The sequence below is a fragment of the Flavobacterium pectinovorum genome (assembly GCF_006438875.1).
Classification (GTDB): domain Bacteria; phylum Bacteroidota; class Bacteroidia; order Flavobacteriales; family Flavobacteriaceae; genus Flavobacterium; species Flavobacterium pectinovorum_A.
Genome location: NZ_RCZH01000005.1, coordinates 115,344 through 230,686 on the forward strand (window position 1 = coordinate 115,344; position 115,343 = coordinate 230,686).

General features: G+C 32.9%; 106 protein-coding genes (2 of these 106 cut by a window edge). 39 read left to right on the top strand and 67 right to left on the bottom strand.

The window, feature by feature from the left end; all coding sequences use genetic code 11:
• A protein-coding gene (locus EAH81_RS08670) for an alpha/beta hydrolase (protein WP_140505956.1) crosses the window boundary here: on the bottom strand, positions 1–281 show its 5' end (the start). The gene continues 523 nt to the left of window position 1, outside the view; the window shows 281 of its 804 coding nt (coding positions 1–281); it begins with the start codon at positions 279–281; its stop codon lies off the left edge, out of view.
• A gap of 56 nt (positions 282–337) precedes the next feature.
• On the opposite strand from EAH81_RS08670, the gene EAH81_RS08675 reads away from it, so the two are divergent.
• A complete protein-coding gene (locus EAH81_RS08675; RefSeq protein WP_140505958.1) occupies positions 338–739 on the top strand; it encodes an excinuclease ABC subunit B in 402 nt (133 codons plus the stop codon).
• Here the strand turns inward: EAH81_RS08675 and uvrB are convergent.
• From uvrB to EAH81_RS08745, 13 genes are all read right to left on the bottom strand, one after another.
• On the bottom strand, positions 736–2,727 hold the full coding sequence (gene uvrB / locus EAH81_RS08680; RefSeq protein ID WP_140505960.1) for an excinuclease ABC subunit UvrB: 1,992 nt from the start codon (positions 2,725–2,727) through the stop codon (positions 736–738). The two genes, EAH81_RS08675 and uvrB, sit on opposite strands and share 4 nt — an antisense overlap.
• Before the next feature lie 276 nt (positions 2,728–3,003).
• Positions 3,004–3,948: an alpha/beta fold hydrolase gene (locus tag EAH81_RS08685; RefSeq protein ID WP_140505962.1), complete on the bottom strand. Its 945-nt coding sequence runs from the start codon at positions 3,946–3,948 to the stop codon at positions 3,004–3,006.
• A gap of 123 nt (positions 3,949–4,071) precedes the next feature.
• On the bottom strand, positions 4,072–4,368 hold the full coding sequence (locus tag EAH81_RS08690) for a hypothetical protein (RefSeq protein WP_140505964.1): 297 nt from the start codon (positions 4,366–4,368) through the stop codon (positions 4,072–4,074).
• Complete coding sequence (locus EAH81_RS08695; protein ID WP_140505966.1) at positions 4,365–4,733, bottom strand: DUF3800 domain-containing protein; 369 nt, start codon at positions 4,731–4,733, stop codon at positions 4,365–4,367. Before EAH81_RS08695 ends, EAH81_RS08690 begins: the two co-directional genes overlap by 4 nt.
• 252 nt (positions 4,734–4,985) lie before the next feature.
• Complete coding sequence (locus EAH81_RS08705) at positions 4,986–5,216, bottom strand: hypothetical protein (RefSeq protein ID WP_140505968.1); 231 nt, start codon at positions 5,214–5,216, stop codon at positions 4,986–4,988.
• Between the two features lie 57 nt (positions 5,217–5,273).
• Entirely contained in the window at positions 5,274–6,224 is a 951-nt protein-coding gene (rlmF, locus tag EAH81_RS08710; RefSeq protein WP_140505970.1) for a 23S rRNA (adenine(1618)-N(6))-methyltransferase RlmF, read from the bottom strand.
• A 253-nt stretch (positions 6,225–6,477) separates the two neighbouring features.
• Positions 6,478–7,140 (bottom strand): thiamine diphosphokinase, encoded by a 663-nt coding sequence (locus EAH81_RS08715; RefSeq protein WP_140505972.1) that lies wholly within the window; start codon positions 7,138–7,140, stop codon positions 6,478–6,480.
• Positions 7,141–7,380: 240 nt separating this feature from the next.
• Positions 7,381–7,836 carry a RidA family protein gene (locus EAH81_RS08720; protein ID WP_140505974.1) on the bottom strand — a complete coding sequence of 152 codons (456 nt, stop codon included), beginning with the start codon at positions 7,834–7,836 and terminating at the stop codon, positions 7,381–7,383.
• A 183-nt stretch (positions 7,837–8,019) separates the two neighbouring features.
• On the bottom strand, positions 8,020–8,463 hold the full coding sequence (locus EAH81_RS08725; protein ID WP_140505976.1) for a DinB family protein: 444 nt from the start codon (positions 8,461–8,463) through the stop codon (positions 8,020–8,022).
• 34 nt (positions 8,464–8,497) lie between these two features.
• Positions 8,498–8,980, bottom strand: a complete 483-nt coding sequence (locus EAH81_RS08730; protein WP_140505978.1) for a GyrI-like domain-containing protein — start codon at positions 8,978–8,980, stop codon at positions 8,498–8,500.
• An 11-nt stretch (positions 8,981–8,991) separates the two neighbouring features.
• Positions 8,992–9,813, bottom strand: a complete 822-nt coding sequence (locus EAH81_RS08735) for a DUF4249 domain-containing protein (protein ID WP_140505980.1) — start codon at positions 9,811–9,813, stop codon at positions 8,992–8,994.
• A 35-nt stretch (positions 9,814–9,848) separates the two neighbouring features.
• Complete coding sequence (locus EAH81_RS08740; RefSeq protein ID WP_140505982.1) at positions 9,849–12,233, bottom strand: TonB-dependent receptor; 2,385 nt, start codon at positions 12,231–12,233, stop codon at positions 9,849–9,851.
• A gap of 225 nt (positions 12,234–12,458) precedes the next feature.
• Positions 12,459–14,681 carry an NADP-dependent isocitrate dehydrogenase gene (locus tag EAH81_RS08745; RefSeq protein ID WP_140505984.1) on the bottom strand — a complete coding sequence of 741 codons (2,223 nt, stop codon included), beginning with the start codon at positions 14,679–14,681 and terminating at the stop codon, positions 12,459–12,461.
• Between the two features lie 401 nt (positions 14,682–15,082).
• Between EAH81_RS08745 and EAH81_RS08750 the strand changes: the two genes are divergently transcribed.
• Complete coding sequence (locus EAH81_RS08750) at positions 15,083–15,493, top strand: helix-turn-helix domain-containing protein (RefSeq protein WP_140505986.1); 411 nt, start codon at positions 15,083–15,085, stop codon at positions 15,491–15,493.
• Between the two features lie 844 nt (positions 15,494–16,337).
• Here EAH81_RS08750 and rplS read toward each other — a convergent pair.
• Both rplS and trmD read right to left on the bottom strand, forming a co-directional pair.
• Positions 16,338–16,688, bottom strand: coding sequence for a 50S ribosomal protein L19 (gene rplS, locus EAH81_RS08755; protein WP_007804248.1), 351 nt, complete (start codon positions 16,686–16,688; stop codon positions 16,338–16,340).
• A gap of 223 nt (positions 16,689–16,911) precedes the next feature.
• Entirely contained in the window at positions 16,912–17,586 is a 675-nt protein-coding gene (gene trmD, locus EAH81_RS08760; protein WP_059116141.1) for a tRNA (guanosine(37)-N1)-methyltransferase TrmD, read from the bottom strand.
• Between the two features lie 222 nt (positions 17,587–17,808).
• Here trmD and EAH81_RS08765 point away from each other — a divergent pair, with 222 nt between their 5' ends.
• From EAH81_RS08765 to EAH81_RS08800, 8 genes are all read left to right on the top strand, one after another.
• Positions 17,809–18,273, top strand: coding sequence for a nuclear transport factor 2 family protein (locus tag EAH81_RS08765; RefSeq protein WP_140505988.1), 465 nt, complete (start codon positions 17,809–17,811; stop codon positions 18,271–18,273).
• 430 nt (positions 18,274–18,703) lie between these two features.
• Positions 18,704–19,651: a Zn-dependent protease gene (locus tag EAH81_RS08770; RefSeq protein ID WP_241676540.1), complete on the top strand. Its 948-nt coding sequence runs from the start codon at positions 18,704–18,706 to the stop codon at positions 19,649–19,651.
• Positions 19,652–19,657: 6 nt separating this feature from the next.
• The gene (locus tag EAH81_RS08775) at positions 19,658–20,185 is read left to right on the top strand and encodes an NADPH-dependent FMN reductase (protein ID WP_241676541.1); all 528 of its coding nucleotides are present in this window, start codon (positions 19,658–19,660) and stop codon (positions 20,183–20,185) included.
• A gap of 60 nt (positions 20,186–20,245) precedes the next feature.
• A complete protein-coding gene (locus EAH81_RS08780) occupies positions 20,246–21,118 on the top strand; it encodes a sugar phosphate isomerase/epimerase family protein (protein ID WP_140505992.1) in 873 nt (290 codons plus the stop codon).
• A gap of 44 nt (positions 21,119–21,162) precedes the next feature.
• Positions 21,163–21,513: a cupin domain-containing protein gene (locus tag EAH81_RS08785; protein WP_140505994.1), complete on the top strand. Its 351-nt coding sequence runs from the start codon at positions 21,163–21,165 to the stop codon at positions 21,511–21,513.
• A gap of 142 nt (positions 21,514–21,655) precedes the next feature.
• Positions 21,656–22,792, top strand: coding sequence for an MFS transporter (locus tag EAH81_RS08790; RefSeq protein WP_241676542.1), 1,137 nt, complete (start codon positions 21,656–21,658; stop codon positions 22,790–22,792).
• Positions 22,793–22,852: 60 nt separating this feature from the next.
• Entirely contained in the window at positions 22,853–23,785 is a 933-nt protein-coding gene (locus EAH81_RS08795) for a peptidylprolyl isomerase (protein WP_140505998.1), read from the top strand.
• 96 nt (positions 23,786–23,881) lie between these two features.
• Positions 23,882–24,193: a cytochrome c gene (locus tag EAH81_RS08800; protein ID WP_140506000.1), complete on the top strand. Its 312-nt coding sequence runs from the start codon at positions 23,882–23,884 to the stop codon at positions 24,191–24,193.
• A 113-nt stretch (positions 24,194–24,306) separates the two neighbouring features.
• Here EAH81_RS08800 and EAH81_RS08805 read toward each other — a convergent pair whose 3' ends face one another.
• The 3 genes from EAH81_RS08805 to EAH81_RS08815 form a co-directional block, all read right to left on the bottom strand.
• Positions 24,307–24,702, bottom strand: coding sequence for a GreA/GreB family elongation factor (locus EAH81_RS08805; protein ID WP_140506002.1), 396 nt, complete (start codon positions 24,700–24,702; stop codon positions 24,307–24,309).
• Positions 24,703–25,120: 418 nt separating this feature from the next.
• Positions 25,121–25,678, bottom strand: a complete 558-nt coding sequence (locus EAH81_RS08810) for a thioredoxin family protein (protein WP_140506004.1) — start codon at positions 25,676–25,678, stop codon at positions 25,121–25,123.
• Between the two features lie 479 nt (positions 25,679–26,157).
• Positions 26,158–27,051, bottom strand: coding sequence for an alpha/beta fold hydrolase (locus tag EAH81_RS08815; RefSeq protein WP_140506006.1), 894 nt, complete (start codon positions 27,049–27,051; stop codon positions 26,158–26,160).
• Between the two features lie 133 nt (positions 27,052–27,184).
• Between EAH81_RS08815 and EAH81_RS08820 the strand changes: the two genes are divergently transcribed.
• Positions 27,185–27,520, top strand: coding sequence for a tRNA-binding protein (locus EAH81_RS08820; RefSeq protein ID WP_140506008.1), 336 nt, complete (start codon positions 27,185–27,187; stop codon positions 27,518–27,520).
• Between the two features lie 321 nt (positions 27,521–27,841).
• Here EAH81_RS08820 and EAH81_RS08825 read toward each other — a convergent pair whose 3' ends face one another.
• From EAH81_RS08825 to EAH81_RS08840, 4 genes are all read right to left on the bottom strand, one after another.
• Positions 27,842–28,387 carry an RBBP9/YdeN family alpha/beta hydrolase gene (locus EAH81_RS08825; RefSeq protein ID WP_140506010.1) on the bottom strand — a complete coding sequence of 182 codons (546 nt, stop codon included), beginning with the start codon at positions 28,385–28,387 and terminating at the stop codon, positions 27,842–27,844.
• 21 nt (positions 28,388–28,408) lie between these two features.
• Positions 28,409–29,233, bottom strand: coding sequence for an alpha/beta hydrolase (locus tag EAH81_RS08830; RefSeq protein ID WP_140506012.1), 825 nt, complete (start codon positions 29,231–29,233; stop codon positions 28,409–28,411).
• 150 nt (positions 29,234–29,383) lie between these two features.
• Entirely contained in the window at positions 29,384–29,752 is a 369-nt protein-coding gene (locus EAH81_RS08835; RefSeq protein ID WP_140506478.1) for a PUR family DNA/RNA-binding protein, read from the bottom strand.
• A 69-nt stretch (positions 29,753–29,821) separates the two neighbouring features.
• Positions 29,822–31,600: an ABC transporter ATP-binding protein gene (locus EAH81_RS08840; RefSeq protein WP_140506014.1), complete on the bottom strand. Its 1,779-nt coding sequence runs from the start codon at positions 31,598–31,600 to the stop codon at positions 29,822–29,824.
• A gap of 204 nt (positions 31,601–31,804) precedes the next feature.
• Between EAH81_RS08840 and EAH81_RS08845 the strand changes: the two genes are divergently transcribed.
• From EAH81_RS08845 to yajC, 3 genes are all read left to right on the top strand, one after another.
• The gene (locus EAH81_RS08845) at positions 31,805–32,914 is read left to right on the top strand and encodes a Glu/Leu/Phe/Val family dehydrogenase (protein WP_140506016.1); all 1,110 of its coding nucleotides are present in this window, start codon (positions 31,805–31,807) and stop codon (positions 32,912–32,914) included.
• 503 nt (positions 32,915–33,417) lie between these two features.
• The gene (nusB, locus tag EAH81_RS08850) at positions 33,418–34,329 is read left to right on the top strand and encodes a transcription antitermination factor NusB (protein WP_140506018.1); all 912 of its coding nucleotides are present in this window, start codon (positions 33,418–33,420) and stop codon (positions 34,327–34,329) included.
• 158 nt (positions 34,330–34,487) lie between these two features.
• A complete protein-coding gene (gene yajC / locus EAH81_RS08855) occupies positions 34,488–34,763 on the top strand; it encodes a preprotein translocase subunit YajC (RefSeq protein WP_140506020.1) in 276 nt (91 codons plus the stop codon).
• Positions 34,764–35,318: 555 nt separating this feature from the next.
• Here yajC and EAH81_RS08860 read toward each other — a convergent pair.
• From EAH81_RS08860 to EAH81_RS08880, 5 genes are all read right to left on the bottom strand, one after another.
• Positions 35,319–35,906: a YdeI/OmpD-associated family protein gene (locus EAH81_RS08860; RefSeq protein ID WP_140506022.1), complete on the bottom strand. Its 588-nt coding sequence runs from the start codon at positions 35,904–35,906 to the stop codon at positions 35,319–35,321.
• 2 nt (positions 35,907–35,908) lie between these two features.
• Complete coding sequence (pepT, locus tag EAH81_RS08865) at positions 35,909–37,186, bottom strand: peptidase T (RefSeq protein WP_140506024.1); 1,278 nt, start codon at positions 37,184–37,186, stop codon at positions 35,909–35,911.
• A gap of 301 nt (positions 37,187–37,487) precedes the next feature.
• Positions 37,488–38,621: a formylglycine-generating enzyme family protein gene (locus EAH81_RS08870; RefSeq protein ID WP_140506026.1), complete on the bottom strand. Its 1,134-nt coding sequence runs from the start codon at positions 38,619–38,621 to the stop codon at positions 37,488–37,490.
• A 101-nt stretch (positions 38,622–38,722) separates the two neighbouring features.
• Complete coding sequence (locus EAH81_RS08875; protein ID WP_140506028.1) at positions 38,723–39,721, bottom strand: DUF6515 family protein; 999 nt, start codon at positions 39,719–39,721, stop codon at positions 38,723–38,725.
• A 163-nt stretch (positions 39,722–39,884) separates the two neighbouring features.
• A complete protein-coding gene (locus EAH81_RS08880; RefSeq protein WP_140506030.1) occupies positions 39,885–41,108 on the bottom strand; it encodes an OprO/OprP family phosphate-selective porin in 1,224 nt (407 codons plus the stop codon).
• A 561-nt stretch (positions 41,109–41,669) separates the two neighbouring features.
• Between EAH81_RS08880 and EAH81_RS08885 the strand changes: the two genes are divergently transcribed.
• Positions 41,670–42,710: a quinone-dependent dihydroorotate dehydrogenase gene (locus EAH81_RS08885; RefSeq protein ID WP_140506032.1), complete on the top strand. Its 1,041-nt coding sequence runs from the start codon at positions 41,670–41,672 to the stop codon at positions 42,708–42,710.
• Here the strand turns inward: EAH81_RS08885 and EAH81_RS08890 are convergent.
• Both EAH81_RS08890 and EAH81_RS08895 read right to left on the bottom strand, forming a co-directional pair.
• Positions 42,690–43,406 (bottom strand): DUF3307 domain-containing protein, encoded by a 717-nt coding sequence (locus EAH81_RS08890; RefSeq protein WP_140506035.1) that lies wholly within the window; start codon positions 43,404–43,406, stop codon positions 42,690–42,692. The genes EAH81_RS08885 and EAH81_RS08890 overlap by 21 nt on opposite strands.
• Positions 43,403–44,017: a SatD family protein gene (locus tag EAH81_RS08895; protein WP_140506037.1), complete on the bottom strand. Its 615-nt coding sequence runs from the start codon at positions 44,015–44,017 to the stop codon at positions 43,403–43,405. Before EAH81_RS08895 ends, EAH81_RS08890 begins: the two co-directional genes overlap by 4 nt.
• A 215-nt stretch (positions 44,018–44,232) precedes the next feature.
• Here EAH81_RS08895 and EAH81_RS08900 point away from each other — a divergent pair, with 215 nt between their 5' ends.
• The 5 genes from EAH81_RS08900 (at position 44,233) to guaB (ending at position 49,646) form a co-directional block, all read left to right on the top strand.
• Complete coding sequence (locus EAH81_RS08900) at positions 44,233–45,099, top strand: hydroxymethylglutaryl-CoA lyase (RefSeq protein WP_140506039.1); 867 nt, start codon at positions 44,233–44,235, stop codon at positions 45,097–45,099.
• A 25-nt stretch (positions 45,100–45,124) separates the two neighbouring features.
• Positions 45,125–45,451 carry a hypothetical protein gene (locus EAH81_RS08905; RefSeq protein WP_140506042.1) on the top strand — a complete coding sequence of 109 codons (327 nt, stop codon included), beginning with the start codon at positions 45,125–45,127 and terminating at the stop codon, positions 45,449–45,451.
• Between the two features lie 114 nt (positions 45,452–45,565).
• Positions 45,566–46,117: a hypothetical protein gene (locus EAH81_RS08910; protein WP_140506044.1), complete on the top strand. Its 552-nt coding sequence runs from the start codon at positions 45,566–45,568 to the stop codon at positions 46,115–46,117.
• A complete protein-coding gene (locus EAH81_RS08915) occupies positions 46,114–47,514 on the top strand; it encodes a DUF5723 family protein (protein ID WP_140506046.1) in 1,401 nt (466 codons plus the stop codon). The genes EAH81_RS08910 and EAH81_RS08915 overlap by 4 nt, the downstream gene beginning before the upstream one ends.
• Before the next feature lie 659 nt (positions 47,515–48,173).
• Positions 48,174–49,646, top strand: coding sequence for an IMP dehydrogenase (gene guaB, locus EAH81_RS08920; protein ID WP_140506049.1), 1,473 nt, complete (start codon positions 48,174–48,176; stop codon positions 49,644–49,646).
• 62 nt (positions 49,647–49,708) lie between these two features.
• Here guaB and EAH81_RS08925 read toward each other — a convergent pair whose 3' ends face one another.
• The 24 genes from EAH81_RS08925 to EAH81_RS09040 form a co-directional block, all read right to left on the bottom strand.
• The gene (locus EAH81_RS08925) at positions 49,709–50,545 is read right to left on the bottom strand and encodes a hypothetical protein (protein WP_140506051.1); all 837 of its coding nucleotides are present in this window, start codon (positions 50,543–50,545) and stop codon (positions 49,709–49,711) included.
• Positions 50,546–51,104: 559 nt separating this feature from the next.
• Entirely contained in the window at positions 51,105–52,250 is a 1,146-nt protein-coding gene (locus EAH81_RS08930; RefSeq protein WP_140506053.1) for an FAD-dependent oxidoreductase, read from the bottom strand.
• Between the two features lie 117 nt (positions 52,251–52,367).
• A complete protein-coding gene (locus EAH81_RS08935) occupies positions 52,368–52,958 on the bottom strand; it encodes a TetR/AcrR family transcriptional regulator (protein ID WP_140506056.1) in 591 nt (196 codons plus the stop codon).
• A gap of 457 nt (positions 52,959–53,415) precedes the next feature.
• Positions 53,416–54,300, bottom strand: coding sequence for a L,D-transpeptidase (locus EAH81_RS08940; RefSeq protein ID WP_140506058.1), 885 nt, complete (start codon positions 54,298–54,300; stop codon positions 53,416–53,418).
• Between the two features lie 84 nt (positions 54,301–54,384).
• Complete coding sequence (locus tag EAH81_RS08945) at positions 54,385–54,960, bottom strand: DUF3137 domain-containing protein (RefSeq protein ID WP_140506061.1); 576 nt, start codon at positions 54,958–54,960, stop codon at positions 54,385–54,387.
• A gap of 24 nt (positions 54,961–54,984) precedes the next feature.
• Complete coding sequence (locus EAH81_RS08950) at positions 54,985–55,377, bottom strand: hypothetical protein (protein WP_140506063.1); 393 nt, start codon at positions 55,375–55,377, stop codon at positions 54,985–54,987.
• A gap of 12 nt (positions 55,378–55,389) precedes the next feature.
• A complete protein-coding gene (locus EAH81_RS08955; protein WP_140506065.1) occupies positions 55,390–56,343 on the bottom strand; it encodes an alpha/beta hydrolase in 954 nt (317 codons plus the stop codon).
• Positions 56,344–56,384: 41 nt separating this feature from the next.
• On the bottom strand, positions 56,385–56,966 hold the full coding sequence (locus tag EAH81_RS08960) for an NUDIX domain-containing protein (RefSeq protein WP_140506067.1): 582 nt from the start codon (positions 56,964–56,966) through the stop codon (positions 56,385–56,387).
• A gap of 57 nt (positions 56,967–57,023) precedes the next feature.
• Positions 57,024–58,295, bottom strand: coding sequence for an adenylosuccinate synthase (locus EAH81_RS08965; protein WP_140506069.1), 1,272 nt, complete (start codon positions 58,293–58,295; stop codon positions 57,024–57,026).
• A 95-nt stretch (positions 58,296–58,390) separates the two neighbouring features.
• Positions 58,391–58,849, bottom strand: a complete 459-nt coding sequence (locus tag EAH81_RS08970) for a Fur family transcriptional regulator (protein ID WP_026981862.1) — start codon at positions 58,847–58,849, stop codon at positions 58,391–58,393.
• A gap of 184 nt (positions 58,850–59,033) precedes the next feature.
• Positions 59,034–59,582, bottom strand: a complete 549-nt coding sequence (locus tag EAH81_RS08975; RefSeq protein ID WP_140506071.1) for a hypothetical protein — start codon at positions 59,580–59,582, stop codon at positions 59,034–59,036.
• 18 nt (positions 59,583–59,600) lie between these two features.
• The gene (locus tag EAH81_RS08980; protein ID WP_140506073.1) at positions 59,601–61,823 is read right to left on the bottom strand and encodes a RelA/SpoT family protein; all 2,223 of its coding nucleotides are present in this window, start codon (positions 61,821–61,823) and stop codon (positions 59,601–59,603) included.
• A gap of 434 nt (positions 61,824–62,257) precedes the next feature.
• Entirely contained in the window at positions 62,258–63,805 is a 1,548-nt protein-coding gene (locus EAH81_RS08985) for a serine hydrolase (protein ID WP_140506076.1), read from the bottom strand.
• 60 nt (positions 63,806–63,865) lie between these two features.
• Positions 63,866–65,209: a S41 family peptidase gene (locus tag EAH81_RS08990; protein WP_140506078.1), complete on the bottom strand. Its 1,344-nt coding sequence runs from the start codon at positions 65,207–65,209 to the stop codon at positions 63,866–63,868.
• 30 nt (positions 65,210–65,239) lie between these two features.
• Positions 65,240–65,668 (bottom strand): MarR family winged helix-turn-helix transcriptional regulator, encoded by a 429-nt coding sequence (locus EAH81_RS08995; protein WP_140506081.1) that lies wholly within the window; start codon positions 65,666–65,668, stop codon positions 65,240–65,242.
• A 259-nt stretch (positions 65,669–65,927) separates the two neighbouring features.
• Positions 65,928–66,719, bottom strand: a complete 792-nt coding sequence (locus EAH81_RS09000; RefSeq protein ID WP_140506083.1) for a TrmH family RNA methyltransferase — start codon at positions 66,717–66,719, stop codon at positions 65,928–65,930.
• Between the two features lie 132 nt (positions 66,720–66,851).
• Positions 66,852–67,880 carry a serine hydrolase domain-containing protein gene (locus EAH81_RS09005; protein ID WP_140506085.1) on the bottom strand — a complete coding sequence of 343 codons (1,029 nt, stop codon included), beginning with the start codon at positions 67,878–67,880 and terminating at the stop codon, positions 66,852–66,854.
• A gap of 185 nt (positions 67,881–68,065) precedes the next feature.
• Positions 68,066–69,151: an LTA synthase family protein gene (locus EAH81_RS09010; protein ID WP_140506087.1), complete on the bottom strand. Its 1,086-nt coding sequence runs from the start codon at positions 69,149–69,151 to the stop codon at positions 68,066–68,068.
• Between the two features lie 64 nt (positions 69,152–69,215).
• Entirely contained in the window at positions 69,216–70,157 is a 942-nt protein-coding gene (locus EAH81_RS09015) for a hypothetical protein (RefSeq protein WP_140506090.1), read from the bottom strand.
• 118 nt (positions 70,158–70,275) lie between these two features.
• Positions 70,276–71,607, bottom strand: coding sequence for a DUF58 domain-containing protein (locus EAH81_RS09020; protein WP_140506092.1), 1,332 nt, complete (start codon positions 71,605–71,607; stop codon positions 70,276–70,278).
• Positions 71,608–71,707: 100 nt separating this feature from the next.
• The gene (locus tag EAH81_RS09025; protein ID WP_140506094.1) at positions 71,708–72,721 is read right to left on the bottom strand and encodes an AAA family ATPase; all 1,014 of its coding nucleotides are present in this window, start codon (positions 72,719–72,721) and stop codon (positions 71,708–71,710) included.
• 170 nt (positions 72,722–72,891) lie between these two features.
• Positions 72,892–74,100 carry a DUF4350 domain-containing protein gene (locus EAH81_RS09030; protein ID WP_140506096.1) on the bottom strand — a complete coding sequence of 403 codons (1,209 nt, stop codon included), beginning with the start codon at positions 74,098–74,100 and terminating at the stop codon, positions 72,892–72,894.
• A complete protein-coding gene (locus EAH81_RS09035) occupies positions 74,093–74,866 on the bottom strand; it encodes a DUF4129 domain-containing protein (protein WP_140506098.1) in 774 nt (257 codons plus the stop codon). The genes EAH81_RS09030 and EAH81_RS09035 overlap by 8 nt, the downstream gene beginning before the upstream one ends.
• 12 nt (positions 74,867–74,878) lie before the next feature.
• Positions 74,879–75,859, bottom strand: coding sequence for a stage II sporulation protein M (locus EAH81_RS09040; RefSeq protein ID WP_140506100.1), 981 nt, complete (start codon positions 75,857–75,859; stop codon positions 74,879–74,881).
• A gap of 21 nt (positions 75,860–75,880) precedes the next feature.
• Here EAH81_RS09040 and EAH81_RS09045 point away from each other — a divergent pair, with 21 nt between their 5' ends.
• The 6 genes from EAH81_RS09045 (at position 75,881) to EAH81_RS09070 (ending at position 81,793) form a co-directional block, all read left to right on the top strand.
• Positions 75,881–76,624: an RDD family protein gene (locus tag EAH81_RS09045; RefSeq protein WP_140506102.1), complete on the top strand. Its 744-nt coding sequence runs from the start codon at positions 75,881–75,883 to the stop codon at positions 76,622–76,624.
• Positions 76,625–76,761: 137 nt separating this feature from the next.
• Complete coding sequence (locus EAH81_RS09050) at positions 76,762–77,616, top strand: hypothetical protein (RefSeq protein WP_140506105.1); 855 nt, start codon at positions 76,762–76,764, stop codon at positions 77,614–77,616.
• A 51-nt stretch (positions 77,617–77,667) separates the two neighbouring features.
• Entirely contained in the window at positions 77,668–78,270 is a 603-nt protein-coding gene (locus EAH81_RS09055) for a trimeric intracellular cation channel family protein (protein ID WP_140506107.1), read from the top strand.
• Positions 78,271–78,413: 143 nt separating this feature from the next.
• The gene (locus EAH81_RS09060; protein WP_140506109.1) at positions 78,414–79,391 is read left to right on the top strand and encodes a GNAT family N-acetyltransferase; all 978 of its coding nucleotides are present in this window, start codon (positions 78,414–78,416) and stop codon (positions 79,389–79,391) included.
• Between the two features lie 13 nt (positions 79,392–79,404).
• Positions 79,405–80,505, top strand: a complete 1,101-nt coding sequence (locus tag EAH81_RS09065; protein WP_140506111.1) for a DegT/DnrJ/EryC1/StrS family aminotransferase — start codon at positions 79,405–79,407, stop codon at positions 80,503–80,505.
• Between the two features lies 1 nt (position 80,506).
• The gene (locus EAH81_RS09070; RefSeq protein ID WP_241676543.1) at positions 80,507–81,793 is read left to right on the top strand and encodes an O-antigen translocase; all 1,287 of its coding nucleotides are present in this window, start codon (positions 80,507–80,509) and stop codon (positions 81,791–81,793) included.
• Positions 81,794–81,839: 46 nt separating this feature from the next.
• Here EAH81_RS09070 and EAH81_RS09075 read toward each other — a convergent pair whose 3' ends face one another.
• Genes EAH81_RS09075 through EAH81_RS09090 form a run of 4 tightly spaced genes read right to left on the bottom strand, consistent with a single transcriptional unit; the run spans position 81,840 to position 85,803 of the window.
• Positions 81,840–82,415 carry an HAD family hydrolase gene (locus EAH81_RS09075; protein ID WP_140506113.1) on the bottom strand — a complete coding sequence of 192 codons (576 nt, stop codon included), beginning with the start codon at positions 82,413–82,415 and terminating at the stop codon, positions 81,840–81,842.
• Positions 82,412–83,281 carry a decaprenyl-phosphate phosphoribosyltransferase gene (locus EAH81_RS09080; protein ID WP_140506115.1) on the bottom strand — a complete coding sequence of 290 codons (870 nt, stop codon included), beginning with the start codon at positions 83,279–83,281 and terminating at the stop codon, positions 82,412–82,414. The genes EAH81_RS09075 and EAH81_RS09080 overlap by 4 nt, the downstream gene beginning before the upstream one ends.
• Positions 83,278–84,900, bottom strand: coding sequence for a hypothetical protein (locus tag EAH81_RS09085; protein ID WP_140506117.1), 1,623 nt, complete (start codon positions 84,898–84,900; stop codon positions 83,278–83,280). Before EAH81_RS09085 ends, EAH81_RS09080 begins: the two co-directional genes overlap by 4 nt.
• A 15-nt stretch (positions 84,901–84,915) precedes the next feature.
• Positions 84,916–85,803 carry a glycosyltransferase family 2 protein gene (locus EAH81_RS09090; protein WP_140506119.1) on the bottom strand — a complete coding sequence of 296 codons (888 nt, stop codon included), beginning with the start codon at positions 85,801–85,803 and terminating at the stop codon, positions 84,916–84,918.
• A gap of 127 nt (positions 85,804–85,930) precedes the next feature.
• On the opposite strand from EAH81_RS09090, the gene EAH81_RS09095 reads away from it, so the two are divergent.
• Together EAH81_RS09095 and EAH81_RS09100 are read left to right on the top strand one after the other, a co-directional pair.
• Positions 85,931–86,779, top strand: coding sequence for a glycosyltransferase family 2 protein (locus tag EAH81_RS09095; RefSeq protein ID WP_140506121.1), 849 nt, complete (start codon positions 85,931–85,933; stop codon positions 86,777–86,779).
• Complete coding sequence (locus EAH81_RS09100) at positions 86,763–87,176, top strand: sugar 3,4-ketoisomerase (RefSeq protein ID WP_140506123.1); 414 nt, start codon at positions 86,763–86,765, stop codon at positions 87,174–87,176. The genes EAH81_RS09095 and EAH81_RS09100 overlap by 17 nt, the downstream gene beginning before the upstream one ends.
• Here the strand turns inward: EAH81_RS09100 and EAH81_RS09105 are convergent.
• The 3 genes from EAH81_RS09105 to EAH81_RS09115 are packed head-to-tail and all read right to left on the bottom strand — an operon-like array spanning position 87,163 to position 89,675.
• On the bottom strand, positions 87,163–88,098 hold the full coding sequence (locus EAH81_RS09105) for a glycosyltransferase family 2 protein (protein ID WP_140506125.1): 936 nt from the start codon (positions 88,096–88,098) through the stop codon (positions 87,163–87,165). The genes EAH81_RS09100 and EAH81_RS09105 overlap by 14 nt on opposite strands.
• A gap of 6 nt (positions 88,099–88,104) precedes the next feature.
• Positions 88,105–88,992 (bottom strand): glycosyltransferase family 2 protein, encoded by an 888-nt coding sequence (locus EAH81_RS09110; protein ID WP_140506126.1) that lies wholly within the window; start codon positions 88,990–88,992, stop codon positions 88,105–88,107.
• Complete coding sequence (locus EAH81_RS09115; RefSeq protein WP_140506128.1) at positions 88,992–89,675, bottom strand: cell division ATP-binding protein FtsE; 684 nt, start codon at positions 89,673–89,675, stop codon at positions 88,992–88,994. Before EAH81_RS09115 ends, EAH81_RS09110 begins: the two co-directional genes overlap by 1 nt.
• A gap of 311 nt (positions 89,676–89,986) precedes the next feature.
• Between EAH81_RS09115 and EAH81_RS09120 the strand changes: the two genes are divergently transcribed.
• The 11 genes from EAH81_RS09120 (at position 89,987) to EAH81_RS09170 (ending at position 110,445) form a co-directional block, all read left to right on the top strand.
• Positions 89,987–93,001, top strand: a complete 3,015-nt coding sequence (locus EAH81_RS09120) for a tetratricopeptide repeat protein (protein WP_140506130.1) — start codon at positions 89,987–89,989, stop codon at positions 92,999–93,001.
• An 83-nt stretch (positions 93,002–93,084) separates the two neighbouring features.
• Positions 93,085–93,948 (top strand): PhzF family phenazine biosynthesis protein, encoded by an 864-nt coding sequence (locus EAH81_RS09125; protein ID WP_140506132.1) that lies wholly within the window; start codon positions 93,085–93,087, stop codon positions 93,946–93,948.
• Positions 93,949–94,087: 139 nt separating this feature from the next.
• On the top strand, positions 94,088–95,839 hold the full coding sequence (locus EAH81_RS09130) for a TonB-dependent receptor (RefSeq protein ID WP_140506134.1): 1,752 nt from the start codon (positions 94,088–94,090) through the stop codon (positions 95,837–95,839).
• 151 nt (positions 95,840–95,990) lie between these two features.
• Positions 95,991–96,440 carry a GreA/GreB family elongation factor gene (locus EAH81_RS09135; RefSeq protein ID WP_140506136.1) on the top strand — a complete coding sequence of 150 codons (450 nt, stop codon included), beginning with the start codon at positions 95,991–95,993 and terminating at the stop codon, positions 96,438–96,440.
• A gap of 452 nt (positions 96,441–96,892) precedes the next feature.
• On the top strand, positions 96,893–98,569 hold the full coding sequence (gene asnB, locus EAH81_RS09140; RefSeq protein WP_140506138.1) for an asparagine synthase B: 1,677 nt from the start codon (positions 96,893–96,895) through the stop codon (positions 98,567–98,569).
• Positions 98,570–98,877: 308 nt separating this feature from the next.
• Positions 98,878–100,494, top strand: a complete 1,617-nt coding sequence (gene asnB, locus EAH81_RS09145) for an asparagine synthase B (RefSeq protein ID WP_140506140.1) — start codon at positions 98,878–98,880, stop codon at positions 100,492–100,494.
• A gap of 234 nt (positions 100,495–100,728) precedes the next feature.
• Positions 100,729–103,464, top strand: a complete 2,736-nt coding sequence (locus EAH81_RS09150; RefSeq protein ID WP_140506143.1) for a M16 family metallopeptidase — start codon at positions 100,729–100,731, stop codon at positions 103,462–103,464.
• A 345-nt stretch (positions 103,465–103,809) separates the two neighbouring features.
• The gene (gene gyrB, locus EAH81_RS09155; RefSeq protein ID WP_140506145.1) at positions 103,810–105,750 is read left to right on the top strand and encodes a DNA topoisomerase (ATP-hydrolyzing) subunit B; all 1,941 of its coding nucleotides are present in this window, start codon (positions 103,810–103,812) and stop codon (positions 105,748–105,750) included.
• A 108-nt stretch (positions 105,751–105,858) separates the two neighbouring features.
• Entirely contained in the window at positions 105,859–106,794 is a 936-nt protein-coding gene (gene mdh, locus EAH81_RS09160; protein ID WP_099711363.1) for a malate dehydrogenase, read from the top strand.
• 228 nt (positions 106,795–107,022) lie between these two features.
• Positions 107,023–109,998, top strand: coding sequence for a protein translocase subunit SecDF (gene secDF / locus EAH81_RS09165; protein ID WP_140506148.1), 2,976 nt, complete (start codon positions 107,023–107,025; stop codon positions 109,996–109,998).
• A gap of 99 nt (positions 109,999–110,097) precedes the next feature.
• Complete coding sequence (locus EAH81_RS09170; protein ID WP_140506150.1) at positions 110,098–110,445, top strand: hypothetical protein; 348 nt, start codon at positions 110,098–110,100, stop codon at positions 110,443–110,445.
• Between the two features lie 288 nt (positions 110,446–110,733).
• Here the strand turns inward: EAH81_RS09170 and lgt are convergent, their stop codons facing one another.
• The 6 genes from lgt to EAH81_RS09200 all read right to left on the bottom strand — a co-directional run.
• Positions 110,734–111,666 carry a prolipoprotein diacylglyceryl transferase gene (gene lgt / locus EAH81_RS09175; protein ID WP_140506153.1) on the bottom strand — a complete coding sequence of 311 codons (933 nt, stop codon included), beginning with the start codon at positions 111,664–111,666 and terminating at the stop codon, positions 110,734–110,736.
• A 67-nt stretch (positions 111,667–111,733) separates the two neighbouring features.
• Complete coding sequence (yidD, locus tag EAH81_RS09180) at positions 111,734–111,973, bottom strand: membrane protein insertion efficiency factor YidD (RefSeq protein WP_140506156.1); 240 nt, start codon at positions 111,971–111,973, stop codon at positions 111,734–111,736.
• Between the two features lie 22 nt (positions 111,974–111,995).
• On the bottom strand, positions 111,996–113,474 hold the full coding sequence (gene cysS, locus EAH81_RS09185) for a cysteine--tRNA ligase (protein WP_140506159.1): 1,479 nt from the start codon (positions 113,472–113,474) through the stop codon (positions 111,996–111,998).
• Positions 113,475–113,552: 78 nt separating this feature from the next.
• The gene (locus tag EAH81_RS09190) at positions 113,553–113,918 is read right to left on the bottom strand and encodes a four helix bundle protein (protein ID WP_140506161.1); all 366 of its coding nucleotides are present in this window, start codon (positions 113,916–113,918) and stop codon (positions 113,553–113,555) included.
• Positions 113,919–113,999: 81 nt separating this feature from the next.
• Complete coding sequence (gene folE / locus EAH81_RS09195) at positions 114,000–114,671, bottom strand: GTP cyclohydrolase I FolE (protein WP_140506163.1); 672 nt, start codon at positions 114,669–114,671, stop codon at positions 114,000–114,002.
• A gap of 202 nt (positions 114,672–114,873) precedes the next feature.
• A protein-coding gene (locus tag EAH81_RS09200) for a pyridoxal phosphate-dependent aminotransferase (protein ID WP_140506166.1) crosses the window boundary here: on the bottom strand, positions 114,874–115,343 show its 3' end. 727 nt of this gene lie beyond the right edge of the window; only the last 470 of its 1,197 coding nucleotides appear in the window; the start codon falls outside the window, past its right edge; its stop codon occupies positions 114,874–114,876.

The window sequence follows — 115,343 nt, forward strand, 5'->3', positions numbered from 1 at the left end:
TGGGCTTTAAGGCTGTCCAGTTTTTCGTCGACATTCCATTCTCCAACATAAGAAGTTTTGGCATCAAATAAATTTTGAGCATCCTGCATATAAATAACGCTGTAATTTTTTTTGGCTGAAACCGAATAATTTTCAGGGAGATAAATCCAGATCTTTTTGGTCGTGGTCAATTGAGGTGCTTCAATAGAAAAAGTAGACACATTTTTTGAAGCTGTACTTTGCTGTGCATTTCCAACAAAAGTCATCCAAAGAAAAATAGAAAGTAAGAATACTCGAATCATGAGTTCTTTTGCGTTTTAGATTTAAAAACAATAATTTAGCTAAAAATAATAAATTGATGAATACCGAAACAGAAAAGAGAAGTTTACTTTTAGAAATGATTGCTTTTTCTACCGTTGACGGCAAACTGCATAAAAGAGAATACGATTTTATATGGCTTGTGGCTCAGGAACTAAATATAGAATTAGCTGTTTTTAAAGATTTATTTCATCAGGAAGATCAAATTATCATTATAAAATCAGAATTTCAGCGTATTCAGCAATTCTACAGATTAGCTTTGATTATGTATTGCGATGGTGTTTTGCACGAAAAAGAAGCAACGGCAATCCAACAAATTGCAATCGAAATGGGATTAAATCCAAGCGCTGTAAAACGTGTTTTAGATTTAATGAAAAAAGCACCAAATGCCATGATTGATCCTAAAGTTTTACTGAGAGTTTTTCAGGAACAACACAATTAAGGCAATTGTTCCTGAAGTTTTTTAATATCATCACGTAATTTTGCTGCTTGTAAAAAGTCCAGTTCTTTAGCTGCTTTTTCCATTGATTTACGTTTCTCGCGAATCATTTTTTCCAATTCACCTTTCGATAAATAAGCCGTTTCTGGTTCTGCAGCCATAGACAAGGTATGTCCTAATTCGTATTCTACCAATTTGTTTTTAGTAAAAGCACTATCGATTTTTTTGTTTAAAGCCTGAGGCGTAATTCCGTGTTCCGTATTATAGTTGATCTGTTTTGTTCTTCGATAAGTTGTTTCGTCGATTGTTTTTTGCATACTTGCCGTAATTTTATCGGCATACATAATTGCTTTTCCATTTAGATTTCTTGCCGCACGACCAATGGTTTGCGTTAGAGATCTGTGACTTCTCAAAAATCCTTCTTTATCGGCATCTAGAATTGCAACAAGTGAAACTTCCGGTAAATCCAGACCCTCACGAAGTAAATTTACCCCAATTAAAACATCAAAAATACCTTTTCGTAAATCCTGCATGATTTCGATACGTTCCAGCGTATCAACATCGGAGTGAATGTAGCGACAACGAATATTTACTTTAGTCAGATATTTGGCTAATTCTTCCGCCATTCTTTTGGTTAAAGTAGTTACCAAAACTCTTTCGTCCAATTCGCAACGTACATGAATCTCTTCGATTAAATCATCAATCTGATTCAAGCTTGGTCTGATTTCTATAATTGGGTCTAATAATCCTGTTGGACGAATTACTTGCTCGACATAAATACCGTCTGTTTTTTGCAATTCATAATCGGCGGGAGTTGCAGATACATAAATGACTTGGTTTTGCATGGCTTCGAATTCCTCAAACTTCAAAGGTCTGTTGTCCATTGCAGCTGGTAAACGGAAACCATATTCTACCAAATTTTCTTTTCGGCTTCGATCGCCTCCATACATGGCATGCACTTGCGATACCGTAACGTGACTTTCGTCGACAACCATCAAATAATCGCTAGGGAAATAATCTAATAAACAGAAAGGTCTTGTGCCGGCTTCTCTTCCGTCAAGATATCTTGAATAGTTTTCAATTCCGGAGCAATATCCTAATTCCCGAATCATTTCTAGATCGAAATTGGTTCTTTCCTCTAAACGTTTTGCTTCGAGGTGTTTTCCTATTTCTTTAAAATAATCAACTTGTTTGACTAAATCCTGCTGAATTTCCCAAATTGCACCTTGTAGTACATCCGGAGAAGTCACAAACATATTGGCGGGATAAATTGTCAATCGCTTGAATTTTTCTATTACTTGTGATGTTTTGGCATCAAAAGATTCTATTTCTTCGATTTCATCGCCAAAAAAGTGAATTCTAAAAGCATCATCGGCATAACTTGGATAAACTTCGACTGTATCGCCTTTGATTCTGAATGTTCCGGGTGTAAAGTCGGCTTCGGTTCTGGCGTATAAACTTTGTACTAAGCTGTGTAATAATTTTGTTCTGGAAATGACCTGATCTCTTGCTATTTCAATAACGTTTTTCTGAAACTCAACTGGATTTCCAATACCATATAAACAAGAAACAGATGCGACAACCAAGATATCTCTTCGCCCGGAAAGTAGGGAGGATGTGGTACTTAAACGCATCTTTTCGAGTTCTTCATTGATAGATAAATCTTTTTCAATAAAAACTCCTGTTACAGGCATAAAAGCTTCCGGTTGATAATAATCATAGTATGAAACGAAATATTCAACGGCGTTATTCGGGAAAAACTGTTTGAATTCCGAATATAATTGCGCCGCCAAAGTTTTGTTGTGAGCCAAAACTAAAGTTGGTTTTTGAACTTCCTGAATAACGTTTGCAACAGTAAATGTTTTTCCGGATCCGGTAACTCCTAATAATGTCTGGTATTTTTCGCCGTCTACAATTCCTTGCGAAAGTTTTTCAATAGCTTGTGGCTGATCACCTTTTGGACTATATTCTGAGGATACTTGGAAATTCATTTTTGAGTGATGAAAAGATTAGTTTTGTAAAGATACAAAGTTTGAATTCTATAAAAAAGATAAAAAAGGTTTGCCACGAATTTCGCGGATTTTAAATTAATCTCGTAAAGTCCCTATGCTTAAACACATTCTTGTCATTTCTCGACGGAGGAGAAATCACACACGGAATTCGACAAAGATTGGTGACTTTAGGAACGGAACTTCTCGTGTGATTTCTCCTCCGTCGAAATGACAAAATCTCTGCGATTTTGCGAGATATTTGTTCGCCATTGTCAATTATTCTAAAAAATCAATCATAGCATCGTTAACAATTTTAGATTGATCAATGGATAAAAAATGCCCTGCATCCTTCACTATTTTTGTTTTGCAATTTGGTAAATATTTTTGAGCACGTTCCAGACTTTCTTCAGAATTGATGACATCATGATCACCTATTAAAACCAAAACGGGATTGGTAATTGATTTTAATTCATCATCTGAAAAGGGTGTCATTTTAAGCATGCTTGAATTTGACTTTGCATATTTATTGGCGAGGTAAAACTGCCTTTTATAAATTGGACTAATTTTTTCGGGATGAGTTGAGAAGGTTACTAATGTTTTTCCGAATTTCTTTTCACTTGGAAATAGTTTTAGCATTAAAGCAGAAGTTGTTTTTCCTACTTTGTCTATAAATTTAAAAGTTTGGGCTGGGCTTAATAAAACTAATTTATCAATGGAGTTTGTTTTTTGAGTTGCTAATAAAGCTGCAATCCAGCCACCACGTGAAGCTGCGACAATATCAAATTTCTTTAATTTGTACTGTGCAAAGATTTCGTTGTAGTAAATCACTATTTCGTCTGATGAAAGTGGTTTTGCTGTTAACGTTGATTTGTTAGGTTCCATTATAAAATCGATGGCATAAATACGATGATTTTTGGCTAAAACTTTAATGTTTGGATACCACATTGTTGAGCTGGCGTCCATTCCGTGGAGGAGAACCAAATCTTTTCCGTTTTTTGGTCCTGCCATTATAATATGCGCCGTTCCAAAACTGGTTTTTATATTTTCTTCTGAATAAGGAATATCCCAAAGTTTTAAAGCTTTGTTGTAGGAATTGATATAAGTTTGCTTTTCGGCTTTTGTTTTAAAAACGTAATCTTCAAATTTTGCTTTTTTAGAAGAAGCACAACTTGCAAGTAAAAGGAATAGTAGAATTCTAAGTAATATTTTTGGCTTTATCATGAAATTCAATTTACTTTAAAGATAATGAGAATAGGACAGATAAAGTATCAGAATTTTGGTTTAAAGTATCAGAATTATAATGCCGGAAACAATATGTTTAAAAGAGTATCTTTTAAATTTCTTCTAGAAGAAAAGTTTTTTTTCTAAAAATCTATTTTTTGGCAATTCGATTAAAATATTATAGGAACTAGATTCGTTGTCTTCATGATTCCTCCAAATAAAATTGGCATACCAGTCTGCAAACCAAATCATTTTATTATTAGTGCTCTCTAAAAATTCGCAAGAAATATCCATATCAATTCCTTGACCCCAAATTTCTATTTTTTTATAGTCAGGGAAACTTTCGCCATGGCTAACTTTTATCGTTCTTTTGTCTAATACTATTTCAGCATTATCAAGTTGAGTGATTTCAGGTTTCAATAACAGACCAAGAACATAATTATAAAATATGTTTTGTCTTTTCTTAATGACTCAAAGACTTTTGATTTATTTACGGTAATGGAAATAATCTTAAATGAATCGCTTTTATTGATTATTTTGTTTGTTAGTTGAGAAGTTATAAACGATGAATGTTCAGATATGAAATTGGCGCCTTTTTTTTCAATATTTGGAGTTAGATTATATTTTTTATAGATATCAGAAATAAAACGAGAGATATACTTTTCTTCATCTTTAGAAATAATAATTCCAGTAATTGTGATAAATCTACTTGAGCCGCCATGTCTGTTTGGTTTATCAAGTTTCCATCCTAAATCACCGCTTTCGTCAATATATATTTTCATCATCTAAAATAAAGGCACAAAAAAAAGGGCTTAAGAAAGCCCTTTGGTATTTTTTAAAAATAGACCCTGAAAACGATGTATTAACAATACATTTATGGTAGATGTTTCACCGCCACGTTGAATCAGGAATTACCTATTTATATAATGCAATATACAATAAAAAATGGGATGTGATAAATTTGTAAGAAATATTTGTTTCTTTAAATAAATGGAAATAAATTTTTTCAAGCTGATTCTGTGCAGTGTTTGACCAGATTATTTCTTTTTCCATTCCTCAATTTTATCCTTAACTTCACTATGAGAATAAAAATTACCGCTTTGAATATCTTCTTCGGCAACTTTTAATTCATCGTTATATTGTTGCGAATAACTTTTTGAAGAAGTACTGCGGCTATCTAAAATGGTCTTTAATGCTGACAAAAATGTATCATCATCGATTTGTGAAATTTCAGAAATCAAAATGTTTCTTAGCTCAATAGTGTTCATAAGACTATAATTTACCCGAAGTTACGAAAGAAAACTAAAAAAATAGAATTATGATTCTTAAAGTTTCCAAGATTTTTGCTGACTCTCACTCAAAAAAGTCCATGCTACAATGCGGCTTGTTTTTTGGCCTTGAGCCATATCGATTGTTTTGATTGAGGCTGCATTTACTTTATTTAATGTTTTATAGATGCTCGATAAGTTTTCTCTTTTTGAGACTAAAGTCGTGAACCATAAACATTGCATGGCAAATTTTGCGCTTTCATAAATCATTTGGGTTACAAAACCAATTTCACCTCCTTCGCACCATAATTCGGCATTGTGACCGCCAAAATTTAAAACCGGATCCAGTTTTTTCTTTTCTTTAGGATTTAAGTTAGAAACTTTACGCACGGTACTTTGATTGGCATCTTCGGCAGAAGAATGAAACGGTGGATTACACATCGTAAAAGTAAAACGATCTTCGGGCGTGATGATATTCTTGAAAATAAAGCGCGATTCTGTTTGTTGCTGCAAACTTATGGCGTCAATTAATTTCGGATTGGCTTCGATAATTTTACTGCAATTTTCGATTGCTTTTTCGTCAATATCTGTACCTACAAAATTCCAGTCGTAAACCGCATTTCCTAAAATTGGATAAATAAGGTTTGCGCCTGTTCCTACATCCAGACCTAAAACAGCCGATCCCTGAGGAATAAAACCGTTGTTGGTTTCGGATAATAAATCGGCTAGATAATGAATGTAATCTGCTCTTCCGGGAATTGGCGGGCAAAGATAATTTTTAGGAATATCCCAGTTTTTAATGTCGTAGTAGGTTCGTAATAATGCTTTGTTAAGCAATTTTACTGAAACAGGATTGCTGAAATCAATAGTTTCAATTCCGTGAACATTTATAGCAACCTGCGATTTTAATTCTGGACAATTTGCAATAAGAAGTTCGAAATCATAACGGGAACGGTGTAGATTTCGAGGATGCAAATTTGTTTTTTCGGAATTGTCTATTTCTTTCATTTTGTAAATTTCCGTGCAAAGATAGTCATTCCTTTCTTAGTGTCTGTCTGTTTAAAATTCCAATGTTAAAATTGCAAATTCCAAATGCGAATTTAAATACAGAGAAACAGAGTTTTTTATAGATTTATAAACGATGTTTCTATGCGCTAATTTTTTCTCGCAGATTTTAAAAAGATTTAAGATGATACGCGCAGATGATTATCCAAGTTAAATCTGCTATAATCTGTAAAATCTGCGTGAACCAAAAATCTTTTTAATCCATGCATTCCATTAACAATAAATCACCGTCCGTATGCGTGATGCTAACCAAACCATCCTGAAGGACAGAATTGCTGCTTCCGGTTCGATAGCCAATCGTTAAAGTATCCTCTTTTAAAGGGTAGAGTAAATTAGTGGAATTAATTCCGTTTACGACTCCAATCGGAATCAGGGAAATTGGCGTTTTTGCCGTATACCATTTTTCGAATTTATTGGGTAATAAAAATATCTTTGAGTGATCGTCGAGAATTACGATTTTAAGCAAATTACGATAACGTACAATATTGGTCAGGTTTGTAATGGTATGATCTGCACGTTTTCCTGTTGCCCAAACGACGTTTACGGCTGGGATTTTTCGTTCGATTAAATAATCGAAGGCTTTTTCCAGATCGGTTTTATCTTGGTTCGGCGTATGGACAATTTCTATAGGATATTGTGATGTTTTGTAAATTTCGGGATCAAAGCCGCGATCAAAATCTCCTAAAAGGACATCGATTTTTATGTCTAATTCTATCACTCTTTCGATGGCTGAATCGAGTACAATTACTAGTGGTGACCATTCTAATAATTGTCCTAATAATTCGGGATTACAGGCTGCTCCGTTGGCAATAATTAAAGCTGGTTCCTGATCGTCGCGTACAATATGGTGTGAAGACATTTAGATTTTTGATTTGAAATGTGCTGCAAAGGTACGAAAGGAAAGAATTGTAGTCCCGAAGTTTCGGGATAGATTTTATATTTTTTTTACCATTAAGAGATTAAGAAAAATTAAGTTTTATGCTTTTTTTTTGCCAGAGATTATTAAGATTAAAAGGATTTATTCTTAATGTCTTTGTTTTGCCATTAAGATATTGAGTCTTATTCTTAATGAAACTTAATATCTTAATGGTGAAATATTTTATTCTGCTTTAAAAGCGACAGCGTCTACTTCGATTAACATTCCGTCGATGGCTAATTTGGGAACCGGAATTAAGGTGCTTGCGGGGAAAGGTTTATTTTTCCAGACTTTAGTAATTTCTTCGTTCCATATTTTTAGCTTTTCAGCGGAATGATCTACGATAAGAATCGTAAGTTTCATGACATTTTCCGGTTTTAGATTATAACTGCCAAGAACTGTTACAATGTTTTGCAAAGCTACTTGTGTTTGTTCTCTAAAGCTGTTGCTTAATATATGATCTTTTCCTAATCCGCCGCTTTGTCCGGAAATGTAAACAAGTTCTCCGGGTGTCGAAACAGACGAGGAATGGCTAAAACCATAAGGTGTTGGATCGAATAAAGATTGCGGATTTTTAAAAGTTTGAGCTTTTGCAGTAAATGCACAAAGTGAAAATAGGGTAAAAAGTAAGTGTTTCATGTCTTAGAATTTTGAATTAATTAGTGGCAAAGGTTGCCTAATTCTAATTCTTAAACATTTACATATGTTGAGGTTTTTTCAGTTTACAGTTTACAGTTTTCAGTCGCAGTTTTCAGTCTCAGTTTGCGGTAAAGTGAGACTGAAAACTGCGACTGAAAACTGTAAACTGCGACTGAAAACTATTTAATCCAACAATCTTCTGTGGTAATTGATTTGTCCCAAATGATAGGCTAAATGTGTTGAAAGATGTACCAGAAAAAAGCCTGTTGTCATTTCTTTTTCAAAAACGATTAACGGATAAATTTTTTCTAAATCTTCATGTGTTACTGTATCAAGTGTTTTATCAACGACCAAAATGGTGTCTTCTATTTTAGCGATTAATTCGGCTTTTGGGATATTTTTCAGGGAAAATTCTAATGGACGATCACGAACATAATCAGTTTTGCCAATTTGATTTCCAATGAAATGATTAATGTTTCCAATAAGATGTAAACAAAGATTTCCGGCTGAATTGGAAACTTGTTTGTCAATTGCCCAAATCTGACTTTCGTTTTGATATGATTCTATTTCGACTTTCAGTTTATTAAGATCCCGGTCAAAAAGTGATTTTAAGGTTTCGATTAGCATGATGTTTTGAGTTTATTTTAGATGGAATAAAATTTTAGTTTTTACTTTTTATCGGAATCCAGATTTCTTCTTCAGAATCCGGATCTTCTTTTTTATATTTTTCATCCATTACTGCAAAATGTGGTCTTTCGTCGATTGTGTAATCAGAGTTTGGAAGCCACTCTACAAAAATGGAATGATAGGTTTTATGTCCTTCACTTTGTGGACCTTTATGAACAAACACGGCATATAATCCAGTGGGAATTATTAAAGCTTCCATTTCTTTTGGGATATGATCAAGATCTGAAACTTCTACTGCTGCCCATTTTTGGAATGTATTATTTGGGTCAAAATTATCAAAATGCCCAACCGGAAAAACTTCAAGCGAATACAAATTTAAATCAACAGCGTTTTTGATTTCTTTTCTTTTAGGCATAAAACCATTCCATAACTGAAAAGTTTTATTTTCTATAAACGACATGTCAATGTGTTTACCGACAAGTTTTTTTTCGGTAAAAATTTTGATTTGGGCTTCCATTTTTTTCTTAATTATTCGATTTTGTATTTTTTTGTTACGGTTTCACAAAGCGAAAAATACCCTAACGGATAATTTGCTTTGTCTGTTGTATTAATGATGTTTCCTTTTACGGTTGCAGGCGGCGACTGAAACGGTCCGCCAACGTTGCTTCCGGCAATACTGACCAAAATAGTCATGTAATTATAGTATTGTTTTGAAATCCCATAATGTGTTATTTCAATAGTGTTTCCAATTTCTAAATCATCGTCATTTGATTTACTAAAAAATTCATTTCCCTGATAGAACTTATCTTCGTCAGCATAATAAGTTGAGGTTACCTTATTGGAATATAAATATTTGTAAAGATAATAATTGTCTGCGTCACCCGGATCATTATAATACGCTCTAATTTCTATATCTGTTCCTGCAATTCCGCCTTCGTTATTTTGTTCTATTCTGGTTATTGGAGCGACTGATTTTAAGGTTTCGCTTGCAGTATATGTATTTCCTTTATTTATTACGGTCAATGTATATTGTTCGTCAATTTTGGGTTTGAAGTTTGTACATATATATCTGCCGGTTTTAGGAACTTCGTTAAAAATAAACAATTGGTTTGTGCTGTTTCGGATAAAAACGGTTGCTCCTGAAACGATTGGGATTTTGCTTTCAAAATAACCTGTTGTAGTCGTTAGTTTGATGGTTTGCTGAGCTCCGGTTGTTCCTTTTTCCCAATTAATAGCGGCTTCGATTACTAATTTTGGTGGTGCAGTATCTAAATTTACATCGACAACTTCCTCACAACTTGTGAAGAATAATGCTGTAAAAAACAGAATTATTAAGGTTGCTTTTTTCATGTGGTATCTTTTATTTCTTTGAAAGAAAATGGTTTTTAAAATTTAAAATTATAACTCACTGCAGGTACAATCCCAAAAATTGATGTTTGTACTGCTTCATTTGCGCCAGTATCAACATTCTGACGGAAATTTATAGAGGCTGCATTATGGCGATTGTATAAGTTGTAAATGCTAAAAACCCATTCGCCTTTCCAGTTTCGGTCTTTATTTGTTCGGGGTGTTAAGGTTGCCGAAACATCTAAATGGTGATAAGCCGGCAATCGATTTTCGTTTCGTAATCCATAACTCGGAACTGTAATTCCCAAATATTCATATTGTGCGTTTGGATAGGTAACCGGTTGACCGGATTGTAAAGCAAAGTTAGCACCAAAAGACCATTTTTCGTTCAAATTATAGGCAGATGTGACCGCTAAATTATGTGTTTTGTCATAAGGAGAACTGTACCATTGACCATTGTTTATACCTGTTTCTTCAGGAGTTCTTCCCGGAGTTTGCTGCTGTGATTTTGACAAAGTATAGGAAATCCATCCGTTGAATTTGCCTTCATTTTTCTTTAGCATAATTTCCAGTCCATAAGCTCGCATTCTTCCGTTTAGAATTACTTGCTCAATGGCGTCATTTGCAATTAAATCGGCACCATCAATGTAGTCCAGTCTGTTTTGAATCTTTTTATAATAAGTTTCTACCTCCAGTGAATAAGCTCCATTATTAATGTTTCTAAAGTATCCCAATGCAACCTGATCTGCAATTTGTGGTTTGATATAATTATCACTAGGCATCCAGACATCAAGCGGAGTAGGAGATGAGGTATTTGATATTAACTGAAGATATTGCGCCATCCGATTATAACTTGCTTTAATCGACTGATCGTCATTGAGCTGATACGAAATTGCAAATCTTGGTTCTAAATTATTATAGCTTTGAATAACTTTATTCTGGCTGTAATATTTAGTCGAAGTTGGAATTCCTTTTTGATAAATCTGCGTGTCTGTATTGAAAACCACAGGTTCGTTATTTTCGTAATAATTAATGGTTGATGCTCCCAAACGATAAAATAAACTATAGCGCAATCCATAAGAAACCGTGATCTTTTTCGAAAGTTGATTTTCGGCTTCGATGTAAGCGGCAGGTTCAAAAGCATATTTTTTGTCTAATTGATCAGGATTGATTCCCGATTTAGAGTCAGTTGGTTTAATGGTTCCCGGATTAAATTCATAATAAATTCCGTTAAGACCATAATTCAATTTGAATTTATCTGAAATATAGTTTTTGAAATCGTATTTAATGTTATAATTTTTAATTCCGGAATCCCAATTGAAGCCTACAAAGTTTAAGTCAAGTCCGTAATAATAATCACTGTAAATCAAAGATAAATTGGCAAATAGTTTATCAGAATATAAATGATTCCAACGCAGGTTTAAAGTTGAATTTCCGTAAGTATTCGTAAAACTTTTATTCAGGCTAAAAACATCACGACCAAAATAACCGGATAAATACAAGCTGTTATTATCGTTTAATTTATAGCTTAATTTGGTATTTAAATCATAGAAATAAGCGGCATTATCTTTATTCTTTTCGGATAGTTTTAGGAATAAATGAGCATAAGAAGCTCTTCCTCCAATTAAAAAGGAACCTTTATCTTTTACCAAAGGTCCTTCGGCGAGAATTCGGCTTGAAACCAGTCCGATTCCTCCATTTACATGAAATTCTTTACTGTTTCCATCTTTCTGATAAATATCTAAAACCGAAGAAGCTCTTCCGCCATATCGCGCTGGAATTCCGCCTTTATATAATTTTAAATCCTTAATAGCATCAGGATTAAAAACAGAGAAAAAACCAAAAACATGCGAGGAATTAAAGATGGTTGCTTCGTCTAATAAAATTAGGTTTTGATCGGCTCCTCCGCCTCGAACATTGAATCCCGAAGCGCCTTCGCCGGCATTCGTAACTCCGGGAAGCAGTAAAATCGATTTCAAAACATCGACTTCTCCCATAACGACCGGCATTTTTTTGATAGTAGCAATAGAAAGTTTATTGGTACTCATTTCCGGCGATTTGATATTGATTTTTTTTCTGTTATCCGTAATTACGACTTCTTGAAGTTCTTCGCCACCTTCGTTAATGGCAAAATTATTTTTTGTATTTTGATTTAAAGGAATGATCTTCTGAATGGTTTTATAGCCAACATAACTAATTTCGATTTCATATTCTCCTTTGGGAACTGTAAGGGAATAAAAACCGTATTCATTGGTGGTTGTTCCAATTTTTAAAACCGGAATATAAACATTTACTCCAATTAAGGTTTCATTATTTTTATAATCTGTTATTGTACCACTTAAAGTAAATTTTTCCTGCGAAAATGAAGTTAGGGTTATTAAGAAGAAGAAGATAAAAAGAAGGCCATTTTTTTTTATAATCATTGTCTTGGTTTTGAAACACATAGTTAACAATTCTTGCCAAATATAACTACGGAACGTTTGTTAAACATTAGTTAAGAATAATTTCTTTTTTAAAGGTTCAAAGGTTCAAAGATACAGAGGTTCAGAGTTTTTGGTTTAAAACAAAAAAAAGACAACCGTAAAGTTGTCTTTTTTATATTTCTGTAGAGACGCACAGCAGTGCGTCTTTATCAAATTGTCTTTGTATTATTTTATTTCAGCAAGAATCGAGTTGAAAGTTGCACTTGGACGCATTGCTTTGCTTACTAACTCAGGAGTTGGTTGGTAATAACCACCAAGAGTTTGAGGTTTTCCTTGTGCACCAATTAATTCGGCATCGATTTTAGCTTCATTTGCAGCAAATTCAGCAGCAATTGGAGTAAAGATAGCTTTCAATTCAGCATCTTTATTTTGAGCTGCCAAAGCTTGTGCCCAATAGAAAGCAAGGTAAAAGTGAGAACCACGGTTGTCAATTTGACCTATTTTACGAGCTGGAGATTTATCGTTTGCCAGGAATTTATCGTTAGCTTCGTCAAGAGTTTCAGATAAAACAATTGCTTTAGAGTTGTCTAAAGTTTGTCCTAAATGCTCTAAAGAAGCACCAAGAGCCAAAAATTCTCCTAATGAATCCCAACGTAAATAACCTTCTTCAGTAAATTGCTCAACGTGTTTTGGAGCAGAACCTCCAGCACCAGTTTCGAACAATCCACCACCATTCATTAACGGAACGATTGATAACATTTTAGCCGAAGTTCCTAATTCTAAAATTGGGAATAAGTCAGTTAAATAATCACGTAAAACGTTTCCTGTTACAGAGATCGTGTCTAAACCTTTGATGATTCTGTCTAATGTAAATTCAGTAGCAGCAATTGGGTTTAGGATACGGATATCTAAGTTTACAGTATTGTAATCTTTCAAGTATTTTTGAACTTTTGCAATCAATTCTCTGTCATGCGCTCTATTTTCGTCTAACCAGAAAACAGCAGGAGTATCAGATAAACGAGCTCTGTTTACAGCCAGTTTAACCCAATCCTGAATAGGAGCGTCTTTTGCCTGACACATTCTAAAAATGTCATGAGCTTCAACGTTTTGCTCCATTAAAACAGCTCCTTTATTATCAACTACACGAACAACTCCGTCTCCTTGAATTTGGAAAGTTTTGTCGTGAGATCCATATTCTTCAGCTTTTTGAGCCATCAAACCTACGTTAGGAACACTTCCCATTGTTTTAGGATCAAAAGCACCGTGTTTTTTACAGAAATCGATCGTTGCAGTATAAATTCCAGAATAAGCACGATCCGGAATAACAGCGATTGTATCTTGTTGTTTTCCTTCTTTATTGTACATCTGTCCAGAAGTACGAATCATTGCCGGCATAGAAGCATCAACAATAACATCAGATGGAACGTGTAAGTTTGTAATTCCTTTATCAGAATTAACCATTGCCAAGGCTGGTCCGTTTTCGATCGCTTTAGTAATGTCAGCTTCAACTTCTGCTTGCTCAGGTCTTCCTGCAATTTTTGCATAGATATCACCTAAACCGTTTCTTGTATCAATATTTAATTCAGCAAATAAAGTTTCATATTTTTTGAAAAGATCAGCAAAATAAACTTCAACGATAGCGCCAAAGATAATTGGATCTGAAACCTTCATCATTGTAGCTTTTAAATGCACAGAAAGTAAAAGTCCTTCTTTTTTAGCATCTGCAATTGCATCAGCAGCAAAAGATTTTAATTTTTTTACACTCAACACAGAACTGTCAATTATCTCACCAGCTTTAAGCGGAGTACTTGCTTTAAGAACAGTTGTTGTGCCATCTTTTGCAACAAATTCGATTTTTACATCATTTGCTTCTGCAACAGTAAGCGATTTTTCACTTCCGTAGAAATCACCGTTTGGCATTGAAGCAACTTTAGTTTTTGAATCAGCAGACCAAGCACCCATTGAATGCGGATTTGCTTTTGCAAAATTCTTAACAGCTCTTGGCGCTCTACGATCAGAGTTACCTTCACGTAAAACAGGATTTACAGCAGAACCTAAAACTTTAGCATATTTTGCTTTAATTTCTTTTTCGGCATCATTCTGTGGATCTTCAGGGAAGTTAGGGATTTTGTAACCATGAGATTGCAACTCAGCAATAGCAGCTTTTAATTGCGGTACAGATGCTGAAATGTTTGGTAATTTGATGATGTTAGCTTCAGGTTGTGTCGCTAATTGACCTAATTCAGCCAAAGCATCTCCAGTTTTTTGAGCATCGGTTAAAAGCTCAGGAAAATTCGATAAAATTCTACCTGCTAAAGAGATGTCTCTCGTTTCAATAGCAATACCAGCAGTAGCAGTAAATGCTTGAACAATAGGTAAAAAAGAATAAGTCGCTAACAATGGCGCCTCATCAGTTAAGGTGTAATAAATTTTTGAATTCTGTGTCATTTTTTTTTTTTTTTATAATCGTATCGCCGAGATTAAGCGATGTAAAGGTATAGTCGGCTCAGAATGAGCGGAGCAAATATAATAAAAACACTCCGAAAACGGTGTAGTTTTCGTGAGAAATGCCGAAATTATCAGATTGTTATTTCGGACTCATTAAATTGCTAAATCGATGATTTTGATATTAAAAAATTACGGTTTTGATGAATCAAAGTTAAAAGTCAAAGGTTCCTAAAAAGGAAAACATCAGAAGTCGTAGAAATCCGTTTAACCTTTGATAGTTTTTGTCTGAAAAGTTGTATTTTTGGCTAAAATGCAATAGACATATAACAAATGTGAGATACATTGTTTAATATGTTTTTTACCTGTTGTTTATTATTACCCTTAATCGTTATCTTTGAATTATGAGCACACTAACAAAACCAAATCATATAGGGCGAAAAATTAGCCGTATTCGTGAACTTCGTGATATGAAACAGGAAGCTTTGGCACAAGCTTTAGGAACAAATCAACAAGCTATATCTGCTTTAGAAAATAGTGAAACTATAGATGAACAAAAACTTGCAGAAGTTGCAAAAGCACTTTGTGTAACACCAGAAGCAATTAAAAATTTTTCAGAAGAAAATATGATTAGTTATTTTAATAGTTTCCATGATAACAGTGTCAATAATGGTAATTTTGCAAATAATCATTGTACTTTTAATCCATTGGATAAATTAATTGAAACTTTCCATGAAAAAGAAAAGCTTTACGAACGTTTATTACAATCCGAAAAAGACAAAATCGAATATTTGGAAAAACTATTAAATAAATAGAATACCAATTTTCATTAAAATACAAACCGATGCTTTATGAGTGTTGGTTTTTTTATTTTGGGCGTGTCCCTCCGGGCCGGGCTATCCGTTTCAAGTCCTCGCACTTCCTTCGTCAGGCTGTGGGCTTTCCACTTCTATCCCTCACGCAAAACCGTAGAAGAAGAAATTTTTGTTTATTAGAAAATAAATCAATTTCATTATTTAAGACATCTGTTTTTACGGTTTTTTGTTCCATCGGAACATCTCATCGGTAGCCAAATAAATACGGCGTTTTTTACGTTCCGTAGGAACGTTTGATTTTATAAATAATGACATCAAAAACACATACAGATTAGACACACAATTTGTCAAACGTCCTTACAGGACGATATTTTTCACGATCTATTTTTTTTCTACCGATGAGATGTTCCGATGGAACAAATTGTTGTTGACTACTCAATCTTGTCATTTATGACAAGATTGCGAATATTAGATAACGTAAACCTTTGTCAAAGTTTTAAACTTTGACAAAGGTATCCACAGTTCTATTTGACAGAGCAAGAAAGCCAAAACTAAACGAAAATATTGTTATGAAAATGATTGCCCTAGCCCCGATAGTCCCGAAGCTTCGGGAGGAAATCCTTTTGTGTAATGAAATGGAGCAAAAGATTGAAACGAATAGCGGGATTAGCTCCTGAAAAAGATTTGGTATTATTATAGAAATCGAAATGACAAAACCTTTAAGAAACCTGTTGGGTTTGGCATAAACTAAATTCAAGATATTTTTTTTTAAAAAAAAACAGACACAAAAAAAACTCGTTTCAAATAAATGAAACGAGCTTTTTTATAACAAAGAGATAAATGATTATCTTCTTTTATCTTTAATCTTAGCTTTTTTACCAGTAAGTTCTCTGAAGTAGAAAATTCTAGCTCTACGTACAGCTCCTTTTTTGTTGATTTCAATTTTCTGTAAAGCTGGTAAGTTTACTGGGAAGATACGCTCAACTCCAATTGCACCTGACATTTTACGGATAGTAAAAGTTTCTGTGTTACCAGAACCTCTTCTTTGAATAACAACTCCTTTGAAAAACTGAGTTCTTGTTTTTTCACCCTCTTTAATTTCGTAGAAAACTGTGATAGTATCTCCAGCTCCGAAAACAGGGAAATCTTTTTTAGCAACTAATTCGGTTTGAACGAATTTCATTAAATCTGCCATGATATCTTGTAATTATGGTTTTTGTATAGAGCAACATTCACGGATCTCGCCAGAGGTTGGTCTAATTTGGGTGCAAATGTAGAAAATAATTATGAATTATAAATTATGAATTGTAAATTATTTTAAGTATCTGATAAAAAGAGTGTTAGTCGCAGTTTCAGTCGCAGTCTCAGTATTAACCGCAATCAAATTCACTGAAAACTGGGACTGAGACTGAAAACTTTTACTCGAGAAGATCCGGACGTCTGTTCTTTGTATGTTCATACGCCATATCCTCACGCCATTTGTCAATTTTGGCGAAATGTCCGCTGGTTAAAACCTCCGGAACTTTCCATCCTTTATAATCTGCAGGTCTTGTATATATAGGTCCTGAAAGTAAATTATCCTGAAAACTATCTGTCAATGCTGAAGTTTCGTCGCTTAAAACACCTGGAATTAAACGAATCAAAGCATCAGATAAAACTAAAGCGCCTAATTCTCCGCCTGATAAAACGTAATCACCAATCGAAATTTCTTTGGTAATAAAATGATCACGAACACGCTGATCTACACCTTTATAATGTCCGCATAAAATGATAATGTTTTCATACATCGACATTGTATTGGCCATTTTTTGATTCAGCGTTTCTCCGTCAGGTGACATATAGATGATTTCGTCATATTCGCGTTCGCTTTTCAAATGCGTAATGCAAGCATCAATTGGCTGAACTGTCATAACCATTCCGGCGCCTCCTCCAAACGGATAATCGTCGACACTTTTTTGTTTATTCGTAGTATAATCGCGTAAATTATGAAAATGAACTTCTACAAGACCTTTGTCTATAGCACGTTTCATAATCGAAGCCTCAAATGGACTCTTTAATAATTCCGGTAAAATCGTTATAATGTCAATTCGCATTTTTTTTCTTCAATAGTTCTAAGCGGCAAAGATACAAAGTTAATATTTGAGAATTTTAAGATTTTAAAATTGAAATAATTGCTTTTCTAAGAATGTTTGAAACGGAATTTTTTGTTTTTTAATTTGTTTAAAATCAGTTTGATATAGTATTTTGTATTGGGATTCGTACACTAATTTTTATTATATTTAAATCATTTTAGAATAATTTAAAATCAAAATAAGATGAGAAAACTAATAACAATCGCAGTTGCAGTTTTTATGTTTATTTCCTGTAACAACCAAAATCAACCAAAAATTGAGGATACTGCTCAAAATGAAAAATTGGTAAAGCAATACTTCGATCATTTTAATAATCATGATTGGAAAAAGATGTCGGAAATGTATATCGAAACGGCTGACTTTAAAGATCCTTCTTTCGGAAAAGGAATCGTAAAACAAACCCGCAAACAAACGGAAGATAAATATGCGGAGTTAAATAAGATTTTCCCGGATTTGCATGATAAAATTATCCAGATTTATCCATCGGGAGAAAAGAATATAATTGTAGAATTTGTTTCAACAGGAACTGCGCCGGATAATTCAAAATTAGAATTACCTATCTGTACTGTTTTCACGATCGAGAACGGATTAATCACCAAAGATTTTACGTATTTTGATAATTTTGAAGCAGATACGAGTAAGAAATAGAAATCATACCAGTTGTAGTTCCATAGAACAATGTCATTAGTTAGGGAAAAATCCGATGGAACAATTTGTTTTGTTCCATCGGAACATTTCATTGGTAGCCCAATAAATATGGCGTTTTTTCAAGTTCCGTAGGAACGATTGATTTTATAAATAATAATTGGTAAAAACATATACAGATTACAGATACAATTTCTCAAACGTCCCAATGGGACAATGTCATTAAGTTAAGCTTTTAAAAAATAAAATTATTGCAGATCAAATCCGTTTTTATCCGCGTTTTTACAAAGTAAATCTGTTTTTATCCGCGTCAAAATTAGACGCTGATTTTACTGATTCGCTAAAGCGAAAACGCTGATAAAAACGGATTTTTCTAATTACTTTCTTTCAATTAAAAGGTCAAAAAATATTTGATAAGAAAACCAAATAGAAAATGAAAACAGCTATTTTTTTGAATATATTTAACGAAAAGTATATGAGAAAAATAGCTATTCTTATTTTTATAATATTTTGTTCCTGTAACAAAGAAAAAATGAAAGTAATTACAAAAGAGCAACCAAAAGAAATTCCTGAAGAAGTGCCATATTTTAAGCAAATCAAAAGTAATGACATTAAATTGGCTGAACCTGTTTATGGAGATTGGTTGTTTTCTCGTAAGGAAAAAGGACAAACTTTTGAGCAGTATTTTAGGTCTAAGCATACTGTTCCAACAAAGGATGCTAATATTATTTATATCCGTCCTATTGGAAATTTTAATGTTTTGCAAAAGAGACAAATTCAGCTTGCCAATGAATATTTAGAAATTTACTTTCAATTAAAAACAAAAACTTTGGAACCAATCTCTAATGATGTAGTTCCAAATTCTGCCAGAAGAATGATGTATAGTCATGAGCAGTTATTGGCTGGTTATCTTTTAAATGATGTTTTAAAAGAAGAAGAGCATTTAAATAGAATTGCTTTAATGGGGCTTTCAGAATTGGATTTATATCCTAAGCCAGAATGGAATTATGTTTTTGGTTTGGCTTCTTATCGTGATAAAGTTGGCGTGAGTTCAATTTACAGATTACAGGATGGGGAATTAACATCTGAAAATTTTAATCTATGTTTATCAAGATTGCTTAAAATAAGCTCCCATGAAATCGGGCATATGTTTGGTCTTCATCATTGTACGAATGCAAATTGTGTTATGAATGGTACTAATAGTATGGAAGAAACCGACAGGCATTCGATAAGATTATGTTCTGTTTGTCAGAGAAAATTGAATTCCTGTATAGCATATGACAATAAAAAAAGATTAATTGATTTAGAAAAATATTTTAAAAAGAATGACTTAAATGACGAATTTGATTTGATGAAAAAGGATATTAAAGTTATTCAGTAAATGGAAATGAAAAAAATAAAAATACTTGCCATAACAGGCAGCACAAGAAAGAATTCCAGCAATTATAAAATCTTAAAATATATTTCAGAACATATAAAAGGAGATTTTGAAGTCGAAATTTTTGAAGATTTGGCTGAAATTCCTCATTTTAGTCCGGATTTAGATACAGAGAATCCGCCAAAGCACGTTGAAGTTTTTAGAAATAAAATTATTGAAGCTGATGGTGTTATCATTTGTACACCTGAATATGTTTTCAGTTTACCCGGAAGTTTAAAAAATGCTTTAGAATGGTGTGTTTCGACGACTATTTTTTCGAATAAAAAGACGGGATTAATCACTGCTTCGGCTTCGGGCGAAATGGCACATGAGCAATTGAATTTGATAATGAAAACATTAGAAGCAAAATTGGATACTGATACTCAGCTTTTGATACAAGGTATTCGCGGAAAAATTAATGATGAAGGGAAAATAATTCATGAAGAAACGGAAATTGCACTTCAGCTTTTTATAAATAATTTTGAAAGACAATTTTAGTACTTTAGTATAAGTTTTTAATTAAAAGATTAGATTTACTTTTCAAATTTTCAAAGCAAAATGGTTACAAGAAGAAACTTCATAATAAACACCAGTCTGGCTGCAACGGCAGTTTTGGCTTTGCCATCATTAGCATTTACCATGAATAAAAAAGAAATAGGTTTGCAATTGTACACTTTGCGGGATGAACTTCCTAAGGATGTAAAAACAACTTTAGAAAAAGTAGCCGCTGCCGGATTTACGACTGTTGAGACGTATGGTTTTTCCATAAAAGATCAGTTTTGGGGATTATCTCCGATCGAATTAAAGAAAATATTAGACCAAAACGGTCTAAAAGCTGTTAGCGGACATTATAATCTTGGAAGCTTTTTAGCAGACGGAAATACAACTGAACTGCTTGCGGCTATTGAAGCTGCAAAGATTTTGAACAGCGAGTATTTAACCGTTCCGTGGATTGATGAACCGCTTAGAAAAAATATTGCCGATTATAAAATAATTGCCAATCGGTTAAATCAGGCTGGTAAAGCCTGTGTAAATGCAGGTTTGAAATTAGCGTATCACAATCATGATTTTGAATTTCAAAAGCATGACGGAATCACAGGTTATGAAATTCTATTAAAAGAAACTGATAAAGATTTAGTTCATTTTGAGTTGGATTTATACTGGGTGGTTCGCTCAGGAAATGATCCTCTTAAATTGTTTGCAGAAAATCCGGGACGTTTTAAAATGTGGCACGTTAAAGATATGGATAAGAAAAATGCAGCTTTAAATACTGAAATTGGTTCAGGTTCTGTTGATTTCAAAACTATTTTTAAGGAAGCGAAACTATCCGGAATGAAACATTTTTTTGTAGAGCAGGAGAATAATTACAATCCTAATCCTTTGGAATCAATTAAAGTAAGTTGCGATTTTATTTCTAAAAATTTGATTTAGAAACAAACTCATCTTAAAATAGTATAATACAATTAAAAACAGATATGAAAAGTTTCGGAACAAGCAAGGAATTTATAAAAGGAGATGAACTGGAATGGGAAGTTGTTGGCGAAGGAATCAAACGCAAAATTATGGCGTACGACGATCGCGTGATGTTGGTTAATGTTCATTTTGAAAAAGGCGGAATTGGTGTTTTGCATGAGCATTATCATTCACAGGTAACTTACATTTCCAGTGGTAAATTTGATGTTACGATCAGTGGTATTACACAAACATTAAAAGAAGGCGATAGTTTTTATATTCCGCCACACGCGATTCATGGCGTTGTTTGTTTAGAAAGCGGACTTTTAACAGATGTTTTTAGTCCAATTCGAGAAGATTTTATGCAATCGTAAGATTTTAAAAATCAGTATAATCTCTAATAAAAATGTCTGATTGGTTCCTGAATTTGAAAAATTTATAGATTTTTTAAAGTTTTGGTAAAGATTAGATTGGTATTTTTGCAAAATGAATTTATCCAAAACGAATGTCTTATTTATGGCAGCTTGCACTGGACTTATAGTTGCAAATCTGTATTACTGCCAACCCTTAATTGTTTTAATTGCCAACGAATTTAAGATTCCTGAAGCCGATGCGGGTACAATAACGTATCTAACGCAAGCCGGTTACGCAATTGGATTGTTTTTTATGGTTCCGTTAGGCGACAAAATCGAACGTAAAAAGCAAATTTTAATGACCACTTTTGCCTCTGTAATTGCCTTAATTATTGCAGCTACGGCAAAAAGTTTTTTTCTTTTGCAAATTGCCTCTTTATTGATCGGAATTACTTCAATTGTTCCGCAACTTATTTTGCCATTGGCAGCTTCGTTAAGTACACCTGAACAACGAGGAAAAGTTATTGGAACCATCATGAGCGGTTTATTAGTCGGAATTTTACTTTCCAGAACTTTAAGCGGATTTATTGGTCAGATTCTTGGATGGAGATCGATGTTTTATATCGCAGCCGGAATTTGTTTATTGATCTTTTTTGTGATCCAAAATAAATTCCCCGTTAATAAACCTCAGTTTCAAGGAACTTATGGTCAATTAATTAAATCCCTTTTTACACTTATAAAAACACAACCCATTTTACGTGAAGCTACGATGATTAACGTATTTAGTTTTGCACAATTCGGTGCCTTTTGGGTTACTATGGTTTTATTGCTTTCAGGAGAACCTTTTCATTATAGCAGCGCGACAATTGGTTTGTTTGGTATTGTAGGTGCTTCGGGAGCTTTAGCGGCGCCTTTGGTTGGGAAGTTGGGAGATAAAGGAGGTTCAAGAGTAACAGTTGGTTATGGCTGTTTATTGATATTAATTAGTTTTATAATATTTTATTTCTCAATAGAAAGTGTCATCGGAATCGCGATCGGAATTGTATTTATTGACGTAGGAATTCAGGGAGTTCACATTTCAAACCAAACCCGAGTTTATTCGTTGCTTCCAGAAGCGAGAAACAGATTAAATACCGTATTTATGTCGTTTAGCTTTTTAGGAACAGCAGCAGGATCTGCTTATGGGTTATTATTATGGAAACTTGGCGGGTGGCACGCTGTAACAATCGGATGTGTTGGTTTGTCATTACTCTCATTTGTAGTTTACGGTCTTACTTATAAATCAAAGTCTAAAAAATAGAAAGCACAAATTGATATAAAATTAATTTGTAAATTTGCAATCAAATTAAAAATAACAACAATGGAAAACGGAATATACGCTAAATTCAACACTAGTAAAGGTTCGATTTTAGTAAAACTAACACACGATTTAACACCGGGAACCGTAGGGAATTTTGTAGCTCTTGCAGAAGGAAATATGGAAAATAAAGTAAAACCTCAGGGACAAAAATTCTATGACGGATTAACATTCCATAGAGTTATTCCTGATTTTATGATACAAGGTGGATGTCCAAAAGGAACAGGAACTGGTGATCCAGGATATAAATTTGATGATGAATTTCACCCAAGTTTAAAACACGATCGTCCAGGAGTTCTGGCAATGGCAAATTCAGGACCTGCAACTAATGGTTCTCAATTTTACATCACTCACGTTCCAACTTCTTGGTTAGACGGAAAACATACTGTTTTTGGTCACGTAATCGAAGGTCAGGATATCGTTGATGCAGTTGCTCAAGGTGATTCTCTTGATAATGTAGAAATCATCAGAGTAGGTGAAGAAGCAGAAAAATTTAATGCTATCGAAGCTTTTATTGGTTTAAAAGGTGCCCGTCTAAAAAGAGATGCAGCTTTAAAAGCAGAATCTGAAGCTAAAATGGAACAATTGGCTGCTGGTTTTGATAAAACGGATAGCGGTTTACGTTACAAAATGATTCAAAAAGGAGACGGTAAAAGAGCAGAAGCTGGTAAAACAGTAGCAGTTCATTACGAAGGATCTTTAGAAAACGGAAAAGTTTTTGATTCTTCTTACCCACGTAAAAAACCAATCGAATTTAGATTAGGTCAAGGTCAGGTTATCGAAGGTTGGGATGAAGGTATTGCTTTATTGCAAGTTGGAGATAAAGCTCGTTTTGTAATTCCATCTGATTTAGGGTATGGAGCTGCAGGTGCAGGAGGAGTTATTCCACCAAATGCAACTTTGATTTTTGACGTTGAATTAATGGAGGTTAAATAAGATTTTTAATTACAATTTAGTATTGTTTTAAATAATAATCCCATATGCTGCGGTGTATGGGATTTTTTTATATTTACTTAAAAAATAAGTAAAACAATGAAAACAAAAATCTTAATCCTGACTGCTGTAGTGTTGCTTTTAGTTTCATGCGGTACTAAAAAATCAGTACCGGCTACTCCGGCAACTCCAGTTGTAACTGAGGCTGCAAAAACTACAACATTAACGCCTGAATTGGCAGAAGGTAAAAACTTGTACGAAAACAGTTGTGCAAGATGTCATAAATTATTTGACCCAAAGAAGTTTAGTCAGGAAGATTGGAAACCAATTTTAGTAAAAATGCAGAAAAAAGCGAAGTTAGATGATACTCAAATGGCTTCAATATCAAATTATATAACTTCTCAATTGTAATAAGAAGTTGTTATTACAGATTCAATTAAACTATTCAGTAAAATTTATTGGATAGTTTTTTTATTTAAAATAGAACATAAAAAAACACCTTCACAAGTGAGGTGTTTAAAAAATTACAGATTGTTGATGGCGGCATTATTTACCGCAATTATCTTTAATGTCTTTATTCCGGAAGGCATTTCCCAATCAACTTCATCATTTTCCTTAAAGCCAATAATGGCTACGCTTAAAGGTGCCAGAATCGATATTTTTCCCTCTTTTACGTCCGCAAATGAAGGCAGCACAATCTGAATTTTCATTTGTTTCTTAACTTTTACATCTTCGATAGTAACATAAGAATTGATTCTTACGATGGAATTAGTTAATTCACTTTCTTTACTTATAACGGCGCGATCTAATTCTTGAGAAAGCTGATTGGCTTCTTTAGTATTTGTTGAATTTTTACTTTTTAATATCAATTCTCTTAAAAACTGATAATCTGTTTTACAGAAGGTAGGTGTTGGTTTCATAATGATATTTATTATTATTAATTATTTAATTTATTGATAACTAGTGTTTTTGAGCGATTTTTTTACAGGCTGACAAAAGCATAATCATTTCCTAAGTTGCACATTTGCAATTGGAAATAAAACTATGTTTTGGAAATTTTAATTTGAAAAACCAGAAAATTATTTGAGAGAGGATTTACTCTTTCAAATAAAATAGGTGATTAAATCGTGGTATAAATCCTCCGCCTGAAAGAAGAAATTGGAATAGACGGAGGCCTAATTAATAAAGGCCTTACTATGTGAAATAAATACAGCAGTAAGCGGTTTTCTTTTTAAGGAAAACAACAAGAGTATCGCTGTAAATAAGTTTATAGTGCTCACAATGAGAATATTTATTGATCTGCAAAGATAGGAAAAGTTTTCGGAAAACCTAAAATCTTTATTTCCATTTGATACTACAGCCAATACTTGGCTTTTGAATTTCGTTCAAACTTCTGTTGTAAATCAGCGCATCTATCGCACTTCGAAGATCACTTCCGCTTAACGGAATTCCGTTTCCAGGTCTTGAATCATCCAACTGACCATGGTAAAACAGTCGATCCTGACTATCAAATAAATAAAAATCCGGAGTACAGGCAGCTTCATAAGCTTTGGCGACTTCCTGACTTTCGTCGAATAAATAAGGGAAATCTATTTTATTCTGAAAAGCAAATTCCGTCATCATCTCTGGAGAATCTTGCGGATATTTTACAATATCATTGCTCGAAATTGCAACAACACCAATTCCCTGAACGCGATAATCATTGGCAATCATTACAATTTCCTTAATAACATGAAGCACAAATGGGCAATGATTACACATGAAAATTACAAGTGTACCTTTCGATCCTTTTAAATCTTCAAACGAATATTCTTCATTATTCGAATTAGTATCTTTTAATTTAAATCCCGGAGCAATTGTCCCCAGCGGAATCATATTTGAAGGTGTACGTGCCATTTTTACAAAAATAAGTTCTTCAAAAATAGCCTTAAAATTCTGTAAAAGAAAGCGTACAGGGGTAATTATTATTGGCTATCTGTTTTCTGGGAGAATTTCGCTTTTTTGTTACTCCCGATAGCTCAATGTCATTAAGTTAAGGAAAATTTATCCCCGAAGCTTCGGGACTATGGTGAGTAAATCCCTAGCAAAGACAGAAAATCGAAAAGGTTTTGTCAATTTCGACGAAGGAGAAATCTCCGCGAGTAGCTCGACAAAGATTGGATTCTCGTTACGGAGTTACTTGCGGAGATTTCTCCTTCGTCGAAATTGACAATATTGTATTTAAGCTTTTTGACTTTGCGAGAAAAATTATAATTCAAAAAAGCTTAACTTAATGACATTGCCCAATAGTTATCGGAATTCATAGATTATAATTTGTTCATTTGTAAAGCAAAAAAATCTTTATAATTAATGTAATCTGTGCATTTTTTAGATTGTTAGGCATTCAAAAACTCTAATAAGTCTTTGTTTAATTTGTCTTTATGAGTGTAAAATAAACCGTGTGGTGCACCTTCATAAACTATATATGTATTTTCTCGGATTGCTTTTGATGCTTTTTTGGAAGTCAGTTCAATAGGAACAATTTTGTCATCGTCGCCATGGATTATTAATGTCGGCACTTTTATAAAATCCAATTCTTCTCTAAAATCAGTAAACGAAAAAGATTCGGCACATTTTAAAGTAGCACGAGGCGAAGCAAAGGAACACAACGTTCTGTAATATTCTAATAATGGAGTGCTTATTGGTCTGTTGATAATATTTATGCCGAAAAAGGTTTTACCAAAATTATCTACAAATCCTATTCGGTCTTCTGTGATCGCGCTGGCTGTATTTTCGCTTTTTTCTTTTGGATGTCCGTCAGGATTATCATTGGTTTGTAATAAAAAAGGAACGACAGATGAAATTAGCGCCGCTTTTGTAACGCCCTTTCCGCCATAACGGCTAAAATAACGTACAACTTCGCCACCGCCCATCGAGAACCCAACAAGAGTTGCATTTTCTAATTGAAGCTGTTCGATAATTTCTTTTAAATCGTCAGTCAAAGTATCATAATCATATCCGTCATAAGGCTGCGATGATTTACCAAATCCGCGGCGGTCATAAGCAATAACACGATAATTGTTCTGAACTAGAAAATCAATTTGATATTCCCACATTTCGTTAGAAAGTGGCCATCCATGAATTAAAATTACTGGTTTTCCTTTTCCGTAATCCTTTACATACAGTCTTACGTTTTTGTCGGTTAGTATATATTTATCTGTATTTTGTTCATGAATATCAAAATCAAAATCTCTAAGAGAGTGGTCGGTATTAAGAAGACTATTTTCCATATCTATATTTTTTAGTATTAGCTTAATTATCTGATAAGTAAAATTAAAAGCTGGACTAAAAAAAAGGTTATAGAATTAGTGGTAATAATTACAAAATTTATAGGTTTGTGAATGAATAAATATTGAAATAAAAATGGATTTAACCTGGAATGAATTTGAAAGAACCGATATGCGTGTCGGAACCATTATAGAAGTAAATGATTTTCCCGAAGCAAGAAAACCTGCCTATCAGCTTACGATTGATTTTGGTGCCGAAATTGGAATCCGAAAATCATCGGCACAAATCACTGTACATTACAAAAAAGAAGATTTATTAAATCGTCAAATTATATCAGTAGTAAATTTTCCTAAAAAACAAATTGGAAAATTTATGAGCGAATGTCTTGTTCTTGGCGCAATAGGCAAGGAGGGAGATGTTATTTTATTAGCTCCTGATTTTAAAATAGAAAACGGGCTTAGAATTGGATAGTTTTTAGTCGCAGTTTACAGTCTCAGTCTCAGTCTCAGTCTCAGTCTCAGTCTCAGTCTCAGTCTCAGTCTCAGTTTACAGTTTTTGCCACAGATTTTGTTGTTAATAAGATTTTCAAAACTTTGAAGTTGAATTTTCTCGCAGATTTGGCAGATTGAGCAGATCAATTTTAAAACATATAGAAAAAAATCTGCTCAATCTGCCAAATCTGCGAGCTAAAAAACTACTCGACAAAGCTTTACTTTGCGTAAAACCTTTGCGGACTTTACGGTTAATTAAAGTCCAGACTGAAAACTGAGACTGAAGACCGCGACTGAAAAACTAAGAAATTTTCTCAATTAACTGCTGTAATATCACTTGTCCTTCTTCCCAATATTTTAAATCTGAGTCAGAGTTGATGTGACCTTGTTGACCGACATTTACAAAATCACTTCCCCATTTTTCTGCAAAATATTGTTTTCTTTCGAAAGAAGCGTAAGGATCATTTTCGCTTGCGACAACAATTGACGGAAAAGGTAATTTTGAAATTGGCATAGGAGAAAAATTCCGAACAGATTCCGGAGTATGTTCTGGTGAATCTACATCGGCAGGAGCCACCAATAATGCGCCTACAATATTTTTGTTTGTATTTGATACTGCCCAATGTTGTACTAATGAAACTGCTAAGCTGTGTGCGACCAAAATAGTTGGGCGATCAAGTTTAGAAATTTCCTCGTTTAAGCGTTCAATCCATTCTTCGCGAACAGGTTCGTCCCAATTGTGCTGAACCAAGCGTATGGAGTTTTTGAATTTTTTATGCCAAAAGGTTTGCCAGTGTTTAACGCCGGAATTTCCAAGTCCGGGTAATATTAATAAGTTTGTTTCCATTGCCGTGGATTGTATTTGAGATTATTTTTTATGTTCTTTTATAATTCGGTTTACTTCGTTTACGAGCAACGGAAAACCTGGTTCAGTCATTCCGTGTCCATAACCATCTAACTCATAAAGTTTGGTTTGTTTATGACCAACCAGCTTCATCATGCGTGCCATATAAGCGTTTTCTTCGTAACGTCCCAACATTTCCAATTCACGATCTCCTGTAATTAATAAAAGTGGCGGAGCATCCGCGCGAACGTAAAATAAAGGAGCAAAAGCATCAATTGTTGGTGTAGTATCCGGAATACCATTTTCTTTTCTAATTTCAAAATGCGTAATACATTGCCCGCTAAACGGAATTAATCCTGCAATTTTATTAGCATCGATTCCTTCTTTTTGCAGCCATTTTTTATCAAGACCAATCATCGAAGTTAAATATCCGCCCGCAGAATGTCCTGAGATGAAAATTAAGGATGTATCGCCTCCATAAGAAGCAATGTTATTAAAAGCCCATGCAACCGCAGCAGCAGCGTCTTCAATGGCTTTTTCGGCTTTTACTTTTGGCGATAATCTGTAGTTAACGCCAATGATGGCAAAACCTTTATTTTTTAAAGCCTCGGGAATTTCTTTGCTTCCACCAGTTAATCCACCGCCGTGAAACCAAACTATTGTAGCGAAGTTTTTAGTGTTTTTTGGGTAATAAATATCCAGAACACAATTTTCGTTAATGTAACTGTCAGATTTATTGGTTGCTGCGTTATAATATTGAGTATTGGTTTTCGTTTCATATTCTGTTTTTTGGGCAAAAGATGAAATTCCGATAAATAGAAAACAAAGTAAAAGAGTTATTTTTTTCATTTTAAAATCTTGAATTATTATCATTTGGTTTTAGAGCGTTTAAAAAATCTAAAATCTAAACTCTGCAATCTAAAATAATAAATTTATATATAAAAAAAGTCCAAAATGCAGGACATATTGGACTTGTACTTTTAAAAAAGTTATTTTCGACTAAATATCGTCAAAATCAATATCGGTAAAACTAGTTCTTGGTGCGTCGGGCTTATCAGAACCGTATTCTTTTTTGAAATCTTTTTGGTGTCTTTCAGAAATTACTTCTTCGCCTTTGTGGTTCAAGACGTATGAAGTCATTTCTTCTAGTATTTCGGCAAAAGCACTAAAATCTTCTTTGTACAAGTAAATTTTGTGTTTTTTAAAATGAAAAGAACCATCTTCTTCAGTAAATTTTTTACTTTCGGTAATCGTGATATAATAATCGTCAGCTTTAGTAGCTCTCACATCAAAGAAATAAGTTCTTCTTCCTGCTCGTAATACTTTAGAAAAAATCTCTTCTTTTTCTAACATGTCATTTTCTCTCATAATACGTTCTATCATTTTTTGGAATTAATAGTACTCAAAAATCATAAAAAATTATCTATTACGCAACATTTAAAGTGATTCTTTTTCCGAAAGTTGTTTTAAATATAACGATGAATAATAGCCTTCCTGATTTATTAATTGATTATGAGAGCCTTGTTGAATGATTCTGCCGTCTTCTAAAATGATTATTTTATCGGCATTCTTAGCCGATGAAACACGATGACTTACTATTATTGTAGTTTTATCTTTACAAATTTCAAATAAATTATTCAAAATCGTCTCTTCAGTTTCAGTATCTACAGCAGACAGGCAATCGTCAAAAAGTAAAATAGCCGGGTTTTTAATAATCGCACGCGCAATAGATACACGCTGCTTTTGTCCGCCGGAAAGTGTAATACCTCTTTCTCCTAAAATGGTGTCATATTGTTTATTGAAAGCAATGATATTGTCATGAACCACAGCGCTTTTTGCAGCTTCTTCTACTTCTTCGTCAGTTGCATTTTGATTTCCAAATTTGATGTTGTTTTTAATGGTATCCGAGAATAAAAAAGCATCTTGCGGCACAATTCCAATGTTGTTTCTTAAGTCATTTAAGTTTAAAGTACTTATTTCATTTTGGTCAATTGTGATTCTTCCTTCGGTAACATCATATAAACGGGAAATCAAAGATAATATTGTTGATTTTCCGGAACCTGTTTTCCCCAGAATTGCCAATGTTTCTCCTTTTTTCACAATGAAAGTCACATTTTTCAAAGCTTCAATATTGGTATCTTCATAGATATAACTTACATTTTCAAAAGCAATTGAGCCTTGAATGTCTGATGAATTTTCGTTGTTGTTTTTAATTTCGGGTTCAATTTTTAAAAATTCATTCAAACGTTTCTGAGAGGCTTCTGCTTCCTGAACCATTGATGAAACCCATCCTAATGAAGCTACAGGCCACGTAAGCATGTTTACATATAAAATGAATTCTGCAATTGTACCAATATTGGCAATCGTTCCGTTGATGTACATAACGCCTCCAAAATAAATAACCACCAGGTTACTGATTCCGATTAAGGCAATCATCAATGGACCAAATAGCGATTGTACTTTGGCTAAATCTAAACTCTTCTTTTTACTTTCATCGGCAAGAGCCACCATATTATTCTGATGTTGGTCCTCTAAAGAATAGGCTTTTATAACACGGATTCCTGAAAATATTTCCTGCGAAAAACTGGATACTTTTGATAAATATTGCTGAAAAGTGGTGCTTCGTTTATTGATTTCTGAACTCAGTTTAAAAATACAATAAGACAAAATTGGCAATGGCAAGATCGTATATAAAGTCAATAATGGCGAAACATTATACATATATATGATGACAATAGCAAAACGGATAAAGGTATTGATAGTGTACATAACTGCCGGACCAACATACATACGAACCTTAGAAACGTCTTCGCTGATTCGGTTCATTAAATCTCCCGTACGATTTTGTTTGTAGAAATTCTGTGAAAGGTTTTCATATTGTTTAAAAACTTCATTTTTTAAATCAAACTCAATGTGACGTGACATTACGATTAAAGTCTGGCGCATTAAAAAAGTCAGAAAACCTGCTACGATTGTAGTAGCTATGATTAGCAGTACGTTATGAATTAAACCTTGACGATAGGTATCGATAATTAGTTGCGATGCCTGATCTGCTTTTGGCAGTTTATCAAACCTTTCGATAGCGTTTAAAGACTTGCTAATAAGCTTTGGAGTAAATAAAGAGAATATTTGTGCGATTATGGTGATTAAAATTCCTAAGGAGAAACTATATTTATATTTGATGAAATATTTGTTTAAATAGCTTAATTCTTTCATTTTTTTAAGAGATTCAATGATGAAATGTTTTGATTTTACAAATTTATATGAATTAAAATTAACGGAAAGTGTAATTTAATCAAAACAAAACGATTGTTATATTGTTATTTTAAAGATAAAAAATTAGCACATGTGTATTTTTTAATTATGTTTGAGATGTCTTTTTGACAAATTCATAATTTATAACTAATAAATACTATTACTATGGATGCAACTTTCGCAACTGGAAAGGAACTTCAAAAAATGGATCCTGTTTTTGGTCAATTGTCTTTTGACGATCACGAACAAATTGTTTTTTGCAACGACAAAGATACAGGTTTAAAAGCAATTATTGGTATTCATAATTCGGTTATGGGACCAGCTTTAGGAGGAACCAGAATGTGGAATTATAATACGGAATGGGAAGCATTAAACGATGTTTTGCGTCTTTCAAGAGGTATGACATATAAATCTGCCATTACCGGATTAAATATCGGTGGAGGTAAAGCAGTAATTATTGGTGATGCTAAAACGCAAAAAACACCTGAATTAATGCGTAAGTTTGGTGAGTTTGTTCACTCTTTAGGAGGTAGATATATCACTGCAGAAGATGTTGGAATGGAAACAAAAGACATGGACACAGTTAGAGACGTAACTCCTTATGTTACGGGTATTTCTGAAGAAAGAGGTGGTTCAGGAAATCCTTCTCCTATAACAGCTTACGGTGTTTATTTAGGGATGAAAGCGGCTGCAAAAAGTCAGTTTGGTACTGATGTTTTAGACGGTAAAAAAGTTTTGGTTCAGGGAATTGGTCACGTTGGTGAAGCTTTGGTTGAGTATTTGACTAAAGAAGGAGCGATCGTTACAATTGCTGATATCAACGAAGAAAAATTATACGAAGTAGCTCAAAAATACAACGCAACAATATTTACAGGAGAAGATTTATACGCTGCCGATGTTGATATTTATGCGCCATGTGCAATGGGAGCGACAATTAATAATGATACCGTAAATAAAATTAAAGCTAAAGTTATTGCCGGTGCTGCCAACAATCAATTAGCAGATGAAAATGTTCACGGCCAAAGATTACAGGAAAGAGGTATTTTATACGCTCCGGATTTCCTGATCAACGCTGGTGGAATCATCAATGTTTATGCTGAATTAGAGCATTATGGTAAAGCTGAAATCATGAGTAAAACAGAAAATATCTATAATACTACTTTAGAAATTATCGATTATGCTGTTAAAAACGGAATGACTACGCACAAAGCAGCTCTTACAATTGCTCAAAATCGTATTGATTTAAGAAGAATTGAAAACGCTGCTAAGAAATAATTATTAGTTTACACTTTACAGTCCCAGTATTCAGTCTCAGTTTGCAATGTAAACTGAGACTGAATACTGGGACTTTTTTATAGGTAACGTGATATTGTAACTGATTTTTTACCGCAAAGTTTGCTAAGATTTTTATTCATTATTGCGGTTAGAAACCAGAAAGTTCGCAAAGCTGGTTCAACACTCAGCTTTGTGAACTTTGTGTTTTTACAAAACTGCTTAATTAAAAAAACTTTGTGAACTTTGCGGTAAAAAAAAACTTCAGATTGAAAATTTTCTGCACTGAAAAACAAAATGTTTTTTGTTAAAGATTTCAAAGTCTTGCCAAGTGAAAACTGGGACTGAAAACTGAGACTTTCTATGAATATCATAAATTAATTGCTTTTTGAGAGGTTTTTTATTCATTTAAATTTTATTATCACCTGTTAAATTCTTATTTTTGCAGACTAATTTTTAAATGTTCTTACAAGGTGGTAAACAGAAGACACATACGCGTTAAAGTAATGCAATCCATTTATGCAATGCATCAGAGCGGTTCTGATAATATGGAAAAAGAAGAGAAGTTTCTTTTTTACAGCATAGATAATATTCAGGACTTATATCTTATAATGCTTTCTTCATTGATTGAAATTTGCAAAAAAGAATCTGTTTTTTTACATCTTTCAAGCAAAAAACATCTTGCAACTGCTGCAGAACGTAAACCGAACGAAAAGTTCATCAACAACAAAATTTTTCAACTTCTTGCCGAAAGTAATTCACTTAGCATTGCTTTGGAGAATCGTAAAATCAACAACTGGTCTTTGAATGATGATTATATCATTTTGCTTTTAAATGATATTAAAGCAAGCGAATTGTATTCTAAATACATGAGCACTACAGTTAATACTTTTGAAGAAGACAGACAATTCGTAATTGATTTGTTTGCTGATGTAATTGTTCCTAACGAAAAATTATATGAGTATTTAGAGGATGATAAATTAACTTGGGTTGATGATATTCCGGTTGTGAATACACATATTGTAAAACAATTGAAAGCGATCAAAACACAAGATCCTGACGACTTTAGAGTGCCAAAATTGTATAAAGATGTTGAGGATAAAGATTTTGCAAAAGATTTGTTCAGAAGAACAGTTTTGAACGAAGCTATTCTGGCAAAAGAATATGATGATAAAACACCAAATTGGGATAGCGAAAGAATCGCTGAGATTGATACAATTATCTTGAAAATGGCAATCTGTGAATTCTTGAAATTCCCTTCAATTCCAGTAAAAGTAACTCTTAACGAATATTTAGAAATTGCAAAAGAGTATTCTACACCAAAAAGTAGTATTTTTATCAACGGAATTTTAGATAATCTTGTTAAAGAGCTTACTGCTAATAAAAAGATGATTAAAGTGGGACGTGGTTTGATGTAAAATTGGTTAAATTTCAATTTTTAAATTCCAAATTCCAACGTTATCACATTTAGTGAAGTCGAAGAACTAAATTAAAAATAACAATATCAATCTGAGCGTCTCGAAATTTCGTGAGTACAGAAAAAAATATATTAATAAAAAACAACTAAATTAAAATTATGGGAAATTATACTTTATATATTCAATTAGGCTTAATGGCTGTGATATTTTACCTTTTTATCATTAGACCAAATCAGAAAAAAGCAAAAAATGAAAAAGAATTTGAAACTGGCTTAAAAGTTGGAGATAAAATTATAACTAAAAGTGGTTTTCACGGTAAAATTGTTGAACTTGCTGAAACAACAGTTGTAATCGAAACAATGTCTGGAAAATTAAAATTAGAGCGTTCTGCGATTTCTTTAGAGCTAAGTGCTTCTTTGAATAAAAAAGCTTAATTTTTTTTAAATTTCAATATTTAAAATCCCAAATTCCAAAAGGAGTTTGGGATTTTTTTTGTTTTTATAATTAGCGCAACGTATGTCCTTGCGAGGAACGAAGCAATCTCATTTGCAATTGACACAAAGTAAATCGTCAAAGAAAGAACGCGGATAACGCGGATTCGCCTTGCGAAGACACGGATTTATACGGATTTTTTTTCTTGCAATTAGTAACCACAATCTTGTCATCTTGAGGAACGAAGGATCTTCGTTAGTAGCTCGCCAAAGATTGGAGTTTAACTGTACGGAGTTTCATGTGGAGATCCTTAGTTCCTCAGGATGACATGCTTTGAGGCTACTATGTGTCAATTGCTAGTGAGATTGCTTCGTTCCTCGCAAGGACAAAAAATGCGTAAAAAAAACCTTTGTCAAAGTTTTTAAAACTTTGACAAAGGTTAAGTATGTTGTAATTGGTTCTTCGACTTCGCTCAGAGTGACATGCTCTTCGGCTTCGCTCAGAGTGACAAACTAATTGGAATTTGGCAATTTAAAAAAATTGGAATTTCCTAAATCTTACCTGTATTTATCATTCAACCCAATATTCCCTAATATCATCGGAATCACTTTCTCAATTCTGGAAAGCTTTGTTTTCTCTTGTTTTGCGGTTTCAACATATTCCAGAAACTCATATTGTTTGTAAGGACTGAATTTTTGAAAAGCTTCTGCTAAAGCTGGACTCTGATCCATTTCTTTTTGAAGAAGTTCAGAAACAATTGTTTCTTTTTTAGAAGGTTTTATGACTTTACCTTGTTTTTCGTTTTCTATAGCTTCTGCGATGTATTCTAAAACCTCTTTCTCATTTACTTCGCTTTTTGAAATAAATCTCCATTGACGTAAAGATTTTGTTTTGTCTTCCTGAGCGTTGATTAACCTCTTTTTTTCATCTTTTAAGAATACTCCGTTCAGAAACCAAATTGCAAAATAATTTTTAAAACCGCCAATTCCGATAACATTTCTTTTGTTGTAAACATAAATTGGACCGCCCCATTTTATGGTTTCAACCAGTTCAGTTTTGTCAATAATTGATTTGAGGAAAAGGAGTTCTTCTTCCCAATTATTGATTTTGTCCCAAACGTGTTTTTTATCAGAATCAGGTTCCATTTTTATCTCTTTCCTTTAGGTTTTTCAGGTGCGTCAAAAATGCCTTGAATTGCAGTCAATTCGGCAATTTTCACAATAACATCAGTTGCTTTTTGGATGCTTTCTGCAGGAACATATTCGTATTTTCCGTGAAAGTTATGACCGCCGGCAAAGATATTCGGGCAAGGCAATCCCATAAAGGATAATTGAGAACCATCGGTTCCGCCACGAATAGGTTTTATGATCGGTTTTATGTCTAATTCTCTCATTGCTTTTTCGGCAATGTCGACAATATGTTTTACGGGAAGTACTTTTTCTTTCATATTGTAATACTGATCTTTTACCACAGCAGTTACAATATCTTCCCCAAATTGCTTGGCGAATTTTTTGTTGATTTTCTTGGCAATTTTCCCAATTAAATCTTTTCTTTTTTCAAATTTGATTTTATTATGATCACGGATAATTAATTCCAAAACTGTTTCTTCAATACTTCCGGTTAAGTGATGAACGTGGAAAAAACCTTCGTAACCTTTAGTTTCCTGTGGAGTTTCTCCTTTAGGTAATTCGTTGATGAAGTCATTTGCAATCAACATTGAGTTGATCATTTTTCCTTTGGCATAACCAGGATGAACGCTTTTTCCTTTGAAAGTAATTTTGGCTCCGGCTGCATTAAAGTTTTCATATTCTAATTCACCAATCTGACTTCCGTCCATTGTGTAAGCCCATTGCGCGCCAAATTTTTCTACATCAAAATGATGTGCACCACGACCAATTTCTTCGTCAGGTGTAAAACCAATTCTAATTTTTCCGTGTTTGATTTCAGGATGCTGAATTAAATATTCCATTGCTGAAACAATTTCGGTAATTCCGGCTTTATCATCAGCTCCCAATAGGGTGGTTCCGTCAGTTGTGATGATTGTCTGACCTTTATATTGCAGTAAATCTTTGAAATAGTTTGGAGATAAAACAATATTTTTCTCTGCATTTAAAACAATGTCTTTTCCGTCATAATTGGTAATGATTTGAGGTTTTACATTTGCTCCGCTAAAATCAGGAGAAGTATCAAAATGCGATACAAAACCTATTACAGGTACTTCGTGGTCTACATTGCTTGGCAAAGTTGCCATGATATAGGCTTTGTCGTCTATAGTAACATCTTCTAAGCCAATTGTTTTTAGTTCTTCGACTAATTTATTGGCAAGATTCCATTGTTTTTCTGTACTTGGTGTAGTTTGTGAATTTGGGTCTGATTCAGTATCAATTGTTATATAACTGATAAAGCGATCTATAATATGTTGCATTTGTTTTATTTTTAGGCAAATATAAACAAATATTTAGGCGTTTTAAAGCTTTAGATAGTATAAGCTGGAAAAAAGGTTGTCACGAATTTCACGAATTTTCACTAATGAAATATGTTTTTGTATGTCTGGAAATTTGAATTTATTTAGTAGGGGAAAGTAGCCAAGAATTCACGAATTTTCACTAATGGAATATGTTTATATAGCTCAAAAAAAAATCCAATTTCACGAATCATAATTCGTGAAATTGGATTTTATATTTAAGTTGATTTGTGCTAATTCGTGCAATTTGTGGCAAAAAAAACTATTGAACGCATCTAAAACCAATATGATTGGCTGGTGATTTATAATCTCCTTTTCCTCTGGTTCCTACCATATAGCGTGTGCAGTATTGATCAGTACATAAAAATGATCCTCCGCGCTGTACTTTTTTAGGTAAATTTGGTTCTCCGGGATCATAAGAAGTATCTGGTCCTTGCGGGTTTTTAACAACTTGACCACTTTCGCTTATTACGGAATAATAATCGGCAGTATACCAATCATTTGTCCATTCCCAAACATTTCCTCCAATATCATAAAGACCATAAGGATTTGGTTCAAATTGAGCCGTTGGAGCAATACCAATATAGCCATCTTCGCCAGTATCTCCTTTTTCTATAGGAAAGTGTCCCTGATAGATATTAGCCTGAAATTTTCCTTTAGGTTTTAATGTATTTCCCCAAGCATATAACTGACCTGATTTTCCGCCACGTGCTGCAAATTCCCATTCTGCTTCTGTAGGTAATCTTTTTCCTGCCCATTTTGCATAAGCAGCGGCGTCATCATAAGAAACTTGTACGACGGGATACTTTTCTCTCCCTTTTATAGAGCTTCCGGCTCCTTCCGGATGTCTCCAGTCTGCTCCTTGAACATAACTCCACCATTGCATGTAATTATTTAAATTTACCGTGCTTGGAGTCGGGGTAAATACTGCCGATCCTGCAATTAGGTTTTCTAAGGGAGCATCAGGATATTCCTCATGAGTTGGTTTTTTTTCGGCTAAGGTTACATAACCTGTGGCTTTTACGAAAGCTTCAAATTGTTCGTTTGTCACTTCGGTTTGATCCATATAATAACCATCTACATAAACTCTATGTATTGGTGCTGCATCTTTTGTAACGCCTTTTATACTGCATAAACTTTCGTCTTCTACATTGCTTCCCATTGAGAATTCTCCACCGGGAATCCAAACCATTCCTTTTGGTGTTTTATTTGCAGCGGGTTTATTTTTGTTTTCTATGGTTGGTTTAAACAAAGAACTTTCAGAAGCATTTGGGGTTTCGGCACAATCCATTGCTGCCAACTTTTGTTTTGGAAAAATAAGTTTTGTGTAGCCGTAAGCAATTGAAATAATGGAGATTGTAAGTATTGCAAAAATCCAGTACGTTTTATTTTTCATTATGGTTATTTTTAATCGGATGGTAGTTATTAATAATAAGGATAAAGTTAAAAAAAATAACCTTATCAAACTCTATTTATTTGATAAGGTTACTGTAGTTTTTATTTATCTTTCTCAACATCAACGACTTCATATTTGTTTTTGCCGTCTACTTGAACTGGTTGATAATAAGTTTCTCCAAATTTTACATATTTAGCGTCTCCTATTGTAACTTCTTCACCACCTTCGGGTAAGTTGTCTACGAGTGTTCCTGCGGTTGGAGCAACTACCTTATATGTGCTGCCGTCTTTTTCATAATAGGTTCCTCCGTAATAATAGTTGTTGACGGTTCCGGTATTTACAGTTTCTGCGCCACTCGGAATATTATTTACAGTTCCGCCTACAGGTGCCGGTACAGCCGTATAACCTCCGCTTGACGGGGTGTACCAAACTCCCTGATCATAATGATATTGAGAACTTTCTACACTTACTACAATTGCAGTTACTGCCAGAGTAGCTACAACGAATCCCCATGGATGCCAAACCGGTCCCCAATAATAGGGATGATAAGGACGTGGATAATAAGGATGATAACTATTGTATCTGTAACCTCCATATACATAAGGCGGACGAACATAAGGTCTTGCGCCTGGTCTTACAACGGTGTTATGGTTGTTTTGAACATGTATACTATTGTTTACATTGATGTTTACGTTATTTTTATTTCTGTTGACAGTATTGCCACTAATATTGGTGTTTTTATTGCCAGTGTTATTTCTGTTTACTGTGTTTGAATTTCTATTATTTGTTGTTCTATTTCCAACTTTTGCGTTTGATCCGGTCGATGTTCTGTTAACTTTATTAGTCCCAGAGCCATTTGTTCCGGGTCTGTTGGCAGTTGTTGGTTTTTTAATTCCGGAACCTGAAGAAGGTCTGTTTGCAGGTCTTGCTTGATTTGCAGGTCTGCTTGCAGCAGGTCTTGCCTGACCTCCTCCGCCACCTCTGTGCCCACCGCCACCGCCGCCATGACGTTGCGCAATACTATCAAGTGAAATTAAAAAAAATGATCCCATCAGGCACATAAGTGCTGTTTTTCTAAGAGTCTTTTTTATACTTTTCATTTTCAGGATTTTATGTTCATTAAAATTATTAAAAAAAAATAAGAATATTACTAAAAGTTAAAAACATTTAACTTCAAAAATATCAGAATACTGCAGTTTTAATTTTCATACAAATACAATACCTCAATTTGTAATTTGCTGTTTTTTTAAGGTTTTTTATTATTTATAGCGAGATATCCCATTGTATTCTAAAACGCCATCCGGCTTCCAGAGGTAAGCTTTTGTCCTGAAAACTAAAATAACTAAATTCAGAGGTGAGTTTGTTTTTGTGTCCTTTAAAAAACCAGTTAAAAGCAACCGTCGTTTCGTTTTGCAAATTTTGCCTAATCGAATTATCAGGTCTGTATGCTGCATGTCTTCCTGCCATTTCCAAATGTTGGGGCCACCATTCAAAAGCATTATGAAAAAAATATCCAGCCTGAACGTAATATCCTTTTAAGGTTGTTGTCTTATCATCATTTAATTTGTCTGTAATTTCTTTAGTATGCCATTCGCTTTGCCATGAAAAGCCGCGGTACATAAAGGCGCTTTCCAAATTCCATTGATTTACGCGATATTGTCCCGGAGCCCCATTTTCATATCCTTCTAATGATCCACCGCCAGATTGAGAAAATCGGGTATATGGACTGCGGTTTGTAAGTGCCGAAAAGGCAATAATAGGCGTTGGTTTTTCGTGAAAATTTATATCACTGCCTTCAAAATCCAGAAATCGTCCTAAGAAATTCCATTGTGCCCGACCAAAATACATTAGATTATTATCATCATTTGTAGTATTTCCTCGTCCTGTTCCGGTTAGTGCGGCAGCCCAATAATTAAAATCGGCAATTCCTTTGCCTTTAAGATGCCCATATACTTCAACTCCCATTTGTCGATCTGCGGTAAAAGGCCTATTGATTAAGGATCTGTCTACCGTTTGCTGCTCGCCGGAACTGATAAAACGTTCTCGCGAAAACTCAACCTTCCATTGACCTGCTTTAAAACTTAGCCATTCCCATTTTTCGACCATAAGCCTAAAATCTAAAAGATTAGACTGGCTCAATTCATATTCCCAATAATATTTTAACCAAGGTTCAAAAGCATGACCACCTACTTTTAATCTGGCACGATTAATTTTGAAAGTGGTTTCTTTGGCTTGGCTGTAATCATCGTATGTCAATGGATCCTGATCGTTTGGAGTAGAAAACCTAAATTGTAAACGGCTTTGCAATTGGAAAAGAAATTTATTGTCTTTTGTTCTTAATTCAATTCCTTTATCACCATAACTTACATTAATCAATTTGGTTGTATCCTTTATTTGCTGCGCTTTTCCGGATAGAGCAATAATGAAAAATAAAAATACAGACAAGTATTGTTTAAAGGGTTTTATGATTTTTTTTATACTGTACATAGTATTGATTTGATTGTAAATAAGGCTTTGTTTTTTCGGCAAGTTTGGTTGTTTTTTGCCAAAGTTTTTGCAATTACTAGTCCGATTCCTCAACTATCATAAGCATTCCATTTAAAATCATACTAAAAGTTCCAAAAACTTCCTGCTCATCACCTAAAAGAAAGGAATTTTGAAAAATAACTATTTCGGTATGGCATTTTGTTATTGATTTAAAACCAAACAATTCTCGATATTTTAAAACAAGAATTTTCTTAATATCAAATAATTCAAAAATAAGTATTAAATGATTTAAAAAGCTTCTTGAAAGCCCTGACGTTGTTTCATTTTATAATTTGCAACGTTAAAAATTAATTTTTTGCTTATGATGTTACATCAGTAAATCTTTCACAGTTTGTAAGGATTAAAGTGCTTGATTTTATAATCGTTTTATATTTAGTACTTTATAAGACTCTTGGATTTGCAGACGTCGATTTAAAAACTGTTATGATTTGTTTTTTATAAAAATGATTCACTTTCAAGTATTATAATTAAATTTGCATCCGAAAAAACAACAACACTCTTATGTATAAATTGATAATTCGTCCGATACTTTTTTGGTTTGATCCAGAAGAAGTACATTATTTTACTTTTTCATTTGTTAAATTCATTTCAAAAATACCGGGAGTTTCGTCAATAATCAAATCGATTTACGAAGTAAAAGACAGTCGTTTAGAGCGTGAAGTTTTCGGAATTAAATTCAAAAATCCGGTAGGTCTTGCAGCAGGATTTGATAAAGATGCAAAACTATATAAAGAGCTTTCTGATTTTGGTTTTGGATTTATAGAAATAGGAACCGTAACGCCGGTAGGTCAGGAAGGAAATCCTAAAAAACGTTTATTCCGTTTAAAAGAAGATCAGGCAATTATTAACCGAATGGGTTTTAATAACGGAGGTGTTCTTGAAGCCGTAGAACGTTTGAAAAAGAATTCAGGAGTTTTGATTGGCGGAAACATTGGAAAAAATAAAGTAACGCCAAACGAAAATGCTGTTGATGATTATGTCATTTGCTTTGATGCTTTGTTTGATCATGTAGATTATTTTGTTGTGAATGTAAGTTCGCCAAATACGCCAAATTTAAGGGCATTGCAAGACAAAGAACCTTTGACAGCTTTATTGCAGACCTTACAAAACAGAAATGTAGAAAAGCAAAAAACAAGTACTCAGAAAATAAAACCAATACTTTTAAAAATTGCTCCGGATCTTACTGATGAGCAATTACTGGATATTATTGATATTGTAAAAACGACTCAGATTGCGGGCGTAATTGCAACAAATACTACTATTTCAAGAGACGGGTTGCAATCTGAAAATCAATCTGAAATGGGAGGATTGTCAGGAAAACCATTAACAAAACGTTCGACAGAAGTGATTCGTTTCCTTTCGGAAAAAAGTAATAAAGCATTCCCAATAATTGGAGTAGGAGGAATACATTCTGCAGATGATGCCATCGAAAAATTAAATGCAGGAGCAAGTCTTGTACAATTATATACCGGATTTATTTATGAAGGTCCGGCATTAATAAAAGCGATTAATAAAAAAGTTTTAAAACAATTGAAGCAGTAAAACCTGTACGATTAATGCCGTTGCAATAGCAGTTCCAAAACTAAGTAACGTACCAATTAAAACATATTCGGTAAGTTTTCGGTCTTTGGCTTCTTTTAAATCTCCAAACCTGAAAATAGATTTGGCTGCCAATAAAAATCCGATAGCTTCAAAATGTCCCGTGAGGATAAAACAGAATACAAACAGACGTTCTAATACGCCAATGTAGTTTCCTGCTTTGGCAAGAGAATTGTCGTCGTGACTGTTTTGAGTTTCGGGATTCCAGATCGAAATAATCGTTTTAATGATAATAGAAGTTGGTTTTGTGATGAATAAAACTCCGGTAATCAAAATCCAAAATTGATTATTGAACCATAAAAAGTTTATCGTTTCACCTTTATACAGAAACACAACGCCAACTAAAACTAAAACGTGCATAATTTGGTCAACTATAAACCAAGTGCGTTTGGTGTTTTCTTTCTGAAAATTCAGTTTGACTAAATCAATAATTCCATGAGTTACGGCAATTAAAATGGTGTAAGGTATAAACTGAATTTCTCCAACCAAAATTGCTGCTAAAACTCCGTGAAGGAGAATATGAAGATACAAGTAAATACTTTTGTGTTTTTTAGCTTCTTTGTCAGCGACCCAGGAATTGGGCTGCCAGATAAAATCTCCAAGTAAATGCGCTAAAAGTAGTTTTATAAATAAAATCATGGGGCGGTAAGTTGTTTTATTTGTTTTCTAAAATAACGATCTAAATTTTGTACCAAATCAAATTGAGCCCTTTTTTGTCGTCGGCTTACAGCAGCTTGATTGATACCTAATTTTTGTCCTAATTCTTCTTGTGATAAAGTTGGGTTTTCTATGGCAACAGCAACAAATTCTGCCGATTGTGCAAGCCAGTTGTCCATAAAAGTCAACGCCAATTGTATCATTAAATTCAATTTTTCATCAATATCAACATCGTCAGTTCGCATGGCAAGAGTTACTTTTTGTTTCTTTAAAGTTTCAAAAAGTTCTCCTGAGTTTATAAAAGCAGATCCATTACTCTCCGATATTTTTTCGGCATCATGAGTTTTATCTCCAAAACCAATACTCATTCTCGCATCAAGTTTTATAGCTCTCAAATGTGCTTTTATTAGTATGGCAGACCATAAAGCATCTTCGGGATTTTTAATTTCAACTTGAAATTCGTCACCTCTATAAACTTCCCATTGACTTGGCGTTGCTCCAAACGGAGCTAAAATGTTCTTCAAGCCTTCAACCCAATCTTTGGATTTTTGTTTTCTCGAGTCAATTATGTCACCTGTAATTACACTAGTCATAACAATTCAAATATAATTAAAAATATATAAACTTAATATTACAAATATACGTAATATATTTTAGTATTACTTTTTTTGGTAATATTTGTAATTATTACTTAATTGTGTAATAATATAAAGTATTACCATTTTTAGTAATAGAATAATTAAAAGAAAATTATAACTTTTATTTCTTTAAAAAAGAAACTAACTTAGCCCTTACAAAAGAATAAGCTTTGAACAAAGAAATCAAAATTATCGAATGTCCACGTGATGCTATGCAAGGTATCAAAACTTTTATTCCCACAAAAAATAAGGTTACCTATATACAGGCCTTGCTTCGTGTAGGGTTTGATACCATTGATTTTGGGAGTTTTGTATCTCCCAAAGCCATTCCGCAAATGCAGGATACGGCTGAGGTTTTGGCACAGCTTGATCTTTCGCAAACCACCAGCAAATTGCTGGCAATAATTGCTAATACGCAAGGCGCACAATTGGCGGCAGAGCATGAACCTATTCAATATTTAGGATTTCCTTTTTCTATATCTGAAAACTTTCAGATGAGAAATACGCATAAAACAATTGCAGAATCATTGGTTACACTCGAAGAAATTCTTGAAATCGCTGATAAAAAAAACAAAGAAGTCGTAACCTATCTTTCAATGGGTTTCGGGAATCCTTACGGAGATCCGTGGAATGTTGAAATCGTTGGCGAATGGACTGAAAAATTGGCAGGAATGGGTGTGAAAATATTATCGCTCTCAGACACCGTTGGCAGTTCTACACCGGAAGTCATCACGTACCTTTTTTCTAATTTAATTCCAAAATACCCGCAAATCGAGTTTGGAGCGCATTTGCATACCACTCCAACCAGTTGGTTTGAGAAAGTAGAAGCAGCATCAAATGCAGGTTGTACACGTTTTGATGGCGCTATTCAGGGATTTGGCGGATGCCCAATGGCAACTGATAAACTGACTGGAAATATGCCTACAGAAAAATTGATTTCTTATTTTACAGCCAATAAAAAAGTAACAGGTTTAAATTCTCTAAGTTTTGAAAGTGCTTATAATGAAGCATCAAAATTGTTTGGGAAGTTTCATTAGAAAATTAATTTAAAATCCTAGTTTAATGAAAGATTTTGAACTTTGGTTAGAATTTGAAGAAGTTGATCCAGGCAATTGGGATGTGACTAATGAGGCTTGTAATATTCATATTCAAATGAAAGATGGAAGAGAGTATGGAATAAATGTTTGGACTTATGATGTTTTTAAAAAAATCGTTGAATTAGATCAAAAGTGTGGAAATAATCTTAATGGTTTATATCTAATTCCGCCCGATTTATTTGTAAAAGAACTAACTAGAGATTGTATAGAAAAGACGATTCAGGATTTATTAGATATTGATGATCTTGAGAAAGTATTAAACACAAGTATAATTTCGAAAACTGATATTTGATAATAATGTATTAGCTTGTTACACAATAAAAAACTATATTTACTTATAGTAAAAAACATACAATAAGTAATCACAAAATAGTGTTGTTCATTATTTATTCAAACAAACCTAGCCATGAAATCAAATTTCATCAGCAGAATTTCTAAGCTTTTACTTTTAGCACCATTATTGTTTTCGTGTTCAAGTAGTTTAGATTTTGATCAGGTTAATGATCTCAAATTGAAACCTGTTTTTGTCGCCAATCTGGCTTATTTTGATATTCCTGCAACTCAGCTTATCAATGACGGAAGTGCAGAGCCGTTTGTTGACGTAAGCGAATTTAATGCGTTCAAGGACAAGTTTTTTAGAGATAATCTGGTAAAGGCAGAACTTAATTTTGAGATTGAAAACACTATAATTAGATCATTTCGAATCGATTTAATGCTTCTGGATGCTAACGATCAAATACTTGAAACAGATTCTTATCAAGTTCCGGCATATTCAGGAACACCCAATATTATAAAATTTCCAACAGAAGTATTCGAAAATGAAAGATTAGATCTTTTGAAAAAAACTGCAAAGCTTGGTTTTGTTGTCACAATGGATGCCGGACCTCCATTAGATATAAATAGTAAAGGCAATTTGAAATTCCGCTCAGGCGCAACTATTTATATGGAAATAGAATGAGAAAAGGATATTTGATTTTACTCGTAATTTTTCAGCTTTCTTGTTTCGCCCAAAACAAGCAAGTATTATATAATTTTACCTCAATTCCGCAATCATTATTAGTAAATCCGGGAGCAGATGTTTCCTATAAGTTTTATTTCGGAATCCCAATTTTATCCGGAGTTTCGGCAAATTTAGGATCGAGTAGTTTCTCAGCATATGATTTATTTGCCAATAATGGAGTCGACTTCAACGATAAAGTTCGAAATATTATCAGTAATTCATCCAATAAAGATAAAACTCAGGTAAACCAGCAACTCGAGATTTTCTCAGGAGGTTTTAGAATTGGCGGCAAAGAAAGTCAGTCTTATATTTCGTTTGGAGTTTATCAGGAATTTGATTTTCTAATGTATTTCCCAAAAGACTTAGCCATTTTAGCCGTCGACGGAAATCAAAACTACATAGGAAAAACATTCAACTTGGCCGATTTGAATCTTAGAGCCGAAGTGCTTTCAGTATTCCATGTGGGATTTCATAAAAAGCTAAGTGAAAAACTTGTTTTAGGCGGACGAGCCAAGATTTATTCCAGTGGTGCAAATGCTACATCGACCCACAATTCAGGATTTATTTATACAGGACAAAGTGTGGGAACACCCAATCTTTATAATCAGATAATATCATCAAATCTGGAATTAAAAACATCAGGACTCAATAAATTTACAAAAGACGAATATGAAGGGAGCGTTCCCAGTGATATCGCGCGCAATACTTTTTTTAACGGAAGTTTAGGTTTGGGGCTTGATGCAGGAATTACCTATTACATCAAAGAAAATCTACAGTTTACAGCCAGTATAGTCGACATTGGGTTTATAAAACAGTCAAAAGACGTAGAAACTCTGACCTATAAAGGTACCTACAGTTACAAAGGCGCAAACCCAAATTTTGATCCCGTAAACAAGCCTGAAGATGTTTTTGATCAATTCGATAAAGCGATTCCGCGCGACACTTTATACAATAAATACACCACTTGGCGGCCAACAAAATTATATTCTTCAATTCAATATTCCTTTGGTGAATCCCGATCTGATGACCAATGTAATTGTAAAGGAAGTATCAATAGGAGATATCTTAATGCAATTGGCGGTCAAATGTTTGCCATGACAATGCCCAGTGAACCTTATGTAGCCATAACCGCTTTTTATAAACGAAGTATTTTCGAAAAACTAGATCTTAAAGCTACTTACACAATCGATCCGTATTCGAATAAAAATATAGGTTTAGGACTTTCAGGAACACTCGGAAAACTAAATATGTACCTTCTCGTAGATAATGTTTTGGAATACAAAGACGTTTCCAAAGCCAATAGTCTGGCATTTCAATTTGGTTTCAACTTTGTTTTTCAGGATTCCGAAGACTGATTTTTACCATATAAGTTATATAAGTTCATTTAATATTGTTGTCGAACGAATTCAATTATCAGTTCGAGCGTCCCGTCCTGACCCCGTCCCGATCCCGAAACTTCGGGACGGGATCGGGCAATGTCATTAAGTTAAGGGGAAATCTATAAAATTACATAACAGTTTAATCAAGAAAGTAATTAGAAAAATCCGTTTTTATCAACATTTTCGCTTTAGCGAATCAGTAAAATCAGCGTCTAATTTTGACGCGGATAAAACAGATTTACTTCGTAAAAACGCGGATAAAAACGGATTTGATTAGCAATAATTTTATTTTTTTAAAGCTTAACTTAATGACATTGGCTTCGGGAGAGAACCTTCATCTTATAATTACTTACATAACTCATATTGTGATTTTTTTTAGAAGCAATTTCCAGCTGTACATTACAAGCACTCGAGCAAAACAACTTTTTTCTAAGGTTTTAAAAGAGCTTCCGCTGGTCGCTTTTTAAACCCACGAAAAAATGTAGTTTTACTTTTCGTGGCTTTCCATTTCCATCTGGGCTAGGCTCTGGGAATTTATAAGGCTTTTCTTGTAAAGTTAAATTTATGAATAAGTTAGTATCCAAGTTTCCAATTTATTCACTATATTTGCACGCAATTCAACTAGAAATTGCAACATGATAGCACACAACTCCAAGATTATCGGCGAAGGTTTAACTTACGACGATGTATTATTAGTACCTAACTACTCTAATGTGCTTCCTCGCGAAGTGAGTATCAAATCAAAATTTTCACGAAATATAACACTAAACGTTCCAATAGTATCAGCTGCTATGGATACCGTTACCGAAAGTGCAATGGCAATCGCTATGGCGCAAGAAGGCGGAATTGGTGTTTTACATAAAAACATGACCATCGAGCAACAAGCTGCGAAGGTACGAAGAGTAAAACGTGCTGAGTCAGGAATGATTATCGATCCGGTAACATTGCCAATGAACTCCACTATTGCAGACGCAAAAAATGCAATGAAAGAATTCGGAATTGGCGGAATCCCAATCGTTGACGAAAACAGAATCCTAAAAGGAATCGTTACAAACCGTGATTTACGTTTCGAAAAGAATGGTGCAAGACCAATCGCTGAGGTAATGACAAGTACAAACTTAGTAACTGTTGCCGAAGGAACTTCATTAGAACAAGCCGAAGTAGTTTTACAAGGACACAAAATCGAAAAATTACCGGTAGTAAATGCTAATTATGAATTAGTTGGTTTAATTACATTCAGAGATATCACAAAACTGACTCAAAAACCAATCGCTAACAAAGACGTTTTTGGACGTTTAAGAGTAGCTGCGGCAATTGGAGTTACAGGTGATGCCGTTCAAAGAGCAGAAGCATTAGTTGCTGCAGGAGTAGATGCAATCATTATTGATACTGCTCACGGACATACAGAAGGTGTTGTAAATACCTTAAAAGAAGTAAAATCAAGATTTCCACAAATAGATGTAATTGTTGGAAACATCGCAACTCCGGAAGCAGCTAAATATTTAGTAGAAAATGGAGCAGATGGAGTAAAAGTAGGGATTGGACCAGGTTCTATCTGTACAACTCGTATCGTTGCAGGTGTTGGTTTCCCACAATTCTCAGCAGTTCTTGAAGTAGCCGCAGCTATCAAAGGAACCGGAGTTCCGGTTATTGCAGATGGCGGAATTCGTTACACAGGAGATATTCCTAAAGCGATCGCTGCAGGTGCTGATTGTGTAATGTTAGGTTCATTATTAGCAGGAACAAAAGAATCTCCGGGAGAAACAATTATCTTCGAAGGAAGAAAATTCAAATCATACCGCGGAATGGGTTCTGTTGAAGCAATGCAAACAGGTTCAAAAGACCGTTATTTCCAAGATGTTGAAGACGACGTTAAAAAATTAGTTCCGGAAGGAATTGTTGGTCGTGTTCCTTACAAAGGAGAATTAAACGAAAGTATGCTTCAATTCGTTGGAGGTCTTCGTGCCGGAATGGGATACTGTGGTTCAAAAGACATTCCAACTTTACAAGAAACCGGACGTTTCGTTAGAATCACCTCAAGCGGAATTACAGAAAGTCATCCTCACAATGTTACAATTACAAAAGAAGCTCCAAATTATTCAAGATAATTTTTAGTTTTCATTATAAAACAAAAGGCATAAGATTTAGTTTCGTATGCCTTTTTTTATGTTTAATTTTTGCTAATATGAATGGTTTGATTAAAGTTGCTATTTGATTTTACTTTCAGTCCAAATGTTTCTTGCTTTAAGTCAAAAGTTAATCCTATATCTAACTTAAATTGTGTGGCAAAATGGTTAGGAATATCATATAGTAATTTTCCATTTCCGCCTCCTTCAGCATTTATGTTGTATTTACCGTCTAACATTGCAACATCCAAAACGTATTTTTGATCAATATCAAAATTAGCAGTTTGATTTGTAACACTGATTAATTTATAAATAGTTGTAATCTGCATATCCATAGAAAGGCCGGCAATTGGAATTTTAAGTGGAGTTTCTTGTGAAAATGATTCGCCAATTTTCATTTTTTTCTCCGGTAATGCAATTTGCGAAAACATACTTTGAATGGTACTAAGAAGGGTGCTTTTGAAAGATTCATCAAGATCTTTTGAAATAATTGAGTCTAATTTTGGCATTGTTGAAGTTGATGCAATTCCATAAAGTATTGTTCCATCAGGTATAATAATTTTGTTTTCTGAATTTGTAGATTTATTAAATTCTATAGTTACAGGGAAATTTCCATCTTTTGCGGTTTTACCAGTCTTACAAACCGATTCCATTATTGAAAAAGTTTTTGCCAGAGTGGGATTAGCAACGCCTTTATTCTTTAATTTTTCCAAAAGTTCATCAGAACCAATATAATGAAGTTCAGTTTCTGACGATTGCTCAAGAATTTGTGTATATACTGTTTGTGGAGCATATCCAATCTTAAAATCAAGAACTTGCCCTGTTTGTGCAAAATTGAAAATTGGGAATAATATTAGAATAAATAAGATGTTATTTTTCATGTTTTAGTTCTTTAAAGCAATCTTTTATTTAATGCTTTTTAGCAAACGAAAATAGAAAAATTAAATTGACTTAATGATAAGAGAAAACGATTTTATTTAAACCCGATAGGTTTTGAAAACCTGTCGGGTTTCGCAATCTTGTCATTTCGACCGAAGGGAGAAATCACACTCGATTATCGACAAGATTGACGACTTTCTTTGCGTCCAGAAGCTCAATGTCATTAAGTTAAGGGGAATCTATCAAATTACTTAACAGTTTAATCTAGAAAATAATTAGAAAAATGCGTTTTTATCAGCGTTTTCGCTTTAGTGAATCAGTAAAATCAGCGTCTAATTTTGACGCGGATAAAACAGATTTACTTCGTAAAAACGCGGATAAAAACGGATTTGATCTGCAATAATTTTATTTTTTAAAAGCTTAACTTAATGATATTGCCCGAAGCTTCGGGGTAGTGTGATTTCTCGTTCCTCGAGATGACAAAACTAATCCAAATCACTATAATAAAGCAATAATAATAATCCAGCTAATATGAACTTATATCACTTATATGGTAATGAATTAAACCCCACCACGGCTATTCAAAATATCTTCTGCTGTAATATCAGAATGTAATAAAATTTCCATTTTAGTAGTCTGACGTTGTGCTTCCAGAGCATAGTCAAACATTTTTTGTTCATAATCATCAATTGCTTCCTGAAGAGTTTTAAATTCTCCATTAGTCAAATTCTCAGTTAATTGATATGCATCCATTAATCCCATATTTACGCCTTCACCTGCAAATGGAGGCATTACATGTGCTGCATCGCCCACCAACGTAATGTTTGAATGTTTTTTCCAAGGCTCTTCCAATGAGAATAATCTAAGTGGCAATCCTGAAAAATCTGTTGCAACATTAAAAAAAGCTTTATAATCATCGTCCCAATTTGCAAACGTTTCATTTAGAAAAGTTCTTATGTTATTATTGTCTTCAAAATCAAGTCCATTATTTAAAATCCAATTTTCATCAGCCATAAATGAAACTCCAAAATGTACAGAACCGTCGCCTAAAGTATGGGTATAAAACATCTTTTGTTCGCCCATTGCCATGACATTTCCATCACCATATTTAGGTTTAAATTCGGGATAATCGCGCTCCGGATTTTCAATTTCACCCTGAATAATGTAGGTTCCTGAAAGTTGAGGTTCTTTGTCAGTAACAAATTTTCTGGCATTTGACCTTCCGCCATTGGCGACGATAACAAAATCGGAAATTGTTTTAGAACCGTTTTTGAATTCTAAATGATATTGTTCTCCTATCTTTTCAATATTTGTCAGATGACTGTTCCAAACAACCGTATTTTCGTGAAGATTTTCCAGCATAATTTTTCGTAAATCATTACGATCAATTTCTGGACGTAAATAAGCATTTTCTTCATTTGGTATTTCATCAGAAGTTATATTTCCATACATATCCGCCATTTTTTCGCCTGTTGGTCTTGCATATTTATAGAACTCGTCCATTAAATCCGCTTTTTGAATCGCTTTTTGTCCGGAATCTGAATGAATATCAAGTGTTCCGCCCGATGTTCTGGCTTCTTTGTTTATATCTCTCTCATAAACCGTTACGTCGGCACCGTTAATTTGTAAAATTCTGGCAGTTGTTAAGCCAACAGGTCCGCCACCGATAATGGCTATTTTTTTATTTTTTATAAGTGAAGTATTCATCTGACTTTTTATTTAATTGATATTTTTGTGATTGAATTAATTTATATTTAGATTAATTGATATTGATTTTTAGAATTAACATTGAAATTGACATTGATTTTAGACATTGATTTCTATTTAAGGTGTTAAAGCTTTTATAACCAAATTAAAAGCCTCATCCCTAATTTCGTCAGTAAAGACAAAAGGTTTTCCCGACATAGATTTTCCTTCTCTGTGAAGTTCTAAAAGAGAATAAAGTGATCCATAAGCAATACTCCAAAAGACTTCGAAAGTAACAGGAAGAAGTTCCTTTTTTTCAATGGCTTTCGTAATAAATTTTGTCATTTGATCTTTAAAATCTGAAGTGATTTCAGATAAAATGGCGTCACCATAACTGGAATGTTTTAAGAGTTCCAAACAGGTGGTTTGCAAAGAAAAATTGATTGTAAACTTAGAACGGTTTTCCCATTGTTTACGCAAACCTTCCACAAATGACATTTCTGAAGAAAATCCCACGAGCATTTCTTCAAAGAAATTTTTGCCAATTTCGATTCCAATTTTGCGAATAAGATCTTCCTTGTCTGAATAATAGATGTATAATGTCGCAACAGAAACACCGCATTCTTTAGCTAATCTATTCATTCCAAAACCTTCTACGCCTTGTGCAACAAGCATTTCGATCGCTTTTTGTTTTACAATTTCTTCCTTATTTGTATCTCTTGTTCTCATAATTTGAATTAATTATGGTACAAAGATAATATAAATAAAATGAACGTTCGCTTATTTATTAAAAAAAGGTTCAAAGTTGTAAAGAGGCAGAGGTTCAAAGGTTTTATCGTAGGACGCACAGCAATGCGTATTTTGTGTTCAATATAGACCTAACAAGTTTTTTAAACCTGTTAGGTCTGGCAATGGTAAGATCTATAGCGACAAAGGTTTTATCGTAGCATGCAGTTATTTATTTGAAAAAGGTTCAAAGGGACAAAGGTTTAACGTAGAGACGCACAGCAGTGCGTCTTGCCCAGGGAAATTATAATATTTTAAATCTAAATTATTGAATAGGCTCCAGCTTTCGGGGGAGTTTTAAAGCAGTATTACATTGGCTTTAGCTCAATTATCTCAAATAAAAAATCAGCTAAAACATATTTAAATGCTTTAGCTGATTTTTATAAATAGTTATATGTTTTTAAGGAGTATTCGATTGCTCTGTTTCTCTGACTTTTTGATTGTCTAAGATTTTCTGTAAAAAGGGATTTACCTGATTTTCAATTTCGGATTCAGATATATCTAAAGATTTTGGATCGTCTACTAATGCATGCCACGGTTTTGGACCATCAAAATTGTAGTTTCCGAAAACAATTACTGGAGTTCCTTTTACTTTTACGTTTTCCTTGTCTTTCAAAATCCATTCATCTGCCCATTTATAAAGATCTTTGGCGTCTTTTTCCTGTAAACGCAAGCAAGAATGTGAAGCAGGATATCCTGGTAATGCGTATTCGTGGAAACCAACGCCAAGTTTGTTTTCGATATTAAAATTCCATTTTAAGTCCCATTCGTCATTAAAAGTGCTGGTTGTTTTTTCGGCTTTCCAATTGGTAAAAAATAATCCGGTTGGAGTTGGATCTTTTTTTCTTCCCATATTGGTTGGACCTGTGTAGATTAATTCTCCATTTTCATATGCAGCAAATGCCTGAGCAGGGTAGGAGAAAATTATAACTTTTGAAACATCTGTCAAGGCTGCGACGTGCAACGGAAAAGGAAGATAGTAAACAATATCTCCACTAAAATCACTAGGAATTACAACAGAATCCAATTTTGCAAAATTGGCTTTGTCTGTTCTGTTTATGGCATAAGCAATACGAAGTTTGCTGCTATCTGATTCGTTTGTTTTTAACCATTCTTTGGTTTTCTCAAAATGAAAACTAACAGATGATCCTGGTTTCTTATATTCAATTGTTTTATGTGGTTTTGCTTCTTCGCCTGTTCTTATGGTTTTGTTTTCTTTACAGGAAACTAATAGAACTAAAATTAACAGAAGTAAAATATTTGTTGTGTAATATAACTTTCTCATAATAGAATTTTTATTATAGTAAAGTTATATTTTTAATACCTGAATTTATTACACAATTCCTTGAATTGGTTATTGGATTATCATTTAGTCAATAGCATTCATTTGATACAAATCATCGAGAATCAGCTTGAAAAGTTCAAGTAACAATTTTAAAGTCTGTATATCTTTGATCTGACCATCCATAAAATAGGATAATTCAAATTCATTTTCGGGTAATTCCTTTTCCCAAATTCCTTGGTAATTTAAAATTTGAATGTTAACATCTTTTTGAGAGCTGATAAGATTTCTGATTTCTTTATTACGTAATAATGTTTTTATTTTAAATTCATTATTGCTTTTAATGATGAATGCTTTGTCAAAATCCGGATAACCAATTTCTATATCTTGAGCTCCAAAAAATTTTTCAATTTTCCGAACAAACCCTTCCCGATAGATTTCAAATTTAAAATTATCTTTCAAAGTAATTGGAGTAATTACCCGAGTCATTTGGGTGGAATTTTTTCCTGACCAAAGTCTATAATTGTCAAAGATAATTTTCCAGTTTTTGTATTCAATTTCAGTAGAATCGGATCGCCAGGAATATCCTTCTGTGAAAGTTCCGTTAGTTTCTTTTGCGAGTTCTTGCCAAATATTGATGTTATTTTTAGAATTATCAAACATTGATTTTATATTAAGAAGGGATTTTTATTTTATGATTATAAATTTTATGGGAAATGTTTGATTCCGAACAGTTGCAGTTCCATAGATAGTATCATCTTTTATTTTTTCAAACTTTACATTCATGATTTCTCCCGCTTTAAACGGAAAATCGGGCAAAGTAATTTCTGTCATCGTTGCATTATACTCACAATCGCTCAACCATTCTAAATCAGATTTAATGTAATATTTTCCATCCTCTAAATTCTCAACATGTTTGTTATCTTTAATAATAATATAATCAGTATTGTCTGGCTTGTGTGCATATTTTAATTTGATATCCTTAAGGATTTTGCAGTCAAAGTTTTGATTATTCTGAGCCATTGAAATTGTTGCGGTAAGAAATAAGATTAAAAGAGTAAATGATTTTAGAAAACTCATTTTTTGTAAAGATTAAATTGTTTTTTTGTTTATTAGAAAGTCAGAAACATTTTTATTCCATTCGACTTTGTTTTTTGTCAGGTAATTTTCATGTCCTGTGTTTTTATGAATATTTAATTTTTTTTGACCTTTCAAATTTGTATAAATTTCATGAATTTCTTTTAGGCTTACACTTTTATCTTTTTCTCCGTAAAGCAATAAAGTTGGGCAACTTATATTTTTTGCATATTCAGTTGGATTATGACTAAATCCCCAAAAGCCATTTTGAATTCCACCCCAAAACACTAAAATTCCTGCCATTGGAAAAGTTGGTGCGTTCATTTTTTTGAATCTGGCGCACACTGTTGTATACATTGAGCCAAAAGGACATTCTATTATAATCCCTTTTGGTTTTATTTTATAATCATTAATGCATTTCATGATAGCGACTGCTCCCATTGAAGTACCAAATAAGTATATGTTTTTTTCTCTTGTTTGGAATAAATAGTCATATACTGTTTTTACTTCTTCGGCTTCTTTATAACCAATTGTCGTTTGATTTCCTTCAGAATTTCCGCTTCCCATAAAATCTACAAGCATGGTATTAAAACCGAGTTTAATAAATTCATCGGATTTATCAATCATTGAAGATTTATCTCCACCATAACCATGAAATAGAATGATTGTTCCTTTTGACTTTTCAGTTTTTATTAACCAACACTCAATTTCCTTATTGCTTTTTAGTTTTACTGTTTGATATTTTTGAGTTGGAAACTTTGTGTTTTTTGGTTTAGGGTTATTAACTCCAAGAAATAAAGTTTTTACTTTTTCAAATGAAGATAGTTTTTCGGGACTATTTGTTTTTACAGATTCGTTTTCTGTAAAATGTGTGAATTTATAAGCATGAAAAAAAGCAACAATATTTATTAGTATAAAAATTGTTGCTAGTATTGTGGAATATATTTTTCGATTTTTAAATATCTTCATTTAATTTTAGTTTGATGATTTAAAAATACTCAAAAAAAAAACTAAATCAGACCTTTTATCTTCGCATGCTGCAATAATAAAATGGTTTTTGCATCTGTAATTTCTCCGGATTCAATCATGCCATAAGCTTCGTCAAAAGTGTATTCCAGAACTTCAATGTTTTCCTGTTCAGCATCTAATCCTCCGCCATCATTTACTTTCATAGTTTCATCATATTCCCCAACAAAAAGATATAAAATTTCTGTTACAGAACCAGGTGACATATAGGTTTCTATAACTTTTTTAACCTCTTTTAATCTGTAACCAGTTTCTTCTTCGGTTTCGCGAATTACAGCTTGTTCCGCATTATCCTGATCCAGAAGTCCTGCACAAACTTCGATCATCATTCCGGTTTTATTTCCGTTAAGATAAGTTGGTAAGCGAAATTGCCTTGTTAGGATTACTGTTTTTTTTGATGAATTATACAATAAAATTGCGGCTCCATTTCCGCGGTCATAAACTTCGCGAATATGAGATTCTACTTTGCCATCTTTCTTTTGGTAATCAAAAGTTACTTTGTTAAGTATATACCAATTGTCTGATAACAACTTGGTTTCGGTAACTTTAATTTCTGGATTTTTCATAAATAGAAATGTTTTGTATAAAAAAAAACGCTCTGGTTATCAGAGCGTTTAGATGTATTATTTTGTTATTGTTTGCTTTCTGTCTGGTCCAACAGATACAATCTTGATTGGCACTCCAACTTCTTGTTCAATAAACTCAATATATTCTTTTAGCTCGACAGGTAATTGATCGTAAGTGGTCAATCCCGTTAAATCAGCGTGCCATCCTTTAAATTCTTTATAAACAGGAGTTACGTTTTCCGGCTCGATGTTATAAGGAAAGTGAGAAATGTTTTGACCTTTATAGTTGTACTCTGTACAAACTTTTAAAGTTTCAAATCCTGAAAGAACGTCACCTTTCATCATCATTAATTGTGTAACACCGTTTACCTGAACAGCATATTTTAAAGCTACAAGGTCTAACCATCCACAACGTCTTTGTCTTCCTGTAACAGATCCAAATTCGTTACCAACTCTTGCCATTGTAGCACCAACTTCGTCAAAAAGTTCTGTTGGGAAAGGTCCGCTACCAACACGTGTAACATAAGCTTTAAAAATTCCGTAAACTTCTTTGATTTTGTTAGGAGCAATTCCTAAACCTGTACAAGCTCCGGCAGCAGTAGTATTTGATGAAGTTACGAAAGGATAAGTTCCAAAATCAACATCTAATAAAGATCCCTGAGCTCCTTCGCATAAAATAGATTTACCAGCTTTTTGAGCTTGGTAGATATATTCTTCACTGTCAATAAAATCTAATTTTTTTAATTCTTCAATAGCTTCAAAAAACTCTTTTTCAAGTTCCGCTAAATTGTATTGAATCGCTACATCATAAAAAGCAATCATTGCTTCATGTTTGTCAGCCAAAGCTCTGTAACGTTCTTTAAAGTCTTCTAATTCGATATCTCCAACACGCAATCCGTTTCTACCGGTTTTGTCCATATAAGTAGGACCAATTCCTTTAAGAGTAGAACCAATTTTTGCTTTTCCTTTAGATGCTTCAGAAGCTGCATCTAACAAACGGTGCGTTGGTAAAATTAAATGTGCTTTTCTTGAAATGATCAATTTATTTTTGATGTCAAGGTTAAATTTCGCTAAACCTTCAATTTCTTTTTGAAAAACTACCGGATCTATTACAACACCGTTACCGATGATGTTTATTGATTTTTTATGAAAAATTCCAGAAGGAATGGTTCTAAGTACATGTTTGATTCCGTCAAATTCTAATGTATGTCCAGCATTTGGTCCTCCTTGAAAACGTGCAATAATGTCATAATTAGAGGTAAGAACGTCAACAATTTTTCCTTTACCTTCATCTCCCCATTGTAATCCTAGTAATAAATCTACGGTCATTCTGTTTTAATTTGCGTTGAGGCAATCTCAATTGCCCTACTGATTAATGTAGTTAATTTTCTTTTTTTTATTTTCTAAATAATTCCCTTTCCGGATTATTGTTTTTGCTTTTTGTTTCCGTAGAAATATAAGGAATGATTCGTTATTTCGATATCAAATATTTCTTCGATTGTTTTTTTGATGGTCTGAATTCTTGGGTCGCAAAATTCAATTACTTCGCCAGAATCAGTCATGATAATATGATCGTGCTGTTTGTCGAAATAAGATTTTTCGTAATAGGCCTGATTTTGCCCAAATTGATGTTTTCTAACCAAGGCACAGTCTAACAATAACTCGATCGTGTTGTATAAAGTAGCTCTACTCACACGATAGTTTTTGTTTTTCATTTTGATATATAAGTTTTCTATGTCAAAATGCTCTTCGCTATCGTAAATTTCCTGAAGTATAGCATAACGCTCAGGAGTTTTGCGATGCCCTTTTTGCTCAAGATACATTGTAAAAACGTTTTTTACAATTTCTTGATTCTTAGTGTTGTCAGTTGAAATGAGTGTCATATCCGGCAAAGATAATTTTTTATTTTTAATGAATAAAAGTTTCGGGTTTAAAGTTTAACTTTCCACTTTAGATTTGATCCGAAATAAGGCACTAATTACAGGCTTTTGCGGAGATTAAATTTAAAGAATTTAAATAAACTTAATTAACATAATTATTTTTATTTATGATAAAACTAACAAATCTTCAGCTAGTCTTAGACATATACATGTACCAATTCCATTCCCAGGTTTTTCCCTCGTCGTCTGACATCGCCTGACTCCAAACAGGATTATTTTGATCTCTGGCATCCCAACGGAATACTTGCAGTACTTTTTTGTTTTCAAAAATATCTTTAGAAAAAAAATGTCCAACATTGTTTTCAAAGGACCCAATTACTGGTTTATCTAAAGTTCCGGTGTTTGAATCCGCCCAATAAATACTCCACAATTTTGTTTTTGGATTAAAAAGGCGAACCGTCATTCCTTCAAAAGGCTCACCATCAAAAGTGGCGAGAAAATTATCAATATTACCAATTCCGTTTAGAATCTTGTACATTTCCTGAGTCGAAGGAAATTCAATCCATTCGGTACAATTTGCAAATCGTTGTTTTAATTTCTTATTTCGAATAACCGATTTTCCTTGAAAAAAATCAAAATCATCTTTTGAAGAAGATTCAGAAGCAACAATTAAAAGTTCTCCGTTTTCGTCAAAATTTACTTTAGGAATTTCCATTTCTAAGGAACTGTTTTTCATATATAATTAAAAAAATATCTAGGTTCTGTATTCTCGGGTTACTTTATCAACACCGTCAATTTTTTTGATGGCATTAATCATTTTCTTCAAAATCGTATTATTTTTTACAATAACAGCAATTTGTCCGTGAAAAATTCCTGCATCAGTACTCAACGAAATACTCTGAATATTCACACTCATATTGTTCGAAATTACCCTTGTCAATTGGTTTGTAAGCCCCAAAACATCCATTCCGGTAATGTTGATAATAGCTTTGAATTCTTCTTGCGACGAATCAATCCATTTGGCGCTCATAATACGATAAGCGTAGTTTGATTGCATTCCAATCGCATTTGGACAGTCTTTTTTGTGAACTTTGATTCCTTCGTTTATCGTTACAAATCCAAAAACATCATCTCCCGGAATTGGATTACAACATTGCGAAAGTTTGTAATCCAGTTTGTCATGATCAGTTCCAAAAACCAGCATATCATAATTACTGCTGATAACAGGTTTATGAATCTCGTCAGAAGTAGTGGTGTCTTTATTTCGTTTAATTTTATTTTTAAAGAAATTGATAAACGTATTGCTTTTTTGGGCTGCGTAATCTTTTAATTGTTGATTTTCAATCGCTCCAATTCCAACTCTGTAAAATAAATCTAAACTTGTTTTAAGCTTAAAAAAGTTAACCAATTCATTGATAACTTGTTCATTGATTGTTATTTTTAAATGTCTTAGTTTTCGGGTAAGTAATTCTTTTCCTTCTTCGGCAATTTTTTTAGTATTCTCGTTAAGAACGTTTTTAATTTTATTTTTGGCTCTCGAAGTTGTTACATATTCCAACCAGTTTACTGTTGGTTTTTGATTTGCAGAAGTTATAACTTCGACCTGATCACCACTTTTTAATTCGTGATTCAACGGAACCAAACGTCCATTAACACGTGTTCCTCTGGTTTTAATTCCAATTTCGGAGTGAATACTAAACGCAAAATCTAGTGAAGTTGCTCCTTTTGGCAGCGATTTAATTTCCCCTTTTGGCGTAAAGACAAAGATTTCTTTCGAATATAAATTCATTTTAAAATCTTCTACAAAATCAACCGCATTAGTTTCTTGATTTTCCAGCGCTTCACGAAGTAAATTCAGCCACACATCCAAACCGCTTTCTTCAGTTGCTCCGTTTTTGTATTTGTAGTGTGCTGCATAACCTTTTTCGGCAATTTCGTCCATACGCTCGCTTCGAACCTGTACTTCGACCCAACGGCCTTTTGGTCCCATAACGGTAATGTGCAAAGCTTCGTAACCGGTTGATTTTGGAGAGGATATCCAGTCACGCAAACGGCTTGGGCTTGGTCTGTAATGATCTGTAACGATGGAATAGATTTTCCATGCTACAAATTTTTCATCATGTGGATCTGATTTGTAGACAATTCTTAAGGCAAATTTGTCATAAACTTCATCAAAACTCACATTTTGAGCGCGCATTTTTCGACGAATCGAATAAATAGATTTCGGACGCCCTTTTATGATATAATCAATGTTCTCCAGGTCTAAAGATTTTTTTAAAACATCTGAGATATCCTTGATATAGGCATCTTGTTCTTCTTTTGTTTCCCGAATCTTGCTTACAATGTCATTGTAAACAGCCGGTTCTGTATATTTTAAACCTAAATCCTCTAATTTAGTTTTAATATTATAAAGTCCTAAACGGTGGGCAAGAGGAGCGTAAATATAAAGTGTTTCTGAGGCGATTTTAGTTTGTTTATATTCCGCCATCGAATCCATAGTTTGCATATTGTGCAAACGATCCGCTAGTTTGATCAAAATTACCCGAACGTCATCGTTCAAAGTCAGAATCATTTTTCTGAAATTCTCTGCTTGCATAGAAGCATTCAAATCTTTTTGAACCAATGATATTTTGGTTAAACCTTCAACCAACTGTGCTACTTTTGGGTTGAATAAACGCTCAATATCTTCAACTGTTATAGGAGTATCTTCAACAACATCGTGCAATAAAGCCGCAGCAATAGAGGTCGCTCCCAAACCAATTTCTGAGGCAACAATTTTTGCAACTGCAATAGGATGAAAGATATACGCTTCGCCAGATTTACGTCTTTGTTCTTTATGTGCGTCAACGGCAACATCAAATGCTTTACGGATAAGTTTTTTGTCGGTTGGGCTTAAAGTCTGGTAACTGATTCGAAGTAATTCTTTGTACTCTTGTGCAATTGCTTTGTTTTCTTTTTCAATATCTATTTCTATCATAACGGCATGGTTCAAGTACTAAAAATAGCAATAAGTTTGAACATACGCAAGGGAAACGATTGTTGATTTCTGATTTCTGATTTTAGATTTTAAAGGGTAGATTTTGATACGTAAAATCAAACGTCCCGAAACTTCGGGAGAGATCCTTTTTTGTTAAAAAGTATTTTGAATCTGTTTAGTTTGACTAAGGTTATTTTGTTTTTTTATCAAACTTAGTGTGGTAAAAAAGGTGTAGTCCCTACGGGACAAATAATCTTGCTTGGTTTTTTTTACCAACAGATAATCTCTCCGAGATATACTTTTTTTGAGTTAAAATTGAAAGAAAATCTTTAATTTCTAAAAAGTATATCTCGGAGAGATTATCTGTTGGTAGCGCCAATTATTAGCCCCAGAATAAAATGTCCCGTAGGGACTATCTGTTTTCTAGAGATAATTTACTCGATCTTCGAAAAATCCAAATCCTGAAAATCATAACTAAAATCAGTCAATTCAGAAATTGGAAGCATTTTTAGATTAGCGACTTTTCCACTTTCATCATATTTGAAAAGTAAATGCGCATCGGCGTGAAAAAAGGCATTGTTCCATTTTACGACATAGTTTCCATCTTTATAGAAAAAAACTTCACCAACAAGCTGCGAAGAACGCTTTGAAGCAAAATAAGCTTTTCCTTTTTTCTCTGTGATGGTGATTTCTCCAAACCAATTGTCTTTGTAAGTTCCTGTAATTTTAGAAAAATCAACTTTCAATTTATCTTTTTTGTTTTTGGCAACAGTTGCCCAAACTTCATCGGTTACTTTGTCAGCCGATTCTTCACTGGCTTTCATTCGGTTGCTGTAAACGGTAACGTAATCATCTGACTTAATGCCTAGATAACTGTCTTTTATCGTGTTAGTAATAGCGCTAAAAGCTGCACCGGATTGTTGATTTGTCAAAACAATAATCCCTAAACCTAATTCCGGAATCAAAGTAGTTTGTGTCACATTTCCTTCTAAACCACCTGTGTGTGAAACTTGCTTGTATCCTTTTACATCACTTAAAAACCATCCTAAACCATAGCCCGAAAAATGAGTATTGTACGGAGGTCTTGTTGTTGCAGGAATAATAGTTTGCAATTGCCACATTTCGTTGTGTTCTTTCTCCGAAAACAATTGTTTATTATCGCCGTATTTACCGTTATTGATTTGCAAAATCGCCCATTTGCTCAAATCATTTACACTGGAATAAATTCCGGCTGCTCCATCAAAAAGCTGATTTTCATAACGTTTTATGGTTTTTAGTTTTCCATCAATCGGAACGTGCGGGGTAATTACGTTACTAGTATCTTTTAAACGTTTAATCGAAGCCACACTACTATTCATTTCCAGAGGTTTCATGATGCGTTCTTCAACAAAATCTGCCCAGGTCTGCCCCGTTACAACATGCACAATTTCGCCAGCGATGATGTACATTAAGTTGTCATAATCGTATTTAGTTCTAAAACTGGAAACAGGTTTTAAATATCTTAAATTATGAATGATATCCTGCGCTTTAAAATCACTCCCGTCAGGCCAGATCATCAAATCTCCGGCGCCAAGTCCAAGACCGCTTCGGTGTGTTAATAAATCACGAATCGTAAATTCACGAGTTACATAATCATCAGACATTTTAAAATCCGGAAGATATTTTGTCACTTTATCATCCCATTTAATTTTGCCTTCGTCGACTAACATTGCAAGTGCAGCAGTTGTAAAAGCTTTACTGTTTGATGCGATTCCAAAAAGAGTATTTGCATCTACTTTTTGCTGTGTTACGACAGATTTTACACCGTAACCTTTTGCCAAAACTACCTTTCCGTCTTTTACAATAGCAACGGCAATTCCCGGAACATCAAAAGCTTTTATGGTGCGATTTACCAATTCATCGACTTCGGGATTGGTTATTTGTGCAAAAGATTGAATGCTAAAGGCAAGAAGAAATAAAATGCAAGTGCTGATTTTTTTCATGTATTCAATTTAATTGGTTTCTATTTTAACATTTGTATTTCTTCTTGCATTTAAAAGCGATTAACTTTTATTCTTCTCAAAGTTCTCTGTACTTCCGTTTACATTTACTATTGTGATGCCAGAAATTTTATTGTTTACTTTTTTATATTCTACTCGCAACATTCTGTCTTCTAGGTCGAAAACATCTTTTTTCAAAGGTAACATTTTGATTTTACGAACCGAATTTACCTGACAATATAAATTTCCATTTTCGTAGGTAATGATTCTTGGACCAAATATACCAATATAACTTTCAGATTCCTTTTTTTCTAATATTAAAGGTTGTTGTTTTGCTTTCAAAGAGGTCAATAACCATGAATATTTTTTAATTGGATTTTGAGATTCGGTTGCCGCCAATTTTTCCAATGCTTTTATTTGCGCTGTAAACAAAGCATCATCCGCGGGAACTTCAATATCCGGCTGCACGCCTGTTCCTTCCCAGTTTGTTTTGGTTATCGGGTTAATTGCCCTTCCGATTGGTATCCAGACAGTGAATCGGTCTGTTGCGATATTATCTCCACCGGGATTTGCACCGCCGCCTGTAACTTCACCAACAATAGTGGCACGATGTAGGTTTTTTAGATTATAAGTAAATTCTTCCGCGGCAGAGAATGTGCCTTTGCTTGTTAATACATAAAGATCTATTTTTGGCATACGTTTCCCGTTTACATAAGGCAAAGTCCATGTTTGAGTATTGGAATCATCTGGTCTGAAATAGAAATTATTTAAATGTACTGGTTGCGAATCATAAAAGTAACTGGTAATTAACTGAATCATTTCCGATGAACCGCCTCCGTTTTTTCTTAAATCAATGATTAGAGCAGTCGCATTAGCGAAAAAATTCATAGCGGCAACCGCAGTTTCACCTCCAACTGAAGGATCCATAAAGTTACGCAAATCAAGATATCCAATATTTCCATCCAGTATTTTAACTTCTTTAAAGCCATAGTTGCTGGATTTCCATTGGTCGAGCATGGATGCAGGTATTTCTTCATGATCTGCATTTTTATTTGCTTCCCTTAATTCTTTTATAAAAGAAGGATTAAAAACAACGCGTATGTGTTTATCATGGCTTATGGATAAAAGATCAGTTGTTAATCTTTCAGAGAACAAAACGGGATCTGTAATTGAAGCATATGAACCGTTTTTCAAATTCGAAGAAATAAGGTCGCTCATTTTTTTTGCCACTTCCGGAAACACATAATTTTTGTTTAATAGTGAACTAACGGAATCAATAACTTGCTGCTGTTCTGTTTTTGTTACAGGATCTGGAGTAGTGTTTTGATTCGCTACAGATTGTGCCATTGATTTAATTGGAATCAACAGCAAAAAGTAGAAGATAAGTAATACGTTCTTTGTTTTCATTTTTTTAAGATTTAATTGATTGTTCGTGATTTAATTGATGTTTGATATTATTTTTGAAAGAGTTGAATGAAGATTTTTTATTTCTTCATCGGTTATATTTTTGAGTGCCTGAGCTCTGTTGATTTGAATATAAGGCTGCATTTTTTTAATAATATCGTTGCCTTCATCTGTCAAAGTCAATTCAAATCTTCTTCGGTCTTCTGATTTGGATTTTCTTGACAAATAACCTTTCTGTACCAATAATTCAATAATTCTGGTTATTGAAGCAACGTCTTTAAATGTTTTTGAAGCAATGTCTTTCTGTGGTGTCGAATTATCTTCTTCAATAGTTTTCAATACAAGCCATTGATCGATTGTTATTTCGATACCAGCTTTTGATATGTTTTTTTGGGCGAATTGCCTGTATGATTTGATTGATTTTTCAATTGAATAAAAAATTATATCACTTAGTTTTTCCATTATTTTTATAGATTGCTGATACAAATATAATTGATATATCAATTAAAACAGAAAATATTTTTATTTATTTAATTGTTTGATTGTTAGCTGAAGTTATAAGGTAATTTGTGACCAAATCAAACTGAGTCGATTTAGATTTAGAATGCTATTTTACTGAAGTTTTATAACAATAGCATGACATCCCAAGATCGAGGGATTGTTTTTTTGTTTCCAGTTTTTAGTACAGAAACTTTTAAGAAATGGATTTTTTTAGTTTTTATTATTTAAAACCTCTTTGTCTTTTGGCTTCAAAAATTAAAATAGCCGCTGCAACCGAAACATTCATGCTGTCAATTTCGCCCTGCATCGGGATAATAATATTTTGTGTTGCAGCATCACGCCAATCTTGCGTTAATCCTGTAGCTTCTGTACCAACGACTAAAGCGGTTGGAGTAGTAAAATCTTGCGTATGATAAGATGTCGAATTTTGTAAAGTAGCACAGTAAAAATCAATCTTTTTTTCTTTCAAAAAAGCAATGATTTCGGCAGTAGTTCCCGTTGCTATTTGGTTGGTGAATAAACAGCCAACACTAGAACGCACAATATTAGGATTGTATAAATCACTTTTTGGATTGGCGATCAAAACTGCGTCAAGATTAGCAGCGTCTGCAGTACGTAAAAGTGCACCAATATTTCCAGGTTTTTCGGGAGCTTCAGCCACTATAATTAATGGATTATCAGATAATTTTAAATCCGATAAAAGCATCGATTTTGTTTTGGCTATAGCCAAAATTCCTTCGGTGGTATCTCGATAGGCTAATTTTTGATAGACTTCTTTATTGATTTCGATCAATTGAACCGGTGTATTTACCAATTTACTAATCTGACTTTCAGTAACCAATTCCGGTAAAAATAAAACTGTTTCTATTTCGTAACCGCCTTTTATAGCCAGTGAAATTTCGCGTAAGCCTTCAATTAAAAATGTTCCGGTTTGTTTGCGGTTTTTTGCCTTTTCCTGTAATAAAACAAGTGATTTTATAAACGGATTTTGTATTGAAGTAATTTGTTTCATTTTTTTAAGGCTCAAAGTTGCAAAGGTTCAAAGGTACTGAGTTTTTTTTAAAAAGGTGCAAAGGTTTAGAGGTTCAAAGGGTCAAAGGTTTTTTCTGGCGAGGTTTTCGAAATCTTGTAGATTTAAAATTATTTATCCTTTTAGCTTATCTCTTATTATTTTTAAGATTTCGGTATGATAATAAAAAGTCTTTTTTATTATATTAGGATAATAATCAACATTTTCGAGGACAATAACAGTTGTTTTTGTTTTAGGATAATAATAATTCATTGTAACAAATCCGGGACCATATCCAGTTTGTCCATATTGCAAAACACCATCTATTGTATCTATCGTTATTCCGTAACCGTAATCTGTCATTCCAAAAATTGGATGATTTCGTACCGCATTTTTTTGCTTGGTTTCCAGCATTTTCATGGTTTCTTTTTTTAATAACTTTCCACCGTAAAATTGATCATTCCAAAGGTTTAAATCAATGCAGTTTGATATAAAACCACCCGCAGCTGGATAGTTTTGAAGAGATTTATTTTCGAATTCAATTTTACCATTTTCAACTTCCGTATATCCTTTAACTAAATTTTTATATTCTCTAATATCAGGATGAAAAGTATTTTTCATTTTACATTTCGTAAACATTTTTTGCGAAAGGTCTGCAAATGATTCTCCGGAGGTTCTCTCAATAATTTTGGCTAATAAATCATAACCAATTTGAGAATAAGCATATTGTGTTCCAGGCTTAAAAGTGGTTGGTTTGTCCAATTCGACAATACCGTGAGTGTGTGTCAACAATTGATGAATCGTAACAGTATCTGCCCAAGTCTGTTGTAATTCGGGCAAATATTTATGAATAGGGACAAAAAGTTCGAGACGGCCTTTGTCATATTCCTGAAGAACGAGAATGGCTGTAAATTGTTTGCTTATAGATCCAATCACAAATTCGTCATTAAGCTGCAAAGGTATTTTTTTGTTTAAGTCAGAATAGCCAAGAGTTTTAAAATATTTTGTTTTTCCTTTTTGAGAAATGAAAATTACACCGTTAAATGGTTTTTCTGTTTTAGCAGAAATAAGAAAGTCAATCTGTTTCTCCAAATTAGCATTTTGAGCGTAGGTTGTAAGTGTTATTTCAAGAAACAGAAATAAAAACAATAATGTTTTGTTCATTTGAAATTAAATCGTTTTGAGGTACAAAGGTTCAGAGTTGCAAAGGTTCAAAGGTTTTCAAAACCTACAAGGTTTAAATATAAATAAAAAAGTTTGCCACGAATTTCACGAATTTTCACGAATTAGAATTTCGCTGTAAGGCGAATAAAAATTAGCGGAAATTCGTGAAATTCGTGGCAAAAAAATTATTTTTTAAGTACTTCTGAAATCTCATCAGCAACAGGATGTGATGTTGTAAAAGTATATCCCATAATTTTTGCAATGGTTTGTGCAACTTGTTTTTGATACAATTGAGATTCTGTTTTTACTTCGCCTTTTGCTGAAATTTCAGGTCCCATTGCGGCAAACCAAATTTGTGATGCGCCCGGAACATCAGCACCATGATCTGTCCATTGTGCTTTTGTTTTGTCACCACGACCGTGATCTACTGTGATTATCAATGTGGTTTTATTCTTGTATTGCGGATCATTTTGTACAAAATCCCAGATTTCTTTAATCCATTTGTCTACTTGGTTTGCGGCATCAAGATAAGATCTGTAATGTCCGGCATGTGCCCATTCGTCCGTTTCTCCGTAAGCGATATAAAGTACTTTTGGTTTCTTGGTTTTCAGTTCGTTTAAAGCTTCATAATGTGTAAAAACATCCAGACATTCATCTTCATGAAAAGGCTTAAACGAATTGTTACGTATTTCATTTAATAGTTTCTGAGTGTCTGTAGGTTTATTTCCACCAACATTATCAAAAGCAGAAATTACAGGAAAACCACTTCTTTCTTCGTTTAAAATTCGATCAAAAGCGTCCCAGGCACCAAAAGCAGCAACTTTTCCTTTTAGTTTAGATTGCTGATTTAAAAATTCCAAAACATTTACATTCGGATTCGCTTTGTAACTATTAGAATTAACGGCAACATCAACATTTCCAGTCATGATTTCGCTGTATCCGGGATAACTAAACCAATACGGATTCGAAACATCGACTTTATTTCCTAAATCGCGATTGCCATAAATTTGCCCTTTCGTAACAATTTCTGACCATAAAAAAGGCATGATTTTTTTACGGGATTCCTTAAAATCTGAACTGGAATATTTTTTATAGATATAAGTACTATCGCCTTGATTGAATTTTTTATCATTGGCAATTGCCGAATCCACTCCTTTAAAAATTTCCTGCCATCTAAAACCATCAGTGGTTATGATGATGATGTTTTCCGTTTTTTGTGCATTGGCAAAAAAGCTTGTGAAAACGAATAGAAGTAAAATTAGTTTTTTCATTTTGTGAGTTTCAAAAGTTGAGACAAAAAAGTTTAAAATTTATTAATCGAATATTCAGATTGTTTTATTCTACGTCATTTAACGAATTTACTTTGTAAAGTAATCGAAGTTTAATTGGATCTTTTTTTGAATTAGGATAAATCTCGCTGTTAACTCTTTGTTCAAAGACTTTCATAATGTCTAAATCTAAATCATCTTTAACAGCATAAGTTATTTCGTTTTTTTTCTTTTTCAACTCAAATTCAACCATTATTTTTCCTGATTTCATTGAGTTTTTAAACAATTCGTCAAATATTTGATTTGTTTTTTTTAGGATTAATTCCAAATCTTCCATTGAAGTATTTGCTTGTAACTCTTCGTCACTATTTAAGAAGATAACCTTTTCCAAAGCCGTTTCTTTTTCTCCTTTAGAAATAGAATCAATTTCTTTTCCGTCTTGATATTGTTTGTAAGCAACCTGATTTGTATTATTTTGTTTTGGAGCTTCATCTAGCCACAATAATTTTAAATCTTTTTTTAATAGATTTAAAATATAAGTATGCTCTTTAGTTTCTACAATCAATAATGGCTCTTCGATGTCAAATGATATAACAGACCAATAATAATTTAATTCTTGCTCGTTGGCTTTTCTAATAATGTAATCGTTTGAAACTTCATTTTTAAATTCATCCCACACTATTTTAGAAGCGGTCATATCCTGGCTCATTTTACCATCTAATATCACATTATCTACATGAAATTCAACTTTACTTCCTTCTATATTTTGTAGTTTGCTATTGTCTTTAAATCTTTTCCAGAGTTCAGGACCAATAATAAGATTTTCTTGTACTATTTTGTAATCGTTGGTAGAAGATAAATTGTCACTTATTAGTTTTTTAGCTTTTTCAATTACTTTAGCATCAGCATATTTATAAACTACACCTTTAGGAATTGTTATAGTCTCGCTTTTTTGTGCATTAGACAAAAAGCTTGTAAAAATGAATAGAATTAGGATTGACTTTTTCATTTTTTATTAATTTGAAATTACATTGATTCGTTTGAATTTTGTTTCAAAACTACTTAATTTAATTAATCAATTTTTACGTGATAACGTAATGTAACTATAAATTAATACAAGATGAAAATTACAAAATCCCTCTCGCTTTAATCTCCAGATATTTATTAATAGTATCTAAAGTCAGATTTTCAGGTTGTGTCAGAACAGAGTATATTCCGTATTTCTTGAGTTCGTTGGCAATAAGTTTTTTCTCAAACATGAATTTTTCGGCAATTACTTTATCGTATATTTCCTGAATCGTATTTGTTTTTCGGTTAATAATCTCATTCAATTCGGTGTTGCTAAAAAACACAACCACTAATAAATGATTCTTTGCAATTCCTTTTAAGTATGGTAATTGACGATTTAGACCGTCCATCGTTTCAAAATTAGTATACAAAATAATCAAACTTCTCTGATTGATATTTTTCTTTATATCAACATAAAGGCGGCTATAATCACTTTCGAAAAAGTCGGTTTTGATGTTGTATAATGTTTCCAGAATTTTCTGCATTTGCGAAGATCTTTTCTCTGCAAAAACTCTGTTTTCTACCTTTTTGGAGAAAGCAAAAATACCCGCTTTGTCTTGTTTTTTCAGAATAACATTTGACAAAACCAAAGTCGAATTAATAGCATAATCCAATAAACTCAATCCATCAAAAGGCATTTGCATAACACGGCCTTTGTCAATTGCCATATAAACCGATTGTGATTTTTCGTCCTGAAACTGATTAACCATCAACGAATTTTTCTTGGCAGTAGCTTTCCAGTTTAAAGTTCTAAGATCGTCGCCCTGAACATATTCTTTAATTTGTTCAAACTCCATTGTATGACCAATTCGGCGAATTTTCTTGATCCCATATTGAAATAAATTATTCGAAAAAGCCAATAAATCATATTTTCTCAATTGAATATAAGAAGGATATGTTGGCACCATTTGATCTTTATCGAAAGTAAATCTTCTCGAAATTAATTTTAAAGGCGAAGAAACATAAAGGTTTAGATTTCCAAAATAATATTCACCGCGTTCTGTTGGACGCAGATCGTAACCAATTTCTTTTTCGGCGGAAGCCTTAATTGTTTTTACAATTTTGAAATCACGAACTTGAAACTGAAACGGAATTTCATCAATAATTTTTACAGAAATCGTAAAGGTGTAATGGTTTTTGATACTAATACTTATCGGATTCAAATCTCCATTTGAGAGCTTTTCGGGCGTATTTCGAGTAGCTTCAACTCCTGTTCTGGCAAAATATAAAAGCAATATATCAAGCCCAAGAAATGTTATTAAAATCAATACAATAAACCAAACAGCATTATATAAATTCGGAAAAATAAAAGCACAAACAAACATTCCTATAAGGCCTAAAAGCACATAGAAAAAGAAGTTGTTTAGGTATAGACTTTTTATGAATTTCATTTTTTTTAGTATTCAGTCTTGGTTTTCAGTCGCAGTCGCAGTCTCAGTTTTCAGTCACAGCTTGAGAACTGAAAACTGCGACTGCGACTGAATACTAAAACTATCTTGGTATTTCGACAGTTTCAATAATTTGCTTAATAATTTCAGAGCTTGTAATTCCTTCCATTTCACGTTCAGGAGTTACAATAACACGGTGTTGTAAAACAGGAATTGCTGCTTCTTTAATATCTTCTGGCGTCACGAAATCGCGTCCGCGAATGGCAGCGAAACCTTTGGAAGCGTTCAGGATTGCAATCGAAGCACGTGGCGAAGCTCCTAAATATAAAAAGGCATTTTCGCGCGTGTTTACTACAATTCTGGCAATGTATTCCAATAAATTCTGCTCGACTCTTATTTGTTTTACCAAGGCTTGGTACTCTTTTATTTCTGCCGCAGAAAGTACCGTTTTTATAGCTTCTAATTTTCCATGATCCTGCAATAAATGCTCTCTTTGGATGATCAAAATCTCTTCGTTTAATTTTGGATAATCAATCGTGATTTTGAATAAAAAACGATCTAATTGTGCTTCCGGCAAACGATATGTTCCTTCTTGCTCAATTGGATTTTGTGTTGCAATAACCAAAAATGGAGTTTCAAGCTGATAAGCAAAACCGTCAATTGTAATCTGGCGCTCTTCCATAACTTCAAAAAGTGCCGCCTGAGTTTTGGCAGGAGCACGGTTGATTTCGTCAATCAAAATTAAATTGGAGAAAATAGGTCCTTGCTTAAACTGAAATTCAGAAGTTTTAAGATTAAAAATCGAAGTTCCTAAAATATCTGAAGGCATCAAATCAGGCGTAAACTGAATTCGGCTAAAGCCAATATTCAACGTTTTAGATAATAGTTTAGCCGTAATCGTTTTAGCAACTCCCGGAACACCTTCAAGCAAAACGTGTCCGTTTGATAGTATCGCAACCAAAAGTTGATCGATCATTTTTTGTTGTCCCACAATTACCGTTTCCAGCTCTTTTTTGATGCTGTTCACATGCTCTAAAAGTGGTGCTAAATTTATTCTGGTCTCAAAATTCACATTTTCATTAGTGATTTCAGTTTCGGGTGTATTGATATCGTCCATGTTGGTATGTTTTCTTTGTTATTTATTTTTTGCCAAGATTAAAAAAGTTTTTTTTGCCACGAATTTCACTAATTTACACCAATTAATTTGGTTCAATTTGAATTAGAATTAGTGAAAATTAGTGAAATTCGTGGCACATTTTTTTATCTGTTGCAAAATATCTTTTTATATTAATTTAAAATCTTTTCGATTGCGTTGTTTATTCTAATTAAATCTTCTTCAAGACTTCCGTGATAACTTTTTTTGTGTTCGTTAATCAAGAATACGAGTTCCTGAATATCCGTTTTGTTTTTGCCTGTTTTAGAATGTAATTTTTTGATAAAATCGTCATCCAGTTTTGTTGTGTCTATCAAGTATTCATTTCGGATTCGCTCCAGAAAATAAATAATTTTTTTGTCAATAATATTGTCGTGATCACCTTCCTGATAATACAAATTCCCGATGGTTTTGGTAAAATCCACCGTTAGATTTGGTAAAGGTTTCAGGATTGGAACGACGCGTTGTTTTCGTTTAGCATTAAAAATAATAAAAATCAATATTCCAATCAAAGATAAATACCAAGCCCATTTTAAAGCTGGCTGACTAAAAATATAACGCAAAGGCGATTGGGAAATTCGTTCATCGTTTATTCCTTTGGTATACCAGAAAACATCGCCTTTTGGTAAATAAGAAAGCAGATTTTCAGCATATTGATAATGGTCTTTTTTCAGCAAGTGAAAATTGCTAAAAGCGGCTGGTTGCGTATGCAAATAGAAAAAGCCGTTTTTGTAGGCTACTTTTATAAAGTTGATGTGTTTTTGTTTAGGCTGATAACTTTGATATCCTAAAACGGTAGTGTTTAAAGTATCAATTTTCGAAAAATAAGAATCTCCAACACCTTCTGTTAAATGATATTTTTTGGTGCTTACTTTTTTATTGGCAAGCCAAATGGAGTTGCTGTTAGGAATTCCAAATCTGAATATACTATTCAGTTTTAAACTGTCTAAAAGAACTCGTGGAAACTCTTTCATACTCAAAAAAGCATTGTTTCCATGTGATACAAAATAAAAAAGTTCTTTTATAGATTGATCATCAATATTATTGGCTTCTGATATGTTTAAAAAAGTACCTTTTATTTTATAATTTTCCACTAAAGTGTCCTCATCATATTTAGAATCCAAAAACTCGTAGGGAGTTATAGTGGCTATTTTTTCTATTTTCTGATTTTTTAAAACACCATGGATTTCTTTGTCAAAAACATACAATCCAAAAGGGATTTTGTCATGGACAGAATAGGTTGGGTTCCAATCGATAGGTTTTGCCTGATCGCGATCTGCTACTAAAATTAGTGCCAAAACAAAAACCAGAATAGCGATATAAATTTTGATATTTTTATCCATTGCTAAAAGTTTTTATGGCATTCTTAAATCTATTTTCTGCTTTGTTGAAAGAGGTTTCGTCAATTTCAAATTCTCCATACCAAATATAATTATACAAGTAAGACAAATAGGTAAATTCTTCTCTATGCACAGGTCTTTGAAGCTCGTATAAATAATCGGAATTGGTTTTTTCGATATCCCATTCGATGTAATGATTTTGCGCCATGACTTTTAAAAGCCAAAGATAATAATACCGAATAGCGATTCTTTTTTCGCCGGAATTAATGCTCTCTTTTATCAGCTTTTCGAAATCTAACAGATGTATGTTTTTTTCGATATCAGTATAATAGATGGTCTTTTTTTGTGCATTTTTGCCAAAAATCCATTGTCCTTCTTTATTGATTAAAGCTTTTGCAATTAGATAAATTACAATGACAATGACGATAACTGCAATAATTCGCAATAGAATTGCTACCAATTTAATTGAGTTTTCGGTGTTTTCAAAATTAAATAATCTTCTGAAAATACTTGCCAACCACTCTTTAAAACGATCCCACATATTTTTTTCGGGCGTTTTATATTCATATACAAAATCCGGATCGCTGTATTTTTTTTTGAAGTTTTTATCAAAAGTTTTGGCTTCAATTGTACTGGAATCAATCAGTATGTCTTTCTCTGTATATTTTATTGATGCAATTTTTGAAGGTTCGGCTGTAGCCAAAGAATCCTGAGCATGAGATATACCAGAGAAAAAAAGAAGAGATAAAAGAATTAAAAATCTATTCATTATTGGTTTCAATTAATTCAATTTGGCTGATAGTTGTTGTGTTTTTCTATAAACTATAAAAGGATAAACCAGATAATAAAACGAAATTATTGCTAAGGTAAATAAAATGATAAAAGAACTTAACCAGTTTGGCATATCAATGGAATATCGGGTGATAAAACCTTCGAGAAAACCGGCACCAATCGTAAATGGAAAAGTGCTCAGGAATATTTTGAAACTGTTTTTGAAACCGATTTTAAAAGAGTTTATTCTCGAAAAAGTCTTTGGAAACAATATCGAAGCGCCAAGAATAAAACCTGCAGTAGTTTCGATTACAATTGCAAAAATTTCCATAGAGCCGTGAATCCAGATTCCGCGAACGCTTTTCCAGAAAACTCCCTGCTCATAAAAAAAGTACTGAAAAGATCCCAGCATAATAGAGTTTTGCAGGAAAATCCAAAAAGTTCCTAATCCGCCAAGAATGCCATAAAAATAGCATTTTGCACCAACATTAAGATTGTTTACAGTAATGCCAACAAAACTTCCCCAATTGCTTCCGGAACCGTAAACTGCCATTGGATTTCCTTTTTTGATGTTTTCCAAAGTCATATTTACATAGGAATCTCCCAAAATCAACCGAACAAAATTTGGATCGTATTTTGCCGAAACAACACCTATTGCAACTGTGGCAAAAAATAGAATAAAAGCATACATTAAGTATCTCCTGTATTCGTAAACAAGCAATGGAACCTCGGTTTTGAAAAATTCAACCAATCGATTCTTTTCCGTTCGTTTTGTTTTGTAAATCTTTTGATAAATCTGCGATGCAAGGTGATTTAAGTAAATAACCGTCTTACTTTTGGGATAATAAGTTTGGGCATACGACAAATCATTCATCAATTGAATGTACAAATTAGCTAACTCGTCAGGATTTTTTTTAGCTTTACCAAAAATAGCTAGTTCAAATTCCAGCCATTTTTCTTTATTTTGTTTTATGAAGGCGACTTCTCTCATTGTAGGCTAAAATATAAAAATATGTCAGAATTATCTATTAACACAACACAAAATGTTAAAATAAATTTTATATCAGCATCAGTTGGTGAACGATTAGGTTCCTATTTCATTGACTTACTTATAAAAGTGTCATATGTAATAGTGGTCTTACTAGTTTTTTTTTATTGGTTACATTTCGATAAATTGTTCAAAAATTTGGATTCCTGGTCAATTATGACCGTTCTTTTTGTTTTTTATTTACCAATTATGTTCTATTCGATCACTTTAGAAAGTGTTTTTGAAGGACAAACGATTGGAAAAAGGCTAGTAAAAATAAAAGTTGTAAAAATCGATGGTTATCAGGCAGGTTTTGGTGATTATTTAATTCGATGGTTTTTTAGAATAATCGATTTTACCTTGCTTTATGGTCTTGTTGGTTTAATTGCGGTTGTTACAAGCAAAAAAGGACAACGATTAGGAGATATGGCGGCTGGAACGGCAGTTATTACTTTAAAAAATAAAATTGATATTAGCCACACTATTTTAGAAGAAATAGGAGATGCGTATGTACCAACATATCCTTTGGTAATTAAATTATCTGATAATGATATGCGAATTATTAAAGAAACATTTCAAAAAGCAGATGCTAAAAACGATCACGAAATGATCTATAAACTAGTCGCTAAGATTGAAAATGTAACCGGAATTAAAAATCAATCAGGTAATAATAGTGATTTTCTTCGAGTTATTCTCAAAGATTATAATTTTTACACACAAAATATGTAATTAAATTGATTTTTTGAGGTGTTAATTTGGGATTTCGTAACTTTGTATATGCTTCAAAGATTTTGAACTTAAAAGCAAAATTTATAAAAATGGCGTAACCGAAAAGCCTAAGAGTAGGGAAATTTAATCTAAATACCATGAAAGTTAATAGAGCAATTGCCGTATTAGTAATGTTACTTGTTTCTGTTTTTTCTTTTGCCCAAGGCGGAAAAAAATTAGATAAAATAATAAAAAGAGATTATCAGATAATTGAATGCACAATTGCAAAAATGTCTGATAAAACAGTTGAATATTCTTTACCGGGAGAAACCTTGCAAATTTCATTAGATGTATCACAAATTGCCAGAATAGATTTCGCCAGCGGGCGTTCACAAACATTTGATGTAAGCGCAAGTGCCGGAAATACTTCACAAGCGAACTCAAATGACCCTATTGTTGCTGCAGATATGAAAACCAATACAATTGCAGTATTGCCAATTCCGTATTTGAATTCAGACACTCAGCAAAGTTCTGAAGAAATGGCAAAATTTGCACAAAACGATATGTATAATAAATTATTGGACAAATCAGCTAATATTTTTCCGCTTACGGTTCAGGATTTAAGAACAACAAATAGTTTATTGCACAAAGCCGGAATTGATCATACCAATATTGACGAAACACCAATTGCAGATCTTCAAAAAATTCTGGGCGTTGATAATATAGTGGCTGCCAAAATCTCTTATACAATGTCATCAAGTTCAACTGCTTCTACTTACGGAAGCGGAAGCACAACAGTAAGCAACAATGATAAAAAAGTTAAGTCAAGCGATTACTCGACAACTACCGCAAATACGCAAATGTATTATTACTACAACGTATATTTTGATATGTATAAAAACGGTACCAAAATTTACTCTCAAACCCGTAAACCTTTCCTTAATCTAAAAGACAGCTGGATCGATTCGATTTCTTATTTATTAAAAAGAAGTCCGATTTACGTAAAAAGATAATAAGAGTTACTTTTGTACCTCTGCAATTTTAAACCTTTGCACCTAAAAAAAATGTTTCATTTATTAGATCTTATTGGTACGATGGCTTTTGCCATGTCCGGCGCTTTAACGGCAATGCATAAAAAACTCGATCCGTTTGGGGTTTTTATTATTGCATTTGTAACCGCCGTTGGTGGCGGAACGTTGCGTGATGTCTTAATTGGTAGAACTCCGGTGGGGTGGATGAAGGATTTACAGTACGTTTATGTGATTATTCTGGGTTTTGGTTTAGCGATTCTTTTCAGAAAAAAGTTTGATAAACTCAGAACATCATTATTTTTGTTTGATACTATCGGACTTGGAGTTTTTACATTGATTGGCCTTGAAAAAGGTATTTCAATAGGTTTGCATCCCGTAATTTGTATCGCGTTAGGAACTATGACAGCTTGTTTTGGAGGAGTTACGAGAGATATTTTATGTACTGAAATTCCAACTATATTTAGAAGGGAAATTTATGCTACTATTTGTATTTTTGGCGGAATTGTATTTTTCGCCTTGAGAAAACTAAACTTAGATAATGATATTTTGTATTTAGTAACTTCTGTTGTCATTATTATCGCAAGATTAATGGCGGTAAAATTCAAATGGTATTTACCGGCATTTGACCATAAATGATTTTTTAAAATTTGCCACGAATTTCACGAATTTTCGCGAATCAAGTGGCTAAAAAAGACTCCAACAATATTGTCATTATTCTAAGTGATCATGAAATTAGTGAAAATTGGTGAAATTCGTGGCGAAAATAAGCCATAGTAAAAATGACGAAATATACCGTAAAAAAATACGATCAAAACGATTACACAATTTGGAATGACTTTATTGCTCAGGCCAAAAATGCTACGTTTTTATTTCACAGAGATTTCATGGAATATCATAAGGATCGGTTTGAAGATTTTTCAATTTTAATTTTTGAAGATCAGAAACTAAAAGCGGTTTTACCTGCTAATAAAGTTGGAAATTTGGTTTATTCGCATCAAGGGCTTACGTATGGCGGATTGGTTTATAAAGAAGAAACAAAACTGACTTCGGTAATTGAAATTTTTCGTGATTTGTTGTTTTTTTTGAACGAACATAATTTTGAAAAATTACATTTTAAAACTATTCCATCAATTTATCATCTTAAAGCAGCTGAAGAAATTTTGTATAGTTTGTTTCTGGCAGAAGCAAAAAATGTTAGAAGAGATTCACTTTCTGTAATTGATTTAGAACAGGAAAAATCAATTTCGAAGGTTAGAAAAAGAGGTTTAAAAAAAGCGATTAGCAAAAAACTTGTAATTAAGGAAGAATCTAATTTTGAACCTTTTTGGAATGAGATTTTGATTCCGAATTTAGAAAATAAACATAATGTGATTCCAGTTCATTCCGTTGAAGAAATGCAATTTTTGAAATCACATTTCCCTGAAAATATTCATCAGTTTAATGTTTATTTAGATGATAAAATTGTTGCCGGAACAACTGTTTTTGAAACTGAAACTGTTGCACATTGTCAGTATATTTCAAAAGATCAAAATAAAGAAAATCTGGGAAGTTTAGATTTTTTATTTCATTTTCTGATTCATGAGAGATTCGCTCATAAACGTTTTTTTGATTTTGGAATTTCAAATGAGAATAACGGAAAAAAACTAAATCAAGGATTAGCGTACTGGAAAGAAAGTTTTGGCGCCGGAACAATTGTTCATGATTTTTATGAAGTTGAAACTTCCAATTATAATAAGTTAAATAGTATTTTTGTTTAATAAATAAAAAACAATGATACCATTTCTGGATCTAAAAAAAATAAACCAACCTTATGAAACTGCTTTTCAGGAAAAACTGAAATTGGTTTTAGATAATGGCTGGTATATTTTAGGGAAAGAAGTTGAAAATTTTGAAAAGGCTTTCGCCGAATATTGTCACACAAAATATTGCATAGGAGTTGGGAATGGTTTTGATGCCTTAGTTTTGATTTTTAAAGGTTATATTCAGTTAGGAAAACTCCAAAAAGGCGACGAAGTTATTGTTCCGGCAAATACTTATATTGCTAGTATTCTTGCCATTTTGCAAGCAGATTTAGTTCCGGTTTTGGTCGAGCCAAAGTTGGAAACCTATAACATCAATCCGGATCTAATTCAGGAGAAAATAACGCCAAAAACAAAAGCAATTTTAGCTGTTCATCTTTACGGACAATTGGCTGAAATGGAAAAGATAAACGAAATTGCGAATCAACATAATCTGATTGTTGTTGAAGATAGTGCACAATCTCACGGAGCAATCAATAATCAACAATTAATAATTAACAATCAACAATCAGCGCAAGCCTACAGTTTTTATCCGGGAAAAAACCTGGGTTGTTTAGGTGACGGCGGTGCAATTACCACAAATGATTCTGAACTTGCAAAAGTACTTTTTTCGCTTCGTAACTATGGCTCGGAGAAAAAGTATTACAACGAATTTGTTGGTATAAATTCTAGATTAGACGAGCTGCAGGCAGGTTTTTTGAACTTGAAATTACCCAATTTAGATGCCGATAATGAAAAGCGAAGATCAATTGCAAAACGCTATTTATCAGAAATAAAAAATGATAAAATAAAATTACCATTTTGGGATTTATCAAATAATCATGTTTTCCATTTGTTTGTAATAAGAACTGAAAACAGGGATGATTTACAACATTATCTGACTCAAAAAAATATAGAAACCATTATTCATTATCCAATTCCGCCACACAAGCAAAAAGCATTTCCTGATTGGAATAATTTGTCATTTCCGATTACAGAAAAGATCCATAATGAAATTTTAAGTTTACCAATTAGTCCGGTTTTAACAGAAACTGAAGTTGATTTTATTATTGAAATTTTAAATCAATACTAGTTTGAGTTCTTTAAAAAAAATAACCGACTCTACTTTGTTTAAAATTACTTCATTAAATAGTTTTAGTGTTGGACTAAAAATTGGGATTGGAATAATAACCTCTAAAATTTTAGCCATTTTTGTGGGTCCCGGTGGAATGGCTTTGGTGGGAAATTTGCGTAATTTTTTAACTTCTTTAGAAAGTATTTCAACATTAGGTTTTCAGAGTGGTGTTGTGAAATATATAGCCGAAAATCAAAAAAATGAAGAAGAATTAAAAAAGATAATTGCAACCGTTTTTATCAGTTTAATTTTTATTGTCATTGTTTTAAGCGGTGTTTTATTCTTTTTTGCGTCCTATTGGAGCAATGCAACATTAGGAAATCATTCAGATTATTCGGTAGTATTCAAAGTTTTATCATTGGCTTTACCTTGGTACGCAGTGTCTGTTTTTTTATTATCCGTTTTAAACGGATTATGTAAATTCCGAAAAGTTATTTGGGTCAATATAATTGGGAATTTAATTGGTCTTGTGATTTCTATTTTAATGATTCTAAAGTTTCACACTTTAGGAGCATTATTGGCGATTGTAATTACGCCTTCATTACTCTTTTTTGTAACGTTTTATTTTGTACAGAAAGAGATTAAGTTTCTTCAGACAATTAGGTTTAATTTATATGATTTTAAAATTATTAAAAACCTGTTGCCTTATTCCTTAATGGCGCTGGTTTCATCGGTTTTAGGACCAATTGTTTTTCTGGCAATCCGTAACCATATTATTAAAGAATTAGGTATAAATCAAGCTGGTTTTTGGGAAACAATGTCCAGGATTTCTTCTTATTATATGCTTTTTATCAGTACAATTTTAACTGTTTATTTTTTGCCAAAACTTTCGCAGGCAAAAGATAATAAAGAAACAAAAGCATTATTTGGGCAGTTTTATAAATCTATTTTGCCTGTTTTTTGTATCGGTTTAGTTATAATTTATTTTTCTCGTTATTTTATTATTCAATTATTATTTACCAAAGAATTTTTGCCTGTTACCTCTCTTTTTCTATGGCAGTTAATAGGTGATGTTTTTAAAGTTGCATCCCTAATTTTAGGCTATCAGTTTTTTGCCAAAAAGCTTACAAGAGCCTTTATAATTTCAGAGTTGTTTTCATTAGCAGTTTTATATTTTTCAACTCTCTACTTTGTTAATGTTTTTGGATTAGAAGGTGCAGTAATTGCACAAGCTTTAGATAATTTCCTCTATTTGATTGTTCTGTTGTTTTATTTTAGAGATGTATTAATAAGCCGTTCGGAGTAAGACAAAGTCAGAGAATTGTTGTGCATGTTAAGGACTGGGCACTTCTTTAAATAAAACGTTTAGAGATAGTTAGCATTTCTATATCTCCTTTTCCGTTGCCATAAACGTGAATTTCGTCAAATTCATCAAGATTTATAAGCTCTTTTATTCTGCTTACTTTTTCAATTCCGAAACAATTTTTGGTTGAAAAATTACCAGTTAACAAGTTGTTTTGAACTTCAATTTTTGTCCCTATTACAGATACTCCAAATTGATTGCTCCAAGGTTCGATCCATTCCGGTAAAGATGCAGTTACTATATAAACCAAATGATTGTTTTCAAGATGATTTAAGAATTTTGTGTACGTTTCTTTAGCAAGATTTTGTTCGATTTTTGTTAGAGAAAAATTGCGGCATAAAGTATTAAAATCATCATATTTATAATCTTTGAAAAAATGACGAATGAATTTAATCTTCGTTTTTTCATTGGGATATATTCTTAATTTTAATCCAATAAGATAAGGTAAGAGCAGCAATAAACCAGTGTAAAAAGAAATATTCCCGCGGGAGAATTTAGTAAATTCAAGTAGACTGTCTTTTTTATAAAGCATTCCGTCAAAATCAAAAAAAACTATTGTTTTCATCTTTTAATGTACAATAGATAGCTCATTAATAGAATCCAGCACAGAATCATTATTTGTATGAATCTGTCTTTTAGAACAATTTTGGTAGGTGAGTAGGTGGATTGATCTACTAATGCGAGTTTTAAATAGCGAAAAATACCATTTATAACGAAAATTATAGATACATATAATAAATGAGAATTATAATGTTTCTGAACTTCCGGAGAAATACAGTAAAAAATATAGCAAACAATTATCATAGAGCTTAAAATCCCTAGAATAGTATCGATAAAAACAAGATTATAGCCTTCGACGTTTTTTCTGATTTTCAAGCCATCTTGCGCCAAAACTACATCAGTTCGTCTTTTTGCAATTCCTAAAAATAAGGCTAAAAGGTAAGTCATTAATAAAATCCAGATCGAGAGGATTATTTCTGTAACAGCAGTTCCGGCCAAAAGTCTTAATACAAATCCAAGTGCGATGATGTTTATATCGAGAATAGCAATGTGTTTCAACCATTTTGAATATAAAAAGTTGAGTAAAATATAAGAAGCAATTATAAAAAACAAATGTATTGACAGTAAGAAAGAAAATAATAAAGACGCTATAATTAGCAAAACCATTATATAAATAGCAAGTTGTGGTTTGATTTTTCCAGATGCTATTGGTCTTTTTGATTTTTCAGGATGAGCCTTATCTTCCTCGATGTCAAATAAATCATTTAGAATATATATTCCGCTTGAAGTGATACAAAAGCATAAAAAAGTAAGGAAAACTTTAAGCAGTAAGTCAAAATATAGAAACTCTCTTCCGAAAAAAAGAGGAGCAAAGACAAATAAATTTTTTAAATATTGATCAAATCGAATTAGATTCAGATAGTTTTTCATTTATTTTTTAATGAATTATAAATAACAAAGTGTTTGGTTTGATCAATTTGGTTGAAATTATTAACAATAAAAAGAGTAACCTTACTGTACGTAAATACTTCGCCCATTAAATTTTCACCATCAATATAAGTCCGCTCTACAAAAATATAATTTTTCTTATCCGATGCAAGCTTTATAAATTGATCTTCTTTGTTTAATACTTCGGTAGATATAATCCAATCTGCGGGTAATTTACTTTGTGTATTAAAGATATAATTTGCCATTGGAGTATTTGGCGCAACAATAAAATTTGTTCCATATTTTTGAATCAGTTGTTTTAATTCTAAATGATGCTCATAAGTATCCTTATCTGTTTTGATATATTTTAATTTGGGCGAAATCGAATCTAATCTATATTTCAATTGAGTTATAGAACTGTCTCTGTAAGGTTTTCTGTTAGAAGTAAAAGAAACCAAACAAACTGATATTGCAATCCCGAAAAAATAATATTTTGAATTTAAAATTTCCCTCAAATCTTTATAATATAAAACGATAAAACTCATAATCATTCCTGTCGAAAAGAGAATCGTAAAATGATAACCAAGACTTATAGAAGTTGACCATGCAATAACCAGAGAAACTATTATAGGTGCAAAAAATATTAATGTTTCTCTTTTTTCAAAATAATTGTACAACAAAGCAATAATACAGCAATTAAAAAATATTACAGACGCATATCGCTGATCATCAAAATAGTGAAACAAAAGGCTTGCGATAAAAAATGAAAATGTTAGCCATTTTAAGTAATACCCAATTTCAGGAAGCTTTGCTTGTCTTGTCGAGATAAAATTTTTCACTAAAGGGAATATTAAAACAGTTATTAATATCCATTTATTTCTAAAACATTTGATATAATAAATAAAACCAGTTTGGATCAGGTCAGAGAATTTGGTTTGATTGGTTATTTGTTCCAGAAAATTTTCTAAAGTAGTTATACTTGTAATCCAGTAAATAAAAATAAGAAATAAAAGAACTAAACAGAGCCCAAAAAATGCAGCTTTTTTTAAGTTATAATTGATGAAAACCCAAACAATAAATAGTAGTGGAATTAAGTAAAAAGATTGCTTTGTAAGTGCGGATAATAAAGAGAAAAATGCAATAAAAAAGAGTCTTAAATAGGTGTTTCCTGTGTTTTTTGACATTAACCAAAAAGCAACTGAGGCAAATAATAAACCATCAGTTGTAGGCCAAGGAAAAGGACCAAAATTATGAATTGATACTATAAAACAAATTATTATTAAAGCCCACTTATCGATTCCTGTTTTTTTTAAGTTGTAAATAGCATCAAAGCCTGAAACTGTAAAATAAACTTGCAGGGAAAATAGCGAATAAGAAATAACTCTGATAAAGAAAAACTGACCTTCCTGAGGAAGTATTTTCATAAAAAAAGCATGAAAGTACAGCGTTACCGGAGGGCCTTTGTAGATAAAATCCTGATAAACATCCTGACCATTAATGATTCTCCAGGAAAAACTGGGGATATAACCGGTATCCCAATTTTCAAGTCCAAATTGGCTTAAAACCAAGCAATAAAAAGCGAGTATTATAAAAAATAAATTTCGGTAAGAAAGTAATTTCATGTTGAAATGCTTGTTTTAAAAGAATCGTAATTTAATTTCCAACGGAATATATTTTAGAAACAGCCAAATGTCAAATGTTTTGTAAGCTTTAGCCATTTCAAAATGCAATCTTTTTAATAGCGCTTTATTTTCGTTTTTGGTTTTATTTAATGCAATTGCTTTTTTAATGACAAGGTAAGAGGAATAGTTTATTTTTTTGGTTTGGGAATTAAATTTTCTATAAAACTGATTTCCTAATGAATTTGCAAGTTCTCTTTTTTGAACTAAAACGGCATCAATAAATTCAAAATTATAGTTTCTGGAGGTTCTGATCCAAAGGTCTAAATCTTCATAAGCAAGATTTTCGTCATAACCATAAAGTTGTTCTAAAACGTCTCTTTTGATCATTGAAGAAACGGAACAAATCATACTGCTTTGATTTAACATTGCTAAATAAATATCTCCGGATGCAGGTTTTGTTACTGCTTTTTTTTCATTGTCAACTTTATAATAATAACGAAGATGTAGATTATCTTCAGAAATTATTTCTGCGTTTCCATAAACGATTGCCGTGTTTTTCTGTTTGGGATTTAAGAAAGCATTTACTTGTTTTTCAACACAATCTCCCAATAAAATATCATCAGCAGCCAGATCAATTACATATTCACCTTTTGCAAATTGTAATGCTTTATTAAATGTTTTTGTGTTTCCTAAATTACTTTTGTTTGAAATAAATCGGATTTCAGTGTGATTTTCGAGCCAATTTTTAATTACTTTTTTTGAAGCATCACTGCTGCAATCATTGGCAATGATAAGTTCAATATTTTGATAGCTTTGGTTTACTACCGAATTTAACGCTTCAACTACAAACTTTTCATGATTGTAACACAAACAAATAATACTAACAAGAGGTGAGTTTTGCATATAATAATCAAAAAGTGAAAAGAAATATCTTTTGAAACAGCCAAAAATAAAGAATTAATAAAAATTTAAATAGCAAAGTTTTAAATATCTATTCTTTCTTGTTTACTATTTTTACATTTGTTTAATTATGGAAGATAAATTGGATGGCTTTTTTATAGAAACTGATGTTGAAATTTTGATTTCTACAATGAATCGGGATTCGCTGGATTTTTTAGTTCTGATGTTTCCCCATTCGCATTTTTCTAATTTTTCTATTTTAATTGTTAATCAAACTCAAACAGATAAAATTTTAACTTCTACTTATTCTAATGTAAGAGTTATAAACTCGTTTGAGAAAGGTTTGTCCAAAAGCAGGAATTTGGCTTTTGAAAATGCAACAGGAAAAATTCTTGTTATTGCGGATGATGATATTGTTTATCCCGAAGGATTTATAACCAAAATAATTAATGCTTATCATAAATTTCCGGAAGCGGCAGCAATAAATTTTTCGGCGGTAAATTCAGATGGAAATCTAATTAAAAAATATCCTTCAAGATCTAAGAGTAATTTGAATATTTTTGATATTCTAAATACAAGTTCAATCGAAATGACAATCAATAGGTCAGTTTTTGATGTAAAGAAGATTCAATTTGATGAAAATTTTGGTTTGGGAAGTTTTTTTGAGATGGGAGAAGAAGCTATTTTTTTATTCGATTTGAAAGAAAAAAAACAACAGCTTGTATTTGAACCTCAGGCAATTGTAATTCATAATAATCAAACTTCCTCAGATAAAAAAAATACAATCGAAAGATATTATATTCAGGGAGCATTGTTTTCCAGAATTTTCAAAAAGAAATATTTTTTTTGGTTGTTAATTAAGTTGTTCTTTGAATTAAAACAGAATAAAATAAAATTAAGCAATATTAAAACCGTTCTTGAAAGTGCGAAAAAAGGACATGAAAAATTTGAAATAATACAGTATGGCAATAGAAAATAATAGAATACAAATTATTTCAATTCCAAAAATTGAGGAGAGAAGGGGAAATTTATCGGTGATCGAAAATGACACAATCCCTTTTGCGTTTAAAAGGATTTATTATTTATATGATGTGCCAACAGGATCGGAGCGTGGCGGACATGCACATAAAAATCTTCAGCAGTTTTTGGTTGCTTTAAGCGGTAGTTTTGATGTTGTTTTAAATGATGGAAAAGAAGAACAGATTATTACCTTAAATAAGCCATATGAAGGTTTGTTGATTAATCCGGGTATTTGGAGAGAGCTGCAAAATTTTTCTTCGGGTTCGATTTGTTTAGTTGTTGCTTCAGAAGTTTATATTGAAGACGATTATATTAGAGATTTTGATGAATTTATTAATTATTCTAATCGTAAATAGAAAAATCAAATCCATTTTTTTTTAAAGTGTTCTTTAATTTTAAAAAGAAGCGTAAACAAAAAGAAGGCATATTCAATAGAAACCGAATTTTTGGGGTACTATTTTGTTTGTCTACATCTTTTAGATAAAAATTCATTTTATCCTTATTTCCAAAGACATAATAGCGCAAACCATATTCGATTCTGTATAAGTCGAGAAAATTTTTAAGCGATGGATTTTCTTTTTCTGAAAGTTTAAATTGCTCAAAATCCATTAAATTCATTGCATTTATATTGTTCTTTGTCAGACTTTCAGGAACATTAAAGTTATAAATAGCAGTTACAGTATTTGTTATAGCGACTGGATGTTTTATACCAATTTTTGTCCAGAGTTCTAAATCCTGACCATTTGTAACGTTTGGCGTAAATCCTCGGTTTTGTTCTACTATTTCTTTTGGAATAGCTAAAGAAGAAGTCCATGTAATTCTATAAGGGCTGTTTGAAAAAAAATAATCCGCTATAATTCCTCTAAAGGATTCATTTATTCCATTGAAATTAGGAATTTGAAAGTGATTTTTAGAAATTCTAATTTTATAGCGGGAACAGTATATTCCACAATTGGGAAAATTATGATATAAATTGGATAGTTCCTCTAAATGATTTTGAAACCAATAATCATCGGCATCTAAAAAAGCAATAAGTTTTCCTTTTGATTTCTCTATTCCAAGATTTCTTGCGACAGAAACGCCTTGGTTTTTTTGATTGTAAATTTGAATTCTATGGTCCTTAAATCCAAGTGCCAGAATTTCGCTTTTATCAGTAGATCCATCATTAATTATAATAATTTCATAATCAGTAAAAGTTTGATTGAGAACACTTTTTATTGTATTTTCAATATGATTTTCTTTATTGTAGAGAGGAATAATAATAGAAAAAAACGCCATAATAGTTTATTTTTTTAAATTACAGAAATATCCTAATTTGTAAAAATCAAGCAAATATAGATTGGGGTTTTCTGAAATTAAATTAGTAACTATTCTTTGTTTACTTTTTTTATAAATTGATTTTACAACTCCAATAAGATGAAGTTTTTTTAAAGTTACATAAAGCTTAGTGAGTTTAATGTCTTTAGAGTCAATTTTTTGAGTTGAAATTAAATGATAAAGATTTTTTACTGCGGTTTCAGTTTTTTTTACAAAGTCGATACTATCTTCATCATTATGATGAATTAGTGGATTCTCACTATGAGTAATTGAAATAGAATTTAAGCGTAAGTTTTTTATAAAAACAAAATCTTCATATCCATATTCTTTTATGAATTCCGGAAAAGGATATTTTGAAAGAATTACTTTTTTTAGAAGTAAATTCCACGTAAATACAAAATCGTAATTGTCTTTAAGCCTTTGATCTAAAGTCTTGATTTCTCTGCTTATTCCGTATTTCCATCGCAATATTTTTTCTTTGGAAGGAGTAATATTACGATATTTAACTCCACCAAAAATCACATCATTTGATATTGATAATGCTTTTATATAGTTTTTAATATAAAATTCACTTTCAGGAAAAGAATCCGCTTCCATAATCAAAAGATAATCGTATTTTGATTTAGAACTTAATGAATTAATGTTTTTTCCTCTTCCCAGATTGGTTTCGTTTATAAAAAACGAACAATTTGGCAATAGATTAATTTCTTGGTTTATGAGGTTTTCAATAGAATTTGAAGCGTCGTCCTGACATAGGATTTCAAAATCAATTCCATTAAAGTTACACTGTTTTACTAACTCATTTACAAGAGGTAAAACATTATAATTATAAACCGGAATTAAAATAGAAAGCATTACACGCTGCGTTGCACCACTTCAAAAATTCTCTCGTCTTCACATTTTAATGTTTTAGACGGGAACTTCATCAATAAAGCATAATCATGAGTTGCCATGATAATAGTTTTACCATTTGCGTTGATTTTTTTCAACACTTCAAGAACTTCAGAACTTGTTTGTGGATCAAGGTTTCCGGTTGGTTCATCGGCAAGAATAAATTCAGGATCATTTAATAATGCTCTGGCAATTGCGACACGTTGTTGTTCTCCTCCCGAAAGTTGGTGAGGCATTTTGTTTACAAAATCTTTCATTCCAACTTTGTCCAGAACTTCATCGATTTTGTGTTCCATTGCTTCTTTTTCAGTCCAGCCTGTTGCTTTTAGAACAAAAAGCATGTTGTCTTTTACAGAACGGTCCGGAAGTAATTTGAAATCCTGAAATACGATTCCGATTTTACGTCTCAAATACGGAATTTCATTTTCTTTTAAAGCTGCCAAATCAAATTCAACGATATGACCTTCACCTTCAGATAAAGGCAAATCTCCGTACAATGTTTTCATGAAGCTACTTTTTCCGGAACCTGTTTTTCCAATTATATAGATAAATTCGCCATGCTGAACATCTAAATTAATATGAGATAAAATTTTTCTTCCTTCCTGATATATAGTGACTTCTTTAAGAGACAGTACGATTTGTGACATAATAAATTGATTTGATTGGTAAAAGTAATAAGATAACGGTTGGATTCAAAATAAATTTGAATCATTTCTGAAGAAAATACATTAAAAACTCTAAATGAAATTTTAAACCACATAAGTGATATAAGTTCATTTAAGTAAATTGCGGTTAAAGCTTCTAACTTATAATTACTTATGTGACTTATAGGATTAGATTTAATCTTTTTAGAAGCAGTTAAATATCAATGGTTAAAATTTTTGTTCATAATAAATGCTTGAAACGTTTCGTTATAGACGGTATAAAATGATACATTTGAATACTAAATATAATTAAAATGCGTAAACTTCCCCGGTTCTTTTTACTTCCTATAATCCTTATTTCGACCATAGTTTCGGCACAAAAATCAGCTATATATACTTACGATTTAAAGGATTTTGACAAAGCACTGGCTTTATACAATGACAAACAATATGCTTCGGCGCAACTTATCTTCGAATATGTAAAAAACAATGCAACTACTGAAGAAATTCAGTCAGATTGTGCTTATTATATTGCCAATTGCGCCATTAGAACCAACAAAGCTAATGCCGATGCTTTGATGGAAAAATTCGTAGACGATTATCCAACAAGTACCAAACAAAATCAGGCTTACGTCGAAGTGGCTCAGTTTTTCTTCGAGCAGGGAAATTATCCAAAAGCTTTGCAATGGTTTGATAAAGTGGATGAAAGTTATATGAGTAAATCTGATTCGGATAAGTTTAATTTTCAGAAGGGATATAGTTATTTTAATGCCAAAAAGAAAAAAGAAGCTACAACGTATTTTAATAAAGTGGTGAATTCGCCTGTATTTGGTTCTCAAGCCAAATATTATTTAGGATTTATGGCTTATGAAGGCGATGATTATAAAGAAGCAACTAAATATTTTGATGAAGTTTCGGGCGAAGAAAAGTACAAAGAAAAGCTTTCATATTATCAGGCTGATATGAATTTCAAGTTAGGAAATTTTCAGAAAGCAATCGATTTGGGACAAAAAGCAATGGGAAAATCAAATGCTATTGAACAATCTGAATTGAACAAAATTATTGGAGAAAGTTATTTCAACTTAAAACAATATGACAAAGCGATTCCGTTTTTAGAGCAATATGCGGGTAAAAAAGGAAAGTGGAACAATACTGATTTCTACCAATTGGGATATGCATATTATGAGAAAAAGGATTATGAAAAGGCGATTTCCCAATTCAATAAAATCATTGAAGGAAAGGATTTCGTAGCTCAGAATGCGTATTACCATTTAGGTTTGGCTTATTTAAATACAGGAAAAAAACAAGAAGCTTTGAATGCTTTTAAGAATGCTTCTGAAATGGATTTTAATGCTCAAATTCAGGAAGATGCAGCTTTAAATTATGCTAAAGTGAGTTATGATATCGGAAATGCATATCAAACTGTTCCTGCAATTTTGCTTGATTTCCTTAAGAAATATCCAAATAATTCAAGTCGATCTGAAGTCGAAAAATTATTGGTTGATTCTTATATTTCTACTAAAAATTACAAAGAAGCGTTGACTTTACTGGAAAAAAACAGATCACCTGAGAATAAAGCGGCGTATCAAAAAGTGCTTTTTTACAGAGGATTGGAATTGTATAATGAATCAAATTATCAGGAAGCCGGAAAAATGTTTAAAAGTGCTATTAGCGAACAAAAAACACCTGAGTTTACAGCTCGTGCAACTTTCTGGAAAGCAGAAACGGAATATGTGACAGATGATTCTCAAAATGCTTTATTGAGCTACAAACAGTTTGTAGGTTTGGCTGCGGCAAAAACTACTGATGAGTATAAAAACATCAATTACAATATTGGATATGCTTATTTTAAGCTGAAAGAATACGATCAGGCAGGAAATTCTTTTCAGGCGCAAATTGATAATTCGAAAGAAGACAAAGTTCGTTTGAATGATTCATACTTACGTTTAGGAGATTGCCGATTTGTGACTGCAAAATATAGTGCCGCAAATGAAGCTTACGCAAAAGCGATCGAAGCAAAAGGTGTTGATGCTGATTATGCGCAATTCCAAAAGGCAATTTCGTACGGTTTTATGTCTAAGAATGATAAGAAAATTGATGAGCTGAATAATTTCCTTCAGATGTATAAAAAATCAGAATATCGTGATGATGCTTTATTCGAATTAGGAAATACATATGTCGCAGAAAAGAAAAACGATCAGGCGCTTAAAACTTATGATCAGTTAATTTCTGAATATAAAAACGGTTCATTTACATCAAAATCTATTTTGAAACAAGGTTTGATTTATTACAATTCAGATCGTGACGATCAGGCTTTGGTTAAATTCAAAAAAGTAGCGGCAGAATTCCCAAAAACTCCCGAAGCTTTAGAGGCGGTTTCTACTGCGAGATTGATTTACGTTGATTCAGGAAAAGTCGATGAATATGCGACTTGGGTTCGTACTTTGGATTTTGTTTCTGTCACAGATGCTGAATTGGACAATGATACTTACGACGCAGCTTTCAAACAATACAGTCAAAACAACAGTAAACAGGCGATCACTGGTTTTGCAGGTTATGTGACTAAGTTTCCGTCAGGAATTCATGCGCTTGAAGCTAATTTTTATCTGGCACAATTGTACTTTGCTGAAGGTTCAGAAACGAAGTCGGTTACAAATTATCAATATGTAATTGATCAGCCAAGAAACGAATTTACAGAACAAGCACTAACCAGATTATCTCAAATTTACTTGAAAGCCAAAGATTGTGATAAATCGATTCCGGTTCTGGTACGTTTAGAAAACGAAGCTGATTTCCCTCAGAATAAAAGCTTTGCACAAGCTAATTTGATGAAATGTTATTACGACAAAAAAGATTACGATAATTCAGTTGTATACGCAGACAAAGTATTGCAAAACGCAAAAGCAGATGCAAATGTAAAATCGGATGCGCAGATTATAGTAGCGCGTTCCGCCATGCAAACCGGAGATGAAGATAAAGCTAAAACGGCTTATGCAAAATTATCGGCAACATCAAAAGGAGAATTAGCAGCTGAAGCGTTGTATTATGATGCTTACTTTAAAACTAAAGAAGGCAAATTTGATGCATCGAATGTTTCGGTTCAAAAGCTGGCTAAAAACTATTCGGCTTATAAATATTATGGTGCGAAGAGTTTGGTTTTAATGGCGAAAAACTTCTACGGATTAAAAGACAGTTATCAGGCGACTTATATTTTGGATAACGTAATTAACAATTTCACCGATTATCCGGATGTTGTCGAAGAAGCTAAAAAAGAATTAAGTGCGATAAAAGTAGAAGAATCTAAAACGAATTCGTCGATTACGAAATAAAATGCAAGATTAAAGATGCAAGAAACAAGAAAAATCTTTTCTCTTTCTTCTTGCCTCTTTCAAAAAATAAAATAAAGAAAAAAATGAGTTTACCTTTTTATATAGTTGATGTTTTTGCAGATAAAAGATATGCCGGTAATCAATTGGCGGTTTTTTTAGATGCTGAAAATTTAAGTTCTGAAGAAATGCAGCAAATGGCACGCGAAATTAATTTTGCAGAAAGCACATTTGTTACCAAACTTGATTTAGAAAATAATAAAGCTGAGATTAAAATTTTTACTCCGGCGCATGAAATGCAATTTGCAGGTCATCCGATCATTGGAACTTCGTGGGTTTTGATGAATAAGATTTTTAAAAACGAACCAAAACAGATCACTTTGAATGTTCCAATTGGGCCAATCGCGATTCATAAAACGGAAGATTTGATTTGGTTAAAAGCGGCACAGCCAAAATTTTGGGACATTTTTGCGAAAGAAGATTTTACAGTATTCAGCAATCTGAAAAATCATGATTTTGAAAATCAATTCCCTATTCAGGAAGTAACGACCGGAAGTGCCTTTGTAATGGTTGGATTAAGTAGTAAAAGAGCTTTGGAAAATTTGGTTTTAGATAAGGATAAAACAGATGAATGGTTGAAAAAGAATTGCAAAACAGATCATAGAGCTTTGTATTTCTATTATTTAGAAGGTTCGAAATTGTTTAGCAGAATGTTATGTATTGAACACAATCAATTGGTAGAAGATGCTGCGACAGGAAGCGCAAGTACTTGTTTACAGGCTTTTTTATTAAAATATCATAAGCCTGAATTTGAAATGATTAATCATCAGGGAGATTATATCAACCGCCCGTCTCAGATTTATTTCAACGGAAAACTAACCGATAATCAATTTGATATTAAAATAGGTGGAAAAGCTCAATTTGTTGCAAAAGGAGATTGGGAAGTTTAGGTTTAGATAATAGAAAAAAGAGCAAAGAAAATAGAGAAAAGATCTTAAAAAATAGAATAAAAAATATAGAGAAAATTCAGAAACAGAAGAGAAGTCTTTCTTCTTTACTCTTTCATCTTTTCTCTTTAAAAGAAGAAATATGAAAATTAATTGCCAGAATAAAATCCTCATTATACTAGTATTGTTTGCTGTGCAGCTTTCGTTTTCGCAAAAGAAAAATGAAAGTATCGGTACTGAAACTGTAAATGTGGTAAAACCCTATTCGCCAACTATTTCGGATGCTTTTAAGGTTAAAGAAACTCCTTCGCTTGACGATACAGGAAATCAGCCTAAGGAAACGATTAAATATAGTATTTTGTCTGTTCCCGTAGCCTCTACATTTACGCCATCAAAAGGAAAAGCGGAAGGTGTTGAAAAAGCTAAAAAAGAAAAATTGTTTAATAATTATGCCACTTTAGGAGTTGGAAATTATGGCACTCTAAATGCTGAATTATTCGTAAATCAGGATTTAGGAAATAACGATTATGTGGCAGGAATGTTCCGTCATCATTCTTCTCAGGGCGGAATTAGCGGTGTAGATTTAAATGATGAATTTTATGATACTGCCTTAAATGTTGGTTATGGTGTAAACAATCGCGATATGTCGTGGAATGTGGATTTAGGATATCAAAATCAATTGTATAATTGGTACGGTTTGCCGGCTGATTTTGGTATGACTTTGCCAGTTGGACAACAAGAAGATTTGATAAGAGGAATTAATCCGAATCATTCTTATAATACAATTGCTTTAGGCGGAAATATTGAGTTTAATGAAGGGATTTTTAGCAAAGTAGCAACAAAATTTACGCATTTTTCAGATAGTTTCTCCTCTTCAGAAAATCGTTTTTATGTAAAACCGACTTTCAAAGTGGATGTGATGGATCAATCGATTAATACGAATGTAATAATAGATCACGTAAGCGGATCTTTTGAAAATAATTATGCCCGTAATAATACAGAACCGTTAAAATACAGTTTAACGAATTTTGGCATTGAGCCTAGTTTTGTCATTCATGAAAACGACTGGACATTAGAATTAGGAGCTGGATTATTTTATGGTTTAGATTCTGAAAACAGCGGAAACAAATTTTATATTTATCCAAAAGTAAATGCTTCTTATAAATTAGTGGGTGATTTGATGATTTTCTATACAGGTGTATATGGTGCTTTAAACCAAAACTCTTATGCTGATTTTGTAACTGAGAATCCGTTTTTGTCGCCAACTTTAAACATGAGACCAACCAGTAATCAATATACTGTTTTTGCTGGTTTAAAAGGAAAATTAGCGAATAATATCAGTTATAATTTAACGGGTTTTTATCTTAACGAAAAAGATAAGGCGTTGTTTAAAAGCAATGATTATACAGAAGATTTTGCTAATCAAAATTATGCTTACGGAAACTCTTTTGGAGTTGTTTATGATGACGTGAGAACGTTTCGTTTTTATGGAGAATTAAAAGCTGATTTTTCAGAGAATGTTTCTTTTGGAATCAATGGAACTTTTAATAGCTACAAATTTGATGGATTAGAAGCATGGAATTTACCATCGATGAAAATAAGCTCAAATCTGGATGTAAATATTACGAAACAATGGTACGCTGGATTAAATGTTTTCTTTGTGGGAGAACGTAAGGATATGCAATCTAATTTGAATTTAGGAGTTGATCCGGTTATTACGACTCTAAAAAGCTATTTTGATGCCAATGCACATGTAGGATATAAATACAACGAACGTTTGACGTTTTTCCTGAAACTTAATAATATAGGAAATCAGGCTTATGAAAAATGGCTAAATTATCCGGTACAAGGATTTCAGGTGTTAGTGGGTGGAAATTATAAATTTGATTTTTAAATATTTGCCACGAAGGCGCTAAGACACGAAGTTTTTTTTATAAAGTTTTAAGCCACGAATTCACGAATTAATTTTAACTAAATTCGTGAATTCGTGGCTAACTTTTTTTTACGATCTTTGCGACTTAGCGCCTTTGTGGCAAAACTTACCTATGGAATTCAAACAAAAAATATATTCTCACTATTTACAAATGGTTCAGGACCGAATTGATGTTTTTAGGGACATGATTTCGGCTTTGACCGAAGATTCTAAAAACGATGCCAAAGGTTCGGCGGGTGATAAGCACGAAACGGCTCTGTCAATGATGCATATCGAGCAGGAAAAACTAACTAATAAACTGAAAGAAGCGATTACTCAAAAAGCTATTTTGGATAAAATTGACGCATCAAAAACTACTGAGAATATCATTTCAGGCAGTTTGGTAAAAGCCAACGGAATTTATTTGTATGTAAGTGTCGCACTTCCTAAAATTGCAATTGACAGTATAAATGTTATTGCACTTTCTCCACAATCTCCTCTTGGTTCTCATTTAATGGGGAATAAGGTTGGGTTTACTTTTGAAATTAATAAGACGCATTATACGATTGAGAGTGTTGTGTGATTTTATTTCACGCAGATTTAACAGATTTAAGCAGATTAAAAAAGGATTTATTTGCAATGTTGTCGAATTACTTTATTAATAATTCAGTGCTAAAATAAAAATCCGTTTAAATCTGTGAAAATTAGTGCGCCATTTATTAGTTATATCTATTAAAACACTAATTTCTGAACCGCTTTTCTTCTTCTCTTTAGGAATCTTTCATGGATTTTGAATTAATTCAAAATTTAATTCAAAGATTTCTTTAAAACCTTATATTTTGTGCTTCTTTTAGGTCTGAAATTGAAATTTTTAAGTTTCGATCTTTTTTTTATGCTAAAATTTTACATTTTGTATGTAAATTATGAATTATGGTTTAAAATTACAACTTAAACTATCTTTTGTGTTTTTCAATTGTAACCGTTAATGCATCTTTGCCTTATCAAAATAAAATTTTAAAATAAAAATATATAGTTATGTGTGGAATCGTATGTGCCTTTGATCTAAAACAAAAAGCCGAAACCTTAAGACCTCAAGTATTAGAGATGTCAAAAATCATTCGTCACCGTGGACCGGACTGGAGCGGGATTTATAGCAATGACAAAGCAATTTTATCTCATGAGCGTTTGGCTATTGTAGATCCAGCTTCAGGAAAACAACCTTTATTTACAGAAGATAAAAAATTGGTTCTGGCTGCAAATGGTGAAATCTACAACCACAGAGAATTGCGTAAACAATTTGAAGGAAAATATAACTTTCAAACTGAAAGTGACTGTGAAGTTATCTTAGCTCTTTACAGAGAAAAAGGACCTCATTTTATAGATGAAATGAACGGAATCTTCGGATTTGCAATTTATGATGTTGAGAAAGATGAGTATTTTATTGCTCGTGATCACATGGGGATTATTCCACTTTATATTGGATGGGATCAGGATGGAACTTTCTACGTAGCATCTGAATTGAAAGCTCTTGAAGGATATTGTACAAAAATCCAATTGTTTCCTCCGGGACATTATATGACAAGCAAAGACGGCGAATTTGTACAATGGTACAAAAGAGACTGGACAGAATACGATGCAGTAAAAGACAACGAAACTAGTATTCCTGAAATCAAAAAAGCACTTGAAGCGGCGGTTCACAGACAATTAATGAGTGATGTTCCTTACGGAGTTTTACTTTCCGGAGGTTTAGATTCTTCTATTACATCGGCTGTAGCCAAAAAATATGCACAAAAACGTATTGAATCAGATGATACTACGGATGCCTGGTATCCGCAATTGCACTCTTTTTCAGTAGGATTAGATGGTTCTCCTGATTTGGCTGCAGCTCAGATTGTAGCAAAACATATCGGAACGATTCACCACGAGATTAAATTTACGATTCAGGAAGGTTTAGACGCTGTTCGTGATGTAATTTACAACTTAGAAACATATGACGTAACTACCGTTAGAGCTTCGACTCCAATGTGGTTAATGGCGAGAGTTATTAAGTCAATGGGTATCAAAATGGTATTGTCAGGTGAAGGTGCAGATGAGTTGTTTGGAGGATATTTATACTTTCATAAAGCACCAAACGCAAGAGAATTTCACGAAGAAAACGTTCGTAAATTAGGTAAACTTCATATGTACGATTGTTTACGTGCAAACAAAAGTTTAGCAGCTTGGGGAATTGAAGGTCGCGTTCCATTCTTGGATAAAGAATTTATGGATGTGGCAATGAGAATCAACCCACAGGATAAAATGATCAACAAAGAGCACCCAATGGAAAAATGGGTGGTTCGTAAAGCATTTGAAGATATGTTGCCGGAAAGTGTAGCATGGAGACAAAAAGAACAATTCTCAGATGGAGTAGGATACAGCTGGATTGATACTTTGAAAGAAGTTGTTGGAGAAGCAGTTTCTGATGAGCAATTGGCAAATGCGAAATATAAATTTCCGTTACAAACGCCAACTTCTAAAGAGGAATATTACTATCGTTCCATCTTTGCAGAACATTTTCCTAGTGATGCTGCAGCATTATGTGTGCCTCAGGAAGCAAGTGTTGCTTGTAGTACAAAAATTGCTTTGGAGTGGGATGAAGCTTTCAAAAACATGAACGATCCTTCCGGAAGAGCTGTGGCAAGTGTTCATGATGACGCTTACGCTAAAGTATAGAAGTTGAATTATTAGAATTAGTATATATATTGTGGAAGAACGTTCTCGAATGAGGACGTTTTTCTTGTCTTAAATTGTTAAATTATATAATTTCAGTTACTTAAAAAGATTTTTCAGTAATTATTTGACTTTACTTTTTTATATTTGACATTCGTCAAAATGGGGTTAAATCACTTTGATTATAAAGCTGTTATTAAAGAAAAGCAGGATTTAGTTCTTGGTTTTCTGTGAAATACAATGATTTTTATACCTGATATATGTTGTTTGGGGCATGACAGGAAAACGGAATAAATAAAAAATAGAATAGTATGTCTGGATTATTGGCCGTTATTGGTAAAGGAAAAGACCCGCAACTCGTAAAAGAGCTTTCTAAAAGAATGTCACATCGCGGTCCTGATGAAAATGATTTGCAAATTATGGAAAATGGCAGCATAATCAGTCATGAGAGCTTGTCGATTATTGATTTGAAGTCAGGAAAACAACCTATTCAGGGAACTAAAAAAGCCTGGATGGTTCATGATGGGGAAATCTATAATTATCAGGAATTAAAAGATACGGTTTTAAAAGAGCATAGTTTTAGAACAAAATCAGATTCAGAGGTAATCGTGCATTTGTATGAAGAATTTGGAAATGATTTTTGCAATATGCTTGATGGGGATTTTGCTTTTGTAGTAGTAGATGGTGATAACTATATTGCAGGAAGGGATCCTATTGGGGTAAAACCTTTGTATTATGGTTTAGATGAAAGAGGACGAATTTATTTTTCGTCTGAAATGAAACCAATTGCGGATCAATGTAAAACATTCTCTACTTTTCCTCCGGGACATTATTATACACCAAAAAAAGGGTTTGTAAAATATTATAAGCCTGAATATGAGGATTACGAAAATGCTGTTGAAGATCTTAATTTAGATTTAATCAAAGATACTTTTACAGAAGCTGTTCGTAAGCGTTTAATGAGCGAGGCGCCACTAGGTGTATTGCTTTCAGGTGGATTAGACTCCTCTTTAATAGCTGCAATAGCCTCCAGGATTTTCGCGGAAAGCGGAAAAAAACTGCAAACATTTTCGATTGGTTTAGATGCAGATGCACCAGATGCTAAAGCAGCGAGAAATGCGGCTGAGTTTTTAGGTACAGAACATCAGGAAGTTCATTTTTCAATTGAAGATGGAATTGGACTTTTAGAGAAAATCATTTATCATATTGAAACTTACGATATAATTTCGGTTAGAGCCAGTGTGCCTATGTATTTGTTATCGAAAGCAATTGCCGAAAAAGGAATTAAGGCTATTCTTTCCGGTGAAGGCGCTGACGAAATTTTTGGAGGGCATATGTATTTTAGAAATGCACCATCAACAGAAGAATTTCAGAAGGAAACAATCGAAAGAGTTCAAAAATTATTTACCGCCGATTTATTGCGTGCTGATAAATCGACAATGGCAAACGGAATAGAGACGAGGGTTCCATTTTTGGATACTGCATTTCTGGATGCTACAATTCGTATAAAACCACAAGAAAAACAGCCAAAAGCATATGATGGTATCGAGAAATATATTTTAAGAAAAGCATTTGATACACCTGAAAATCCCTATTTGCCAAATGATATTTTATGGCGCCAGAAAGAGCAGTTTTCTGATGGAGTTGGATATAATTGGATTGATGAATTAATCGAACATTGTTCCTCTCAAGTTACAGACGAACAATTAGCAGGAGCAAATGTTGAGTTTTCATATAATTCTCCAACTACAAAAGAGGCGTATTTATACCGATCTATTTTTCATAAATATTATCCGCAAATTAGCGCTGCGCAAACGGTTCGAAAATGGATTCCGAAATGGCAGGAAAACCAAGATCCAAGCGGAAGAGCAAATGCGGCTCATAAAGAAGGAAATTTTGAAACTGCAAAATCTGGTGTGGCAGTTTAGGTATAGAAATTCCAAATTTTAAAATTCCAAATTCCAATTACGTTTTTTAGTTTAAATAATGATATATATAATCCGAAACGATATTTAAAGTATTGGTTTCGGATTTTTTTATGATTAATTTTAAGAATATGGTTTCCCGTAAATTATTAAAAGTAAGTTAATATTGGTGTATCGTGTTTAAGAAAAATACTATATTTGGTTACCAAAAATTAACTAATCCTTTAACTATAATCTATGAGAAACTTATTATTAAGTGGAATTCTTTACTGCTCATTGGCTTCATTGAGTTCAGTTTATGCACAAAAATCGGAAGCGCCCAAATACATTAAAAATGTAGAAGGAGTTAAGGAGTATACTTTAAATAACGGACTTAAAGTCCTTTTGATTCCTGATGCTTCTCAAAGCAATATGGTTGTAAATATAGTTTACAATGTGGGTTCAAGAAATGAAGGTTATGGCGAAAAAGGTATGGCGCATTTGTTAGAGCATATGCTTTTTAAGAGTACCAAAAATTTGGGAGATATTAAAAAAATGCTTTCTGATAAAGGTGGAAATGCTAACGGAACAACCTGGTTAGACAGAACTAACTATTACGAGGTTTTTCCATCAAGTGATGAAAATCTAAAATGGAGTATCGAAATGGAAGCGGATCGAATGATAAACGCAACTATTTTGCAAGCAGATTTATCAAAAGAGTTTTCTGTGGTAAGAAACGAATTTGAAATTGGAGAGAATAATCCGGATCGTGTTTTACAGGAAAGAATTCTTTCGGCGGCTTATTTGTGGCACAATTACGGAAAAAGTACTATTGGAAGTAAAGAAGATATAGAAAGAGTGAAAGCAACTACGCTTAGGGCTTTTTACGAAAAATATTACCAGCCGGACAATTCAACTTTAATAATTGCAGGTAAGTTTGAAGAGCAAAAAGCGTTACAATATGTTGGGCAATATTTTGGAGCTATTCCAAGGCCAAAGAGAGTTCTGGATAAAACTTATACAGTTGAACCGGCTCAGGATGGTGAAAAATATGTAGAGCTTAACAGAGCAGGAGATAGTAAAAACATTGGTGCTTTGTATCACACAGCAGCTTATGTAGACAAGGATTATGCTGCAATTGATGCTTTGGGCGAAATTTTAACTTCGGATCCATCCGGATATTTATATAAGTCATTAATAGAAACTCAAAAAGTGTCCAGTATTTATTATTGGCAGCCAACTACCAGAGATGCAAGTTATATTTATTTTGGAGTAGCAGTTCCTAATGATAAGGATATTAAAGTTTCTAAAGACTTAGTCAGAACAGAGTTGGATAAAATTGCAACGACTAAATATACTGATGAAGATGTAACGAGAGCCAAGGCAAAAATTATAAAGCAACTTGATGGTATAAAAAATAATACCGTTTCGTTTGCAATAAATCTTACTGAAATTGTTGGCGCAGGAGATTACAGATTAGGTTTTATGTATAGAGATGCAGTCGAAAATCTGACTAAAGAAGATATTCAAAGAGTTGCAGAGAAATATTTCAGAAGCAACAATAGAACAGTTGGAATTTTTATTCCGTCTAAGGATGAGCAAAGAGTGAAACCTGTCGAATATACAGATGAGCAAATAGTAGCTTTGACTAAAGATTATAAAGGAAAAGCTTTAGAAAAAGAAACTGCCGCATTTGAGGCTTCTATTAAAAATTTAAAACAAAATTTTGTAGAAGGTAAATTGAGCAACGGTACAAAATATGGCTTAATCAAAAAAGAAATAAAAGGTGGTAAAGTTCAGGCTAGTTTTCAGTTTCCGGTAAGTAATGAAAAGGATTTAACAGGGAAATCAGATACAGGAGGAATTTTGGCTCAGTTATTAAAAACAGGGACAACAACCAGAACTAAAGAACAAATTAGCGATCGTCTGGATCAGTTAAAATCGAGTATTTATTTTAATTTTTCAAAACAAACTTTATCTGTAAATGTAAACACCTATAAAGAAAATTTTAAAGAAGTAATGGAGATTCTGGGAGATTTGCTTGTTAATTCTACTTTTCCGGAAAATGAATTAACAAAGACAATCAGCGAATACAATACTTATTTAGAAGGAAATCTTAATGATCCGCAATCAGTTGCTTTTACAGAACTTTCCAGACAAACTACAAATTATCCAAAAGGAAGTATTTTTTATACACCAACAATTCAGGAGCAGATAGATGCATTTAAAAAAATCAAGCAAACGGAAATAGTAGATTTTTATAAAAATATTCTTGGTGGAAATAATGGTGTTGGAAGTGTTGTAGGAGATTTGGACGGAAAAACTACAACTCAGATTTTAGAAAATACTTTTGGAAAATGGAATTCAAAATCAAAATATGAATTAGCTAAACCTACTTATTTTGAAACGAAAGTATTGGATAAGGATTTTATAACTCCTGATAAAGAAAATGCGGTAGCGCTTGGAAGAATTGGTTTTAAAATGACCAGAAGCAGTGCAGATTATCCGGCATTTGTAATGGCTAATGAAATATTAGGAAGCGGAGGTTTTTTGAGCGCAAGAATTCCGATGAGACTAAGAGAAAAAGAAGGAATAAGTTACGGAGCAGGTTCATTTATTGATGTGCCTATTACAAGTGATGTTGCTTCATGGTCGTATTATGCTTTTTTAAATCCGACTAAAAAGAATGCTGTTGAAACGGCTACAAAAGAAGAAATTGCAAAAGCCTTAAAAGATGGTTTTACAGCCGAGGAACTAAAATCAAACCTGGTGAGCTGGCAGAATGAAAGAAAAACAAGATTGGGCAGTGATGACACTTTAATGAGTCTTGTAAATACTTATTTGCAATACGGAATTCCTTTAGAGGATTACGATAACCTGGAAAATAAAGTAAAAGCATTAAAAGTTGAAGAAGTAAATGCTGTTTTGAAAAAATATTTGAGTTTAGATAAAATGACTTCTGTTTATGCAGGGGATTTTAATAAGAAATTGTAAACTATAAAAATTCAAACTTTATAAATTCCAAATTCCAATTTGGATAAATTATAGAATCCGAAATGGCATTAAGTTGTTATTTCGGATTTTGTTTTTTTGTATTATTTTTAGAATTTGTTCTCGTTTCGGAATTTCAGAATCAAGATATGAATTTGAAAAAAAGGAAGATTTTTTTAGTTTTATTTTTAAAAGAGGTTAAATTTTTGAATTTGGAATTTATTTTTGGTTTTTAAGACAATTGTGTTAATAACTTAAGTGCTTTAAATCGTATTTTAACGGATATATAATTTGCGTTTTTATATATTTGCGTGTTAGACAATAATTACATTTTTTAGAATAAATTATATGAGCGAAGAAATCAAGAAGAACAATTATTCAGCAGATAGTATTCAGGCATTAGAAGGAATGGAGCACGTAAGAATGCGTCCATCGATGTATATTGGAGATGTGGGGGTTCGAGGTCTGCATCATTTGGTTTATGAGGTTGTTGATAACTCTATTGATGAGGCGATGGGAGGACATTGTGATACTATTGGTGTTGCAATTAACGAAGATGGTTCAGTAACAGTTGAAGATAACGGTCGTGGTATTCCAGTTGATTTACATAAAAAAGAAGGTGTTTCGGCACTTGAAGTAGTAATGACTAAAATTGGTGCCGGAGGTAAATTCGATAAAGATTCTTATAAAGTTTCCGGAGGTTTACACGGTGTTGGGGTTTCAGTTGTAAATGCGCTTTCTGTTCACATGAAATCTACTGTTTTCAGAGACGGTAAAATCTACGAACAAGAATACGAAAGAGGTAAAGCGATATATCCGGTAAAACAAATCGGAGAAACAGATAAAAGAGGTACACGTCAGACTTTTTACCCGGACAATACCATCTTTACACAAACGACAGAGTTCTCTTATGACACTTTATCTGCTCGTATGCGTGAGTTGTCTTACCTGAATAAAGGAATTACAATTACATTTACAGACAAAAGAGAAGTTGATGACAAAGGCGAATTCAAAGTTGAAGTTTTTCACTCTGATGAAGGTCTTAAGGAATATATTCGCTATTTAGATGGTAACCGTGAGCCTATTATTTCTCACGTTATCAGTATGGACCACGAAAAAGGAGAAATTCCGGTTGAGGTTGCTTTGATTTATAACACAAGCTACACAGAGAATATTTTCTCTTATGTAAATAATATCAACACTCACGAAGGTGGAACGCATTTACAAGGTTTTAGAAGTGGTTTGACAAGAACCCTTAAAAAATATGCCGATGCTTCGGGGATGTTGGATAAATTGAAATTCGAAATTTCTGGAGATGACTTCCGTGAAGGATTAACAGCCATTATTTCGGTAAAAGTACAAGAACCACAATTCGAAGGACAAACAAAAACAAAATTAGGAAACAGAGAAGTAGTTTCTCCGGTTTCTCAGGCTGTTGGAGAAATGTTAGAGAATTATTTGGAAGAAAACCCAAATGATGCCCGAATCATTATTCAAAAAGTAATTTTGGCTGCTCAGGCACGTCACGCTGCTAAAAAAGCACGTGAAATGGTACAGCGTAAAACTGTTATGGGTGGTGGAGGATTACCGGGAAAACTTTCAGATTGTTCTGAGCAGGATCCTGCAAGATGTGAGGTTTACCTTGTCGAGGGAGATTCGGCTGGTGGAACAGCAAAACAAGGTCGTGATCGTGCATTTCAGGCTATTTTACCATTACGTGGTAAGATTTTGAATGTAGAGAAAGCGATGCATCATAAAGTATTCGAAAACGAAGAGATTCGTAACATCTTTACCGCTTTGGGAGTTACCGTTGGTACTGCAGAAGACAGTAAAGCATTAAATCTTGAAAAACTAAGATATCATAAAGTAATCATCATGTGTGATGCCGATGTCGATGGTAGTCACATTTCTACCTTAATATTAACGTTTTTCTTCCGTTTCATGAAAGAATTGATAGAAGAAGGTCACGTTTATATCGCAGCTCCACCTTTATACTTAGTTAAAAAAGGAAATAAAAAAGAATATGCATGGAACGACGTTCAACGTGATCAGGCAAATGAGAGAATGGGAGGAAGTGCTGCTATTCAACGTTATAAAGGTCTTGGAGAGATGAACGCGGAGCAGTTGTGGGAAACAACAATGGATCCAAGTTTCAGAACTTTACGTCAGGTAACTATTGATAGTTTGGCTGAAGCCGATAGAGTTTTCTCTATGTTAATGGGAGATGAGGTACCACCACGTAGAGAATTTATTGAGAAAAATGCAGTTTACGCAAACATCGATGCATAATAAATTTTAATACCACAATTCGTTTAATTGTTTAAATTTACTAAACAGTTAAACGAATTGTCTATTTATAAAATAAACAAACTATTAATAACCGATAAAGTATAAAATATGAAAGTTACCATTGTAGGAGCAGGAAATGTTGGAGCTACATGTGCAGATGTTATTTCTTATAGAGGAATTGCCAGCGAAGTAGTGTTGTTGGATATTAAAGAAGGTTTTGCCGAAGGGAAAGCATTGGATATTATGCAATGTGCTACAAATACCGGTTTTAACACCAAAGTATCTGGAGTAACCAACGATTATTCTAAAACCGCGGGAAGTGATGTAGTGGTTATTACATCAGGGATTCCGAGAAAACCAGGAATGACTCGTGAAGAATTAATTGGTATAAATGCAGGAATTGTAAAAACAGTTGCTGAAAATGTATTGAAACATTCTCCAAATACTATAATTGTTGTAGTTTCTAATCCAATGGATACTATGACGTATTTAGCTTTAAAATCGACAGGATTGCCAAAAAACAGAATTATTGGAATGGGAGGGGCTTTAGATAGTTCTCGTTTCAGAACTTATTTATCATTGGCTTTAGATAAACCTGCAAACGATATTTCTGCAATGGTTATTGGTGGTCATGGTGATACAACTATGATTCCGTTAACGCGTTTAGCATCTTATAATGGAATTCCCGTAACAGAATTCTTGTCTGAGGAAGCTTTGCAAAAAGTTGCTGCAGATACGATGGTTGGAGGAGCAACTCTTACAGGTCTTTTAGGAACATCGGCTTGGTATGCGCCAGGAGCTTCTGTTGCTTATTTAGTTGATAGTATTTTAAACGATCAAAAGAAAATGATTGCTTGTTCTGTTTTTGTAGAAGGAGAGTATGGGCAAAATGATATATGTATAGGAGTGCCTTGTATAATAGGTAAAAACGGAGTTGAAGAAATTTTAGACATTAAATTAAACGAGCAGGAAAAAGCTTTATTTGCTAAAAGTGCAGATGCAGTTCGTGGTATGAATGATGCTCTAAAATCGATTTTAGTATAACGATTTTCGAAAAAAAAGGAGAAGACTGCACTTTTGCAGTCTTTTTTTTAAGATTAATTAATAAATAAATTGGTTAATGTATTCGTTAATTATATATTTGCTCGGTTTAAAAAAAATGTTGTAATTCGTGATCTCGATTTTTTAGTTTTAAAAATTCATGTCAGGGCTTATTTTATGGGACTTTAAAACAAAAAACAAACAATAAAACATAATTAATTTTTAGTAATAATGCAGAATAAAGGACTTATTAAATTTTTCGCAATTCTATTTGCATTGGTAAGTATTTACCAACTTTCGTTCACTTTTGTGGCAAACAATGTCAAAAGTGAGGCTAAAGCTTTTGCAGGAGACAATCCTGATAAAGAGCTAAAATATTTAGATTCTATTGGTAAAGTAAAAGTTTACAATCTTGGTTTTACGGATTTTACTTATAATGAAGTAAAAAACAAACAACTAAACAAAGGTCTTGACTTAGAAGGAGGAATCAACGTGATTCTTCAAATTTCTATTAAAGACGTTTTAAAAGGATTAGCAAACAATTCTAAAAATCCGGTATTTAATAAATCATTAGCTGATGCAAGTGCAGATTTAGAAGGAAACAAAACCTACTTAAATAAGTTTTTTGATGCTTTTGATGCTAACTCAAAAGGAGCTACAAAATTAGCTTCACCTGATATTTTTGCAAACAGAGGTTTGCAGGGAGAAGGTGGTGTTGATAACAAAATGAGCGATTCTGAGGTTAAAAAAGTAATCAAAAGAAAAGTTGACGAGTCTGTTGAAAGTGCTTATAAAGTATTAAGAGAGCGTATCGACAAATTCGGTGTTACACAACCAAACATCCAAAAATTAGGAGAAACAGGAAGAATCTTAGTAGAGCTTCCAGGTGCTAAGGATGTTGATAGAATTAAAAAATTATTAGGTGGAAAAGCTCAATTAGAGTTTTGGGAAACTTATAAAATTGAAGAAGTTGGAAACTTTTTAGTTGCTGCTAACGAAGCGCTTAAAAAGACTGAAATCAAAAAAACAGAAACTAAAACTGTTGCTAAAGATTCATTGAATGCTTTATTGACTGACAGTTCTAAAGACTCATTAGCTTCTAAAAAAGGAAACAATCCATTATTTGACAAAATGATTGGTCAAGGTGGTGGTCCTGTTTTAGGTTACTTTGCTCCAAAAGATACTGCCATTATCAATGGATACTTAAAAAGACAAGATATTAGAATCTTATTGGCTGCTGACCAACACAATGCAAAATTTGTTTGGAGTAAACCAACTACTATTAAAGATGCTAAACAAAAAGATATTGAAGCTGTAGAATTATATGCTTTAAAAGGAAACAGAGATAATACTCCTGCTATGGCTGGTGGTGTTGTAACGGATGCAAAAGATACTTTTGACCAATTAGGAAAACCAGCTGTTTCTATGCAAATGAACAGCCAGGGTGCTAAAATCTGGGAAGAATTAACAGGAAGAGCTTTTTCTCAAAAAAGTTATATTGCTATTGTTCTTGATAACGTAGTTTACTCTGCTCCTGGAGTTACTAGCGGACCAATTGCTGGAGGAAGATCTGAGATTACAGGTTCTTTTGATGTTGCTGAAACGAAAGATTTAGCTAATATTTTGAATGCAGGTAAATTACCGGCTTCTGCAGATATTCTTCAATCAACAGTTGTAGGACCATCTTTAGGTCAGGCTGCAATTGATGCAGGAACAATCTCATCTGTATTAGGATTTTTATTAGTTTGTTTATGGATGGTATTCTATTATGGTAAAGCGGGTTGGTATGCTAACCTTGCATTATTATTAAACTTACTTTTCTTGTTCGGAATTATGGCAAGTTTTGGTTTTGTGTTGACATTGCCGGGTATTGCAGGTATCGTATTAACATTAGGTACGGCAGTAGATGCGAACATTATTATATTTGAAAGAGCAAAAGAAGAATTGCGTGAAGGTAAATCTTTATCTGAAGCTGTTGCTGCATCTTACGGATGGCACGGAGCAATGCGTTCTATTATTGATGCAAACGTTACGCACGTTTTAACTGGAGCTATCTTGTTTATTTTTGGAACAGGACCAATTAAAGGTTTTGCTTTAACATTACTTATTGGTATCGTAACTTCATTGTTTACATCAATCTTTATTGCCAGAATTTTTATCGATAGAAATATCGCTGGAAAAGGAGATTTAACTTTCTCTACAAACATTACTAAAAACTGGTTTACTAATTTCCACTTTGACTTTATTAAAATCAAAAAATTCACTTATATCTTCTCTTCTATTGTAGTTGTAGTAAGTTTAATTTCTATCTTCTTCGTTAACGGATTAGATGAAGGTGTTGATTTTGTTGGAGGAAGAACATTCCAGGTTAAATTTGAAAAACCAATCGATGCTACTGTAGTATCAGATGAATTATCTGCTGCTTTTGGAACTCCGGTTGAAGCTAAAATTTTAGGTGATGATGATCAATTGAAAATCACAACTAAATATAAAATTAAAGAAGACGGTGTAGCTGTTGATGAAGAAGTGAACAAAAAATTATATGATGCATTGGCGAAATATTTCCCTAATGTTACTTATGAGAAATTCACTAATACATTTGATGGTAAAACAGTTGGAGTTTTACAATCTTCTAAAGTTGGAGCTTCTATCTCTGAGGATATTAAAACTAACTCATACTGGGCAGTTCTTGGTGCGATGGCAGTTATTTTCTTATACTTAATGATCTCTTTCCGTAAATGGCAATATTCATTAGGTGCGATTGCAGCTGTTGCGCATGACGTTATCTTTGTATTAGGAATCTACTCTTTATGTTATAAATTCATGCCTTTCCATATGGAAATGGATCAGCACTTTATCGCTGCGATTCTTACCGTAATTGGTTACTCTATGAATGATACCGTAATTGTATTTGATAGAATTAGAGAGTTCATTATCGGAAACCGTAAAGGTACTTTTGAAGATATTGTAAATGCTTCTATTAATACTACATTATCAAGAACGTTGAATACGTCATTAATGATGATCATTGTATTGTTAACGATGTTTATCTTTGGTGGAGAATCAATCAGAGGATTCATCTTCGCGATGTTAATTGGTATCGTTGTAGGAACTTATTCTTCATTATTTATCGCAACGCCAGTATTGGTTGACACGATTTCTAAAGATGATAAACATATAATCGAAGACAAGCATAATAAAGCATAATTATTTGCTTAAACTATATTAAAAAGATCCAACGAAAGTTGGATCTTTTTTTTGGACATTATTTTTATATCTTTAAATAGCTCTTAACGAATGCAGTCTATGGATACAGTAAAGAATAACAAAGGGAAAATTATAATTTTAATTTTTATAGGTTTAGTACTGATTGGTAAGCATTTTACAGATCAAATTGGAGAAAAAAACTTGCAGGATATATTTAGGTCAGAGTATAAAGGACTTGTTTTAAAGAAGTTTAGAAGGAGAGGGAATATAATATTGTGTAAGAATTTGGTAACTAATAAATCAACAGAAATTTATGCTACGAGAATATTAAATAAAAACTCAAGTATTGGAGATACGATTATCAAAATTGCTAATAGTAATCTATGTATCATTAAAAATAAAAGAAAGAATATTAAAATGAAATGTTATGAGTTAGATTTTAAATAGTTACTCTAATATTTAGGTCTTTTGAAAAATAGATTTCTAATTTAGCCCCGATGGAAGCGATATCCTTTTTTCTGCTTCTTTAGCAGGAAAAAGATATAGCGTACAGCGGGACTGAAGTTTTTATGAAATGATTAAGTTTTTGCTACTAAAAATAAAGATGTGAAATAAAGGCTCTTTTTTAAGAACAAGAAGTACTGATTTAATACGTTTGTCTATTAACTTTATAAAAAAAAAACGCCCAATACAACGAAGTATTGGGCGCTTTTTATATATGTTGGAAAAGATATATTAAGATGCTGCTAAGGGATTTCTTTGTGCTCTAATGATAAAGAAAAGACCGATAATAATAAACGGAATACTTAACCATTGTCCTGTTGAGAAAATCCCTAATTCTTCTTCGATTCCATGTTGGCTTTCTTTTACAAATTCTACGATAAAACGTGCTACAAACAAAAGAACCAAGAACGAGCCAAATAATAATCCTGTTTTAAGTCTTGCATTTGTTTTCCAGTATAAGAAATACAAAATGGCAAAAACAAAGACATAGCAAATACCTTCGTACAATTGTGTTGGATGTTTTGCCGGAACCTCTGCTAATAAATTAGCAAATTTAGGATCTGTTGCAATTGCAGTATAAGCATCTTTAGGATTTGCGATTCCGGTTTTTTCTACTGCATCAGCTTTACTGAATTGATCGTGTAAAAAACGAATTCCGAATGCAGAGGTAGTTTCGTGTCCGATGATTTCAGAATTGAAAAAATTTCCTATACGAACAAAAATTGCACCACTTGCTACTGGAATAACAACACGGTCCAAAATCCATAAAAGTGGACGTTGTAAGATTTTTTTGCTATAGAAATACATTGCAATAATGATTGCAATTGCTGCACCATGGCTTGCTAAACCCTGAAAGCCTGTAAACTCAAATTTTGGTTCAAACTTAACAGGTAAAAAGATTTCCAGTAAATGATTTCTAAAATATTCCCAATCGTAAAAGAAAACATGTCCTAAACGTGCGCCAATTAAAGTTGCTAAAACGGTCCAGACAAATAATGAATCTAGTTTTTCTATTGACTCGTTTTCGCGTTCGAAGATTTTTTTCATTATGAACCATCCTAAACCAAAAGCGATTACGAACATTAAGCTGTAATAACGAATCATAAAAAATCCTAAATCGATTCCTTCTGAAGGGTTCCAAATGATGTTTAAGGCGTGTGTCATGTAGTATTGTTTTTTTTTATTGGTTGTAAAAATAAATGTTTAAAACGGAGATCTGCTTTATAAAAAGTTAATGTTTATGTGAACATTTCTTTTCAGGAACCGGATCGTAGCCCGTTCTTCCCCAAGGATGGCAACTTAAAATGCGTTTAATTCCTAAGTAACCTCCATAAAATAACCCATGTTTTTGCAACGCTTCAATCATATAGCTCGAGCACGTAGGTTCGAATCTGCAGGATGCCGGTGTAAAAGGCGAAATTGCAGTTTGATAGAAACGAACTAATAAAACAAATGGAGTAATTACTTTCATGATTTATTAGAAAATAGATTGATTATATAGAGAAGCTTGTGCCTTCTTTTCCATCTTTCAACTGAATACCTAAAGTAATCAACTGATCGCGGATTTGGTCAGAAAGTGCAAAGTTTTTGTCGGCTCTGGCCTGATTTCTCATTCCGATAAGCATATTAACAACACCTTCTAATTTATCATTATTGCTATCAGCTGCTTTCTCGTCACTTAAACCTAAAACATCAAAAACAAAACCATTAATTGCTTCCGTAAATGTTTTTAAGTCTTCGGCAGAGATTGTTTCTTTTCCTTCTTTTAATAAATTGATATAACGAACTGCTTCGAATAATTGTGCGATTAAAATTGGAGTATTAAAATCATCATTCATGGCATCATAGCACAATTGTTTCCAAGATGCAATATCTATAGAACTTGTTGGGCTGGTATTGATATTTGGTAAAGCATCAACGGCTTCCATTAATCTTTTATAACCTTTTTCGGCAGCAACAATTGCATCATCAGAAAAATCCAAAATACTTCTGTAATGTGCCTGTAACATAAAAAAACGTGTTACTGACGCAGAAAATGCTTTGCTCAGAATATTGTTATTTCCGCTTAAAATTTCGCCTGGTAAAATATTATTCCCGGTTGATTTCGCCATTTTTTTACCATTTAAGGTAAGCATATTGGCGTGCATCCAATAATTTACCGGAGATTGACCTGTGCAAGCTTCATTTTGCGCGATTTCACATTCGTGATGCGGGAATTTCAAATCCATTCCGCCTCCGTGAATGTCAAAATGATTACCAAGATATTTGGTACTCATAGCTGTACATTCAAGATGCCAACCTGGAAAACCATCACTCCAAGGTGAAGGCCATCTCATGATATGTTCCGGTTCTGCTTTTTTCCAGAGTGCAAAATCCTGCGGATTTCTTTTGTCTGATTGACCATCAAGATCACGGGTATTGGCTAACATATCTTCGATATTTCGGCCGCTTAAAACTCCGTAATTGTTGGTTTCGTTATATTTTACAACATCAAAATAGACAGATCCATTGGCTACATAGCCAATTCCGGTATCGATAATTTTTTTGATGATTTCGATTTGCTCAATAATATGTCCCGTAGCAGTTGGTTCAATACTTGGAGGTAAAAAGTTAAATGACTTCAAAATGTCATGAAAATCTACCGTATAGCGTTGCACAACCTCCATAGGTTCCAATTGCTCCAAACGTGCTTTTTTGGCAATTTTATCTTCACCTTCATCCACATCATCTACAATATGACCAACATCAGTAATATTGCGTACATAACGAACTTTATAATCAAGATGTAAAAAATACCTGAATATCACATCAAAGGACATAAATGTTCTCACATTTCCCAAGTGTACATTACTATAAACTGTAGGACCGCAAACATACATTCCAACATTTCCTTCATGGATTGGTTTGAAATTTTCTTTTTCACCCGAAAGTGAATTGTATATTTTTAGCGGCTGCGTTGTGTATAATGGCATATTTTCTTTTACTGTTTAATCGTTTTGTTGTTGATTTGTTTAATCGTGCAAACGTTTAATGGTGTTTTATCAGCTTTATTATTCTTTAGAAAGATAGTATTTTTTTAAACTATTTATCTGATTGCAAATTTTTTCAATTTTCTCACGGGATTCGATGTATTCATTCTCAGATAGATATTTTAAATCTTTCGAAATAATCAGATGATTTAAAGTTTCCATTGCTGATGAGTAAGATATTGTCAAAAAATGAGCTTTATCTTTATTCGTATTTCTCGAAGTCCCTTCTGCAATGTTTGTAGCAATCGAGGAGGAGCTTCTTTTTATTTGAGAAGTTATTCCGAATATTTCATTTGATGGAAATTTATTAGTTAATTTATAAATATCCAAAATAAACATTCTTGAGTTTTGCCAAACTTCTAACTTTTCAAACGAAAAAATATACATGTTTTTGTTGTTTAATCGTTAAATCGAAAATATAAGATTTGCAATGGAGCGATTAAACAAATTAACGATTCCCCGATTAAACTAAAATTGCGTGTCCAATTTAATGTAATCTAATAATTCTCTTTTTGTTTGAGGATCTTTAAATTTACCACCAAATTCAGATGTTACAGTACTGCTTTCGATATCTTTGATTCCTCTTGAATTTACGCAAAGGTGTTTTGCATCAATAATACAAGCTACATCTTCAGTACCTAAAGCTTTTTGTAATTCCTGTACAATCTGCATCGTTAAGCGCTCTTGAACCTGAGGTCTTTTAGCATAATATTCTACAATTCGGTTCATTTTAGATAAACCAATAACTCTTCCGCTAGAAATATAAGCTACGTGCGCTCTACCAATAATTGGCAGTAAATGGTGTTCGCAGGTAGAATAAACAGTAATGTTTTTCTCTACCAGCATTTCGCCATATTTGTAGTTATTATCAAAAGTTGAAGCTTTTGGCTGTTTTGAAGGGTTTAAACCACCAAAAATTTCCTTTACAAACATTTTTGCTACTCTATTTGGAGTACCTTTTATGCTATCATCCGTCAAATCCATTCCAAGGGTTTGCAGAATGTTTTCAACATCTTTTTTTATTCTTTCTATTTTTTCATCATCACTTAAGTCAAAAGCGTCCGGTCTTACTGGATTTTTTGCGTTGCTGCTAAAATGATTGTCTCCTATTTCGTCTAAAAAATCTTCGTTATTTATCATTAAAAACTACTATTAGTATGGGTATTTCTTTTTAAGGCGGTAAAGATAATTAATAAAAAGCAAACCTTTTCTATCGTTTTTACTATTTAATTACTCCTTTTTGGATATAATTTAAATTAAAACCAAATTGTCATTATTTTAAAATACAAAAGACAATAACATAGCGTGTTATTGTCTTTTGAAGTATTCTTTTTATTATTTATTATTTTTTGTTGTAGACCAAAAGAGCTTCTTTTAAAATGTTTACAGCAGTGACTAAATCTTTCTTATTCAAAACATAAGCAATTCTTACTTGGTTAAGTCCCATTCCCGGAGTTGAGTAAAATCCGGCTGCAGGGGCAACCATTACAGTTTCTCCGTTAAGATCATAACTTTCTAAAAGCCATTGTGCAAAATCTTCTGAATTGTCAATTGGTAATTGAGCAATACAATAAAAAGCACCTTTTGGTTTGGTTACGATTACGCCTTCAATTTTGTTTAATTCGGTAATCAAAGTGTCACGACGTTCTTTGTATTCTGAGATTACTTCGTCAAAATAGCTTTGTGGAGTATCTATTGCAGCTTCACAAGCAATTTGCTCGATTGTTGGCGGGCTCAAACGTGCTTGGGCAAATTTCATTACGGTTGCCAAAACATCTTTGTTTTTTGTTACTAAACAACCAATTCTTGCGC

Coding starts and splice junctions, on each gene's coding strand:
- EAH81_RS08980 (WP_140506073.1), bottom strand. CDS start 61,823: ATGATAGAAATAGATATTGAAAAAGAAAACAAAGCAATTGCACAAGAG.
- EAH81_RS09135 (WP_140506136.1), top strand. CDS start 95,991: ATGGAATTCAAACAAAAAATATATTCTCACTATTTACAAATGGTTCAG.
- EAH81_RS09015 (WP_140506090.1), bottom strand. CDS start 70,157: ATGAAAAAGTCAATCCTAATTCTATTCATTTTTACAAGCTTTTTGTCT.
- EAH81_RS09000 (WP_140506083.1), bottom strand. CDS start 66,719: ATGAAACAAATTACTTCAATACAAAATCCGTTTATAAAATCACTTGTT.
- EAH81_RS09055 (WP_140506107.1), top strand. CDS start 77,668: ATGTTTCATTTATTAGATCTTATTGGTACGATGGCTTTTGCCATGTCC.
- EAH81_RS09170 (WP_140506150.1), top strand. CDS start 110,098: ATGGATACAGTAAAGAATAACAAAGGGAAAATTATAATTTTAATTTTT.
- yidD (WP_140506156.1), bottom strand. CDS start 111,973: ATGAAAGTAATTACTCCATTTGTTTTATTAGTTCGTTTCTATCAAACT.
- EAH81_RS08895 (WP_140506037.1), bottom strand. CDS start 44,017: ATGACTAGTGTAATTACAGGTGACATAATTGACTCGAGAAAACAAAAA.
- EAH81_RS08965 (WP_140506069.1), bottom strand. CDS start 58,295: ATGACCGTAGATTTATTACTAGGATTACAATGGGGAGATGAAGGTAAA.
- EAH81_RS08840 (WP_140506014.1), bottom strand. CDS start 31,600: ATGAAAGAATTAAGCTATTTAAACAAATATTTCATCAAATATAAATAT.
- EAH81_RS09060 (WP_140506109.1), top strand. CDS start 78,414: ATGACGAAATATACCGTAAAAAAATACGATCAAAACGATTACACAATT.
- EAH81_RS08905 (WP_140506042.1), top strand. CDS start 45,125: ATGAAAGATTTTGAACTTTGGTTAGAATTTGAAGAAGTTGATCCAGGC.
- EAH81_RS08960 (WP_140506067.1), bottom strand. CDS start 56,966: ATGAAAAATCCAGAAATTAAAGTTACCGAAACCAAGTTGTTATCAGAC.
- EAH81_RS09105 (WP_140506125.1), bottom strand. CDS start 88,098: ATGGCGTTTTTTTCTATTATTATTCCTCTCTACAATAAAGAAAATCAT.
- EAH81_RS09005 (WP_140506085.1), bottom strand. CDS start 67,880: ATGAACAAAACATTATTGTTTTTATTTCTGTTTCTTGAAATAACACTT.
- EAH81_RS08915 (WP_140506046.1), top strand. CDS start 46,114: ATGAGAAAAGGATATTTGATTTTACTCGTAATTTTTCAGCTTTCTTGT.
- EAH81_RS09130 (WP_140506134.1), top strand. CDS start 94,088: ATGAAAATTAATTGCCAGAATAAAATCCTCATTATACTAGTATTGTTT.
- EAH81_RS09090 (WP_140506119.1), bottom strand. CDS start 85,803: ATGCAAAACTCACCTCTTGTTAGTATTATTTGTTTGTGTTACAATCAT.
- EAH81_RS08985 (WP_140506076.1), bottom strand. CDS start 63,805: ATGAAAAAAATCAGCACTTGCATTTTATTTCTTCTTGCCTTTAGCATT.
- EAH81_RS08935 (WP_140506056.1), bottom strand. CDS start 52,958: ATGAGAACAAGAGATACAAATAAGGAAGAAATTGTAAAACAAAAAGCG.
- EAH81_RS08945 (WP_140506061.1), bottom strand. CDS start 54,960: ATGTTTGATAATTCTAAAAATAACATCAATATTTGGCAAGAACTCGCA.
- EAH81_RS08880 (WP_140506030.1), bottom strand. CDS start 41,108: ATGTACAGTATAAAAAAAATCATAAAACCCTTTAAACAATACTTGTCT.
- cysS (WP_140506159.1), bottom strand. CDS start 113,474: ATGCCATTATACACAACGCAGCCGCTAAAAATATACAATTCACTTTCG.
- EAH81_RS09010 (WP_140506087.1), bottom strand. CDS start 69,151: ATGAAAAAACTAATTTTACTTCTATTCGTTTTCACAAGCTTTTTTGCC.
- EAH81_RS08795 (WP_140505998.1), top strand. CDS start 22,853: ATGGAAAACGGAATATACGCTAAATTCAACACTAGTAAAGGTTCGATT.
- EAH81_RS09075 (WP_140506113.1), bottom strand. CDS start 82,415: ATGAAAACAATAGTTTTTTTTGATTTTGACGGAATGCTTTATAAAAAA.
- EAH81_RS08780 (WP_140505992.1), top strand. CDS start 20,246: ATGGTTACAAGAAGAAACTTCATAATAAACACCAGTCTGGCTGCAACG.
- EAH81_RS08705 (WP_140505968.1), bottom strand. CDS start 5,216: ATGAACACTATTGAGCTAAGAAACATTTTGATTTCTGAAATTTCACAA.
- EAH81_RS08885 (WP_140506032.1), top strand. CDS start 41,670: ATGTATAAATTGATAATTCGTCCGATACTTTTTTGGTTTGATCCAGAA.
- EAH81_RS08875 (WP_140506028.1), bottom strand. CDS start 39,721: ATGAAAAGTATAAAAAAGACTCTTAGAAAAACAGCACTTATGTGCCTG.
- EAH81_RS08995 (WP_140506081.1), bottom strand. CDS start 65,668: ATGGAAAAACTAAGTGATATAATTTTTTATTCAATTGAAAAATCAATC.
- EAH81_RS08975 (WP_140506071.1), bottom strand. CDS start 59,582: ATGAAAAACAGTTCCTTAGAAATGGAAATTCCTAAAGTAAATTTTGAC.
- EAH81_RS08870 (WP_140506026.1), bottom strand. CDS start 38,621: ATGAAAAATAAAACGTACTGGATTTTTGCAATACTTACAATCTCCATT.
- EAH81_RS08740 (WP_140505982.1), bottom strand. CDS start 12,233: ATGATTATAAAAAAAAATGGCCTTCTTTTTATCTTCTTCTTCTTAATA.
- EAH81_RS08890 (WP_140506035.1), bottom strand. CDS start 43,406: ATGATTTTATTTATAAAACTACTTTTAGCGCATTTACTTGGAGATTTT.
- EAH81_RS08715 (WP_140505972.1), bottom strand. CDS start 7,140: ATGTCTTCACACCATATTGTACGCGACGATCAGGAACCAGCTTTAATT.
- lgt (WP_140506153.1), bottom strand. CDS start 111,666: ATGACACACGCCTTAAACATCATTTGGAACCCTTCAGAAGGAATCGAT.
- rplS (WP_007804248.1), bottom strand. CDS start 16,688: ATGGCAGATTTAATGAAATTCGTTCAAACCGAATTAGTTGCTAAAAAA.
- EAH81_RS08810 (WP_140506004.1), bottom strand. CDS start 25,678: ATGGCACGTACACCTTCAAATATGATTCCGCTGGGGACAATTGCTCCG.
- EAH81_RS08990 (WP_140506078.1), bottom strand. CDS start 65,209: ATGAAAACAAAGAACGTATTACTTATCTTCTACTTTTTGCTGTTGATT.
- rlmF (WP_140505970.1), bottom strand. CDS start 6,224: ATGAAAGAAATAGACAATTCCGAAAAAACAAATTTGCATCCTCGAAAT.
- EAH81_RS09030 (WP_140506096.1), bottom strand. CDS start 74,100: ATGGATAAAAATATCAAAATTTATATCGCTATTCTGGTTTTTGTTTTG.
- asnB (WP_140506140.1), top strand. CDS start 98,878: ATGTCTGGATTATTGGCCGTTATTGGTAAAGGAAAAGACCCGCAACTC.
- EAH81_RS08825 (WP_140506010.1), bottom strand. CDS start 28,387: ATGGAAACAAACTTATTAATATTACCCGGACTTGGAAATTCCGGCGTT.
- EAH81_RS08800 (WP_140506000.1), top strand. CDS start 23,882: ATGAAAACAAAAATCTTAATCCTGACTGCTGTAGTGTTGCTTTTAGTT.
- EAH81_RS08770 (WP_241676540.1), top strand. CDS start 18,704: ATGAAAACAGCTATTTTTTTGAATATATTTAACGAAAAGTATATGAGA.
- pepT (WP_140506024.1), bottom strand. CDS start 37,186: ATGCAACATATTATAGATCGCTTTATCAGTTATATAACAATTGATACT.
- uvrB (WP_140505960.1), bottom strand. CDS start 2,727: ATGAATTTCCAAGTATCCTCAGAATATAGTCCAAAAGGTGATCAGCCA.
- EAH81_RS09025 (WP_140506094.1), bottom strand. CDS start 72,721: ATGGACGATATCAATACACCCGAAACTGAAATCACTAATGAAAATGTG.
- EAH81_RS08820 (WP_140506008.1), top strand. CDS start 27,185: ATGGATTTAACCTGGAATGAATTTGAAAGAACCGATATGCGTGTCGGA.
- EAH81_RS08940 (WP_140506058.1), bottom strand. CDS start 54,300: ATGAGAAAGTTATATTACACAACAAATATTTTACTTCTGTTAATTTTA.
- EAH81_RS08930 (WP_140506053.1), bottom strand. CDS start 52,250: ATGAATACTTCACTTATAAAAAATAAAAAAATAGCCATTATCGGTGGC.
- EAH81_RS08775 (WP_241676541.1), top strand. CDS start 19,658: ATGAAAAAAATAAAAATACTTGCCATAACAGGCAGCACAAGAAAGAAT.
- EAH81_RS09095 (WP_140506121.1), top strand. CDS start 85,931: ATGGAAGATAAATTGGATGGCTTTTTTATAGAAACTGATGTTGAAATT.
- EAH81_RS09065 (WP_140506111.1), top strand. CDS start 79,405: ATGATACCATTTCTGGATCTAAAAAAAATAAACCAACCTTATGAAACT.
- EAH81_RS09150 (WP_140506143.1), top strand. CDS start 100,729: ATGAGAAACTTATTATTAAGTGGAATTCTTTACTGCTCATTGGCTTCA.
- secDF (WP_140506148.1), top strand. CDS start 107,023: ATGCAGAATAAAGGACTTATTAAATTTTTCGCAATTCTATTTGCATTG.
- folE (WP_140506163.1), bottom strand. CDS start 114,671: ATGATAAATAACGAAGATTTTTTAGACGAAATAGGAGACAATCATTTT.
- gyrB (WP_140506145.1), top strand. CDS start 103,810: ATGAGCGAAGAAATCAAGAAGAACAATTATTCAGCAGATAGTATTCAG.
- EAH81_RS08785 (WP_140505994.1), top strand. CDS start 21,163: ATGAAAAGTTTCGGAACAAGCAAGGAATTTATAAAAGGAGATGAACTG.
- EAH81_RS09085 (WP_140506117.1), bottom strand. CDS start 84,900: ATGAAATTACTTTCTTACCGAAATTTATTTTTTATAATACTCGCTTTT.
- nusB (WP_140506018.1), top strand. CDS start 33,418: ATGCAATCCATTTATGCAATGCATCAGAGCGGTTCTGATAATATGGAA.
- EAH81_RS08835 (WP_140506478.1), bottom strand. CDS start 29,752: ATGAGAGAAAATGACATGTTAGAAAAAGAAGAGATTTTTTCTAAAGTA.
- EAH81_RS09050 (WP_140506105.1), top strand. CDS start 76,762: ATGAAAGTTAATAGAGCAATTGCCGTATTAGTAATGTTACTTGTTTCT.
- mdh (WP_099711363.1), top strand. CDS start 105,859: ATGAAAGTTACCATTGTAGGAGCAGGAAATGTTGGAGCTACATGTGCA.
- EAH81_RS08750 (WP_140505986.1), top strand. CDS start 15,083: ATGAGCACACTAACAAAACCAAATCATATAGGGCGAAAAATTAGCCGT.
- EAH81_RS08695 (WP_140505966.1), bottom strand. CDS start 4,733: ATGATGAAAATATATATTGACGAAAGCGGTGATTTAGGATGGAAACTT.
- EAH81_RS08830 (WP_140506012.1), bottom strand. CDS start 29,233: ATGAAAAAAATAACTCTTTTACTTTGTTTTCTATTTATCGGAATTTCA.
- EAH81_RS08910 (WP_140506044.1), top strand. CDS start 45,566: ATGAAATCAAATTTCATCAGCAGAATTTCTAAGCTTTTACTTTTAGCA.
- EAH81_RS08765 (WP_140505988.1), top strand. CDS start 17,809: ATGAGAAAACTAATAACAATCGCAGTTGCAGTTTTTATGTTTATTTCC.
- EAH81_RS09110 (WP_140506126.1), bottom strand. CDS start 88,992: ATGCTTTCTATTTTAATTCCGGTTTATAATTATAATGTTTTACCTCTT.
- guaB (WP_140506049.1), top strand. CDS start 48,174: ATGATAGCACACAACTCCAAGATTATCGGCGAAGGTTTAACTTACGAC.
- yajC (WP_140506020.1), top strand. CDS start 34,488: ATGGGAAATTATACTTTATATATTCAATTAGGCTTAATGGCTGTGATA.
- EAH81_RS09035 (WP_140506098.1), bottom strand. CDS start 74,866: ATGAATAGATTTTTAATTCTTTTATCTCTTCTTTTTTTCTCTGGTATA.
- EAH81_RS09045 (WP_140506102.1), top strand. CDS start 75,881: ATGTCAGAATTATCTATTAACACAACACAAAATGTTAAAATAAATTTT.
- EAH81_RS08735 (WP_140505980.1), bottom strand. CDS start 9,813: ATGAAAAAAGCAACCTTAATAATTCTGTTTTTTACAGCATTATTCTTC.
- EAH81_RS09040 (WP_140506100.1), bottom strand. CDS start 75,859: ATGAGAGAAGTCGCCTTCATAAAACAAAATAAAGAAAAATGGCTGGAA.
- trmD (WP_059116141.1), bottom strand. CDS start 17,586: ATGCGAATTGACATTATAACGATTTTACCGGAATTATTAAAGAGTCCA.
- EAH81_RS08970 (WP_026981862.1), bottom strand. CDS start 58,849: ATGACACTCATTTCAACTGACAACACTAAGAATCAAGAAATTGTAAAA.
- EAH81_RS09190 (WP_140506161.1), bottom strand. CDS start 113,918: ATGTATATTTTTTCGTTTGAAAAGTTAGAAGTTTGGCAAAACTCAAGA.
- EAH81_RS08860 (WP_140506022.1), bottom strand. CDS start 35,906: ATGGAACCTGATTCTGATAAAAAACACGTTTGGGACAAAATCAATAAT.
- EAH81_RS08745 (WP_140505984.1), bottom strand. CDS start 14,681: ATGACACAGAATTCAAAAATTTATTACACCTTAACTGATGAGGCGCCA.
- asnB (WP_140506138.1), top strand. CDS start 96,893: ATGTGTGGAATCGTATGTGCCTTTGATCTAAAACAAAAAGCCGAAACC.
- EAH81_RS08720 (WP_140505974.1), bottom strand. CDS start 7,836: ATGAAACACTTACTTTTTACCCTATTTTCACTTTGTGCATTTACTGCA.
- EAH81_RS09020 (WP_140506092.1), bottom strand. CDS start 71,607: ATGAAATTCATAAAAAGTCTATACCTAAACAACTTCTTTTTCTATGTG.
- EAH81_RS08955 (WP_140506065.1), bottom strand. CDS start 56,343: ATGAAGATATTTAAAAATCGAAAAATATATTCCACAATACTAGCAACA.
- EAH81_RS08925 (WP_140506051.1), bottom strand. CDS start 50,545: ATGAAAAATAACATCTTATTTATTCTAATATTATTCCCAATTTTCAAT.
- EAH81_RS08950 (WP_140506063.1), bottom strand. CDS start 55,377: ATGAGTTTTCTAAAATCATTTACTCTTTTAATCTTATTTCTTACCGCA.
- EAH81_RS09120 (WP_140506130.1), top strand. CDS start 89,987: ATGCGTAAACTTCCCCGGTTCTTTTTACTTCCTATAATCCTTATTTCG.
- EAH81_RS08725 (WP_140505976.1), bottom strand. CDS start 8,463: ATGCTAATCGAAACCTTAAAATCACTTTTTGACCGGGATCTTAATAAA.
- EAH81_RS08790 (WP_241676542.1), top strand. CDS start 21,656: ATGGCAGCTTGCACTGGACTTATAGTTGCAAATCTGTATTACTGCCAA.
- EAH81_RS08675 (WP_140505958.1), top strand. CDS start 338: ATGAATACCGAAACAGAAAAGAGAAGTTTACTTTTAGAAATGATTGCT.
- EAH81_RS08845 (WP_140506016.1), top strand. CDS start 31,805: ATGGATGCAACTTTCGCAACTGGAAAGGAACTTCAAAAAATGGATCCT.
- EAH81_RS09080 (WP_140506115.1), bottom strand. CDS start 83,281: ATGAAAAACTATCTGAATCTAATTCGATTTGATCAATATTTAAAAAAT.
- EAH81_RS08815 (WP_140506006.1), bottom strand. CDS start 27,051: ATGGAAAATAGTCTTCTTAATACCGACCACTCTCTTAGAGATTTTGAT.
- EAH81_RS08730 (WP_140505978.1), bottom strand. CDS start 8,980: ATGGAAGCCCAAATCAAAATTTTTACCGAAAAAAAACTTGTCGGTAAA.
- EAH81_RS09125 (WP_140506132.1), top strand. CDS start 93,085: ATGAGTTTACCTTTTTATATAGTTGATGTTTTTGCAGATAAAAGATAT.
- EAH81_RS09100 (WP_140506123.1), top strand. CDS start 86,763: ATGGCAATAGAAAATAATAGAATACAAATTATTTCAATTCCAAAAATT.
- EAH81_RS08805 (WP_140506002.1), bottom strand. CDS start 24,702: ATGAAACCAACACCTACCTTCTGTAAAACAGATTATCAGTTTTTAAGA.
- EAH81_RS09115 (WP_140506128.1), bottom strand. CDS start 89,675: ATGTCACAAATCGTACTGTCTCTTAAAGAAGTCACTATATATCAGGAA.
- EAH81_RS08685 (WP_140505962.1), bottom strand. CDS start 3,948: ATGATAAAGCCAAAAATATTACTTAGAATTCTACTATTCCTTTTACTT.